Here is a 115,343-nt window from a genome sequence, read left to right on the forward strand (position 1 = left end):
TATTGAATTGAATGTGATTCAGAATTAGGAGTGCTTAATACTAATCCTACATAATCTGCCGATTCTAATGCCCCATAATTACTTGGTACTACCTCATATCCTTGAGATTTTATAAATGAAATAATACTTGAGATCTTTTCACTATCAATGGTAATATGCTCAATTGGAGTCTTTAATTTATTAAATTCACTGATTGAAATAATAATGTCTTCATCTTCATTATTTATAAAAGGTAAAATAATTGATTCCCAAACATCAACTAATTGAAATTTTTTATTACTTGAAGAGTCTTTTTTATTTAGGATAATTTCATTATTTTTTTCTAAAGAATTATTTAATTCATCAATTGATTTCAAATTTATACTTTGTATCCATAATTCTCGTAAAGGATTGAATTGAGACTTTTTACCGATTGGGTTTTGAAGAATAATCTCATCAATAGAGCCATTATGTTGAAATTGATCTCGAATTGTTGGATTTGCAGCGTAATATTTAAACCTATAAGGAAATCGGGATACTTGAAGAGTAAATCCTGAAGGATAATAATGTTTGAATAATTTTAAGAATAAATCCCTTTTTTCACGTATTGTCTTTTTATCAAAATTTTTTGGGACATTTAAAAAGTAATATAGTATTAAATACGACAATAACCCAGAAATTGGTTTCTGATGTTGAATGTACCAAGAAAGAATTACTTTAAGTTCATCGGGACCTATCTCATCATTTGGTGGATAAAAATTAGATAACTCTTTATTTGATAGATTAAGAATACGTTTACCTAAAAGATATGCAATAAAACTTGAAATAAAAGAAAAATTAGAGCTAGGAGAAGAGACAATTTTCTTTAAATTATAACACTCATTTAAAATAGGCCCATAATCTTCATTGTCTAAAAATATACGCCGCTCTAAACCAAAAAAGTACAAAAAGAGGTACCCATCATCTTCCAATTTTTTCTTTCTACCCTCATGTAACCAAGATAGGTAGAGATATCTTTGATCTGGATCTAGATTTGAGTAATTCGGGAATGATGGTAGTCTTTTTATTGTATTACTATATGATCCAATTGGAAGAGTGACATCAATACACGATGGTTCGATAGAATCAGATTTGCCTTGTGACCAATATACTAAAGGATTCGAAAACGAAAATTTCTGAATGTATACGCCGTTTTTTCTTCTTCCTCCCCAATTGATTGGTACACTGATAAATTTTGGTTTTTCTCTATTAGTTTTTTCTTGAATAGTTCGGAAAATATTTTGAGTAATTTCATTATTAGGGTCAAGATCAAGACCCTTTTTTATATTAATTAAGGCTTCAGAATTTTTGTTAGCTTTCAACAAAAATAGGGACCTAAAAACATATAATGTTGACAAGTTAGGATTAATTTCAATTGCTTTTGAAATGCTCAAAATTGCATCGTCGATATTTCCTTGCTTTTCAAGACTTATGCTAAGCCCTTGATATGCTAAATAATCCTTAGAATTATTATAAATGAGGTGATTGAAATGTTCAATTGCTTTTTGAAAATTGCTTGAATGAATAAGTGCATATCCATGACTGTGTGAATCTGATATTGATGAAGACGATAATTCAGAGTTCATATAATCTTTCGATCCTTTCTAACTGAACACGATAAATTTATCCTTAAAGTAAATAAACAAAATCCATACTAAATATCGACTAAACTTCTTAAAATGTAATTTTAATAATCTTTCAGGAGAATAATAGTAATAAAGATTTTAGAGGTTACAAATAAAGTATCTTACCCATAGAAATCTATATATACAAGATTTTTAACTTTATATTCATTATAAAAAAGGCTTATGGCATCTCTTTTTGTTTTTGAAGATACGAGCGTGAAAAAAACTACAACCCCCCCCCAGAATGGGAACCCCTGCTCGCTTTTCCCGGACGTATCTTCCTCCAAACGTAGATCTAACTAAGAATACTAATAATTATAATAATAATGCAGGATAATAGAATCATAAAGTAAACACCTGCCCCCATGATTACACATCTCTGCATATCTGGATCTCCCACTCACAACCTTGATCCAACCAGACCTGATCGCCCCATGTGGCATAAACTCTTCATTTGGCCTGGCCTATCAACGCCCTAATAATAAATATGTGTGATACAGAGACGAAACACGGATAAAAACAAAAACCCGGCAATCATGCATCATCAAAAACTGTGAGACCATCAAGAATAGCCACAAAAATGATTCATACCTGCCCCATTTTGATAAATTGCGACTTCATACAATTCTCCTTATTTCCAATCTTTTTAGATCATCGATTCAAACCTGATTATCTAATGGAAGAGTAAAAAAATAAAGAATTATTACCTATTTTAGAGGTTCTTGAATCAAACATGCCAATATTGGTCATAGTGACGTGCAAAAAATCTTTTGAGTTCAACAATCCATCATTATATAAATCTCGTGTAATTTGTTCGTATAATTCTCTTTTATATATTAAATCAGGAAAAGTATATTCCAACACAACTGCAGGTCCACCCATCGTCCATGAAGGATAATTTATATTTCTTTTTTCGCTATATTTCGAGGATTTTAAAAAAAAGTTGAGCAATTTTAAATGTTATGAAGTATATCTACCGACAAGATTCAGGAAACTTGTTGGATATTATCCTCGAATGAAACATTAATAGTAGAATTAATAACTACATTTCATAATGCTTCGAGTTTTTCCTATTGGTGTGTTCTCATCGTAATATTTGTACCAAACAACAAGACACTGATGAATTGTTCATTATCCTTCAGATTATCAATTTAAAATTCATCAATTACTGTTTGTAATCTCAATAACTATTAATATATTGTTGTCATCCATTCATCCCTTCTTTTTTCTAATGGAGGAGCAATAACCATAGAAAAAAATTCTGAAATCGGACCTCCTATTACTGGAACGAATGATAAACCCGCTTTCACACCTGCATGAGCATAATCTCCGTAACTAGGCGCTAAATCTTCACGGATATCTTTCTTTTCACTCATCCCGGATAACCCCTTCAACAAATTCCCGGATCTCCTCTGTCCCCGGAAGTCTCACCTGGTACTTGGAAACAAACACCTGATTATCCATACCGGCACAGGCATATTGAACGAGGGCATGATTCTTTTCTGTACACAGAAGTAATCCGACCGGAGGATTATCCCCTTCAGTCATCACATGTGCCTTATACCAATTCAGATACGTATTCAGTTGCCCAAGTGCTTCATGAGAAAACCCACCCACTTTCAGCTCAATCAGGACATGGCATTTCAAAACCCGATGATAAAAAACAAGGTCTACAAAGAAGTACTCCTCTCCAATCAGAATCCGTTTCTGCCGTGCCTCAAAACAGAAACCATATCCAAGTTCTAGGAGAAACGACTCGATCTTAAAAAGTAACGCATGTTCAAGATCCGACTCATACAGCACTTCCTGACTCTTGATCCCTAAAAACTCAAACACATATGGATCCCGGATCATCAGTTGAGGAGAATCCACCTGTGCTAGAGATCGAACATGATCAGATAGTGCCTTTTTATCCCGAGATAATGCTGAACGTTCAAAAAGAAGGCTCTCGATCTGACGTTTCAATTCTCTGACTGACCAGTTCCCCCTGACACATTCTACCTCATAGAACATTCTCTTCAGAGGATCTTCAAGAGTGATAAGCAGGGAAAAATGACTAAATGAAACAGATCTGATAAAAGTTTCATAAAATGAGTGGAATTGATCCAGGTCCTCATCTATGAGATCTCCATGATGGGCATAACTGTCATACAATTGGGCAGACGGTGTCTGCCTAATTACATTGCTGGGACATTGGGCAAACATTGTCTGCCCAAACTGAGGGTAAATTGTATAAGACTGGCGGTATAGTTTGAGTGATCGATAAGAAAATCCATCATTATGAGGAAGATGATGAGAAAGATCCTGGAGAATATGATCTCCATATGATGCTCGATCTGATCCTTTCTGCTCAAACTCCTTAATGTAATATCCAATGAGCCAGTTTCTAACTGTGAGGGAGAAGTTCACCGCCTTGGTAGCCTGGCCGGTGAGCTCCTCATGAATTGCAGATATGGCCTGGATCAGGTCGTTAAAATTCATACCTTATATCCTAAACTAACACAGTTTTTTCTGATATCTGTATCCAATTGTCTCCCTTCTTTGATTCGGTCATGTACCTGTTTGGTGAAACGGGCTATCTTATCAAAGAACAACTCACCACCACCCCCACCCTCTTCAGTTCCAAAATATCGGCCAGGAATCAGCACATGCCCATGTTTTGTGATTTCATCAAGGGTTACAGAAGCATAGAAAAATGTCAGATATGTAAACTGATGTGATTTTTCTGGATTATGGTCAAGTTTAGTACTCATCACTTCATGAAGAACTCCAAAGGCGTCAGACAGATACTTAGGAAAAATGAACCCCGGAATAACATGCATATATTTAGCTGTTTTCCAAAGTATCGCTTTAATTCCCAGGTTGGTATTGGTTAATGGGCAAGTTTTTTTCTGACAGGCCATATTGGTGGAATAGAGGATTTCTTTTAAAGTTCGATATATGTTTTCAAATAGTGATGTGTTCAGTTATTCAAATCGTTTGCAATATTTTTTGATAAGAATTGATAACGCCAGTTGAAAATCATTACAGTTCGTAATATTTCGAAGAAACCCGATAAATAAAAATTAAATTCCATCTTTTATCTCCGTAAGCGGGACAAATCATTCAATCCTTCCCCGGAGCGGGAGGCCCCGCTCTCTTTTCCCGGCCATATAACCGATAATACTAAGATCTAATAAATTATTTTTATTATTACTAAGAGAGAGCGGGAAGATCAGAGTATAAAGCACGTATCCACCCACATGATCTCATATCTCTGTATACCCGGATCTCCCGCTCTCCCGCCCGGAGATCAAACAACTCACATTTCAGGAAAAGATCTCTGAACGAACTAATAATAAAAAGCGGATTCTTCCCGCTCAAACCATTCTTCTCCCGCTCTCAACGAGCTGAAAGATTCACTAACCAGAGATCCCATACAATTACCATAACCAACCATGATCCAGCCTGACCTGATCGCTCCATGTGGCATGAACTGTGCATTATGCCTGGCCTATCAACGACCTAAAAACAAGTGTAAAGGATGCAGGGATGAAACCCCGAAGAGTGCGAAGTCCTGCGAACAATGTATCATCAAAAACTGTGAAACCATCCAGAATAGCCCATCTCATTTCTGCTATGACTGCCCGGATATGCCATGCAAGCGACTCAAACAACTGGACACCCGGTACCGGACAAAATACGCAATGTCCATGATAGACAACCTGAATGAGATCAAAGAAAAGGGCATCAACTCATTTGTGGCAAGTCAGACAGCGAAGTACACCTGCCCGACATGTGGCGGCCTTATCTGTGTACACCGTGGGCATTGCCTGACCTGTAAAAAGGAATAAGATCGAATCCCGCTACTGCCTCTCATCACGTAATTTCCGATTTCATTCTCTACGAATGTTATCCACGATGTAATTAGCGAGAGACAGGAGAGGTTTTAGATCGGGCTTCATTATTCTACCCGGCTATTCGATCATCTGACTGGTGAATGATCTGTCCGTCAGGCTGGACAGATAAAAGAGACGAACTAGTGATTCCTGGATCTCTGACTTATTCCTCGTCCAAAGCAGTACCAAAATCATGAATCGTACGTTTTAAGAATTTCCTCACCTTTTCAGATTCGGTGAATCCCTGGTCCAGGCGGTCTACCAGAGAATTAATCATGTGTACTCCTTCAAGAATTTTAGTCTGTTCAGGTCCTGGATTCACTCCGGCACTCATGGCGATTAATGTCAGGGGATTTCTTATCTCGTCATTTAATGCTGCAAGTTGAGCCATGTTTTTGTCTATCTGCCGAAGTGAGATCTCCTGTTCTTCAATAAGTTCGGTTTCACGGGTAATATCACGGCCAATGCAGAACCTGAATGTATTGCCTTCGATGGTCACGAATACTATCTGCATATCAAGAACAATTTTCTTATTGTGTGTGCTCGTAAATGACCATGAAAACCGTTTTCCTGAATACGTAGAATCTTTCCAGTATGTTATGAATAGGCTACAATCTTCCGGATGAGAATGGCACATAGGAAGATGAGATATCTGGTATCCAAGGATCTGCTCAGACGTGAGCCCGGTCAATTTTTCAAAACAGGGATTACATACCAGGATTCCTTCTTCATCTCCAATTATGATGGGGTCTGCTACTTCACGAAACAGAGTCCCCCAGCGAATATCAGATGCCAGTGTCTGTTTCTTTACCCGGTCAAGTAAATGGCATCTGTCCGGGTTCGTTTTATTGATTGAACCGTTATTTTCAGGATTAGGTAATGTCATTTTTTATTTAGGACATTTTGATATTGTTATCTGATACTATTTGTCACTGATGAATAATAATTGAATTTATTGTGCACACATTCGGTTCTTCAGGTGGTTAAAAATAGGGTATATGTTGTTCTTCTTTTAATTTCAACATCATTTCACGGAAAAATCGTTCAGAAATTCAACTGGCATTGACCACCCTGCTCACCGGACCCTTGCGATTCTTTCCTTCCATCACCGCCCTGACCCGTGACACTGGACCTACATAACTACCCGTCCCGATATCCAGATAGAGCCCCCGACCACTCTCTGAAAGCCTCACCTTTCCCCAGGACAACTCCTCGTCTCCAAGCCCGGCAAGAACTCCCATCAGAACCCGTCCCGGAATCTCAAACTTCCCGACATCGTCGATAAACACAACCAGGGAATCATTTTCCCTGATCATCCTTCCACAGAGTTCAAACCCTGAACTCTTCTTCCGACTCTCAACAAATTGACTCATACAACTCATCACACGACATATTTGTTCAAAATATTACATTGACACTGTTCAGTACAACTTCCCCACACTCGCCCCTAATATTAAATTTACCTTAACTATGGAGGACCTGGACTGGAAACATTAGGGTCATCCTCACCTGAATCAAGCCTCTCATAGCACTGATCACACAGATGCACCTGCGAAACCGGATCAGACCAGACAGCAGCCTTGAGATCACAGACCTGGCAGCGACCACTCGGAAAAGACCGCCGCACTAGAGCCTTCTTGTCAATCACACCCGGAAGAGGAATGATAGATGCAACCTCACGCGACACTGCCCGGCGATAACACGAAGAGCAGAGCATCCGCTGAATATTCTGTGAACAATGAGAAACCCGCTCCTGGTACTGAGTCGGCCGCTTGCCACACACACTGCACCGGTGATGATCAGGAAGACCAGGAACCTGGACAAAACTTCGTGAATTCACATCAGAGAGTGACATCTCATAAGGCAAGGTAGCCTCTTCAGGCTCAGGAGAAGACCCGGGATTAGAATCATCATGATCATCTGGATCATGATCCTCATCATCACAGAGCCAGACACTCCCCCCCTTCTCCCAGGCATCATACAGCAGAGCATCCCAGAGATACACCCGGGTTCGTCGCATCGTCGAGCAGCCTTCATCACCTCTCGTCACCGTCCGGTCAAGGTACGACACAGCCGGACACTTATCGAGAAGACCGGAATACGTCTTGCCGTACGAATGATACCCGTGAAGCAGTTTACCAACCGTGGAGTTCGAAAGCCCGGTCAGCTGCTGCAGCTCAGCAATCGATACCTCTGACTGATTCAGTGAAGTAAAGGCAGCAATCAGATCACTCTCACGCTTGGTCAGTTTGTTCGCCTGTGCACCAGACTCCCCGTTCAGCGTCTCATAAAGCCGTGCAGCCTCGTCAAAATCAGCCCGGCTCGCAATCACACACCTGACATTCCCAATCTCTTTGGACTCACGCTGACGCTGATTGAGTGCTGCATTGGTCCTGATCAGATCAAGCAGCATATCTGGATTTCTCCGATTCTCTGCAGACTGGAACCTGATCCTGGTCGCAAACGGAATCACAACCCAGACCTCTGAGAGTGAATCCCAGATCTGCCTGCACACCCGGACCTCCTCTGATTCAGGACCGCTGGTAACAGGAAGACTCTCTGCTCCTGACAGGGTCCGCTCAAGCACCCGTTTATCCTGAACCTCGCTGTCATCGATCCAGCAGGTCAGCATCCGGTTAAAGACCTGATCATCACCCGGACCCTCAACCTTGGCAATCCACCAGACACACCGCTGTGGAATCGTGCAGACCTGGACCTTTCTCTCCTTGTTCACGGTCCGGTACAGGAAAGGCTTTTGAAACGACGAGGTAACGCCCTTTAAGACCTCCTGCATCTGGTCAGAAAGACTCACATCATCAAGTGAGATCACACTGCCTGCACAGAGATCCTCCATGTAAAAGAGTGCCTTGTCACTCATCCGGCCTTCAAGCCTGAACTTCTTTGGAACAAGACTCTTCATCGTCTCAATGGCATGGGACTTCCCTTTCCCAGACTCACCGGTGATAGAGACATGCAGCCCTTTACTGTTGATCACACACCGGGACGCAAGTGAGTGAACAAGACACTCGGCAACCGTCTGATCACCTTCGTGAACAGATGCAAACGTCTCAAGCATAAACGAGAGCGGATCAGCAGACTCAAGGATCTCTGTACACCGGGAACTGATCTTCTCATCTATCTCCCCCATCTCTGACTCAATTGCACCGGCCAGTTGAACCTCCGGGTCTGCTGCCTCATACAATGCCCGTGCCTGTGCAATCTCGTACTCAGTCGGACGACACCGGCCTTCAGCCTCGTTCTTTGCCCTGATTCGCTCTGACCGGAGCCGGGCCAGCCGAGTCTCAATATCAGGTTTCACAGGTTCAAACAGGGCCCGAAGTTCAGACCATCGCTGTCTTCCGCCACCACACGAGTCATGGTGACACCCTGCAAAGATCGCACCGTTTGCAAACTGAATCGCATATGCCCCGTCTGAATGGGCTGATGAGAACGGGCAGTCAGCAAGCACAAAGAGACGGCCACCATTGTATGGTTTCTCTGTATACGAGAGGTTATGAGTAGAGAGCCAGGATGCTAGATCGATCCCGGTCTCCTGGCTGCGGCTCGTGGATCTCTCCACAGATGTGCGAGTCGAATCAGGCTGCCAGGATGCAAGCAGCCTTTGAATCTGCTCTGCACTCACTACCGAGGATGAATCTTGCAGACCAGAAGGAATCTTCAGAAGCTTTGATCTCCTATGTGGCCGGTCAGGAAGATTGTCTCCTTTGCGTGAGATCGTCCCGTATATCTTCCAGATACGTGCAGCGTTGAAGTTCGCTGTATCAACCTTACACTGTGCATCAGAAAACCGCCAGTCCAGCAGTTCGAGCACTGATTTCACACACTTCCGGCTCTCTTCATCATTTGAGAGATCAATCCGGTAGAGGAGATGAGCACCATTACCCGAGTCTCCAACCAGAGGATCAGGCCAGCCCTGCTCAGAAAGAAAGGCTGCTACTGATGAAGCAAGAGAAAGTGCCCGGGCATGTTCTTCATCAGATGACGACACTCCCGAGGGCCTGACCGGATCGATATCAATCGGCAGCCAACGCCTCCTGATAATATCAACATCAGATGTCGTGGTATCCTTCCGCTCCAGTCTGTGCTTGATCCGGTTGGCCCGCCTTGCAAGAAGTGCAGGATTGACTTCGTTGAGTGTGACATAGATCCCGGTTACATGGGCATCCTTCTCACGGTCACAAATATCTTTGGCAGCAGCGTTCAGGTCGTTATAGTATCCTGAAGATATTCCTTCTCCTGTGATTGCCCTGACTTCGATGACCTGGCCTTGACGGAAAAGAAGTGAAAGAGTCCTGAAGACCTCGTCCTTTTGGTTGTAGCCGGTCATTGCTCATTCACACCCCCAGGATGGGATATGATCAGAATACCTGCACAGGATCATTCAGACTCTTCCTCCAGAATTGGAATCGCTCCGCCAGGGAGGATCTGGTACTTGTCCCATTCTCCTCCTTTTGCTATCCAGAACTGCACATCTCCGGGAAACCAGCTGGTTCTGACATAGAGTGAGAGCCGTTCAACCTGTTTGTTAAACGAATGAGCACTCATCCGTGATGATCCGGTTCTGACAAAAAGAATCCCCGAGTCTTCTCTCCATGCAATCAGGTGAAAGAGATTAGGAATACCCCCCTGACGTTCTGTGACCCTGAACACAGAATACCCTTCACTCAACAGAGTGCCTCGTGCATTATACTCAGCTGTCCGGCGTGTCTGACATTTATGATACTGGCACATCATCTCTCCCGGGCCTGTGTAACCAATTGTCAAAGTCAATGAAAATCATGGAACATACAACGGCCAAGTTGGATATACTTAAGAATCTGCCCGTCAAACAATGATTAATCCCCGATTTAACCAGCCGGCAAGCATGAGTTAGAGCCGGGGATTGTGGTTTTTTGTTCATCGTTTTTATTATTATAAGACCCCCTGTCTATTCTTGAAATCAGGTCTGATTCAATCAGGACAGTGAAACTCCGTTTTTCAGTGATCCATCTAAATCTTTTGAATTGATTTCATCTTTTTTGGAAAATTATATGTACTTTCGAGCTTGCGACAGGTGAATTTACCAGGTATTAACATAATAGCGCAAACTTGCAAATTTTATCAATTAAAATTAATAAATATCAATTGCAGCAGTAGTGCTCTTATCAGGGCTTGGATCTGCTAAATGACAACGAAATAAGGGCTATTTCGACCCCACCTGAAAAAATTCATATATATACGACATACCACATAGTGTCGCTTGTCAGGCGACATGGGGGAAAACAATGGGGGATTTCACACAGAAAAGCGTTGTAAAATCAGCTGCTCGAAAACTTGCGTCACCAATCGCCGATTATGCTACGTTCAGTGCACTGATCCAGGATATTATTGAAAACAATCCCTGGGGATGCACGGCATACGAATCTGCAGGGGCTGCAAAACCGGCAGTTGAGAAGACCAAGGAAGCATATTCTGCAACCATCGTGTACGAGAATGCAGAAGCAAAGACAGTTGGATCCATTCCGGTACGGGGACCGTCTATGGCAGCTGTCAATACTGCAGTGACTCAGATCACCGGGAATGCTTCGATCACCACTGGGATGGGCACCGGTGTGTCAGCATCCCGTGATTCATCAGAAGACTCCTTCAGTTGCACAATCAAGGCACATCACAGCAACGGGGAACTCTACTCTGTGACATTCAAGAGGGACAGTGTCACCATCTCAAGTTACGAGAATGATGCTATCAGGACCGGTCTTGAGACCTGGGCTGATACGGTTGCCATCCTGGCATGATCTCTTCTTTTTTCATATCCGGGGGGAATATGAAAGGAGAATATTGTGCTTTAGCTCTGATCTGCCTTGTCATTTCAGGACTTGCAGGTGCTGATTATCTTGCAACGACTATCAGCACTGACGGATCTGTTATGCTTGCATCTGCTGGATCAGATGCGAATGGATCGTTTGCATCCAGGGTGATGGCATCAGACAGGGCAGAGGTTTACCGGTCAGTTTCTGAAAGTGATGAGACTGAGTCAGATCTCACCGTGATATCATCCGGTCCAATGCTGTTCAGTGATTTTGCTTCTGCGATCTGGAAGGGATCTAATCTGAACAAGGTCTGTACTCTGCTTACAGGTCAGGATGATCAGGATGAGGGAGAGGTTTCTGTTTATTCATCCGGCATCATCAGGAGAGGTGAGGTTGACACTGTTCGGCAGGTTGGTAGCGGGCTTTCCGGGCAGACATCAGTGAACGGGACCGGACTCATGGTTCTGGGATCGCAGAGTGAGAGTAATCGTTCTCTTGAGAACCGGGGGTTTGTCTCAGGGAATATGTCAGTTCAGGATCTTTTCAGGTACGGGGGGAGACTGTGATTGCTGAACTGGTGGCTGGTATCGGATCTGGTTTTGCTGTCCTGAACGGGGTAGCTGCATATCTTGTATACCGGCAGTATGTTTCACTTGCAGAGGTTTCACTTGAGTTTGCCGGGATCGTTGCAGAGTCTATTATTGAAGAGGATGGGGAGATCCGGGTTGATCCAATGGTCCTTGCCGGGGTTTCCATGGATCATCTGAGTCATGTGTCCGGGCTTGTGAAATGGATCCGGTGGTGATGGTGGGATAAAATTCCCATCGTTTTTTCGTAAATTCCGGGTGTTCTTTTCCAGAGATTGGATTGGGTGTGGGTGGGAAAGGGGTGGAGTAATTTGGTTTTTATAAATTCCTAAGTACCAGGGGGTCAAAGATGGTAAATCAGAGTGAAAAAACAAATATCTCCATCAGAAGGTATCACCCAGAGAATTCGGAAATCACCTGTATTACATGAAACCAGAGACGGGGGAATGGACCTGCTTAAGTCTTCATCCTGGCGAATAGCATCACAGGAACGTGAGGTTGTTTTTCCTTGATATAATTGATTTCATCGAGAATATGATAGAGAAATGGAAGATCATCTTTCATATCCAGATAACCTCACGGGAAATTGCAGGGAGAATATAAGATGAGACTCCATCGGTGGTAACTATCTCCACCGGACGAGTAAACAATGACTGAAGAAACTTTTCAAGATCGAGATATTTTTGGTATGAAACCGTAGCAGGGTCAAATTCAATAAGAATATCCAGGTCGCTGGTATGGTTGGCTTCATTTCGTACCACTGAGCCAAAGAGGCCAATTCTCTTGACACCGAACCGGTCTTTCACTCCGATGACCTCACGTTTGAGAACCAATAAGACCTCATCCCGTTCTGTCATACATACCTTGTTGTATATTTGAGATACCGTGCAATAATTGTTCTCCCGGTTTTTCGGAGAAATTGACCGGGAACCAACGGCAGGAATCTGATATGTAATAGATGGTAACTTCCGGATTTGAATACCTTCACTTGTTCCAATGGGATGGATACATCCCAGAAACTAATAATCCATCAGAACAATGGAGATGTTACACACCGAATTCTCCTGGATGGGTATATCCTATGATGAGATGATTATCCTGGTCTTCTCCATTACCGTAATTCCCTGACTGTTACACCCGAGTAAAAAGTTTGAGTCATAAGAAAAATGAACCTACGAAAAAACCAGGCTCTGAATAAGGGAACCCCCATCAATCATTGCCATCACCGGGGTTGAGTAAGAGGCAAGATAACTGGGCTAAATAATTACATTATTGACCCAAAAAACGTGAACCTTTAAGAAATTAAACCATGAATTCGAATTTATATCCGGCCTACTGAGAATAATTGAAGAGATATACCCGGGAGCAGTAAGATAAAAAGCAATATGAAAAAGATCCTTTGCAATAATCATAACCCATATTGAATAGTATCCAGCATTTTACCCACTGAAACTGACGAAGAACGTATTTTCACTATTTACATGAACACGATTCTCAGTTCCCTGGAATAAAAACAAAGGCCAAGTTAAATGTTTTTAACTTGTTTTTCCTGTGCCTGTAACACCTGATTTAAAAGAGCCAGAATAGCAGGCATAATTACAACTGCTCCAATAAGGGAGAATAACACTGCAATAATGGTTGTCAGTCCAAAGTTACTGATCAGTACAAACGATGAGAGCAATAATGCTGAGAACCCAAAGAAGGTAGCAAGTCCTGAAACAAGTATTGAAGATCCTATCTTTCTGACACTTTCAGTAATAGCATAAATAGCATCACCGGTCTTTTCTCTTTCTTCTAAAAATCGCTCCATTACCAGTATAGTGTACTCAGCACCAACCCCAATAGTCATCGATCCAAGGCAGGCTGTCATTGGCGTATATGATATTCCAAGAATATCCAGTGCAACAGCATTCCATCCAACAATACACACGATCGGAACGATAGGTGTAATTGCGTTGACATTTCGATACACTAATATCAGGAACACAAGCACCAGAAGGAATCCCCAGAGGGTCATCTTGTCCTTGCTTTCAGTAAGATCCTGAATGAGACTGGTATACATATCATAATTACCAGTAATTGTTGCAGTTATTCCCGGGGGAGGATAATTCAATGCAATATCCCGGGAGATCTGCTCTTTAAGGACCCCTTTCTGACTAGTTTCAAGTTTTTTAGGATATAACTGGATTTGAGCCTCCTGATTTCCACAAACCAGTTCATCCTTGATGTCATCTGGAATTTTCTCCATGATGGCTGATATCTCCTCTTCAGAATCAGGAAGTACACCATTATTATATTCTGCCAGATAATCTGCAATACTGACTCCTGATGTGATCCAGGGTCGTTTTTTCAATTGATTATCAGTAAACTCCTTCATCCATCTGATGGTATCAGGGGAGGTGACTTGAGATCCTCGTACAAGGATCGGTATCGGTTCGGTTGATCCCACATTTCTCGTAACCTTATCGAGCATGAGTTTGGCAGGCATATCAGGAGGAACAAATGCTTTTTCATCGGTATCAACCGGAAGGGTCTTGTCAATCTGAATACCTGCAACAGCAAGAAAAGCCGCAATGAGCAATACCGGTACCGGGTTTCTTGCGATTTTTCCAGCTACTGAAGACAGAATCAGATCAGTTCTCCTTGGTTTAGTTGATACAGATTCTTTGGGTGAATACTGGAGGTAAAGGGCGAGCAGTGGTATTCCGATTAATGATGTGAGATAACACGTCGCAACTCCAATAATACTAACCAGTCCAAAGGATCGGATCATCGGGACCGGGGAGATAAACATAGCCACAAATCCCATCGATGTAGCAAGCATTGCATACATGACAGCTGGCCCGGATCTGACGATGGTGGTTCTGATAGCGCTTGAAAGAGAAGATAATCTGGATTCTTCATCCAGCCGTGCCTGGAATTGAATTGCATAATCAATACCTAGACCAATCAGAACAGGGAATGCAGCGATAACTGCCATGTTTATCTTGATATGCAATAATCCCATTATTCCGAAGGTTATCAATAATCCGATTGCAACCATGATAACCGGGAGAAACCGGTACCGCACGTAGGAAAATAATCCGGCCATGAGCAATACCATCAGGATAAGGGCTGCAAGAATGAGTGTTGTCATGGACTGGCTCAGTTCATTCTCCATCTCCTCATCAAATACTGATTCTCCGGTTAATGTTACGGTAATCCCCGGGGGTATAGCGGTATGTTGTAAGAATGAACGGATATCTGCTGCAGTCTCCTTTCCTTTACTCACAGATATACCATTATCCAGTTTGATCATCACCATGGTGATCAAATTTGAAGGAGTATACATAGTGTAGACATTACCCGGAATACCTGCTTTCACCTCCTGTAATTCACCCTCGCTTTGAGGAATCACCCCACCATTGCGTTCCTTAATGAGATCAGTAATCGCTGACACACTCGAAACGTGATGCAGGTTTATAATTGACTCTTTTAGGGAATCGATATAATTCAGGGTCTCTACACCAGAGGAATCCCCTGATTCTATCAAAAGGACCAGAGTACGTTTATCAAACTGTTCAGTATAATGATCATAAATGATTCCTTTCGGTGTACTTTTATCAAGATACGTGTTAGAACCGGTCTCCATGGTAAGGAGAGTCATTCCCACTAAAGAGAGAAGAATAACAGAAAGAAAGAATGCAGATACCACACGCTGATGATTCAGAATGCAGTTCGCTAGTCTGTAAAAAAGAAAACTCATAGAAATCCCCTACAATCAGGAACGATTTCCCAGAACTTTCCTAAAAAACAGGAAATATCCACAGCCAAGAATACCTACGACTATCAGTGAGAGAATATATGCATTTGAAGCAAGAACTGCAAAGATATCAGTTTGAGCAACAGTAATCGGCACTTTTATAGTATCAGAGATGTGGGTTTTATTCAGAGCATCCCGATACCGGATTTCAGAATCAAGAGCATATTTCTTCTCTACAGCATTATCAGAGGAGGTTATCTCAAACCTGGCATGGCCTACATCACCGGGATGTAGATCTCCAAGGTACGCACGGTCATCATTACTGGTAAAAGGATCGACAGCACTTAACCGTACCTCGGCACTATACAATGATGTAGCACCAGTATTGCGGTAATGTATGTCAATTGTTTTTGTACTCCCGGGACCAATCACAGGTACCGGACTTGTTATTGAGAAGCCTGTTTTTTCTCCGATGGGAACACCAATCCGTTTACCTTCTGTTTCAAGATTATCCCCATCGCTATTCTTGTAATTTACACGAATTTCGAGTGGATACTCCTGGACCCCGGCATCCCGTGAAACTGAAATTTTGAATTTGACATCAGCAACTGACCCAGGTGAAAATGTCCCAATATAGACGGTACTGTCAATAGGTATTATTGGGGAATCCCCACTTCGATTAATCAGGGCAATAGCTTCCTGCCCAGTATCACGTCCGGTATTCTTAAGACTCACATTAATATACCCAGATCCGCCTGCACTGATCGTATCTGGTGTCACCTTAATTACAGCAAGATTAATTGCTGATTTTACCTCGAATGGTATGTTTACCGTGAGATCCTTCTTGTTATACCGATAACTGATGCTGTCAGTTCCTTGTTGTTCTGCTTCTGCGAGATAGGTATACGACAGATGTAAGGGCAGCATGTATTTTCCGGCTGGAGCGTCATCCTTCACCCTGATCTGGAACACTACCTTTTTGGATTCAGAGCCGGTGATATCTCCAATCATCTGCTCATCAGATTTAATGAGAACCGGAGCATTTCCCTCCTGAAGCGAAGCAGATATCATTTTTGCAGTACTTGGTTGATCTTCCCTGTCCACGATATCAGACTGAACAATTTTTAGGGTGTTTAATCCGCTGTTCTGAATGGACAATTCTAATGGAACAGATGTACCTGGAGTAAATTCATTACTCCCGGTGATACTGACAGAAATATTTGGAGCTCCTGAGAGGAACTTGGTACCTGCACTAACCGGCAGTATTACAGTTCCAAGAATTAGTAATAATACCAGGATTATGCTAATTCTTTTTTTTGAGGGCCTTTTTGTATGCATCATTATTCATGATCCTCTGTGTAATCAATAGTTACCATAACTAATATAAAAAGTATCTGAGTATTTGTACAAATACGTGTAGAAATAACTGAAACATTATATGAACATTTGTTTGCAAATATCAAGCAAATTTATTTCAGTTGGGTAAACCATCCTTTATCTATGCAAAAGATAGCCGGGAATCTCACTCTAATAAAAGATATCCTCCGCCAAAACCCCAAAGGGATGAGTATCACGGATATTGCAGAAAAAGTCGGGATGAACAAGCATAAAGTAGGACGTTACCTGGATATACTCCACGCATCCGGACATATTGATCTTCGGACCTTTGGTATGGCAAAAGTATATACCCCATCATCCCGGATTCCTCTCTCTGCCTTACTCAGTTACACAACCGATCTGGTGATGGTTGTAAATGAAGAATTTCAGATACTTCAGGCAAATGATCCGATGATACAACTCATCAATCTTGACCGGGACCAGATTATTCATCACGATTTACGCTATATTGCTCTACCTGATCCATCTGTCCTTGCATTCCTCAATGAACTTGCCAATCAGATCCATACTCCTGATAAAATAAACGAAATTCGTCTCTTTTCAAATCCACAACGAATTTTCCATATCAGAATTGTCCCAACTACTTTTGAAGATGGTTCGGGTGGGAATACTGTAATCCTTGAGGATATTACTACCGAACGGGAAGCAATTGAAGAAATTCATAGAAGCAGGGAATTTTTTAGGGAGATGATCTCAAATTTGTCTGACGGTCTCATGGTAGCCAGTGAGACAGAAATTTTTTACGTCAATAACCGTCTCGTTGAGATTCTGGGATATAGTAAAGAGGAGATTGCAACACTTGAACCTGAAGATATTGCCCATCCTGATGAGAAAAAGAAGGTAAGAGAGATGGTGGAGAGGATGTTAAGAACGCCATCATCACTCCATGAGATACAATATTGGGCATATAAAAAAAATGGAGATCCGGTCTTTCTTAATGCACGGATGTCTGCAGTTCCCTATGGTGATTCACTCAGGTTTTATGTGCTCGTTTCTGACATGTCCGAACGTCGTAAAAAGGAGGAGCAGGAATATCTTCAGACTGAAATCATAAAACGTGCAGTAGAGCAGATGCCGCGTCCCATCTATTGTTATCGTATGGATGGGGAAATTTTTCTTATTAATCAGGCGTTTTGCCAGTTATTCGGCATACTGGATGAGCAGGCTGCGATCGGTAAGAACATACATGAGGTCATTGCTCCTCATAACCTTTCATCATTTACGAATAGAGATAAGGATCTGATATCACAGGAGCGGTACATCACCAATATACTTGAAATTGAACAGCCGGATGGGACTCTCATCAGATATTCGGTAGAAAAGTCTCCTATCACCATAAAAAATGCAAAATGCACCTATATATTTGGTGTTATTATGACTGATTCCCCAATTACTGATAATCCTCAAACATGAGAGTAATCCATTCCATATCAATTCCCGATTCCTACGGTGCATCGCGTTGTTAACAATTTGAACTAGTATATGCAATCAAGAGTTTAAACCGGATTAAACCATATCTGTAAAAGTTTCTTCAATTTCCCCTCAGATAACGTAAAGAAATGATCTGGTAATGACTCTTCAGATCCAGTTGTTCCAGGACCAATATCTTCGCCCCTCCAGGTAAGATAATCATACCCTTTTCCTACGAAAAAGCAAATGTATCGTTCGTTTCATAGATCCTGATATTTGTAAAGATTAAACCAGGACATAGTGGAATCTCTACTGAATTTATCAGAGAAGAGAACTGGGTTATCCGGGGGGACCAGGTGGTATATACGAAATATCAGCAGAGACCCTAACCCCAAATACCAATACATTTCCAAAAAGGCACAACTTCCATTGAACCGTATCGATTAAGAACAACCCTGGAAAAAAACAAAATCTGTGATCTGCTCTTCAAATAACTGACCACTAATGAATATGGATTAATTGCCTTATAGTTAGACATCTAACTATTTATTTTCCAACTTCCCACTTTCATATGGAGAACAACACCTTGCCAACCAAAGATCACTCGATAACCATAGAACCAGTTTCGATAAAAAATTTTAACAATTCTATCCCGGCCCTTGTATTACAGCCAGAACACCCTCGTGGAGTTGCTGCAGTTTTTCATTCGTACGGAGGAAGCAAAGAAGAAATGCTCGGGTTAGGATACAGAGTTGCAGAAAATAATCTGATTGCCTGTATTGTTGATTTCCGGGGCCATGGACAAAACAAAACCCCGTTAAACACCGGCATTTCTGAAGATGTTGATAGCGTAATATCATATTGCCGGGGTTTTGGAAAGGTAACTACGATAGGACATTCACTTGGAGGCAGACTGGCTCTTTTGAGTGATGCAGATTACAAAATCGGAATTTCACCTTCACTTGATAAAAAATACAGTGAGAACACCCGGAATCTACTCAATGCCATGAGGAGCTATAGGGTTTGCCCCCGGGATATTGATATCTTATTCGAAATTCAGGATACACTTCCGACATGGAATCCAGAATCTAATTCCAAGGATTCGCTCCTCATCTATGGAGAACGTGATGTGGAAGAGATCATAAAAGGATGCTTTACATTGCAGGAACAAGGAGTCAAAACATTCAAAATCCCTTCAGCATTGCATCCAGATATTTTCCTCCTGGAAGAGACATTCTCGATCATCAGTCGTCAGATCAACGAATGGTATAACGATAATGAATAAAAATATGCACGAAAGTGGATATTAACCATTCTTTAACTCACATTGTAGTTGCTTACGGCTCCAAGATGGTCTGCTCTTTTTTTACAGGCATTGGAGTTGACACTACCGCAAGAGAAGCATTTCAACACGGATATCACCAGATCTTTGTGGAAGATGCGATGACAGCCGTAACTGAAGCAGAACACCAGTATGTATGCACGTCCATATTTCCTAAAATCGGACAGATTCGAACAACAGAAGAAGTTATGAAACAACTGACTCAACCTTAAACGGTACATCTCTTTTTTTTAAGATACTCAGGAAAGATCCAATGAACCGGAGACGGGTAGTGCATATTGAAAGATGATCTTCTCTTTGCATGAATATGAAAAAAAGGGATTCTTCGGATTACCGGTAATATAGAGGGGAATTCTGGTCATAGGTATTGTAACCTCCATATTGCATCAGGGTTATGCCATTCTGGTTGGTATTGAAGTTGTTATGATATCCCGGACCGTAATAGTTGTTATATCCATCTGAGTAATGTCCGTTATTATAATTCCGATTGTCGAAATTATTGAAGATAATACCCTGACGGACAAATCCCGGATTAACATGCCTCATGGCATAATTATAGTCATCATATCGCCCCTGATACTGATACACATAGGCCAGATTTGACCATCCCTCATCATAGCCACTATTAATGGAGATTGCACGTCGAAATGCGTCCTGCGCTTGAGAATACTGATTATTAGCCTGATACGCAATACCCAGATTGTTCCATGCTATAACCAGACTTGGATCGATAGCAACCGCATTCAAAAATGCGTTAATCGCAGCTGTGTAATCACCCTGATTATAATATGTTGTTCCCAGGTTATTCCAATTATATGCAGACATATCTGCATTACAAGGCCCAATGAAGAGGCACAGCATCAAAATTAAAACAGTTCCGGATAAAAGTCCAATATGAAAATTTTTACCACATAAGAAAAGATTCCCCGATCTCATATGTTTCATATTTCCTGTAAGAAGAAATACATTTTGATCTTCTTTTGATCATGAGGGCAAGGATAATTTCAGCTGAGCATCCTTGATTCTGGGGATATTACAATAAATGGATACTTTGCCGGCGATTACCTGTCAAAAGATAACTAGCTGGATACAATCCCTGCACTATTTGGAAAAAATGAAATTAATGAGATATTAATTTGGCCATAATACCACTTTGGGAACGTAACTGAATACTCCCTGACGTACCTGAACATATCCGGTCCAGTCATGGTATCCGTCTTTAGTAACATGAACCTGCCTTATCCCTGCCGGTACCCCAACGGATTGAAGAGGGGTTACTCCCAGGTATGCTCCATCAACATACACCAGTGCATCTGATGGAGTAGAGGATATCCAGATCATACCATTCGGTCCTGAAACTCTTCCTCCATTTGTTACAATGAAACCAGGTTTTCGAATGATGTCTGATCTTCCAGTTGAATCAGTTACCTCTAATGTCACGGTATATCTGCCAATCCCGCTGTATGTATGAACCGGATTTTGCTCGTGAGAGACTGACCCGTCACCAAAATTCCAGTTCCAATGGGTTGGTTGTCCAGAACTGGTATCAGTGAATAAAACAGAGAGCGGAGGAACTCCCTGGGTGACATTTCCATCAAAACCGGCGGTTAGTGGATGACTCCACACTGCCAGCGGGAGATAATCGGTCTGGCCGGGAGCAAGAGTGAATGAACCAGTACAAATACCATCTCCCCGATCTGCATGTGTCTGGGAGAAACCGGTGCTATTCGGAGTTGCCCAGAAGTTTCCACCAAGGTTGGGTCCCCCTACAATGTTGGTTCCTGATGTGAGCGAGATGTTCCAGATGTTATTCTGGCTATACTGATCAATGAGAACGTTGGCCGAGTTATTGAAAATATTATTATACAGTATTGTATTTGTGATTGTATTTGCAATCAAACCAGACTGCTGGTTTTCTGAAATCGTATTCCCCGAAATGTTACCTATCGTTACATTCCGCAAAAAGAGACCATCGTAATTATGGGTGATTCTTGAATTTTTAACTGAAAAATCGAACGTATTCTGGATAGCAATTCCTGCTTTATCAAAATAACTCCATTCTGATGAAAGCAGTCCGTTTTTGGTTACCAAAACGTCATCAAGGATAACATGGGAAGAGTTGCTAATTCCAATCCCAAAATCACTCGTATTTGAGACAGAACTCTTTTTTATATCAACCTTATCACAACCCGATGCCATAATCCCGGGAATCGGATATGGATAGAGATCTGATCGTGCATCTTTTACCGATGAACCGGTAATTGTGATTGGAGTTGAGTTATAGATCCATAACCCACTGAGTGTTGGGTTTTTTATTGAAATATTGGAGAAAGAAAGGTTCACTCCATCCTGAATATCTGTCCCATCCCAATTTCCTATAAATGATGAGTTTGAAAAAGACCCATTCTGAACAGAGAGAGCAACCATACCATACATGGAACGTGCATCTGAAATGTTCTCTATATGAATCTGATTATCCCAAACAAACTGGTATCCGATATAGGAATTGTTTACGCTGATATTCTGTACTGTAACATTTCTGCAATTTGCGATGATGATCATCGCTGGTTCTGTATCGGTCTGGACAGTAAAATCAGACTGGTTTGAATAGTATACGATTGGCTTACCATCTACCAGGTTTGATCTGTCAATATGATGGAGGAAGTGTGGCAATGTATATCCCTGGATATCAAAGCAGATCGTGGTATTATACACCTGATTATTCTGAACAGTGTAATTCGTCCCTAAAATTTTAATACCACTTCTCTGATTCTGAACGACATTTCCAATGATCTGGTTATTATCACCTGATGCCTGAATTCCAACCCTGCCACCGGTATGAGTGGTATTATAGATTGCTCCTGAGAGTGCCGCGTAAACAATTCCTCTCCAGCTCTGGTTTGTTCTGAAATTTTGTATTACAACCCCCTGGTATGTAGAATTACTATCGGATTGAACAACAACTCCTTTTGTTTCTGAAAGATCATTTCCAAAAAAAGTATGCCCGTTTCCATCAAGGATGACATTTGAAGAGACAATTGTAACTCCCGTTTCAGAAGTATTCAAAGCAGTGTAATCATTTGAGATGCGATAATATCCAGGACAGGTAATTGTCGCAGGCATACTGATATCCATCCATGATCCTGGTGAGGATGAACAGACATCCGGGACATTTTCCATACTTGAAAGAGCAGACGGATTTGTTTCAACATCAGGTTCAGAAGAACCCTGATTCACGTACTTGTTATTATTGGCTAAAACCTTGGTATACAGATCGTGTCCAGAGGTACTATCCATTCGGTCAGCAGATACAGCTAACCCCCCACATCCGAAAAGGATGAAAATCAGGAGTATTATCCAGATATTCCTTTGCATATGAACCCCACCACTGAGCAAAGTATTGCACAGGTATTGCCCAATATATATCAGATAGAATATAAATCTACGTGAATGTAAACAACCAGGGTGAACATCCGGGGTTCAATCATATAGGCTGAACAGTGAAAAAATTCCTCACTACAAAAAAAAGAAGATATTTTCCGATCTTTGGGTGATTACACCATCATTGGTTCGTCCGCGGGAATGGAGGAAATATCATGAGTCTAAGAACCGATGATATCCTTGAGATATACCGAATGCCAATAATTAGTGTGATAAGTATGGAATTATAGTTAAAACAGAAAATTTATCGAGCACACATACTTATTACCAGTATATATAAGTTTGAACGTGTATCCATTGAGCACCGTTGGTTTTCCTACCGGCCCTATTATTCACACATTTTCAAAATTCACTTAAACAAGGATATAAATGATCCTTTGTTTATTAGAGTTCTCTTATTGATCTTTTTTGAATGGTATGTTTCAATCTACTCTCAATGAACGGAACTATATGGTACTGAGTCAACCGAGTCTATTATTTAAATAAGAAGGTTTCAAAAATATCACAGAGATACAAGAATAACTATTTCCAAGGATATATTATTCACCGAAATGAATTAACAAATAATTAAAAATTATATAGTATACTGATAAACGTATTAAATGGAATTAAGAAATTATTTCCACTAGGATGTATATGAAGGCGCTTATATGGATTTAAGTAGAACTGAAAATGGCAAACGTATTTTGACATCAATCTTAACAATTTGTATTCTTTCTGTCTTTTGTGTGTGTTCTTACGCATCTCCAACAGAAAATACAAACCAGAGTGGCGGATTTTCAATAACAGATCTCTCAAATCGGGAAATATCTCTTCCGGGTCCTGTATCCCGCATTACATCACTAAACCCGACTCCCACATACATGGCATGGCGATTGGCTCCAGATAAGATGACGAGCATTGATATGGTCTCAAAAGCCCTGACATACATGTTGTCTCCTGAAGACCAGAAGAAAGTCTTAGCATTGCCAGTCACCGGGGTGTATTTCAAGGGTCTTAATAATGAGCAGATAATCTCTCTCAAACCAGATGTTGTTGTTACATTGACAAAGGACCCAAATATCGATAAGGAACAGGACACTTTCAACATTCCGGTTGCAGCAGTTGATAAAGATACACTGGATTCATTTGCTGACTCATACAGGTTTATGGGGAAACTGTTAGGAAATGAAAAGGAAGGAGATGAGTTAGGAGATTACTGGGATGATCTCATAAAAAAAGTCACCAGCCAGGTTTCTACAATTCCTGAAAGTAAAAAACTCAAAGTCTACTATGCCGGAGGTTCACCAGATAGTACTACCGGATCAAAAACTATCATATCCTCTGTAATCAGGGATGCTGGTGGAATAGTATACCCGGATGCTGTCACATTAACTGCAGATCCATCAGATGAGACAATAAAAGTCCCTGTTGAAGATGTGCTAAAGTGGAATCCAGATGTCATTATAACCCACAGTTCAAATCTCAGTTCACAAATAAAAACTGATTCAGCATGGAAAGACACCTCTGCAGTTAAGAATAACCGGGTTTATTCAATACCAAAGTACGCCATTCCAGATGGAATTACTGCTGCAATAGGGCTGGTCTGGGCTGCTGATACACTCTATCCTGAACAGACCCAGTTGGATTACAAGAAGGAAATTCGTGACTTCTATCAAAACTTCTTACAGGTATCAGACTTAACAGACGAACAGATATCACAGGAAAATTAGAACGTTCTATCAGAAATATGGGAGTTTTACTTCCCATTTTTCGTTTTTATTGTAGACAAATTAAGACCCTGTGCCTGGTTTTCTTCCCCATATGGTGAATACCATATCGCTGACATACATGGAATTATTCCGGTTGCGTTCTTCTATTAACCGTTGTTCAAGTGTCTCAATGTCAATCTCCTCTTCGGTAGCGACACCGTTTTGAATAATCCGGGGAAGCATGGCACGTATAATAGTTGCTGTGGGATATGAAGTTTGAGGAGTCTGGATGATGGCTTCAGCCCGTATATGTTCAACTATAAGTCCTGCCTGCTTTATTATTTTATCCAGGTTAAATCCGATGTGCAAATCAGCACCCTCACGCTTTATGGTCTCCGAAATCCACCTGTTCACTTCTTCCTGAAGTGGTAGTGGAGTAATCCTGCCCGGAACCATTGTTGCATCATGTTCAAGAAGAGCGACAATACCTCCTGGACGAAGCATGCCTGATATCTTTTTGATAGCCTCAACAGGATCCTGGAGATACATGATAACCCGTCTGGAGACAGCAGCATCAAAGAGATCCTGCATCGGAGTAAGCGACATGATATCACACACTGAAAATGAGATGTTTGAGATGCTGAGTTCGTTCACCCGATTTTGAGCAAATTCAATAGAAGGTGCATCATGGTCAATGCCGAGAACCATACCCGTTTCTCCAGTTAGTTTAGAAACCAACAGTGATACATCGCCCCTGCCACAACCGACATCAAGGACCTTCATTCCCGGACCTATACCGGCATCGACAAACATCCGGTTCAACATATCTTCAACAGAATCTGTCAGAGACGTAATCTGATTTGGTTTTGACATCATCTTCTGTATGATTTTGCCGGATTTATAGGTGATATAATCCGAGTAGTTTTTCAAAGGACCTTTGAGAAAAAAGATGTAATCATCAGAATAGGAGGATCATACCCTGATACACTCATAGAAATTTTTCAATACATTCCAGATTCTCTCCCGTAACCTGATTGCCCGCTGTTCTATAGTTTCTAATCCCGGAGTTGCTGTATCTGGTTCATATAGCGTCCGGTTGATCTCGATCTGAATCCAGGGAATGCTCTTCCGCCAGAAATGGGCATTTGAAATGAACCCACCTGAAAATGGTTTATTTAATGATACAGCGTTTTCAGAGGGGAATTCTTTTCTAAAACATTCGGCCAGCATGCGGATCCATTCTTGACTACATGTCACAAGTGTTCCTTCTCTCTCACGCCCATGACTGTCACCGTTATTTCCAAGACAGATCAGAGGACGACATTTCCCAGCATCTTTCTGGTTTTCAGATCCTACCGGGACCATTGAATGACAGTCAAATGCTATCTTGACAGGGAGCTCATCAAGGTATTCGTCAATTTTCTGATGATAGGGAAAATAATGGGAGAGGACCATGGTATGGATGAGATGCATGTCCGGTACTTCTCCGGATTTATAGATATCTCGGTTATCAAATGTTTTTGTCTTTATTACTCCATCAGGATCATGAAGAGGAACCGGAAGAGGAGGACGATTCAGATCCACGATCATCCGAGAGACTGGGGTGTCGATATATGCTGCAACACGGTTTTGAAACCCAAAAATAGTCCTGGTTAAGGGATCTGAATAAAATGCAAGGTCATCTTCAGTGAGGAGTAATCGTGACCTGACAGACTCAACAATTTCAGTACCACCATGGGGAACAGAGATCAGAAGCGGAAGATTGGTACTCATAGATATCTATAGATGAATATTGACGGGATCAGGGTTATATTGCATCGTGCAACTCTTATGAATGAATATATACGGAGGTTGTTGTCTGGTTGTAGAGACAGTGGATTTCAAAGAATACGACTACTATACAGCATTAAATGGACACAAACGTTCAGGTTTCCATCCAGCACTATCCATTAATGGTATAAGACTCTAAACATGATTCATTGTACCAAATAGAGTTAGATTACAACAATTAAAATAATAAGGACTATTCCAAACATTTCATTTATAGAATTTACTATTATTGCCAGTCAAATTACTAAAACCGGCATTATTGCTCATTGATCACAATGCAGGAACTCATGACTTGTACTGTAATACTAAAGACTCATCTTCCTTATTAGAATTATACACGTTGTTTGCATGTTTAGTCAGGAAGATTCTGACCTTTTCAGAATATAGGTATCCTTTATCCAATTGATCAATGAGTTTATCGATGTGAATTATCTGGTCCTGAAGGATCTTCCCATTCTTATCTCCAACCTCTTCAGCGATAAATTGCATGACAGTGAGGGGATTTCTGATCTGGTCATTTAAGGCTGCTAGTGTCTCAAGATTCTTATCAATCTGATTGAGTGCACTATTTAATTTCGCCTCTGCCTCTTTTCGTTCGGTAATATCACGACTCACTCCTATGATTTCAACAGCATTTCCATAGTCATCAGCAACAAGGGTCGTAACAGCTTCAGTAGGAACCGTTGATCCATCTTTACATCTCTGAAAAATCTCAGTAACCCAAACCCGGGCTGATTCGTCACCAGATTTAAATTGTGATAATCGAAGTGGTAATGTTGTATTTACAAAATCATATGATTCCTCAGTCAGCATTTCTTCAAAAGATTGATTTATAACCTCCTTATCAGTAAATCCTCTCATTTTAAAGACTGAAGGGCTCACGAACCTGAGTCTCTGCTCTGCGAGGCTATAGATCCAGATAACATCTGCAGAATTTTCAGATATCAACTTATACTGTGCATCTCTTTCATTGAGTGCAATCTCTGCTATTTTTTCATGGGTAACATCACGGTTGCTCGACCGCCATCCTAAATTCTCACCAGTGGAGAGAATTATTGGTTGACAGATATGGTGTATCCATTTCGTTGAACCGTTTCGATGAATAATCCGGACATATATCGAAAGCCGGGATGAGGATTTATACTTATTATCCAAATGCTCTTTCCACAGTTCCCGATCTTCAGGATGAACTATTTCTGAAAAAAAATCTTTTTTCTGATAAAACTCTTCAGCAGAATAACCGGTAAGCCAGATACTTGAAGGCCCGATATAGACATAGTTCCCTTGAGGATCCTCCCATATCTCCAAATCATATGTATAATCGGCAAGAATTCGAAGCTTTTCTTCGTTTTTCTTTAGATCAGAATAAGCCTTTGTTAGTTCACAATTGACATTTGAAAGATCTAGTACAGACTTATCACGCTCCTTTTCAGCGTGCTCTATGATTCGTCCAATCTGTCGCGAGAGCAGGGTAATAATTACTGTAACTACTCCGGTAGAACCAAGTGCGACAATTCCTGACAAAAAAACCGGATTGATTGAGGAGTGGGTGAGAAGAATTGAAAACACCAATCCTTCAATTAATACAAAGAGGAGTATTACTGGAAGAAACGTTCGTAAAAGAAGTGACTGAATTGAAGCTCCAAAAAATATCTCTGCAAAGATAGTATCTTCCTTTCTTGAGTAAAAAAGAGCAAACCCTCCAAAAAGAAAAGCAAGGCCGGTTGCAAAGGCTACCGGAACTTCTGTACCTCCATAGAAAAAGGGAGTATTATACAAGTAGCCGAAAGAAATAATCAGGCCTGTTATTGCAATAGGGATTGCCAACACTGCAGATATATCAAGAATGAATCTATGGCTGGATAAGCCAGTCAATAGTGAGATTGAGGTGAGAATAAAAATTATGGCAGTTACAGGAGAAGTCTTTGCCACAGGAAACCCTGCAACCATATCAGTATTATGAAAAAGTATTTCATTGATATCAGGAATAAAAAAGAATACTCCATGCGATAAACTGATGACACTCACTCCGAAAATAATAGACAAACCAGTGATGGATGCCCAGAATTTTGTTTGCTTAGATAAGGATGAAAATTGGAGAATGAGCACTATCGAAAATAGAAAAAAGAGTAGAGCAGTAAGAGGTGCCATCGGAACATAATCCGGACCAAAACTGATCACCTTCCATCGTCCGAAGATGTATGCAATAAGAGTAACAACTGAAATTATTATGATGACTATTGAAGAAAGGATGACCGGATTCAGGAGCGAAGTCCTCATATCAGATAAATTTATTTCACTCACTACATTATCTGACATAGAGACTAGTGCGACGTTGTAGGTATAAATACCTGATTAAGGTTCTTTTCTCAATAAATTCGCTACATTCACCTACACACCAACAAAGAAACCAGATTGGCCACCACTTTCATATTGAAATATTGATGTCCATCGGCACACGGGAGCATTTAAAAGTTAGTATAAGAACATATGTAAAGAACGAGTAAAGTTACAGAGATCTCTTTTTCCGGTCAATATGGTCCATTATGCTATGATAAGGGATATAAAATGATGCATCTGAAACATAAAAATAAAGATTACCGGCATAATGTCGGAATCTGTCTCTTCAACCAGAAGGGATTGGTGCTTGTCGCAGAGCGGCGGGACTTTAGAGGTTCATGGCAGATGCCCCAGGGGGGAGTTAAAGCCGGAGAAGAACCTGAAGATGCGGTTTTCAGGGAGATGAAAGAAGAGATCGGAACTGATAATGGTCGTATAATCTCAAAAATCCCGGGATATTTATGTTATGATTTCCTTGAACCCACACAATATAAGGGTCAGCAACAGGAGTGGTTTGCCCTGCTCTTTCTGGGGAAGGATGCAGAGATTAATGTTCTGAAAGAGCATAAAGGGAAAGAATCTGAATTTGTGAATTGGAGATGGGTACCACTGCAGGAAACTGTGGATTTGATAATTCCATTTAAAAAAGATGTGTATATGGTAGTCAGGGATGCATTTACTCCCATCAGCGAGGCATTATCACGTGGAGAGGATGTGCATGGAGTTACTCTAATATTATGAATACATCTATCCAATATCCTCGATATCATCAATAAGTTCTGATATCTCATCTTCGACTCCATATCCACAATTCTTGACATCAACCTGAGCCGTTATAAGCCGATCTTCGATCTCCAGTACATCAATTATTGCAGGGCATGACTTCAGAATAGTAAGCAAATCACTCATTGCAACACTGATTGATGAATATTTCGATTCTTCCATCCCTCCATATGTGCTGCAATATTTTACTATCTGCTCAATAAATACAAGTGTCAGATCAGCAGTGCCAATAGGATCCCCGGTCGCTTTTTTATAACCTGAAATGATCTTTTTAACCGGTGCAATCCTGGCTTTTCCAAAGCCTCGTTCAGGAAAGAACTCCTGCTTAATCTTCTTTACCCCATCCTCCAGAAGACCGGCATATGCTTCTTTACCGCCAACTTTTCCCTGCAGGAATACCTTGTTCTCCTTATTCAGAGCATACAGATCATGAATGAGAGAGATGAGAGCATCTGCATCAAATCCGGTTAATTGAGTTTTTATGTCTCGCCAGGATACTGTCATGGACCTACATATACAGTATGATCTCTCAAAGATTCAGGATATTGGATGTATAAATAAGGGAGAATGACACTGTAAAACGTTACCGATTCCCATTCAATAAATACTGATTAAAGGCCCTTGTGATAAAATATTTACCTCACTCCCGGGGATGTATAGTATGAACCACCTTTTCTTGTTCTGCTGTGTTGTGGTATTAGGTTTTGTTGCCAGCGGGTGTGCCCTGGCTGATAATGAGACTCCTCTGGTTGCTGGAAAGACTCTTGCTACCTTGTCAAATGACCAGCCAGAAATCAGTTTGCCATTGGACTCTGGAATCTTCATTGTGTCATTTCAGGCCCTTGAACCACAGACCATGAAGTTCAACCAGAATACGAAAGACAGTTGGTCAGAATCCACTGAGCTCAAGATCGTGAGTCCTTATAACGGTAGTATCGCTTTTGCGATCCCAAAACCAGGAGACTGTACAATTAACATCTCAAGTACAGGTTCTTGGACAGCTCAGGTAAACGAATATGACCTGGCAAGTCCGGTAAAGGCACCTGTGAACCTGTCTGGATCAGGCACTACAGTTACACAACCAATTACTTTGGAAAAAGGTGAATACTTCTTCCAGAGAGGAGAAACCGGAGAATCATCACCGTCATATTACCTCACCTCCTCAAACGGAAGTTATGTCATGGATGAGACCAACTCATATGTCTTACCAGGATTCAGCAGAATCTCTACCGAACCATTCAAGATCGTTACCATCACTGAATCTGGAACATATTTCTTAAGTGTCATGGATCTGGAAGAGAATCCCAAGGCATGGAATATGTCCATCTCTTCAGTACCACCAGCCCCGGTTATGGGACCCGGCCCGGTAATTCGCGAAACAGTATAAATCCGGAACCAGTTCTCCGGATCCTTTTTTATTCACATCGATAATAGGAGTGTCTGTAATTTTATATCGAATCTGACCAATTCATGATATTATTATCCCTAAAGAAGACATATCAGAGGCCTGTGTCGAGTATTCTTCTATTCTAATAACCGGGGTACATTTTGGGAGACAAATCTACCATACAACAATATGATCGATTCTCACGAATAACAGATAGTATACTTCTGATAAGCGTTCGTGCTTTACCGGTGAAAAATCATAATTTTTTCTAAAAAGGGTTTATGGGTGATGAGGGTTATGTATCACCTCATCTTCCAGATGCCTGACATCCCGAACAATCTCATCAATCAGGGCTAATATTGCAGGCATCACTGCAATAGCTCCAATCAATGAGAAGAACACCGCGATAATGGTAGTCAGACCAAAGTTACTGATGATAGGGAACGAAGAAAGAATCAGAGCTGAAAATCCAAAGAATGTTGCAAATCCTGAAACCAGGATAGCAGATCCGATTTTACGAACACTGTTCTTAATCGCTTCTATCACATTATCCGTTTTTTCACGCTCTTCCAGGTATCGTTCCATCACCAGGATAGTGTATTCAGCAGCCACTCCAATGGTCATCGAACCAAGACAAGCTGTCATTGGGTTGTAATCAAGACCAAGCAGATACATAGCTACTGCATTCCAGCCAACAATTGCAATAATCGGCACAATCGGGCTCAATGCATTAACGTTCCGGTATACAAGACCCAGGAATATTGCGACCAGAATAAATCCCAAATAGGTCATTGCTTCTTTACTGTCTACCAGATCATGAATGAGTGATGTAAATACATCAAAACTACCGGTAATTTCGCCTTCAATTCCCGGAGGTGGCGGGTACATAGCAAGGTCCCCGTACATCTGATCCTTTAAATCACTCTTCGTTGGAGTCTCCATCTTGTTTATGTAGAATTGGAGCACTGCTTCATTTCTTCCGTTCAGGTACTGTTTCTTAACCTCTTTTGGAATAGTATCCAGAACTGTATTCAACTCATTTTGCGTTTGTGGCATCGTACCGTTGTGATATGTAATTACATAATCAGCGATACTTACCGCATTATTCAGACGAGTAGAATGCAGCGTTAATTCTAGGTCTGTGAACTCCTTCATCCATTTAACGCTCTCAAGAGAGAGAACATCATCTCCAGAAATGACTAAGGGTGCTGGATCGGTGGATCCAACAGTTCTGGTAACTTTGTCAAGTGTAATCTTAGCTCCCATATCAGGAGGAACAAATGCATTCTGGTTTGTGTCAACTGGAATTTGTGAGTCCAGTTGAATACCGATAAAGGCTATGAGAAAGACCAGAAGCAATACCGGAACAGGATTTTTTGCTATTGCAACCGCAATTTTAGAGAGAGCATGATCGATACCATCAGTAAGTTTTGATTTTCCCGCCCCTTTTGCTTCGTATTGTATCAATAATGCTACCAGTGGAATTACAATGAGTGACGTGAGATAGCACACCATCACACCGATGATACTTACCAGACCAAACCCCTGGATCATTGGAACCGGAGAGATGAACATTGCAAGAAAACCCATGCATGTCGCCAACATGGCATACATGACTGCGGGTCCTGTCCTGGTAATTGTATTCTTGATAGCCGTGGGAAGTGGGTTTGTTCGTGCCTCTTCTTCAAGCCGCGAATGAAACTGGATAGCATAATCAATTCCAAGCCCTATCATCACTGGAAAAGCAGAGATGACAGCCATACTCAAATTTATACCAGTTAGGCCCACAACTCCGAAGGTAAGAATTAGGCCAATCGCGACGATGAGAACCGGAAGAAACCGGTGACTGACATAGGAAAAGAGTAATCCCATCACGATAACCATCAGAACAAGAGCGGCCAGGATTAGTGTGATCATGGATTTTCCCATCTCACTCTTCATCTGCATACTAAATGCCGCATCTCCGGTAAGCTTAATAGAAAGACCCGGAGGAATATTCGTGCTGTCGATAAAGGAAAGGATATTGTTCATCGCAGATTCTTTCTTTTTATCGGTAAGTCCGGGCTCAAGAGTCACCATCGCCAGACTGAGAAGATTTGAGGGCACATACCGCTTTAGAATCGATGGAGAGATCTTTGTTTTTACTTCTGCCACCTCTGCAGAAGACTGGGGAATTGTCCCATTGTTTACCTGTTTGATAACATCAGTAATACTGGCAGTTCCTGAAACATGCTGTAGTTTCTGAATTGGCCCCATTACTGAATCGATATACGTTAATACCTCTGGACTTGTAGGATCATTACATTCGAAGAGAAGAACCAGTGTATTTTGTTGAAAAATATCGGTATAATGACCTAAAATTATCCCTCTATCTGATTTTTTATCCAGATATGTATCATTTCCCGTCTCCATGGTAATCATGGTCATGCCTACGAGCGAGATAAGCATAAGAACCACAATAATTCTGGAAAGTAATTTTGGCCGTTTAATGATAAGATCAGCTAAACGGGAAAAAAGTGAGACCATATGGAACACATCCGACTAAGAATCTGAAGATTGGGTTCTCTTCCGCTGGCTATAGAGATAGTATCCGGCTCCGATGATAATCACAAGAAGAACGGCAACAATTATCGGATTTGAAACAAGTGCTGCAACTCCTCCAGATGGTACAACAGCTACCGGTACCTTCACGGTATCTGAGATCTGACTATTATCAAGGGCATCCCGGTATCTAACTTCAGAATCAAGCCCATAGGTCTTTTTAGTTGCATCAGCAGCAGTACTGATGACAAATTTAACGGTTCCTGTTTCCCCAGGTTTCAGATCACCAAGATAGGCCAGATCATCGTTACTGGTAAATGGATCAACAGCACTGATTCGTGCCTCGGCACTATATGCGGTTGCTTCCCCATCGTTACGATAGGTTACTTCAATAGTTCCTTTCTTTCCGGGTGTTGTTTCTCCCGGAGGACTGGTTATAGTAAACGTAATCTTTGCCCCTACAGGAATCCCGAAGTCTTCTACCGGAGTCTCAAGTGTTTCACCGTCTGCGTTCTCATATGAGACAAGAACCGAGAGCGGATAATCCTGTGGTTCTCCATCTCTGGATACCGAGACTTTGAACTTGGTATCAACCACCTGACCAGGATTGAAGTCACCAATGTACACTGTGCTGTCTACGGGGACTACCGGAGAGTTCCCATTACGGATCAGTTTGGCAATTGCTTTCTTTCCTGTATCAACACCACTGTTTTTGAGTTTCAGCGTGACATACCCTGAACTTCCAGCATTGATGTCATCCGGAGTAACTGAGAGTACATCCAGATTAATGGCTGATTTCACCACGAATGGCAGTTCAATCTGAAGATCTTTCTTCACGTACCGGTACACAAGATTATCTGTACCATCCTGATCTGCATCTGCCAGGTATGTGTAATCAATTATGAGCGGAAGTTGGTACGTTCCGGCTTTTGCATCGTCCTTTACCCGAATATCAAAGGTTACCAGACTGTTGTTGGATGCTTTTACATCACCAATCATTTGAGGATCAGACTTGATGAGCACCGGAGCGTCATCTTCACCAAGAGTAACTTTAACCATTTTGGCAGTACTCGGTACATCATCCCGATCTATAATTCCTGATTGAACCATTTTAATCGTGTTGAGCCCGGTATTTTGAATAATAACCTTCATCTGCACGGTGGTTCCGGGTGTAAACTCATTGCTTCCGGATATACTTGCAGTCAGATTCGGCGATCCTGACATATACTTAGTTCCTGCAAGAGCCGGAGTAGTAATACAGGTTGTTAAAACCAGTACGGCCATTCCTAACAGCCACATATACTCAGATATAGGGAGATGTTTTCTGACACTTTCGCCCATTTTAGGTTTTAATTGCATGGGCTTCGCTAAACATACTGTGAAATTTTCCTTCATAATATCTCTCGATTAAAAATCTGGAAAAATAATACATATCTAGGGCAGGTATTATCTCCTGATTCTCTCTCCCGGTCATGATCTGTTGGATGATGAGAGGGTGTCAGACCGGGGAAGAGAGCGTAGACGATTATGAGAAGATTTTCGAGACGGTATTGTTATTCCATCAGAGTTCGTGAGGTGCATTGAATGACTGCGTGGAGTTTTGGATACACGATTTATTCATTCAAAGAGACAGAAATCTATCTAACAAGATAAATCTGTTTCAGTATCGGTTTTTCTGGTGCTCTATATCCTCGCGAACATTCCTTTTCTACAATCTTTCCCTGTTTGTAAATGCCACTTTCAGAGAAGACTTGAGAGGTTGAGATGGAAAGGAGAATAACCAGGAGAATTCATGAGTGAATCAAAGTAAGGTATTTAATGAAGGTTCACTAGTTTGATTTGGATATCAGGTTTAAATCCCACTTTGATCTCGTAAGAGAGGTATAAAACCATTCTCTTGTCTACATGATATTCCAGATAACCTGGTTTTTCATCGTCTCGTTCATCATTTCGTACTACAATGAATTGTTTGTTCTCATACCAAATAATCATATCTATGTTACTATCATAAAAATTGCACATTTTTTATAGAGATCAAATTTTATAATCGATATTGACAGGAAATCTGATTTAAGCAAAATAGAAATTTAGTACTTTTTGCTGAAATCTTTAATAGTCTGTAGAGAAGATGCAAGGAGTTTAAGATCTTCAGGTTCGTATTTTTCTATATATTTTGCTAATTGTCCATGTATTTGAACCCTGAATTCACGCAATTTTGTTCGTCCTGTTTCTGTAATTTTTATATATATCACCCTGCGATCTGCAGGATCAAAATGGCGCTCAACATATCCTTCCGTGATCAAGGAATCAACGAGTGTAGTCATATGTTGTTTAGGTATGTACATTGCCTTTCCGAGGTTTGTCATACTCTCCATTGGTACCCGGGTAAGATAATGAAGCAAACGATACTGTGCACCTTGCTTCCCGGTTACATATGGGTAAATTATGTGACGTAATCGTTCAATTCCAATCTCAAATATATCTGTTAAAATTATAGAAACTTCATCTGCGAGTACATCAGCCATCTGATCTATTGTATAAATAAGTCAGGAAGATTGATAATCTATAGAGGTAGTTATACCATTTTTAGTTAGTAAGTGAATGTAAGTAACTTTGAGTTATAAAAAAAAAGAACCCCAATTATTGATTTTACTCGTGAATCACTTTCAAGGATAAATACCAATTCATCATCCAGATATCCTGGATTGATACTCTTGGCCTGATAACCACGCTCAAATTTTTAATGTTCCCATGGATAGCAGAGATTAGAATCTTGCAGATCTGCAATACCAGGCAGAATTCCACCTAAAAAAGTTATATCACTAAAGCCCAGTTCAGATCCTTATACAGGCATCAAATGCCCGGATTAGCAAAGTATCTTTCTCCACATCACCAAATGCCAAGAGATCGATAACAGTATCACCAAACATATACCCCACTCACCCTAACAGAAACCGGATCAAACGGAAATCAAGGTCTCTTCAGAATTCAGGGGTGTTATTTTTACCGATGTAAATGTTACCGAATAAACGTTCATGCGTTTCACGTTGAGGGATCAAATCTCGAGATCATGGGACTAATAACCCGGATCCATATTTAATTGCCTATTCAGGAAACGATATCAATGACTACAGGTGAACGACGTTGACTAAGAAATTAAATTTTGGATTTGTCCTCGGTCTTCCACATCAGATTTTACACCAAGCCATTAGTCATGATCATGGAAGATGGCGAATTAAGGTAAATATTACCAGACCTTTCAGATGGGTTGGATAGAATGGAAAAACTGACCGTCCCCCCATAAGTGGAAACACTATTCACATTAATGGGACCGGATTTGATCATAGGAGCGGAATCAGTGCATGGAATGGAAACCAGGTAAACATACAAGCCACTGATTCGTTGATCATCGGACAGGAATATGGAATAGAATGATCAGAAATTTGTCTCGATTTTTTTATTCGAAACACTCTAGAGGTACGGTTCTGACACTGACTAATGAACGTTATATGATTCATTCATGGTTAATTCAGGTTGATAAATCCTGATAACAGGATGTGCCAATATTACCAGGCAGGTGGATAATATCAACATATTTAAAAATACAAACGATAATCTATCGATATAAGTGAGTGAGAGATCATGAATTATGGAACATTGTTGAGTTTTCTGGTAATTTGTAGTTTATGCGTTGTATCACTGGCGATTGCCGAGAATAATACAGGAGGAGATAAGAATTCTACCTCCATATGGAATGGAACATGGTCCAACCCGGATTATTTGATGTATATCACACAAAACCAGTCAGGGATTGCTGGAGAATATGTGCCAACCGATTTAAATGAATTAGATCCGGGACGACTTGAGGGAAATGTTTCTGATGATGGGAAAACATTTTCAGGCATATGGATTGAAACAGGGTCAAATACCTACACTCTGTCAGATGATAAGTTGTCATTTACCATTTCAGGATTTGCTGACCCATATGGGTCCATGAGTAAACCTGCAGGGTATTCATACAATGCGACGAGAATCGGGGAAATAATCGATCCCAAGAATCCCTGGACTGGTAACTGGGTAACTGAGAAAAAATCCTATCATCTCACACAAAATGGAACTCAGTTATCTGGTGTGAATGAGCCTCTTACAAATGTAAATGATGAAGTCGGAAACCTGTCCGGAACTATTTCTGAAAATGGTACCGTATACACCGGGAACTGGACAGAGAAAGGGAGGTTTACTTTTGTCCTGGCAGATGACGGTTTATCGTATAATGCAACCATTACAAAGAACCTTGATCCAAATGCATTTGTTGAGCATATGGTATTTTCAAAGTAACCTTTTTTTGAGGAAAATGCTCCGCATTTTCATAAGATGGACCTGATGAGAAACATCATGTCATTTTGATAATATGTTATAACATATGATGAAATCAATGAATACAAGATTCTTTTTACTACTATTTTGTTTCCTCATTTCTATTCCATTGTGTATTGCTTCAGGATCTCAAATTGTTGGATCTGAACCGAAGGATAAATTGTCATGGTTTGCCAATGTTTCAGATCTGATTGTATATGGAAAAACATCAGACAATGAGATGAAATGGAGTGATATTGGGATAATAACTGTGAACTATTTATTTGTTCAAAAAATAATTACGCAGAATAATAGTTCAAACATCACCGAAGGTTCATCTATTCCTATATACATTGAAGGGGGCAAAGTTGACGATCCCGTTCAAGCTGCTGCACATTTTGGTATTTATGGACAAACGGCAGATTGGGAATGGGGTATTAATCCAAATACTACTCTCGTCTATTTCCTAAAGAAAAGCAATAATGGCATGTATCATCTATATTATTCTGAAACTGTAGATCCTGATTCCGAATATTTCAGAAGCAACCTGACTGAATTGAAAGTTCTCATCGGTGAGATCATACAGGGTCATCCGGTTCCTGAAAGAACATATAAACATGAATAATATTCAATCCCGGTGAAAAAATATTTCAAATCGCTCCATTATTCCTATGATTCTGGGGTTTATTATCATAGGGGGTGCGGTTCATCCGGTTGCCGCATACAACACAGATGTTTATCAGGATGGAGGTATTTTAACCGGAGAACCGGTTAAAACTCATCCAGGTTACAACCCTGAAACTCTTAAGCAAATGAACGAAACCAGGGATTTTTTTCTTGCGATAAGACAAAACAGGTCGAATCTCACCCATGAAGAACAAAAATATCTCCCAATATTCTTTATTTGACGTTGCTTCAAAAAACCTCTGAAAATTTGTCTGATTAATTTTTTGTTCAATTTCAGAGGTCTGATTATTTTAAACCTGCTACTTATCAGGAAGGGACGACAATAAAAAAAACTCCAGATATAGTTCTTTTAGAAATAATGGTGTATTCTGGGAATTCCACCCATATCCTCGATCCCTATATATATTAGGAATTTAGTAGGGATGAAGAGGAGAGGGGATTGGATGCCTGGGTGGAAGTTTCAAAGATTAAAGAAATCGCAAATCTATCTGAAGTGGCGATAATTCGCAGAGTAAGTCTTGGTTTATTTAATATAGATACAGTAGAAATCCAGAGGAATGCTACTCTCCACTTAAAAATAGTGTCCGACGTTAGTGTGATAAGGGCACAACAACGGCATAGAAAATTGCATATTTATCAGATGTAATTTCAATTTATCCCACTTCAGGCCCTCTCACGAATTCGGATCTAATAAATACTGAAGGAAACATTTTACTTCATTCCTAGGATGTGAGAGTCAAATAAGTTTTAATTGTAGCCTGATGAGATGTCAAAAAAAGCAATAGTTGTACAATATACCCTTGCAATCTGAATCAAATTCGAAAGATTAGTTTACCTTACCGACAATATCCAATTACATAAATTAAATTTAGAGTTAACCGTGAAAGATTACTGTTTGGTGATAGGAGAGAGGGCACCATAAATAAGAAAGCGTTCATGTGTTTTAATAGGGATTTTACTTCTTGTATTGAAACATCAACGAATTAATTCTTAATGGAACATATGAACCACATTCATGAGACCTATTGATTGTCGATTTGTTAGTAGTGGTACTATTTCGGATATTATGATCGGTTGACAGAAGGGAGGATGGAGATGAATTCAAAGATTATATGGGTAGTTTTTGGTGTTCTCATTAGTATGGCATGTTGTATTGTTATGGGTACTCAAACATTCGGGCCTGAACCACAAGATAATCTACCACGGATAGTTAATTATTCAGATTTAATTGTATATGGAACAACATCAGCAAATGAAGCAAAATGGAGTGATATAGGGATAATAACAACCAATTCGATATATGTTCAGGATATAATAAAGCAAAATTCCTCTTCAAACTTCACTGTGGGATCAGATATTCCAATTTATATCATCGGAGGTACGATTCATGATCCGGTCCAGGCAGCCGCACATGGAGGAGTAGGAAGAGTAAGAACAGATTGGGAGTGGGGGATCGATCAAAATAGTACTCTTGTATACTTTATTCAAATAGATGAGAAAGGGAAATATCACCTGATTTATTCTGAAAGTGTAGATCCTAATTCCGAATATTCTCGAAGCAATCTCACCGAATTGAAATCCCAAATCTCTGAAATACTACATGGTATTCCTGTTCCTGAGAGAACTCCAAACCCAACTCAAAAAATACCTAACAATAACTCCCTCTAATTCTCTTATCACCGATATTATGATCGATTGACAGTAGGTAGGATTGAGATGAATTCAAAGATTATATGGGAAGTTTTTGGTGTTCTCATTAGTATAGCATGTTGTATTGTTACGGGTACTCAAACATTCGGGCCTGAACCCATTGATAAATTACCATTGTATACAAACATTTCCGATCTAATAGTATATGGAAAAACATTTGAAACTGATACGAAATGGGTTGATGATAATATTCTTACCTTAAATGAAGTCAAGATCTATGATATCCTAAAACTAAATAGTACTTTAAACTTTACAATTGGTTCATCGGTTCCAATTTATGTTGAGCGCGGAAGAGTTAATGATCCCATTCAGGCAGCTGCACATAACGGCGTATATAGATCAGAAGCTGATTGGGAATTAGGTATCAAATCGAATACTACTCTCGTCTATTTTCTAATGAAAAATAATAATGGCATGTATCATCTTGTATATGTTGAAACTGTAGACCCTAATTCCGAATATTCCCGAAGCAACCTGACTGAATTAAAAACTCTCATCGGTGAGATCATGAAGGGTCTTCCCGTTCCTGAAAGAACATATAAACATGAATAATAGTCAAACCCGGTTGAAAATATTTTTAATCGCTCCATTATAGTTTTAATTTTGGTGTTTATTACAATATGAATAAAGATTTATCCAGTTGTCACATAGGATCCAGACATGGATCATGATGAAGTCTCTATTGCAGATATGTTATCTTTGTTATGGATACAATCAGAGAGAAACTAATTATGACTACTATTATTAGTGCAATTCTGGAAAAATTTGCTAATTTCATGAATTGTATCTATAATAAAATAATGTTTTATTCTGATGTATTAGTAATTTTGATTATAATTTTTGGAACGATTTCTATACCCGTCGCAGGAAACGAGAATCCATATAGTCTATGGATTTTTAAAGATGACGGAATAACATCTAATGCCACCATAACATCAGATTATTCATATCTTGGGTTTAATAAATCAATTTACAGTCCTTCAGAGATGAAATTTTCAACAGATTTGTTATACCTTCTTTCTCTAGGAAAAGATCCAAGGATAAATTCTGAAATGATCAATTCCACAATTCAAATATTAAGGAATGCTAGCGTATACAAATTGGCGGGTGAGACATTTGTCGAATCTGAAAAACTTGGAAATGGAACCACTGCGAAAACAGATATGGTTTATGTTACTATAGGAGTTGTTCCAGGAACATCTACTCATATTCTTGACCCTTATCTTTATCCTCCAATAAGAAGAGAGGAGGACTATATTGGTTTATTTAATAAATGGAATGGAAATGGCGTAGATGCCTGGGTTGAATTTTCAAAAATGAAAGAGATCGCCAATATTTCTGAAGTTATAGATATTCAGACTTTAACTACTGGATCTCCATAAAGAGGCCCATAAAAGTTGAAAAGTGATCTACTTCAACATATCTGATAATTAGAACTTTTTTATGTTTGTCACGACTGGGTGTGAAAGAATTAAAGACCGTTCAGCGGAATCGAACTCAATGGAAAGATAGCAACCCTTGCCATCAGTGGAAACACCATTCATATCAACGGGACCGGGACCGATTCAGGAATAGGATCTGACCGAAACAACGGAATCAGTGCATGGGGTGGAAGCCGGGTAAATGTTACTGCCACTTATTTACCGATCACCGGCCAGGGAGGAGCAATCATTATAGTATGTTGCAAAAAGAATTAGAATAATGGTTCTGAAAAAATCTTGGTTTGAGGGCACATTCACCTATAATCGGTAATGCACGATTATTGAAAAATGATTATTATAAAAGCAAATGCTGCATACTATAATGTATCCTGTCCCGGATGTACTCTCGGTCAAATAGTCAGCAACACTGCAGGTAAATCCGGTATCGTTGGTGGAGTAAACGGAATATTCCTGACCGGATAATTTATCCAGGGTTTGAGAGTAAATTCAAAGAAGAGTGATGATTAATAGGTTACTCATCCCGGAAAGACCTTGTCGAATAAAATAGCATCTAATGATACAGCTCATCAATTTACACAATAACCGAAGAAGATAGTGGATAGTTCAATTTAAGGGCTAATAAAAACCGGGTAATGAATCATAATATCCCAAATATGAGACTCAACATGTTCAATCAAATGAGTGATGGATTTAACCTGAACGCAATACCAAAAATAACTATACTTGTACAATATACTAGACAATCTGAATCAAATTCGAAAGATTAATTTACTGTACAGACAATAGCCAATTACTTAAATTGAAATTTTAAGTAAACTGGGAATGATTGTCACTTGATGATGGGAGAAGGGGTATTATGAAAAAAACGATTATGTGTTTTAATAAAGAGTTACCATTAAGGTTTAGATTTAAGAGGAATTTATGTCTTGAATTTTTTTTTATCTTAATTTTTATTTTATTTTGGATTTCATCAGTTTCAGCTATCCCTCTTGAAGAAAGAAATGGAAACGATTCAATTACGAATCGTGGAGAGCAAGTCTTAATGCCTATTTCACTAGATCCTGCTTTTGTTAAGGCTCTTACAGACCATAAAGGAACCATACCAGATCCTCAAGTATATGGACCATACAATCGATCTACTTTAAATATTTATTCAAATCCTCCATTAAGTTCTGTTGTACTAGATCCTGCTTTTATTAAAGCTCTTACAGATCATAAAGGCACTCTCCCCGATTCTCAAGTAAATCCGATTCATGATGTATCTGTATATGGATCAAATATACAATCATATGAATCCCAGTATGATTTACGGGATCAATTAAAAGTTTCACCAGTAAAAAACCAAAGTTATTGGCCAACATGTTGGGCCCATGCTGCATTAGCATCTCTTGAATCAACTTCTCTTCCATCAGAAGATTTTGACTTTTCTGAAAAGAATTTAGTAAATTGCGCTAATTTTAGTTTACCTGTTCCAGGAGGGGGTGGAAATGATAAAATGGCAGCAGCTTACCTGACGAGATGGGGTGGTCCAATAGATGAACAAACTGATCCATATCCCACTGGAAGTACTTGGGACAGAAATTCAATATCGAGTAACCCTGTTAAACATGTACAAGATGTTATTTATTTTCCTGGACGCACAAACGGGGAAAATTTTGATATAATAAAAGATGTTCTAAAAAATTTTGGGGCTGTTAGTTCCTCAATCTTTTGGGATGATAGTAATTATAATAGTTCATCATTTTCTTATTATCAACCATTAAATCAAAATGAAACTGTATTAACTGATGGATACCGTCATAGCATGACAATTATTGGGTGGGATGATAATTATCCTGCACAGAATTTTACGATTATACCCCCTGGTAATGGTGCCTGGATTGTAAAAAATTCTGAAGGAATATCATGGGGGGATCAGGGTTATTTAAGAGTTTCATATTATGACAAACACTTTGGATCATCAATCCCATTAGATGATAGTGGGAATTTAACCTCTGCCACTTATCTCGGCGAGAGTCCCTCAAATTACCAGAATATTTATCAATATGATCCACTTGGATTTACTGTGGCCAATTCAATTAGTGATGAAAATAATTCATCATATTATGCAAATATATTCACTGCATCATCTAATTGCGTAATAACAGGCGTAGGTTTCTATTCTGTAGACGTAAATATCCCCTATGAGATAAATATCTATAAAAATCCATTAAATAGTCCAATAAATGGAACTCTTGCTAGTACCTATAATGGCACAGAAAAATACATGGGTTATCATACAGTTCCAATAACACCAAATTCAAATAATACATTTAGATCAGGAGAGCTTTTTTCAGTTGTAATAAAAGTTTATCATAGATCAAATAACGCTGATATTCCCATTGAATGGCCTATTCCTAATTATAGCGAGAGGGCTACAGGAGGAGTCGGTCAGAGTTATTTTAGTAATGACGGAATAAATTGGGCAGATTTAAACCAACCAATTATTACTAATAGTAATGTATGTTTGAAAGCGTATACCTCTACACCCCTCACAATCACCAGCATTATCCCCAATACCGGAGAAAATACCGGTCCTGTTACCATTACCAACCTTTCAGGAACCAACTTTGTATCTAATACTAATGTTTTCCTCTCAAGAAATAGCCTGCCAATTATTAATGCAACAAATATATCAGTTCTATCTTCCACTACAATTACCTGCACCCTAAATATTACCGATGCCGAACCCGGAGCATGGAACGCCACTGTTCAAAATCCAGACGGCCAGAGCGACACACTTGAAAATGTGTTTGCTATCTCGCCATACAGTTGTCGGATCTCGCCCCACAGTACTTATTACAAAAACGGGATCCTCTATACCTATCCCGATTGTCCACCCATCATTTCATCTGTCTCCCCTACCACCGGCGTGAACACCGGATCAGTATCTATAACCAATCTTTCCGGAGAAAACTTCAACACCAGTGCAACCGTCAACCTGACCCGGACCGGACAACCAAACATAACCGCAACAAACGTGCAGGTTGTCTCTTCATCCCAGATCACCTGCACTCTTCCTCTCACCGGAAAAGCTGCCGGACAATGGAATATCATAGTTACAAATCCTGACGGTCAGTCAGGAATCCTTGCAAACGGATTCACCGTCACTGCTGCAAACCCCGGGAACACACCCTTTGTCATCGATCCTTCAGCGATGAACACCTTTGATGGCCAGTATCTCAAATCGCGGGGATACGGATGGTGTGACTTTGGAGGAGTCAATAACTCGTATTATAAGATCACCCTCGCCGGGACCACGCAATACCCGACAGAATTCCACCTCAAAAAGAGTTTCACCACCAAAGCCCAGTTCGGGATCTTAGTGCAGGCATCAAATGTCAGGATCAGTGGAGTGGATCTCTCCACAGCACCCAACGCTGACCAGAGACCGGTAAACAGCATCACCAATACATATGCCCCACTCACCCTGGCAGAAACCGGAGCAGCCGGGATCAAGGTCACTTCAGGATTCACCGGGGTCAAACTGGTCGATGTAAACGTAGTAGGGCAGAATGTTCCTGCAGTTCATGTCGATGGATCAAATCTCGATATCATCGGAACCAATAACCCGGATCCGTACCTGACAACGTATTCAGGAAGCGGCATAAATGACAACTGGGGAACGACCCTGACCGGAAAATTAAACTCAGGATACGGTCTTGGTCTCCTCCAACAGACAACATCACGAAGTTCGGCAGTTACGATTACCGGAGATGGCGGAGCAGGAGTGAATATATCCGGACCGTTCAGCGGAATCGAACTCAATGGAAAGACAGCAACCCTTGCCATCAGTGGAAACACCATTCGTATCAACGGAACTGGTACTGATTCAGGAACCGGTTCTGACCGGAACAGCGGAATCAGTGCATGGGGTGGAAGCCGGGTAAATGTAACTGCCACTGATTCATCGATCACCGGCCAGGAGTATGGAATATATGGTCAGGGAGGAGCAATCATCAATGTATCCTGTCCCGGATGCACGCTTGGTCCAATCGTCAGCAGCACTGCCGGAAGACCATACAGGGAACAAGTCCGCAGTGCAGGTAAATCCGGTATCGTTGGTGGAGTAAACGGAATATTCCTGACCGGAACAAGTAGTGCAGGATATGGAACAGTCAGCATCGCAAATACCACTGTGCAGGGAAATACCGGGTATGGAATAAACCTCAGCCAGGCTTCAGGATATAGCATAACTGTTACAAATCCGGCATCAGTCATCGGAGCTCTTGGCAAATTCGGAACCACGGATAGTTCGTCAAACCAGATCACCTCAGGAAATTCCGTAATTACAGCGACAGGCACAGGACCGTATCCGGTACATATCTCGCTTGATAGTATCCAGGGTCCGGATCCATTCAACCTGAAGATATTCAATGAATCTGGATCAGTTGTATATGACATCACCAACTGGAACCTGCTCCCGACAGGAGTGACATTCAATTCAACAGACCGTAACGTATGGTTCAACTCCTCAACCCTGGAGATCTACTCGGCAGAAAAATACGCCCATGCAGAATCAACACTTACCGTTACCGGGATAGAACCATCTGCAGGGTATTGTGGAAAGACCACCCGGATTGAAAACCTTTCAGGGACCTTCAATCTTCAGGCAACCAATACGAGCGTGATAATTACCCGTTCAGGGGTTACCATTCCGGTAACCGGTGTTTCTATTGAGACTGCTGGAAAGATCACTGGAAATCTTTCAGTACCGTCAGATGCACAGACTGGCCCCTGGCAGGTTGCAGTTTTCCAGGATGGGAAAGTTAGTGAGGGGAACGTCACCTTTACTCTATCCCGCGAGGTTTCCGCTCCGACAGTCACAACACTACAGGCAGAAAATGTATCCACCCGGTCTGCCCTTCTCGCAGGTAACCTGACCGGTACAGGCGGGGAAAACTGTTTGGTATTCTTCAGGTATGGAAAAACCCAGGAGAACCTTTCTGCATACACATCACCGGTTACACTCAATGAAACCGGAAACTTCAGTACTCTGGTCACCGGTCTTGATCCGGGAACAACCTGGTATTATCAAGCCTCGGCAAACAACTCAGCAGGAGCCGGACAGGGTGGAATTGTAACCTTCAGGACAGACTCTGTCTTCACTAATCCGGTGGTATACACAATACAGCCATCATCAGGAACCCAGGGAGAAGATATTGCAATTACAAACCTTTCAGGAATCTTCAACACCTCTGCACAAACTACCGGAATATATCTCTCACGGTCGGGCACCAATATCAGTGCATCCGATGTTACCATCAGATCCGCAGACAGTATCACCGGTAATTTCTCACTTCCGCCCCTGGTACAGACCGGCTCCTGGCAGATTATTGTTCAGCAGGATGGATGGCTAAGCAGCGAAAATGTAACATTTACCATAAATCCTGCGACGTATACTATCAACGCCTCCGCTTCTGCAGGAGGGACAATCAGCCCAGCAGGCGTAATCCAGGTATTGGCAGGATCGAACCAGACCTGTTCCATAAACCCGGGCCAGGGATATCATACATCCGGGGTTTTCATTGATAACACCAGTGCAGGAGTGCTCAACACATACACGTTCGCTAATGTGACATCTAATCATACCATTCATGCAGAATTTGCTGTAAATGGTGCAGTCAACTACACCATCAATGCCACTTCTTCATCTGGTGGAACTATCAGTCCATCCGGTTTGATCCCGGTACTTGCAGGATCCAATCTGACATGTACTATGAACCCTGATCAGGGATACCGGATATCAGACGTCTTTGTTGATAATGCAAGCATGGGACAGATCGCAACATACACATTCACAAACATATCCTCACAACATCAGATCCGGGCAGAATACACACAAACCCTTTCAAGTCCCGTAGTTTTGGGAGTTACACCATCATCTGCTCCCAGAAATAGTGTGGCTACACTCATCATTACCGGTGAGAATTTCTATGGAAATGAGCAGGTTGATCTTGTACGGAATGGAACCGGTAACCTTACCAGGATTGCAACACGTTCAGGGAACAACCTCCAGGTTACAGGGCTCGACCTGACAAATGCCCAGGTTGGATCATACGATATCTGGGTGACCAACCTCACAACCAGGATGTCCGGATGGAAAAAAGATGCTTTCTCTGTCACAACCAATGATCAGAGATTTTACACCATCACAACCCGGTCTGATCAATACGGATTTATCACCCCTCCCGGACCTTTCAGGGTCAGACCGGGATCTCAGGCAACCTTTGCCATGCATACTATCATGGGTGCTGATATTGAGAATGTTACTGTTGATGGAGTTCCGGTAGTTCTTGGAGCTCATAATGACTATACATTCAAAACCATATCTGCTGATCACACTCTCTATCTCCACACGAAATTTTCAGAAAAAAAAGTCCATGCTGACTTCACTGTAAACCAGACAACCGGTAAGACGCCAATGACTGCTCAATTTACTGATACATCGACCGGATCACCTTCACAATGGGTATGGCTCTTTGGTGATGCGAAAACATCAACACTTCAGAATCCTGCTCACACTTATAATTTGCCGGGGAAATATTCAGTACGGCTTACAGTAAGAAACTCAAGAAGCATTGATACCATTGAGAAAAACAGGATTATATCGGTGACCCGGGGAAGATATACAGGTTTTGAAACTGATAACAACGAAACTATTGAATAATTTTAATGAATTATTAAAAAAAATGATTATAATACATATTTTTTATCACCTCTCTTCCACAGGGTTTATCAAATTACTTAATACCTTGAGTTTATCACACTCATTTGATTTAATAAACAATTCAAATATACTCGGTAAATAACAGATTATCTTGTTGAAACAATTGAGAAAGAGCCCTGCAAATAGTCGGTAATATCTTGAAAAAATCAAGATATTGTTATTTTCCCATCGATATCTTTGGAAAAATGACATTGGGTATGAATATCTCTCATATTTCCATCCTTTCGAATAATTTTAAACTTTAATTCTGAAATTTTTCCTGGACAAAAAATATCCACGATCTCATTGATATATTGATTAACACTTCTCAAATCATCAGGGTGAACGAATTCTTTGAAATATTTCCATATAGCATATGATATCCCCCCTCCAATTCTGCCGTAGTTCCTAATAATGAATAGAAACGATCATTAAATAGAAAAGTGTGTTTCTGGGGATCTCCTTCCCAATAAGCCATTCTCCCTTGAATTAATATAACTTCGTAATGGATTCGATATTTTTTAAAGGACTTTCTCTCCGTGTTTACGTTCGATCTCTGCTGCTGCCTTTTCAGCAATAATCGTAAAAATTCTTTCATATAACGGAGATACAGATATTTTATGGCGAAATAATGCACACAAAATTCCAATAACCTCACCTTTGGAATTTTTCAAAGGAGTCCCCAGATAGCCCCTGATATTAAATAAATGCAATGTTCTGTCTTCTGGAAATAAATCTGCAACATTATCTGGATATATACAAAAACCTTTTGCAGTTACAATCTCACAGGGAGAACCTTTAAGAGTATACATATAATGCTCAACCATCTTTCCATCCAGAATCATTGACAATGCCTTGATATTTTTGTGGTTTTGTTGAATCTCTCCAATAATAATGCAGTCAGCCTTAAGGCATAATGAAATTGTTTCAGTGATCACATGAAGTACATTATCCTCCACTGTCCCAACCATACTTCGTATGAGAGTCTGGAGAATATTCTCAATCTCCTTCCGTTCAGTAATATCCAGAAATGCTCCTACTATCCCAGCAACTTCTCCATTCTCATCATGAAATACATCTTTATAATAAATAACAGGGTGGTCAATCTGTAATAAATCAGTAATCCGGGATTCATAGATCTGTTTTTCCCCTGTTCGAAGCAATTCCATATCTTTTTCTCTGTACAGACCTGCATATTCTTCAGACCAGATCTCTGATGATGATTTTCCAATATAGAAATCAGGAGTATGTCCTAGTAAATCTGCAAATGCATCATTGACCTTAAGATATCGTCCCTCTAGATCCTTGTAATAAAAGGGGATTGGTATTGCAGATATGATTGTCTGGAGAAACATCAGGGTATGATCAAGAGAGTGACGAGCATCTTCAGTCTCAAATAATGCCCTCTTTAATGAACTTATATCAGTAACGATACAATTATATCCGGAAATAATATGTTCCTGGTGAATAGCACGTATAGATATTCTCACATAAGCAACCCTGTCTTTACACATTAATCGAAATTCATGAGAACGACTTTCCATTTGAAGATTATTACAAAATAAATCCTTATAACGGTTATAATCGTCTGGATGAAGCAATTCATGAAATTTTTGCCCTCGTAACATATCAGGAGTATACCCATATAATCGGGTAACAGCAGGGCTAATATACGTAATATTTCCCTTCAGATCAAGAGACAGAATTAACTCATCAATATTTTCGACAAGATCCTTAAACATCTTACGACTATCACAGAGTTCTTCAGTTCGTTCTTTAACTTTTTGTTCTAATTCCTCATTAAACATCTTTAAAAGGTTTTCATTCTTTTTTCGTTCTGTAATTTGTCGTGAGGTAACAACAATACCGTCGACACCAGGAACTCCAATAAGGTTGACTCCTATCGTTTCCATATCGATAAAAGAACCATCTTTATGTTTAAACCTGAATTCTATTGGAGATACGAGTTTGAGTTTTTCAATCACTCTTTTAAAAATCTCTCGTACCCTTTTCCGATCATCCGGATGGACATATTCAAAAGAAGAATGACCACAAATCTCTTCAGGTAAATAACCTAGAATTAAATACGTAGATGGACTTGTATATACAATTTCTCCCTTATCATCAAGAATTCCAATAATATCAAAAGAATTCTGAATAATTGCCTTAAAACGTTCTTCACTTTCCTGAAGAGCTATTTCAGCCATTTTTCTTTTATTAATATTTCTGATAAAAAAACCGCAACAACCTATACCATTATTGAAAAGATAATTCGCCAGCACTTCTGCCGAAAAAAAGTTATTATTTTTATCCAATATGAGACATTCAAACAGATAACATCCATACAATTTCACCTCCTTCCAAATGCTATCCCATGATAATACCTCACACTTCTCCAGATTTTCTGAAAAGAAAATATTTAGAGAATTTCCTGGAATTATCCCCAAAGAATCCAGGGCTCCTTTATTTGATGAGATAATAATACCTTTTTCATCAGTCCAAATAATCAATTCACTTGAATAGTTTAATGAAATCTGTAATTTTTGAAGATCCTCTTCAACATGTTTTCGTCTTTCTATCTCTTCAAGGAGATCCTGGTTGATTTTCTGGTATTCATCTGTTGTTTTCTGAATAGTATTCCTGTAATGATCACACTTAATTTGAAGACGTTCCTCTAAATTTTTTAGTTCTGTAATATCTATACCATATGAATGAAGCTCATAAAGAACCCCATCTCTAAAAATACCTTGATTAACCCAACGAACTACTCTTATGTCACCGGAAAAAGTTAAAATTCGGTTTTCGATTTTTTTAATAGGATTTTCAGAAGTAATAGACAAAAAATGTTCTCTCACCAATGGAATGTCATCATCAAGTATTTTCAAATGATACCGTTTTCCGATATACATTTTTTGAGATAATCCAATCAGTGAAGCAAATGCAGGGTTTACATAGGTTATTGTCCCATCAGGTAAGGAATGAACAATAAATTCGGTCTGTGTTTCTGTAACTGCCTTGTATAATTCCTTAAGATGAGCAATCTCATCCTGGGCCGAGGTAATTGAAGTAATTTCTTTGATTATTATTGCACTGCCAGTAACACAGTTGTTAAAAACAACAGGTATGCCACGAATTTCAAATATTTGCAGATTTTCTTTTATTTTACATGAAATCCTGACGGGTTGACCTATTGAAGAAAAACCATTATTGACAATATCGACAATTGAAGGATGCTGAAAAAGAGGGAACATTATTCCATTGATCGGTTTATTGATTATTTCTTCAAGAGAACAATCAATCATTTTCAAACATGCAGTATTTGCATGAATACAGTGTAAATTCTTATCAAAACCAATTACACTATCTAAATTTATTTCAGACAATACTGAGAATGGAAACCGTCTGGATACAGTAAATATTTTTGCTTTTCCAATTTGACGAAGATCTACCTGACCTTTTTGGTGAAGTATACCCAGATATTTTGCGATTGCATTTCTGTTCAAGTGAACAGCTTCAGCAAGGTCCTTCATTTGCATCCCTTCTTGATGTTGAGATAGAATTTCTATGATAGAAGAAAGGATGTCGGTAGAACTGGTCATGCGTATATGATCACATGGGAGTATACCTATAAAAAAGATTGATTTGATTCCTAATGCAAGGCATTATTGCATTGCTCATAGATCTCGGGTGTTAGTGTGATCAGAAACACAACCAAAATTAAACTTTTATTATAGAGGATAATAAATAACCACCTTTCGTGAGATTTTAGCATAAATACTCAGCATAAACTCGGCGATTAAAATAGGGGATTGTTAGTTATTCACATCAATACCTTTTCCAATATTATTTACTTACGCAATCCGCTATCATTACCTAATGCAGTCATGATGATTCGAATAATACTGGCGACTTGAGTTTGAGTATCTGTTTTTTTTTCAAGAAAATATATTGAAGGATAATTTAGCCCTTCAATTTTATTTTTCACATGATGATGTAATGTAAACAGTATTACAGGAATGGTCTCATTCTTCTCACGAATGAACTGTAATAACTGGACTCCATCCATTTTTGGCATTTGATAATCAGAGATAATGCAATCATATCTATCTTCATCCATCTTTCGTAGTCCCTCATCAGCAGATAATGCGACATCAACCCAAAAATAATTGGTTTTTTCAAGAATTTTTTTCCAGATTATTAATAAATCAGGGTCATCATCGATATATAGAATATAAATTCTTCGGGTCGTGTCAAACGAATCACAAATATCAGCCATAAGAAAAATCCGAGTTTATGTTGGTAACATTTTCTGAAAATTCAATAGATTACATTATTTTTACAGATGCGCATCTGTATAATAATTGTATAAAGATCAATTGATAAAAATAACTATGAGCAATTCACTAATGCATTGCATTGACATAGAGTATTTGTCTTATTAAATTTGAAAAAAACTCAAAATCATCTTTTAAATGATTAAAATATATTCACATCAATAAGCAATAAAATTATCCAAAATTACCAGGTAAATTGGAGTAATGAGACCTTATAACCTTTCGATTCTTGAGCGACATATAATGATGAAAATATTTCTTCCCCTTTTCAATAATTGTTCCAAAAGCAGCAAAAGTTCATTTGATAATAGAAGTTTGGTAATATTTTACCAATCTATCCATAAAAGTTCTTTAAGAACAGTTAAATGGCTCCTTGAATTGTAATTCATCCTATTTTTCACTTAAAGAGATCATTGCTTTTAATTTTTTATGCCTAATTAAAATCCTGATCACTTTCGCCCTGTTTACCTAACGTTTAGATATCAGTCACAACGACTAACATGCACTATGACCTCCCTGATTAATCCGGGTATCACCTTTTACAGGAGAATGTTCTCACTTCTCATTGCTCCTTCAAGCCTTTTAGCAGAGGCCCTGAATAAATACCTTAAAAGAGAGGTCAAAGATGTACTCATCATATCAGGAGAGGTCCCACTCATCAGGTATCAAATACAACCTGGAAAATTCAGGTTAAAGACAGAAAAGGTTTCATCAGGTCAGGAAGTATACGAGGTACTACAAAAAGCAAAAGAGTCACTCATCTTAATCGAACATGACCCTACATTCTATGATTATAATGCTGATGTGATCAGAACAATCGGTTTACTCTCCAGAAAAATGACCGCAGGGAATCAGACTATACTTCTCCTTGGAACACGACCTGATACCTGGCTGAATAAGTTTGAGTCATATGTACACAAAATTGAAAATATTGAATGGACTATCCAGGACAAACAAAAAAGTTCTCTCCGCTCTGCCATGAGATGTAACCAGATCAGTTTACATGAATTTATAAAAACAGGATCAGTTTTATCATAATGAGGGCAGAATGAACCCTTTCAATCCTTGTATCCGGAAAAAATTCTTCAAAAAAGAATTGTATAAGATCAAACATCCGAATCATCAGATCCAAATTTATTCACTCTGTCTGCCAGACCATTTTTTGATGATCTCTTTTGGGAAGTATTTCGTGCATGAAATATCCCGGGAAGCATCGTTCCATTTCATGAGAGCCACCCCGTTATTGTCGATGTAAGCAAAACTATCATCAATTCCATTCTCATTTCTCACCCAGGCACCGGTGTTAATAAGAAGGGTTGGTTTCCCATCAGCGGATCTCCCTTGAATCCTGATGTCATCGTAGGTATTTGGATATGTTCCGGGAATGTGAGTATGACCAAAAATTAAAACTTCTGCATTGTACGTATATTTCTCACTCTTCAATGCATCTTCGTACACACTTTTCACATCGTAATTTTTTGCACTGAAAAAATAACTGTACATCCAGTTGCTGATGAACCCATACACAATCGGGATGATAAATATAAAGAACAGCCAGAGAAACACGACCATCCCAATGGTATATAGTGGATCAAGAACGCTTAACGCAAGGAAATACGCCCCAATTCCGATGAGGACGATTTCACCGATACAGATACCAAGACATGCCTTGAAGAGAAGAGGAGAAGATGGAAGTGTTTTCTGAACAAATCCAAATGTCTGAACTCCTTTAGCAGAAATGCCAAACAATGAGATGGCAAATACCACCCCAACAAGCCAGCGTATCCAGGTTGATACACTATCACCGGAAAAGATGGGAATAATAATTGCAAGAAGGTTAATAATTGCATAAAACCCGATAAATGACATTATCGGGATAGATTTTCGAACCTCTTGGACAATTGAACAATTGAGGATCTCCTGGATCGAATCGATCACATCAAATCTGAACCCGATCGCCTGACTGATGGAATACGTGATCTGCTGCTTGTCAAACTGCTGACCATGAACAAAGACATAATGAATTCCACCGGCATTGAGGCCATGAACATGACCATGTGTAGAAGTAGCCGGGTAATGCCTGGGACTCAATTCAAGGATATGATCTGGATTCCAGGCAATTTTCAGACTTTCTATCTTCCCATGCAAACCCTTGAAAAGAGTGTAAATACTATAGGCAGGGTCTGATTTGGCAGGAGTATCCACTCCATAGGAGTACACCGGTTCACCTGAATCCTCATCATGGTTGCCGGTTACATAGATGATATCACTCTCAATATTCTGGAGTTTCAGAAAAAAGATAAGACCATCAAGAAAGGCATAATTTCGATCCTGGTGGCGTGGATTCCATAAATCCAGAATATCTCCGAGTAATATTATTTTTGTTGGAGGAAGGAGGTGTTTCGTTACGGGTGCTGCGCTACTATCCTGCTGCTCAGGATGGCAGACAACCTCTGCATTTCCAGATTGGATTTTTTCCAGAAAGTGCAACATCCGGTTGATCGTTTCAGGTCCTTCAACGCCACCGAGATGGACATCAGATACGACCAGTATACTTTTGTCATCCGGGATCTTTTCAGTATAATCTCTCTCAGCCATACCCTCACAAGGTGATAGTAGTTATTTCTCATACTTTGATGTATCGGTCAATATCAGACACTCCCATTCGTGACCTGGATCCAATATATGGATTTAAACCGTGAGATAGAGGTCATTTTATGCATTTATCTGAATTGTACCTCATAAACAAAACCTGCCTTAAAAAAAGGAGGGACATTTCTGAATTTTAAACAATCCAGATGTTTCCGTGTTACGAAAAAACAGGATTTTTAATTTCAGGTTATCACTGACTTGTTTATCTTTCTGACAGTAATCCAAAAGAAAATGACAGCCAGAACTGTAAGATACACAAAAGACAGGGCAATCTGAACAGGATTGTAGGAAAAGACAAGTCCAAGAGACGAAAATTGATCACCGATAATAAAATACCGCAGACCATCAGTCAGATGCGAGATCGGATTCAGGTACGAAAACTCCTGGATCACCGGGGGGAGTCCGTTTATCGGATACAGGGCATTTGATGCAAAGAAAAACGGCATCGAAAGGAGTGTAGTAATTCCCTGGTATCCTTCCGGAGAAGTGGTGGTAAATGCCACGTACAGCGAGACACATATGATGGCAGTAGAAAATATCCCGATAAAAAGAACTATGCCAATAATGGATACAAGAATCTGAACAGGACTCTGACCTGAAAATGCAGTGACACCAAGCACCAATCCAAGTATAACGATGATCGTGGTTTGTATCAGTGATTTCACAATGACAGAAAGGGAAATTCCGATGACAAGGTTCCTTCTGGGCATCGGACTTGCAAGAATTTCTCTCAGTATTCCCCAGTCTTTGTCAAAGAAGACGGAAAATCCTCCATACAGGTTTGAAAACATGATCGTTACAGCGATCATACCCGGGGTCATATAGGTCAGGTAATTGACAACCATTACACCTGCCGGAGGAATCGCAGACTGGAGAATTCTCTCAAACGTTCCGGCCATTGCAAATCCGAATAAAGCGAGCCAGAGAACCGGATGAAGCATCGAGGTGAACAACTGGTCCTTGAACCTGAAATACCGGTTCATATCCCGCATAAATATTGGGAAAAACCCGGGAGTCTCCATTAGTCCCTCATCTCCGTGCCGGTGTAGTGCAAAAATACATCATCCATACTTGGTTTCTTGAGATTTACTGCACACACATCAATCTGTCCTTCGTTCACTTCCCTTATGATCTCAGGGAGCAGACGTGTCCCGTCATACTCTGATGTGATAAGCAGTTTTCCTTCATAGCAGGAGATATTCCGAACTCCGGCAATATTTTTTAGAATATCTGTTGCACGGGTATTGTCTGACGTTTCAAGATACACAATATCGTTTCCAAGACTCTGTTTAAGTTCTGCCGGAGTTCCCTGAATGACAATTTTCCCATGATCGATGAGAGCAATCTGATCAGATAGAAGATCAGCCTCATCCATATAATGGGTTGTCAGAAAGACCGTCGTTCCTTCCTCATTTACTGATCTCAGATACTCCCAGGTCTTTCTTCTGGTCTGGGGATCAAGCCCGATTGTCGGCTCATCAAGAAAGAGAACTTTCGGCCTGGTCATAAGACCTCGTGCTATCTCAAGACGCCGTTTCATACCCCCCGAAAGAGTACTGACGAGAACATCGGCCTTTTCAGTGAGTTCTACAAGTTTGAGCAATTCAATTATCCGATTTTTCTTTTCTGCACCTCCCATCAGGTAAATACTTCCATGAAACTCCAACGTTTCCCTGACAGTCATATCCTTGTCAAGAGTGATCTTCTGAAATACAATCCCGATAGACTGCCTGACATTCTCCTGTTCAGTCCTGAGATCATATCCTGCTATCTGTACCGTTCCCTTCTGAAGCGGAAGCAGGGTAATCAGCGAATTTATCACCGTGCTTTTTCCTGCTCCGTTTGGACCAAGAAATGAAAAGACCTCTCCCTTCTTCACCTGAAAGGAGATATCCTTAACAGCTTCCAGTTCACCGTATGAGTACGAAAAATTCGAAACTTCAACAATATTCTCATTCATGAACTAATTCCTCTTCAGCACCAAGAATCAGACTATTGTTTCTGACAGATGCCATTTTCAAATATACACCGGTGACTGAACCGGGATTTTCCATCAGGGTTTCCGGATTTCCGGTTGCAATAATCTCTCCCCCCTTATTGCCACCCTGTGGACCCATGTCAATGATCCAGTCAGCCTGCCTGATCACATCACTATTGTGTTCGATAACAATAACCGAATTTCCCTGATCAACAAGATGATGAATAATTTTCAGCAACCGGCTCGTGTCCGCCATGTGCAGTCCGGTTGTTGGTTCATCCATCACGTAGATATTCCCTTTTTTATGAAGTTCTGTTGCCAGTTTCAGCCGCTGGGCTTCTCCTCCAGATAATGTACTCAGTGACTGTCCAACCTGCAGGTAATCAAGTCCAACATCGGCAAGAACACGAAGTTTTCGCTTAACATCCCGTGTTTCGAAGAAATCAACAGCATCAGCTACGGTAAGTTTCAGGATCTCTGATATTGTTTTTCCTTTATATGAGAGAGAAAGAACCTCAGGGTTATACCGTTCCCCGTTGCACGCATCGCATACCGTTGTGACATCATCAAGGAAGTGCATCTCCATCTTGAGAACTCCTGTCCCTTTGCATTTTGGGCAGGCACCTTTTGAATTAAAACTGAAACAGGAGGGATCAATATCGGTTGCCTGTCCGAGTTCTTTTCTGACAGCATCAAAGATTCCAAGATATGTTAGGGGATTTGACCGCGATGATCTGCCTATCGATGTCTGATCGATAACAACCGCATCAGGGTATTGTTCGCAAAAGACTCCATGAATAAGTGAACTTTTACCTGAGCCTGCAACTCCTGTGATACATACCAGGACTCCTTTCGGGATATCAACTGAAATATTCTTCAGGTTATGAAGCGATGCATTTTCGACTCTGAAATACCCCTTTGGTTCTCGTCGGTTCCGGGTTTCTTCCCCCACCCGGTTCAGATATCGTGATGTGAGTGTATCTGACGTAAAGAGTCCGCTTACTGATCCGGCATACTGAACCTCTCCACCATGGGATCCGGCACCAGGCCCAATATCTATGACATAATCACTTGCCTGGATGATCTCGGGATCGTGCTCTACAACAAGAACCGTATTCTCCTTATCCCGGAGATCTTTCATGATTTGAATAAGATTTCCAATATCCCTGGGATGCAGGCCGATACTTGGTTCATCAAGAACATACACAAGGTTGGTTAGAGTACAATCCAGTTGCTTTGCGATCTTTACTCTCTGGGATTCACCACCAGAAAGGGTTGCCACCGGTCGGTGAAGAGAGAGATATCCTACCCCGATATCAATGAGATACTGGATAATAACTCTCATCCTGGCAATAATTGGTTGTGCATACGAGTGATCGACCTGATCAAGGAAGGCCAGGAGATCAGGAAGTTCGAGAAATACAAGATCAGGTATCGTTCTTCCCTGAACAATAACAGTACGTGCACGTTCATTCAGTCGTGAACCATTGCAGTGAGGACAGGTCTCATACCTGAAAAACCGGGTGTATGCATCAGAATTTTCCTCTTTGTTCAGATAACTCTTCTTGAGTCGTGATATGACTCCTTCATGTCGGGAGGTGTACTCTTCGCCAAAGCGTTCGGCTTTTACTGCGGTCTGTGGTTTATACAGGAGGTTATACCGCTCTTCTTCGCTCAGTTCGCATACCGGTTTGCATGGATCAAATAACCGGGAATTCATCAATGAATTCCAGTAATATCCACCTTTTTTGTATTGAGAGTGCAGAATGGCACCATCTGCAACTGATTTTGTCTCATCTATGAGTTTCTTCTCATCAACAACCATCAGTTGCCCAAGACCAGAACATTCAGGACACATCCCGTCTGCATTATTGAATGAGAAGAGATTTGACCCGCCAATAAACGGAGCACCACACCGGGAGAAGAGAAGTCGAAGGTATGTATAGACCTCGGTCATGGTTCCAACCGTAGATCTGAGAGTCTGTCCCGGTCGTTTCTGGTCGATGACAATGACAGGAGAGAGATTTGAGATCTCATCCACATCCGGTCTTGATATCTTTGGAAGACGGGATCGTTCAAATGTCCCGAATGTCTCGATCAGTTGCCTTCTCGCTTCTGCACTGATTGTATCAAAGACCAGAGAACTCTTCCCGCTTCCAGAGACCCCGGTTACTACAACGATCTTATTTTTTGGAACCGAGACTGAGATATTTTTTAGATTGTGTTCCCTTGCTCCCACAATCCTGACAGGCTCGCTCATTTCCTCTGACCTGAACCCTGCCCGGTCTCATTTTCAGGAATATAATCGTGTGCAGCATTATACTCATCAATAAACCGGAGAGCCCATTCCCGCTCAGCCTTGATGAGATGTTGTCTTCTGCGGGCAAGGTGAATATTACCGATTTTACATCCGTGATCGAGGAGATAGGTTTCAAGTTCACCATAACAGGCCAGTCTGGTGTCAATAGAGGCGAGATACGCGTTCAATGCTGAATTTACTTCAGCCGGAGTAAGGATGTGAAGATTTGCCAGAGCAAGATCAATCTGGTATATCGAGATCTCCAGTTCAGACATAATCCCGGTGATATGATTTTTGAGTTCTTGTGCACCTTTTTCTGTCAGAGTATAGGTTTTCTTTACTTTGTTTGACTCGGTAACCGAGAGATTGACATCGACAAGAAATTTTTTTTCCAGTTTTTCAAGGACCTTGTAAATAGAGGAGATGGATATCTCAGTCCAGTATCGCATATCCTGTTCCACAACGCATTTCTCAATCTCGTATGGATACATTGGTTTTATGGAAAGTAACCCCAATAGGGCAGCTTCCATGTTTGAGATTCCACTCATAGAATATTGTACAAGTACAATACTATATTAATACTATACTTTGCCAGTATGGTATCTCATACAATCAATATTACCTCCTGTAATCAAATTCATACTTCTTATAAATGGGAGCATATCTAAAATGTACTGAAGATCCCCTCACTATGATCATCTCCATCTTTCATATCAATATTATATACAAAACATGACACCAATTATCAAAACATTCAACCTAACAAAAATATTTGGATCTAATACGGCTGTCAATTCCATATCGCTTGAGGTTCACAAAGGCGAGGTCTTCGGTCTCCTTGGCCCGAATGGAGCAGGAAAAACGACCTTCCTTTCCATGCTCTGTACGATTCTCAAGCCAACATCGGGCACGGCTGTCATTAACGGGTATGATATCGTCCAGGACAGTGCCATGGTCAGACGATCGATTGGAATTGTCTTCCAGGATCCCAGTGTTGATACAGACATGACATCACGGGAAAACCTGCAGATGCATGCCGATCTCTACGATGTCCCGGTATCAGAGCAGGCTTCAAGGATACAGGAGGTACTGACACTTGTCCAGCTCGAAGACCGGGCCGATGACTTTCTCAATACATATTCCGGAGGAATGAGACGCCGTCTTGAGATTGCCAGGGGATTATTACATTATCCACGGGTCCTTTTCCTTGACGAACCAACCATCGGGCTTGATCCCCAGAGCAGGGAACACATCTGGTCATACATCAGACAACTTCGGGAACGTGAGGATATGACCCTTATTCTCACAACCCATTACATGGAAGAGGCAGACGAACTCTGTGACCGGATAGCCATTATCGATCATGGATCCATTGTAGCCCTGGATACGCCATCTGCCCTGAAACAGACTGTTGGATGTGAGATGATTCTTCTCAAAACAGAAGAACCTGAAAAGCTTCAGAGTCTCCTTGCGTACATCCCGGAGATCGATACAATCAGGGTAATTGATGATGAAGTGAGGATATCAATTCCCAATGCTGATGATGAACTTCCCAGGATCATGGAGATTGCCTTCAGGGAAGGAGTTCACATGAGTTCTGTCCATCTTTCACGTCCTGACATGAACGACGTTTTCATGCATTACACAGGAAGGGAGATCAGGGAGGAAGGTCCTGAATCAGTCAGCAGAATGAGAATGATGAGACGGAGGAGCAGACGATGAGCGAATTTCGTGGAATCTACACCCTCTGGCTTCGTGAGGTCAAGAAATTTGTCAGGGAAAAATCACGCCTCGTGAATGCATTTGTCCAGCCACTGCTCTGGCTCTTCATCTTCGGGACTGGGATGAGGTTTTCGGCAACTGTGCCCGGAGTGAACTACCAGGAGTTTATTTTTCCCGGCCTTGTCTGTCAGGCAATGCTGTTCACTGCAATGTTTCTTGGAATCCACATAATCTGGGACCGGGAATTCGGGTTTTTAAAAGAGATCCTGGTCTCCCCGTTATCACGTCCATCAATATTTCTTGGAAAGATGCTTGGTGTCAGCACCGATGTTATGATACAAGGAATTATAATCTTTCCATTTGCTTTTCTCATCGGGGCACATATTAGTATTGTAGTTTTTTTCCTGACCCTTCCGGTGATGCTCCTTATCACCTTCGGACTGGTCTGTATCGGCCTTACATTTGCAAGCCTGATGAAAAGTTTCGAAGGATTCGGTCTTGTACAGACGTTTATCAACATGCCGATGTTTTTTTTGAGTGGTGCATTATTTCCACTTAACAATGTTCCACAATGGCTTCAGGTCGTGAGTCTGGTAAACCCGCTTACTTATGGTGTTGATGCCCTGAGAACAGTTATGATCGGCCCTTCATGGGTCGGGATAGCCCCAATATCTGTTGATCTTGCAGTCCTGTTCGTCTTTGACGCAATCATGTTTACATGCGGGACCTGGGCATTTAGCAGGACTGATTAACGATTGATTTGTGATAAAAATGACAGATATTGTATATAATGAGGAAAAAAAGGATCTTCCAATAGATCAACTGCATTCACTATTCATGTCAGCAGGCTGGATCAGGGAACCTGAAACAGAGGAGATGATATCCCATTTTAATCTGCCATTTATCAATTCAACACTCGTCATATCAGCATGGCATGAGGATAAACTCGTCGGAGTAGTGAGGGTTCTCTCTGATAAAATTATCAGATCAGCAATTCATGACCTGGTCGTTGATCCAGAATTCCAATGCAGAGGAATTGCAAAAGAACTGCTTACCCGATGTGTTCAAACATATCCAAAATCAGAGTGGATAGTTCAAACTAATGCTGAAAATGTTGAGTATTTTCTGAAAAATGGTTTTATCCGGTATCCAAGAAATGTGCTTTTCAGACCTTCAGCATGGGATCAGGAATATGAGATGAGTATGTAAAATTTTGAATAACTCAAATATATTCATTATCCTTTTCCAGGTCTGATTATACCGATACACCGGGATTGGGATTATTCCTGATTTTTGCACGAACATCTGGATTATCCAACTTGATCCCCGGATTGTACGCAAGCCGTGTCGAGTTCAGTAAAACCACGATGGTTGCAACCTGATGACCAATGGCACCGACAGCCGGAGATATCAGACCATACCCTGCTGCGATAATCAGCAGAAGATTCAGACCAAGTGCAATACAAATGTTCATTATAATTATTGAACTCGTCCGCCTTCCAAGTTGAATAAATTCTGGCAATGCAGAAAGTCCCCGCTGCATCAGAATGACACTGGATGTCTCAAGAGCGATGGTATCTTCCCGGGATCCGATACTTATCCCGAGATCAGAGCGTGCAAGTGCAGGCCCGTCATTTGTTCCGTCACCAACAAAACAGACAACTTCCCCTCTCTTCTGTAGTTTTGAGACATAGGCTTCTTTATCTCCGGGATACATGCCTGAATGAACTGATCCCGGTTCGATTCCACACTGCTGTCCGATCTGTTCAGCAACAACCTGATTATCACCGGTGAGCATCTCGATTTTGTTGATTCCAAGCTGCCTGATTTTTGCAAATACTGCAGAAGACTCGGGGCGTATGGTATCTGAAACATACAGAATTCCAATCAGGAACGTGTCACATACAACAAGGATCTCACTGGTTCCACTCATATCATCCCGGGCTTTTGACAGGATGAGAGATGTATCAATCCCTTTGCTCTCCATGAATCTGCGATTTCCAACAAGAATTTTATGATCCTGCTGGATGTCCTCAATCCCGAGACCCGCAACCTGCTGGGCATAACCGGTGCAGGCAATGGATAGCCCGTTATCTATCGCTGTAGAAACGACTGCCTTTGCAATCGGATGTGATGAAGAACATTCTGCAGTTGCAGCAAACAACAGGACATCATCACGGGAGTACGAACCACATGCAATAACCTCTGATACAGCCATGTTTCCGCTTGTAATCGTCCCGGTTTTATCAAGAACCAGGACTGTTACATTCCTGCAGACTTCCAGGAATTCACCACCCTTGATAAGAATTCCTGATTTCGCAGCAGAACCGAGAGTTGCCAGAACTGCAGACGGTGTCGCAAGCAACAGGGCACACGGGCATGCAACGATGAGCACAGTGATTGCCCTGATGATACTCCCGGTCAGGACAAAGACAATTATTGCCAGAATAATCATGAGAGGTGAATATACCCGTGCAAACCGATCGATAAACGGATGAGACGGCGGTCTCCTCTGACCTGCCTGCCGTATGAGTTCTGCAATCCGGGAGTAGGTTGAATCACCGGCAACCTTTGTAGTTTTGATAATCAACGTTCCATCAAGGTTAGTACTTCCTGAATATACGAGACTCTCCTTTTCCTTTGCAACCGGAAGACTCTCACCGGTAAGGCAGGACTCATCAAGAAACGAGGTTCCTTCGGTCACAACACCATCAACAGGAACAATATCACCGGATCTGACCATCACCACATCACCGATGGCGATCTCATGAACCGGAACTTCAACTACTTCGCCACTTTTAATAATGTGGCCAAACCTGGGGTTCCGGGTTACGATTCCCTCAATATCACGTTTTGACCGGGAGTATGCATAATCTTCAGCCAGTTCACCAATTGTCAGGATAATCGCAACCTCTGCTGCAGCAGTAAATTCTCCTATTGCAACAGCAGCAACTATGGCAATACTCGCGAGTTCGCAGACATTCCGCTCACCACCAAGGAGTCCGGTCACTGCCTCCTTAAGGATTGGATAGGCTGTCAGGAGGAGAGCGATGATCGCAGCGGCAGTTCCAATTTCCCAAATTGCAATGAACCCAACCTCTGAAAGGATTGCAAAACAGACACAGATTCCGGCGATGAATGTACGGATGAGTAATGGGCGGATTGTCTGTGAATCAAACTCATGAGTACATCCACATGCTGAATCGCAGGTATTGTGATTGGATGGTTCACTTTCATGATGATTGCAGCAGCTTCCTGATAAACAGTCATCAGAACTGCACCCAGGCCGTCCCAGGATTTTTTCAAATATTTTCATTTATTTTTTGAAGAATCGAAGTAAACGAGATAGTCTCTTCTTTTCCAAGTATTGACGCGATCTCTGTAGCCAAGTTCAGATGATGCCGGTGATGTTCCTGGAATGTATCTTCACCTTTCTCAGTCAGTTCAATGATATACGACCGACGATCATTCTCTGCCCTGACCCTCCTGGCAAACCCGCCACGCTCAAGTTTGTCAACAGTAACCGTCGTTGTTCCGGTCGTGATCCCGAGTTTTCCGGCAAGATCTTTCATATTCATCCTGCCATGATGTCCCAGAACCTCTATTGCATGAGCCTCAGAGATCTTCAGATGCCCGGCTTCAATCACTGACGATTCCCAGGAAGAAAACCGATCAAAAAACTCCATAAGGCCTTCATTCAGAAGTTCGATCTCTTCACCATGATCATCGATATCTTGTTTTTTTGACATCTTTATGATCAATTTATTTGATTCTCAAACTATTTGAAGACAGAGGAATTGTATGCAAAAAATAATAATTGTTATAATTCGTTGTAATCATCACCGATATCGTAGAACAACAATCCCGGGAAAAAAGATAAAAGCCCTGTAAAAACTGGTTACTATTTCATGCATTATTGGCTCACTTCTTAACCAGAAACTCCTTGTGTAAGACCGGGCATACACCAATCTCATGAGACTCCTGAACAGTCTGCTTTGCTCTCTTCTTCTGATACTGATTTGTATGGCAGTCACCGGTGAAAACACATTACCGGACAATATAAGCCATCAAACCGACTTTTCACTGGAGCAATACAATGATCTCAATACTGAACCGGCTCAAATCGTTGCTGACCTAAACAACAGGTTTGCATCAGATCTCTATCTGAATCTGTCTCATAGCCCGGATTATACCGGGAAAAATATCTTCTTCTCGCCACTCAGCATCTCATCTGCCGGAGCTTTGACATACGAAGGTGCCAGGGGAAAGACAGCAGATGAGATTCGTGCTGTCTTTCATTTCCCGGAAAATTCGTCAATCCTCCGGAAGGGATATGCAGGAGTAAATCCTGGAAGTCCTGGGCCCACAGTCTATTCTGCAAATGCTCTCTGGGCAGAAAAGACACACCAGTTTCTTCCTGAATATATCGCTCTATCCAGGGACTATTACAGTGCAAATGTTACAAACCTTGATTTTGTGAATAAATCAGGAGAATCACGGGATGTTATCAATGGTTGGGTGGCTGAAAAGACAAACAACAAGATCCGGGACCTTGTATCACCGGCATCGGTGAATTCTGCGACAGATTTGGTCATTACAAACGCCATGTACTTCAATGATTCGTGGCTTTCAGGGTTTGACAAGGGCCAGGAGCAGGAGTTCAGAGTTGAACCGGGAAAAACGGTTCCGATTCAGATGATGGAAAAGACCGGATCTGATCAGAAGTTCATGTACACAGATACCGGAGAACTCCAGGCTCTTGACATTCCATACCAGTCAGGAAACGGTACCCGGTTGTCAATGCTCGTTCTTCTGCCAAAAGAAGATAATATTACACCAGCTGAAAAAGTCCTGAGAACAGGAAACCTCTCTTCAGTGACCGGGGCATTACGCCCGACTGATGTTATCATATACTTCCCAAAATTCAGGCTTGAGACAGAATACCAACTCCCGGATCTTCTGAAAAAAATGGGGATGAATACAGCATTTACACCGGATGCAGACTTTTCCGGGATGGATGGAGCACAGGATCTGTTTATCAACGATTTTATTCACAAGGCCTTTGTAGATGTGAACGAACAGGGAACTGAAGCATCAGCAGCAACGGTTGTCTCCATGAATGAGATGGCAATCCCTGATAGAAATAAAGAGAGTCCGGTAGTGTTTAAGGCAGACCATCCGTTTATCTTCATGATCAGAGATGACAAATCCGGGGCCATTCTCTTTATGGGAAGGGTAATGAACCCTGCCGGAGCACCTTTGGAGAATCTGACATCAGATGCGTAAACATCAAAAACTGCTTATATCGCAGTCTATACACAATGAGAGAGAGGACACCGAATATATTTTCTTCATTAGGGAAGATCATCAGCAGAATCACTCCCATCGTATAGATCGGGCTGGTTCCGATGTCTCCAAACACGAGGCCCAAGGATTTCAATACACGAGATGAATCCAGGATATAGGCCATAATAATCGTTTTTTAACAACAGTTAAATTACTTCTGGTTTAATGGTTATTTATGATGAGTAAAAGAGTGTCTCAACCTTCATTTCATATTGTTATTCAGATGCACCTCTACAAAACATGAGTTAATACCGGAGTGAAAATGTTCTCAATCCCATCATTTGTCGCACCAACTAAACGGATTTTGATCATCGCTATCGTTGTGGGAATAATTGCAGGAATTGGCTCACTCCTCTTTTTTGAAGGCTTAAAATGGGGCACTGCATTTTTCATGGGATATCTGCTGCAGTACACATACCCACAGGAAGGCCAGACGGTAACGGAGATCAGCCAGTGGTCAGGACCTCATTCCCTCACACTTTTAATCCCAATCCTCTGCTTTGGAAGTTTACTCACAGGAATCCTGGTTACTAGGTTCGCACCCGAGGCTGAAGGCCACGGAACCGATGCTGCTATCAAAGCATTTCATGGTGAGGGAAAAATCCGCAGACGTATTCCCCTGCTAAAAGCACTGACAGCAATTCTTACAATTTCTACCGGAGGAAGTGCAGGAAGAGAAGGACCATCTGCTCAGATATCAGCAGGATTTGGATCACTCGTGGCAGAACTCCTGCACCTTACTCCGGCAGAACGACGAATAGCACTCACTACCGGAATAGGAGCGGGTATCGGAACAATATTCAAGGCCCCTCTCGGAGGAGCCATCCTCGCTGCAGAGGTTTTGTATACCCGGGATTTTGAGTCTGAAGCCATTGTTCCCGCATTTCTCGCTTCCATTATCGGTTATTCAATATTCGGGCTTTTTGAAGGATACTCACCAATATTCATTCTTACATCGCAATGGTGGACAATCTCACAAATACCCATGTTCATCCTGCTAGGCATCCTGTGTGCAGGATTCGGACATCTGTATATCTTCACATTTTATGGAACTCGTGACATATTTTCAAAATATTTTAAACAAAACAACCTTCCGGCCTTTTTAAAACCGGTATCTGGTGCTATCCTACTTGGAATAATTGTAATAGTTCTTGCAAGACTTTTCCCTGATGGAGAAATGCTCGGCCTTGCAAGTATGGGATCAAGTTACGGATACACCCAGCTCATGTTCTACTCCATGGTTCCTTTGAGTGTCCTGATTCTGCTCCCTTTTATGAAGATCATCGCAACATCATTAACACTAGGATCAGGGGGAAGTGGCGGAGTTTTTGCACCCGGGCTGACCATCGGGGCCGCTATTGGTGGAGCACTTGGAACAATCCTGCACATTTTTTACCCGACATATGTCCCGATAGAATCAGTTCCGGTGTTTGTAGTGGTTGGAATGATTTCGCTTTTCGGGGCTGTGGCAAACGCACCTATTGCTGTACTGATGATGGTTGTTGAGATGGTTGGAAGTGTTACAATATTGGTACCGGCCATGGCTGCAGTCGCAGTCTCAAATCTTCTAACCGGAGAAAATACCATATTCAGACAACAGGTTCAGACAAAGGCACAATCAGGGGCTCACCGGGGAGAATATGATCGCGAGACCCTGGAAGGAATTCACGTAAAAGATGCCATGTCATTGGCAGATAACGTGATAACGCTATCCCCAGGAGATCAGGCATGTCTGGCGAAAAAATTCATGGCAGAGACTGAGCACACCGGATATCCGGTTCTTGACCAGAAACGGCTTGTTGGAATAGTCACAAACCACGATATGAGAAAATCCCTGATACATGAAGAGTTATCACAAACGATCAGGGATATTATGACCACTCATTTGCATGTTGTCACCCCCGAAAGTACACTGGAGGATGCTCTGGTGTTAATGGTTACTCATTCAATCAACCATCTCCCGGTAGTAGACAGAGAGTCATCAGACCATCTTGTAGGTTTTCTTACCCGGACCGATATCCTCAAAGCATATTCACGAAACAGTCACGGATGCAGGCATATTTTTTAACTAAATCTCATCATCATCTTTTTTCATAGTATACAAAAAGAAGCCCAAGAATAAATTTCTAGGATCCGATTACTCATTACTAATTATCAAAGAGCAAAATATATTTATATGAATGAAGTAAAATCCTTGTTGTCACATTGAGACGTGTGACACATCCAATATTGTTTCATCAGTTATAACCAGACTGAAATTGAACATGTTGATACTCTGATTAACCCCCCAAGACCATTTTTTTCATACATGAAGAGAACCCATATCCATCAGAGATGGAAGACAGAAGAATGATAAACGATATTCTTCTTGACATAATCCTTCTTTGGACTATCCTCGCAGGAGGGTTAATTGTGTACGTTCTTATCAGAACTTTTCAAATTCCACGTGAATTTCTGACATTATTCAATGAATTAGAAGAACTATATAATCCAAAGCAAAATACCCATTCCCAGATTCTTCTTCCTTTATCTGTTCATCATTATTTTAAAGAAGCACACATCAGTCAGGGAAAAAGACCTGCCTACGTTCAAGTCAGATATACCGGGTTTCACCGTCTCTCCCCACATTCTGATCTACTCCCCATCCATGGAAATATCTACTACTGCCTCTCCATGCCCGGCTTTTTTTCGAAATCAAGAACCAAAATGCACCGGTTTATATGGACTGATATCATCCACAGATATTCAGTCAATGATGGTTATCTACTAGGAAAACTATTCTCCATTTTACCTTTTTTATCAGCACGGGGAATTAGGCTCAGCAAATCATGTTTAATTACTTATTTCAGCGAGGCTGTCTGGTTTCCCTGGGTTTTTAGTTCTTTCAAAAATATTTCATGGGAACCGATTGATGATAAAACAGCCAGACTTCGTGTATCATATCATCCATTAATTATCACACTCGATGTCCGGTTCAATTCAAAAGGACTGATTCAATCTATTTTATATCCAAGTCAGCCACAAAATAACGGACATAGTACTAACACCTGTACAAAAGTTGTTTCATACGAGGAATATAAGATGATTGGTGGGTTTTTTATTCCGCAGAAGATCACAGTGAAACAAAAAAGTGCCCAACAAGAACAGGTTGAAAAAATTTTGAAGATAGATACGATCATATATCACCCGTACCCTCCATCCTCTTTATTTTAGCCAATACCATCCAGCGACATGTATAAAAAAGGGGGAGCCTTTCAGTATTTCTGTTACAGTATGTTGCCATATATGGCTATCAGTAAAATCATGATAAATGGTATTTGCAAAATACAATTATTCGTTATTTGAGGGATAATCCGTGAAACCTGCCTTCCAATTTCCTGAAGTGTTATCTCATCATCCCAAAGAGTTGTCTCTTTCCCTTTCAGCCTGGTAATATCCCTGAAGTCAAGAAGAATCTGCATCTCACCTGATACCTCCCTGAAAATTGGAATAAGATAACAATCAAGCCAGATTTCCCGGGAGTCATACGAGAAAAAGATCTCTACGCGATTGCCTAGACGTGTTTTATTGACCGAATCCAAGGTCACTAACCAGAAGTCCTTATCCCCTGGAAGAGGATTGTCATCGATATGAGTTCCTTTAAGATCTTTCCCATCGCAACTGAAAAAGTTCTCATAGGCTTTATTGACAAAAACATACTGTCTTTCAGCATTGAGAACCACAATCAGGTCTTTAGAAGCGTTTAGGATATTTCTGACAAACTCTTCACTTTTTATTAATGAATTTTCAAGATTACGAATGGTAGTGATGTCACGCATCGACTGAATAGCCCCGATCCTGGTCCCTTTGACATCCATTAAGGGCGATGCCTTTACCCAGAAAATGACCTCTTTCCCATCTTTTCCAATCCCTTTTGTCTCTGCGGTCAGAACGCCATCTTCCTGAGTCATATTCTGGAAAAAACTTTTTATCTCCACATTATCAGGATCAAAAACAAAATCGGCAAGAATTGGACGGCTATATCCGAATATTGAAGGTGTAAAGATGGTCCTCTCTTTTCCAATCACATGTTCTGACCTGACTCCGGTCATCTCTTCCATCGCCTTATTCCACAGGATGACCCGACGATCTACATCAATAACAAAGGTGGGATCAGGCAGATGATTGATAATTTCTGACAGATTGTGTTCTGATTCCTTTATTTTTCCCTCTGACAGGACCCGTTCGGTAATATCAGTGCCAATGCAAAGAATTTCTGGGGATGATCTCTCATGGAGCAGAATTTTTTTGAACGTCCATGATATCCAGATGGTCTTGTTTTGAGTTACATACTCAATATCTTTCTTCAGGATCAAATCTGGAGTTTTCAGGAGTTCATTAATCAGGGAATCAGCAAACTCCTTCATATCAGGAGTATCAGGTATGCATACGCCTTTCAGGAAGTATTTCTCATGTAAAGAGGAAATTTCCAGGATTTCAGCAGCAAGTGTATTATAAAAGATTAATTCGCCTTTAGATGAGAATTTGAGGATAAGATCGGTGGAATGCTCCACCAGCTGCTCGTACTGATGCCTGCTGAATTCAAGTTCTTCCCTGACTTTTTTATACCTGGCATTCTCTTCTCCAAGTTTTTTATTGGTATTTTCCATTTCAACAGTCCGATCCCTGACAAGATCCTCCATATGTGCCAGGGTATTTTTGAGCTGAGTGATATCCTCAAGAATGATAATAATTCCTTTTGTACCTTGTTCAAAAAGAGTGGGCATGAGCCGGATATAAAATTGAGTGGTGATACCTTCACGGGTTACATCCTCTTCGACAAACATGGGACCTCCCCCCATTACCTGATTAAGGATCTCTAATCTTTCCTCACTTACGTACATTCCTAGAGGACTGTATCGAATATCCTTTCCAATAAGATCATCTTCTGATAACTGGAAGAATTCAAGAAATGATTCATTGACCTGCTTGATAACAAATGTATCATCAAGCATCAGGATAGGATGAGGGAGCAGAGAGAGAATATTATTGATAGGAATACGTTCAGCCAGAGTGTATACTTTTGCCGGCCCATAGGGTCGGGATTCAATCTGGCCGGTCTGCTCCATTGCATTCAGGTATTTTGCAGTAGTTGTTCTGCTAATGGAGAGATGGGTAGAGATCTCTTCAATACTTAATCCTTTGGAGTTTCTTCGAAGCAGATCCCGAATATCGTTCTGAAGTCCCTCTACAGAGGTCCGTGCCATTCTACTCACTGATTCAGCGTATTATGAGATAAACCATCTGAAGATCAGAGGGTCAATTAATAATTATTAATGACCACCATACTTAAGAAACTTATTATATTATTGCTCCCAATTATCTGTTTGTCTCATTATCACCAGAATAATGTGACACAAAGCTGCAATACGAGGACCTCGCCATTCTCCAAACCCATGAGGTCTATCCTCCTTATATTTTTTGGAGTTACCTATGTCAACCAAATACTATAATTCAGTCCATGAGACATCGTTGAGCGATGTTCTTGATCCCGATCAGGTATTAAAAATGGAAGATGTTGAACGGGTGTATCCCTTCAGATCAAACGAGTATTATCTGTCCTTGATCAATCATAATAATCCTAATGATCCAATCAAAAGGATAATCCTCCCTGATCCATGTGAACTTGCTAATCCGGGATCACTTGATCCATCAGGTGAGGAAGAATATTCCCCTCTTCCCGGAGTTCAACATAAATATCCCCAGACAGCTATGCTACTCGTAAGCAATACATGTGGAGGGATATGCAGATTCTGTTTCAGGAAGCGTCTATTTACCGGTGAAAATCCTCCTCCCATCTGTGACACAAAAAAGGCTGTTGATTATCTGCAGACACAAAAGGATCTGACTGATGTCCTTCTTTCAGGAGGAGATCCCCTGATGCTTGGTGCATCTAAACTTGACCAGATACTCAGTATGATACGGGAACTACCCACTAAACCGATCATCAGGATCGGCACCAAAATTCCTGCATATGATCCCCACCGGTTAACTGATGACTCTGATCTCCGTGATGTTCTTGCCAAACATACAAGTCCGGAAGAAAAGATATATCTCATCAGTCATTTTAATCACCCACAGGAGATTACGAGCAGTTCTAAAGCCGCCATCTCTGCCCTGAAAAATACTGGTGCAGAACTCACCAACCAGACACCAATTCTTCAGGGAATTAATAACGAACCGGATATTATGGCTTCACTTTTTAATATTCTATCAAAATTGGGTGTACCGCCATACTATGTCTTTCAATGCAGGCCAACATCAGGAAACCGGCATCTTACAGTTCCAATTGAGCAGGCGATGCATGTCATTCATGAAGCACAATCTTGTTGTTCAGGTCTTACGAAGCGGGCACGATATATTATGTCTCATAAATCCGGAAAGATTGAGATCGTGGGTAAAACAAGCAAGCACATTTTCATGAAATATCATCAGGCTGCATCTCTTTCAGACCTAAACAGCATGCTTGTTTTCAAGCCAAATTCACGAGCACGATGGCTTGAAGATTATCAACACCGGCTGACTGATATGGTTCCAAAGATGACATGGTTGTTCTGAATCAGTGCATTTCAAAAATTTCAGATTTCATCCTTTTTTAGAACACATATACAAAAGCATATACAAGTGATGAGGAATCTTGCAGATTTCCCCTAAGGCATACTACCTTTTTTGGTCATATCAAATGTTCTATATCTCCATTAGTAACATTATTATATAGAATCCAGGAAGAGTAATTCCGCTTACCCAAAAAATTCGGAGAAATATATGCAAAACACATTTAATCCTTCCACAAATTTACATATCCCGGTCACAAGCCAGGGATCCTCAAAAGAAACCGATGAAAACAAAGCAAGTGAAATCCTTCCCTGGAAAATGCTAGACTTAACCCCTGTGGCTATCCAGGTTCTCAATGCTGAAGGAAAATATCTCTATTGCAATAAGCGAACATTAGAACTCTTTGGCGCAGATTCGAACCAGGAAATTCAAGGTAGAACCCCATCACATTTTTCTCCTCTTATTCAGAAAACAGGTGAGAATTCCAAGGATACATTAGACAATATACTTCGCCAGGCATTCTCACATTCATCAGTTACTTCATTATGGGACTATAAACGAACAAACGGGGAAATTTTTCCCACCGAGATGACGTTGCATCATCTTAATTACAACGGAGAAGATTGTCTGATGGTAAGCATCATTGATATTTCAGATGCGACAAGCAAGATAAATGCAATGTCCACGTTAATTCGTGATTCACCCTTCTCCATCCTGACAGTCTCAAAGGATATTGAGATTACACATTTCAATGAGGCTTATTTAAAAGTAACACATTACTCCCCAGAGGAAGCGAACGCTCTCGGATTTAAAGGCCAAACAGTGTTAAGTCGGGAAGGCGGAACTATCAAAGATGCAATTGCACATAAACAACCGGTCAGAGGTAAATTTGTATGCAATTTTGGTTCAGGTATCAGGCATCTTGAGTACTCATACATTCCGGTATTAAATTACCAGGGTGAAGTTAGTCATTTGTATCATGTCATGGTAGACATGACTGACCTCGTTAATAAACTAAATGAATTTGAATCCTTAATTACCGGAAGTCCGGCAGGGATTATCACCATGGATCCGGATACCAGGATTCTCTCAGCCAATAAAGCTTTTTCAGATATTTCAGCACTACCTGAATCGCAATTAACAACAATGCATGCGAAGGATTTCAAGATCCTTGTAAGAGAGGGTGCATCGGTATCTGATGTAGTTCGTGATAAAAAAACCGGAGGTGGGACATTAACCTGCAATTTTGGTCCTGTTACGCGGGACCTTCAATACAGTTATATTCCAATTACTGATACAAACGGCAACGTGGTGAAGATTTACACATTGTACGTCGATCTAACACCGGTAACTCACATGATCGAGTACCTCCGGAAATCAGTGAATGTCATGACCGATTATGTTCACTCTCTGTCAGAAGGTAATACTGACTTCTCTCCTAGACCTTTACCATCAGATGAATACACGGCATCTGCATATGACAGTTTTGTGGAGATTACCACAGCGATAGATCAGGCACGCCATGCCATCGAAAAGATGGTAACAGATTCTGAAAAACTTACTGATGCTGCAATCAAGGGAAATCTCACATTCAGGGTCGATTCATCAACTCATGTTGGTAAATTCAAAGAGATCGTAGAAGGTATGAACAATACTCTTGATACAACACTCATACCTGTCCATGAGGCAATGAGAGTTTCAAAGGAATATTCAAGATATCAGTTTAAAACGAGATTTAATTCAGATATCAAGGTTCAGGGTGACTGGGTTGCATTCCGTGATGCACTTGATGAAATAGGAAGAGAGATTTCACGGGTTATATCAGTATTATCCGAAAAGATACAGGATCTATCCAAAACCATTGAGGAGGCCAATGCCAGTATAGAAGAGATTGCATCAGGTACATCAGAAATTTCATCCACTATGGGGTCAATCAGCAAGAATAGCGAAAATGGTGATCAGTCCATTGAGCAGATAATCCGGGCGATGAACGATTTAAGCAATACTGTTGGCTCTGTTGCACATAAAGCGGATTCTGTTGCATCATTAGCCCAGGAAGCAAATAATTTTGCAACCAGTGGTGTTAATTTTGCACAAAAATCCAGCAGTTCCATGAATGAAATAATAAAGTCAAGTGGTCATGTTGATCTCATTATAAAGGATATTAATGTTCAGATGGGAGAGATCGGCAAGATTGTAAGCCTGATTTCAGATATTGCCAGCCAGACAAATCTCTTATCACTCAATGCTGCTATTGAAGCTGCAAGGGCAGGGGATGCCGGGAGAGGATTTGCCGTTGTAGCTGCTGAAGTAAAATCATTATCTCATGATTCAAGGAAATCTGCAAATGATATTTCAGAGATGATTCACAAACTTCAGACACAAGCAAAATCTGCTGGTGATGCTATGGAGTCTTCTCTCCATGTAGTCCATGAAGGGAATGAATCATTATCTGAAATGGTTGTCTCCTTCAATCAGATAGCAGAAAAAATTGGAGAGATTAATCGTTATACAATGGATGTAGCAGCAGCTTCAGAAGAGCAGGCGGCATCAGTTGAGGAGATAACCGCATCAATGCAGGATATTTCATCGTTTACTCATAAGACATCTGAAGAAGTAACGATGACATCTGCTGCAATAACGCAGACATCTGCGTCACTAGATCAGATTACTCAGGTTGTTTCAGAGATTGTAGAAATTGAAGACCAGGTCGCACAGGAAATATCCAGATTTTCAGTTTAGAGGGTTTCATCCTCTTTTCACAGTAAAAAACCTCCATCATTTCAAGACTATCATGCCAAAGATGTATTATATTTAATACTCATCATGAATTGTATTAAAAAAAGAATTTGGAAATAAGAATTAATATTTCTTTGATATATCTCCCGTTTTCTGAGTTGTTTTGATGTACATGAGTTCATTGCCAGGGGTTGCATTTACGGTCTTATTGACATAGACAAGCCCCTGTGTCTTTTCCAGACCCTGGTAATCGTAAATTCTCGGACCATACTGGTATCCGGTCTTTTCAAGCCACCAGTCCGGATATCCGACATTTGTGCTGGATCCAGTCGAGAGGTTAGTGACCATCAGGTTACTGTATTTAGCAACAAGGGAATCAGAGAGATTCCACCAGTCTGATTGAACCTTCTGGCTGTTAGTCAGACTGTAATTCGTCAAGTACTCGCTACAGGCGGCGGTTCCATTAGTCTGGAGAATGGTTACTGCTTTTTTCTCGATTTCTGACTGTTTCTCCTGTTCGCTCTTCTCTATCTTCTGCTGAGCCTCTTTTATGTCAGCACTTATGAGACGGTAGTTTATTGTTGCCCAGTTAGCAACAAAGTTAAAGGTCCAGTATGCTGAACTCCGGTTGAACTCTGTCCGGTTGGTTCCAACAAACGACGGAGGGACTGCAGTTCCTCCGGCATAAAACGGCATATATACTGTTTCTGATTGTGGACCAAAACCGAACCATACAACACAGCCAACAGGATCAGAAAGCCAGCTCCGTCCCTGGATTACATAGCTGTACCCGGTGAACGTCTCAGAGATTGGTCGTGGCCAGGATCCGGGCTTGATCTCTCCGGGGTAGAGGAGATCATGAGCGTCAAACGTTCCTCTCCACCGGTACGGATTGCCGAAGGGACCGGCTGCCTCTCCTTTTGTGAGATCGAAGACTGTTCCTTCATAATGATCACGGTAGAGTGAAAAAGCATCAGAGAGATTGAGTGGTTTGTCAGGTTTTACTGAGAACGGATAATCCCGTGTGTACGTATCTGATACAAAGGGGCTGAGATTTAGTGATGGTGCAACCCGGTTGTAGATGCTCCAAATCCGGGAAAGCGAGTAGTAGGGATGGGAATATTCACCACCACTGACAACCTTGAGCCAGTCGAGTTTTCCTTGAGACGGACTATACCATCCATTTGCAATGGCAGACGGGAAGAGGTTCTTTGAATAAAGTATATCCGGATTGTTTGGATCTACATCCCTGATCCTGAAAGTGTTCGCAGCCACAAAGACTGTGCCATCGGGTATTTTTTGTGCAACCCAGAGACCCCCCTTTCCATCAGGAGTTCCTCCCGATATCTCGATCACCCATGCTTCATTGGGATCTGCAATGGGCAGGGTTTCTCCAGTTCCATAAAATCCGTATGTGTCGATCAGACTACCGATGAGTTTTACAGCATCTCTGGCAGTGGTTGTCCTCTCAGCTGCAATGTTGGATAGTTCAGAACTGTAAAATATACTTTTGTTTTTATCGAACGATGGTTGAACTTTGGTATAATCAGTGCATTCGGCAAGCATGAGTTGGTGTTCATTCACGATCCCATAAGACCCGGTATAATATCCATACGTATGGCTTACTTCAGGTATGTAAGCAACAAGATCAGTCTCAAGAGTTTTTTCGCCACTTGGCTCATCTGATCCTGAATTCGGGTCATACCTAACTGCCCTCATAGATCCCGGGGGATGATCTGCAGGTGGGACATATATCATCTCTGTCATCTCGTTTTCAACCGCAGGTCCGACAACTCCCGCTCCAAACCCGTCATTTGAATGAGCAACAAAGACAGAACCATCTACCGATGCTCCTTTTGTAACAATAAAATTAGTACAAGCTAGCGACGGGTAGCAGATAAACATCAGAATCAGAAAAAAACTAATAAGCCGGGTTTTATGGTGAATTATTACTCCTCCGATAATCGTGGATATGGTTTGGGATATCATAAATGCTCCCCCAGGAATCGGAATGTGATATCGTAATATACATTATGGCTATCAGACACAACCCGGTATGAGAGAAATTTTGATATCAATATCCGGTTTGTACATTCATCTTACAGAGGATATCCATAGATTTGTAAAAAGGGAGTTACCCATCAGCCACTCGTGCTAAAAAAATAGAGAGACAGAGAGAAAGAAATGGATATGAAACGTTACTTTTCACCAGGCGGGTTTTCGCATCCCATTCCATCCGTCTCCTACCCATTCGTCCATGAGTTCTACCCAGTCTTCGCCCACCTGTCCATCAAATATCGTACCGGTATATTCCTCGTTCCATTCCCTTTTAACTCTCCTCAGTTCTGTGCGGATAAGATATGCCCTGCTTTTCGGGACATCGCCCTTGACTTTAAAAGCATCACCTATATCGTGTGATTTGAGACCTTTTTCTTTCCCCCTGGTAAAGAGACCTTTCATCTGCCCTATTGCATAAATAAACCCTGATGCCATTGAAGCTTCAGTTCCCCTTTCTAACAACTTCATGGTATCCGGAATACGGGCAACCAGGGACAGGAGATCTAATACAGGTTTTTCCAGATCCAGTTCAGGATGGTGGTTACAGAAATCGACGCAGAGAATATGGATTTGAGAATATCGTGTGATAATACTATCAGGGATTGTTTTCGGGAACGGATCTGGATTGTTCTTCAAATTTTTCACAGGCTTAGAGATTTCATCATCTGTGATAACTTTCATTTTCAGGAGTAGATCTACTAACGGATCTCTTCTTACTGAATAGAGGTCTTCGCGTTTAAACCTCCGGACAGATGTTTTCTGTTTGTTTGAGTGAAGATTTTTTCTTTCTGTACTATCGGGATACCAAGGAACTCCATCCTCATCCCCTTTAGTACAGCCACATACACCGGCTCTGGGAGAATTAGTCAGGTATGAACAGTACTCATCATCAATGTCGTTCCTTTCAAGACAGGAAGAACAGAAGTACTGTGTTTTTGCAGCCCTGTCCTTTTTGTATGCATAATCTGCTTCTCCTTTACAATCCATGCAGACATGATGTGCTCTGCTGTTCTGTCCAAGAAGAACAATATGGCGATCAGGAGGAATAACAGGAACAATTCTCAGAACAGTTACACGCAATATTGTCGTTGATCCGAAATCATACCGATAGAGACATTCATCTCCCGGCTGTAGGACATCTTTAATATACACATGCATATCCTCATCATTCCCATCACCTGAGAAAAACACCCTGCCGATTTCAAAATCAGAAAGGTGGCCACAGCATTCTACCCATACATCCCTGATAAAAGAATCCAAATCTTTGAGTGTTGCTGTGGGTGAAGTCAGGACCGTGAGCCAGAACTTTTTATTGTACTTACATACGATCTGAATCAGAAATGATGGTTCATCTCCTTTTAGCCAGTGCAATAATGGGAGACAGGATAACAGGTGTTCCTCAATAGTATCTCCTGATACTTTTTTTTTACAGATAAAACACGAGCCCGGAGAAGTGGGAGGTTGAATTATACTTTGAGCGTGTGGATACTTGGTCATTCGTATATTCACTACATTGGAAGCATATCCTAATAATTGATTATATTTGCGACTGTTTGGATCTTGCAATAACTCAATGGTTCTATATCGTTTCCAATCTCAAAGGGAGTTGTAGTACCCTGATTCGTGGAGATTCAGGTATCATTTTCGATATTATACACACGTTAATCCGGATATCACGAGAAAACATCAATTCAATCATCCTTTTTCAGTATCAGTCCTTCTTCCTCCAGCCATTCCAGAGCACGAAGACTGGCACGCTCGTCTTTCCAGGTGAACCACCTTTTCTCTAATTCAGGATAAAACCTGATAAAATCTTTGAATCTTCTAAATGCCCCAGACCCTGTGATAGTTTGAACAGCCTCATTTCTAATGAGTTGATCTTCAATAGTTTCAATGAAGAGTTGCATATCTGCATACCCATCTCTTGAATCAGTCCGGATGGGAAATGGAATATATCTACCGGTTTCATCTTCATCTATCTCTTCAAAAACATCCTGAATTTCGTCATCGGAGATCATATTTTCGGATAATTCAATGATCTCCTGCTTTTCCAGGTCAAGGATGTACCGGGTATCATAGGTACAATTATCCAGCGCTTCTGCTACATCATCTATCGAAAGATGAACAGGTATACCGTTTCTTTTTTTCTCATCTATCATCATATTAACCACGTTTAAACCAGACTGAATGTGTAGGATTGAAAAATATAGTATATACTATCTCAATAGGACTCTTTAGATGATCCATCTGTTGATATTCCACTGAATATATCCATAAGGTTAGTTAATATACCCCCCCTTTGAGAAAAAGAGTATAAATACTCATTATGCGTAAGGTTGTGAAAATAAGGGATTTTTAGTTATCCTCTAGAATATTCATTTCAGTGGATTAAGTGGGTGGCATCTTTAATACTTGGAAAAGTCTCTGAAAGAACCATGGTACAAATAAGTTATCTATGGTTTTTAGTATGAGAATTCCATAATTTCCTATGAAGAACTAAAACAATTCATTAAAGAAATTGAGAAAGAAATAAATATTAAATCATTGATAATTCAAAAAAATAGAACCAGATTAAAAACTTCGATATGATGAATTTTATTTATTGATAAATGAAGAAGAATAAATATGAAACTACGTCATCTTCACATTCAAAATTTTCGCGGGATTAATAACCTTGAACTTGAACTTTCAAATACTAATGTTCTGGTAGGTGAGAATAATTCTGGAAAAACAGCCGTACTTGATGCTTTAAGGTTATCATTAAGAGGAGTTCGGTCTCGACGTGGATGCATATTCACTGCTTATGATTTTCATCTTTCTGATTCTTCTTCTGATCCCACCACAGCCCCACCAATAGTTATAAAACTTCTTTTCCGAGAGGATGAGGCAGGAGAATGGGATGATGAATTGGTGGCTCGTTTAAATCGCATTAAAATTGCCCAAATTGATAAAAATGGTCTCACATCTGTGATATTTAAAGTAGATGCGAGATTTGATCCGGTCCAACAGGATTTTGTTCAAAATTGGGAATTTCTAAATTTAGATGGTGCAGTACTTACAAATATCAATGATTCAGCAATATCTATCCTTCAAAATGAAGTATCATATTATTATTTAGCTGCTCTTCGAGACGCGACTAAACATTTTGATCCAAAAGGTACTTATTGGCGGCCTTTTTTAAAAGAATCAGAGTTAACTGAAGAAAACAAAAATGAGATAGAAAAAAAACTTGCGGAAATAAATGAATTAATTATTTCATCACATGGAAGTTTCGATAAGGTCATAGAAAAGCTAAAAGAGGTGCAACAAGTGGTACCAATGAAAGGAGGAGACAATTTAGTATCAGTTGATGCAATTCCGAGTCGCCTCTTTGATATGCTTGAAAGAGCACAAGTAAATATAAATACAGGAACTGGAGCAAAGATACCAGTTGCTCGTCACGGAGAAGGAACTCAAAGTCTTGCAGTACTGACATTATTTAATGCATTTTTACAATCTTGGAATAACGGAGAACCATTTGTTGCATTAGAAGAACCAGAGAGTCATTTACATCCTTGTGCGATTCGTGCCCTTTGGAGACTAATTGAACGAATACCAGGTCAAAAGATCATTTCTACGCATAGTGGGGATTTACTATCAGAAGTGCCACCTGAAAGTATCATCCGTTTATACCGTAAATCAAATTGTGTAACATCGGGAAGAATAAAAGATGCAAAATTAGATCAAAAAAAATTGAGACAATTCAATTACCACATTCGCACTACAAGAGGGGAACTCCTTTTCTCCAGATGCTGGATTTTGGGAGAGGGTGAAAGTGAGGTGACATTATTTCCAGAGTTGGCTCGTACCGCAGGAAATTGTATAGAAAAATATGGAATCAGGTGCATTGGGTATAGACAATCGGATATTAGTCTATTTATTCAGGTGGCTGATGCTATGGGTATTCACTGGATTGCCTTAACAGATAACGACGGACAGGGAAAATCAGATCAGGAAAAAATTCGCAAAGCACTTGAATCAAGAAATGGAGATGTTGTTCATTTTTCTATGCCTGAAGATGATATTGAGCAACACCTATGTGTTTCTGGGTTTTCCCATGTATATGAAAGTTTTCTAACTAAAGAATCACTTGCAAATATATCTGCAAATCCTACTGATCCCGAATACTATTCACAACTAACCAAAGCGGTATCAAAACACAAAATTTCAGCAATCCACAAAGTAATTGAGGAAATTCAGGGAGGAGCAATTGCCCCAGAATTACTGATGAATACACTTAAAGCAGCAATAAGATGTGCGGAAATTCCATGAATTTCAATAATTACTCCCTTAATGAGAATCAACAACGAGCAGTTGACTGGAATGAGGGGCCCTTGTTAGTACTCGCAGGGCCAGGATCTGGGAAGACTCTTGTCCTCACGTTAAGGGCAACTCGTCTTCTCCAAGACAATTTTCAAGCCAGTGTTTTGGCTCTTACCTTCACAAATAAAGCAGCAGATGAGATGCGACGTCGCATAGATGAGATTATGGGAGAAAGAGCGGATAGGATCCATCTTTGTACTTTCCATTCCTTTGCAGGAGATATTCTTCGTCAACATGGTAGCCATGTGGGCATTCAACCCGATTTTTCACTCTTAACCCTTGAAGAGGATCGTATTGCATTGTTAGATTTTTTACTTTCTGAGAAGCCTTCACATTATTATGAGTACCGTGAATACAGCGAAAAATTCCAATTATTGAAGGAAAAATTAAAAAACTATACCGCTTCTATTCCAGCAGATCATCATAATCTTCTCGTCTTATTAGACCGGTTATTTGCTGACTCGTATAATTGTGAGTTTAAGACATCTATAACAGTAAAAACCCCATCATGGATACCAATTTTTTTTGAAGCATACTGTCAGTTGCTTATAGAGCATAATAGACTTGATTATGGCGGACTTCTGTATTTTGCAAAAAAATTATTATCAGAAAATAAAGGTGTACTCCGAATAACACGTTTGGCATGGAAATATATTTGTGTAGACGAATTCCAAGACACAAATCGTGCCCAATACGATCTTCTTCATCTTCTTGTCGACAGCGATAATCCAAATCTCTTTGTTGTTGCCGATGATGATCAAATCATATATCAATGGAATGGGGCAAGTCCAGAAAGATTGCAAGTATTATTGGAAGATTATGAGATGGGAATTGTTCAATTACCTGAAAACTATCGTTGCCCTTCAATTATTATCAAATATGCAAATCATTTAATTAGACACAACCACATAAGAAACAAATACAAAAAACCATTAATTTCACTTAAATCTAATGACAAATCTGACTTTGTAACAATACAGGAATACTCAGACGAATATGAGGAATATTCTGCAATATCTAAAATAATTATAAAAAATGATTGGAATGTGGATGAATGTGTTGTTTTAGCACGTTCTGGAAAAATATTAGAAAAAACGGCTCAATCATTAGTTCTCAATGGTTTTACTCCTTATTATCCTCGACGTAAGAATGAATTTGAATGTTCATCGATTAGATTAATATATGCTGCTTTACGTCTAGCAAATACACGACATGACAGAGAATATTTACGTAGATTATGTTTAGAGTGGAAAAATTTTACTGAAAGAATAATAGAAGTCGTAGATGTTGAAGCAGAGGCAGCTCTATGTGGAGGGGATTTTTTACGTGCATGGATTGATATAGCCCTGAATGAAGTAACATGCGACTCTCATAAGGTGTTATTACAAAAATTTCGTCAATATTTAGTTGATCGCTTACTTGTAATAGAATTTTTAGATTGGTTTTGGAGTATTAAATGGTCAGACGATCCCCTTGAAACAGAAGAGAAAGAAACATGGATTGATTTGCATAACGAGGTAATACGAGAGCATTCTTTAGAAAATATTACACTTCACTTATATCTTCAAGAATTAGATTTAAAATCTAAAATTTGCTTACAGACCCCTGGCTCACTCTCTTTGCTTACAGTTCATGCAGCAAAAGGACTTGAATATAAGCATGTCTTCTTGATTGGGATGGTAGAAGGAATATTCCCATCGTATCATGCGGTGAGGAAAGGACCTATTTGTCGTGAAATGGAAGAAGAGAGACGAAATTGTTTTGTTGCAATAACAAGAGTAAAAGAAACATTGTGTATTAGTTGGGCGAAGAATTATGATGGTTATAGTGGGAAAAACCCATCTCGATTCATTAAAGAAATGGATTTTCTAATAGAAAATGATTCCTAACTCCCTCCTCTCCCAAATCTCTCTCGGCGAAGACAGTCACCGCCAGTTCAAACAAAATATAACCAACACGGATTCCCTGGCAGCAGAGATGGCAGCTTTTGCAAATACAGATGGAGGAGTTATTTATATAGGAGTCGCTGATGATGGTTCAATCGCCGGCCTAACCACTTCAGATGTAACCAGGATCAACCAGCTCATAAGTAACACTGCTTCACAAAATATTAAAAGCCCGTTAACCGTCAAAACGGAGAACGTCTCAATTGGGAATGATCGGGTTGTCATCATTCTCTCAATACCCAAGGGACAGGATAAACCGTACTTTGACCGGAATGGTATCATCTGGCTTAAGACCGGGGCTGATAAACGAAAAATAAACTCCCGAGAAGAACTCTGTCGCCTCTTTCAGAGTGTAGACCGGTTCCATGCCGATGAATTGCCCACAAAAGCAGGTATCGATAAACTGGACAAACTCCGATTTCGAGAATTTCTTCAAAAAACCTACAAAATTCCCTTCCCTGATACCCAGGATGATCTTCGGACCCTGCTCCAGAATATGAATCTGGCAACCGAAGAAGGGATGCTCAACCTTGCCGGAGTTCTTCTCTTCACCGAACGCCCTGAATGGATAAAACCTCAGTTCATTATCAAAGCAGTGAGGTATCCGGGAAATGCTATTCACGTAAGCGAATACCTTGACACAGAAGACTTCACCGGACCACTCCCCCGGATATTTATCGATACCTTGGCATTTATCATGAGAAATCTTCACAAGGTACAGGCTGGAAGAGGAATCAACGCCCCTGGCCTGCCTGAAATACCAGAAGTTGTTTGTGAAGAACTCCTGGTTAATGCCCTCATGCACCGGGATTACCTGATTAATGCCCCAATACGGATATTCGTCTTCGACAACCGTATTGAGATCATCAGCCCGGGATCCCTGCCAAACAACCTGACCGTCGAGAAGATCCTGAAAGGGAACTCCAATATCAGAAACCCAATTCTTGTCTCGTTCATAGCAAAAGGACTACTTCCTTACCGGGGACTTGGCTCCGGCATCAAACGTGCTCTGGAAGACTGGCCTGATATCGACTTTACCGATGACCGGGATGGATGCCTCTTCACCGCTACTATTCACCGAAAAGAGTTGATTAGTTCGGAGGAATCACGCGAAGAGCAAGAAAGTTCGGAGAAAAGTTCGGAGAAAAGTTCGGAGAAAATTATTGCTCTCATGAGAGAAGAGCCTGGATTGTCAGCTAAGGAGATTGCAAACCGGCTTGAACTGACATCCCGGGCAATTGAAAAGCAGATTGCAACTCTGAAAAAGAGCGGAAAAATTCAAAGGATGGGTCCGGCCAAAGGAGGGCACTGGGAGGTAATTGATTGACATTCATTGAAGTTGATACAACTGAACAGAAGATCTTCGACTCCACTACGAATGAACGAGAACTCGATCAGGCATAGTGTGTGAATCCTCCTCTAACTGCAAGGATCAAGTAAAGAAAACAATATCCAGAATACTTTAATGGCAGAGTTATTGCTTCTTGAGTTCTTATCCATTTAAACCCCATATCTTTAATAACCCGGATCTGGCATATGATGTCATTAAAAAACCTGAAAAAAGAAGCCCAAATGTCGTTTTAATATCGACCCGTAAAGCCTGGATCTCTGCATCAGATACCATTTCTATAGGTGCGAATTATCGAGCTTAATATTACCCCCATATCAAAACGATTATATGAAAGGATTATGAATTTTAACCCCAATAATCAATTGAATTATTAATGCATGAATTAAAGAGAAAAATATACCAAATTAGGGTTTAAATGGGGATCTGACTTAAATTTAAGATATAGGTCTTCGTGACAATAGGACACGCCTCATAACAGTTACCGGGAGAATTACTAAGAGACATCAAGAGACAGTTCAATCATGATTGACAATACTACTTCTCATCCAGCAAGTCTTTATGACAAGAATATCACATCCACCATTCCATATTACCAGGAAATTCAGGAAGAAATTTTAGCATTTATTGAAAGTATCGACATAAAACCGGTATCATGGCTGGACACCGGTTGTGGTACAGGAACTCTTGTTTCCAGGGCCCTGTGTAGATTTCCAGATACTACGTTCACAATTGCAGATCCTTCAGCAGAGATGCTCAAACAAGCTGAAATAAAATTATCTCATGACCGGGTCAGAATTCTTGGACAGTGCAAAACAGAAGACCTTGATACCAGGACCAGGTTCGATATCATAACTGCCATTCAGTGCCATCATTACCTTGATACCGAAACCAGAAAACAGGCAGTTGAAAAGTGTTTTTCACTTCTAAAACAGGGTGGGCTGTATATCACCTCTGAGAACATCAGGCCCCTCTCCCAGGAGGGAGAACGTAACGGGCTTTTATACTGGGGAAAATTTCAGGAAAGGGCTGGAAAGAACTGCGAAGAAGTTAAGGCTCACCTGGCACGATTTGATAAAGAATATCACCCCATTACCATCCCTGAACATCTTGATCTTTACCGGGCAGCAGGGTTTGAAATCGTGGAAATTCTGTGGTACTCCTATATGCAATGCGCTTTTTATGCGATTAAACCTCGAATCAGGTGAAGAATTATAGACAATCAATATTTCGATACTACTACCCATGACAAAGTCAGAGACTTCATACCAGATCAATAAAATAAAATAAAAGTGTCTTGAGAAATTCACGAAACCAGCAATGAATTCAAACCTGACATCATTTTGTGGCCTGTGCTGTTCAGATTGCATACCTTCAGATTCAGAACTATTTTCCCTGATAGATTCACTGGATAAAAAATTGCAGGATATACAGTTTGAACAGTATGCAGAACTAAAATCAGAAACAAATGAACATTTTAATGACTATTCAACGTTTCTTGTCGTACTGGATCAGATCAGAAAACTCAAGTGTAACCGCCCGTGCCAACTTGAAGGGGGCAAACCCAACTGCACCATACGGGTTTGTGCAGGGGAAAAGGGTTTTTCCGGGTGCTGGGAATGTGAAAACCGCAAAGATTGTACACTTCTTGATCGTCTTCGAACGATTCATCCCCACATCGACGAACACCTCGACCTCATAAACCGGGTGGGTCCATCTGATTGGTTTGATATGAGAAAAGAGCATTACCGGTGGCAGGTGGTGGATCGAAGAGATAACCCATCTGATTAACTATGATTACCGGATACAAGGCATTCAAAACCAAATTATGATATCAGGAAAGGTGAACTGTAATCCATCTCCAGAATTATACGAACTTAATTTCGATTCAGGATAATATGATTCAATTTTTGTCAAAATGGATCGTAATTATTTTGTTGAAAAAATGATTAACTCCTGGAATCAGAATTATCCTGAAGGTGACATTCCGGTTACCGCCTCAATCGCTTCTACCAATCCTTCCCGGTCATCTGTGCCAATCCGAATCCGCCTTGTCCCGGGAAGAGTAATCTCAACCCCTTCATATCCGGAAATATTGTAAAGGGTTCCGTTTTTTATGTACCTGATTCCCCATCCATAATACCATGGAGTATCTACCCTGGAAAAATCCAGAATGTTCTCCAGTGGAATTTTTTTCCTGATCAGATGAACCGGACCAAACAGGATCCAGATTGCATCACTTCTGACTTCAACAGTAAGTGTTGAGAACAACAGAAGCGATAGACCAAGAAACAGTGTTACAATTAAAAATAATGCCAGAATCTCAGGAACAAAGAAACTTGTTGTCATAATAATGACAATTGCAGCGATACTTGCCCAGATCTGCACACCACCCACCTGGCAATGTGAGTAGAGAACAGAACCACCAGTTCCCTCATGTGGACCTGTTGCCTTAAGTTGTGTAATATAATCCATACATCCATTCCTCTCTTTCGGTTTCAGTGCAACTCCATTGTTTGGACACCATCCGGTTGTTACCGGGTCTGTTTTCATAGGCTTATCCTGGAAAATTTGCATAATTTCATGATATCTCCTTCACATTACCTGCAGGCGTGACAGTTTGTATGAATCAATAACAACCCATACAGACACACCGATTACAAGAATCAACATCAGAAGTATTGCCCATAACCCGGCAATCGGACTGAAAACAACCATAATAGCACCTGCAATTACAAACGCCGGTCCTCCCCGCTCATGTGATCTTCTCCAGACCTCATCATCAGAGAGTGTCCAGGGGAGGCGAATACCCATGACTGGGTTTCTTTTGATATACGGCATAAAACTGCCAAGAACAATAAAAAGCAGTCCAAATAGCATAGGCAGTACTACCTCAATTCGGATCCCGGTCCCAAGTGCTGTAAGCGTCGTGATCACTTCCATTGCAACGAGAAGCGCTACCACGGAAAAGATTACAATCTGGTAGATATCTTTTGATTTTTCAAGCCCTGATCTCAATTTTTCAATCCGGGGAAGAACAGAAAGGAAAAGGGTAGTAAGTGTCACCACCACCGGGTACCAGAAAACACCGGGGAATTTCCCTTCAAACCGATCTGCGACTCCAAACAGGTTCCAATGTACAGGTATCTGATCAGGAAGATACCTGAGTGCTATCAGAGGTACCAGATATGACAGCCACACCATGAACCATGTCAGGTATCGAAATAATGTCACTCTTTTTTGCATCGGACCATTTATCCCTGAAGATGGATTATCTTGTGTACTTGCAGAGCCTCCAGCACTGCCCGTCTGCGTGTCTTTGCGAGGACACCAGCCAGCCCAGGAATTGAGCATCTGAAAAATTCTGCTCATATCAGTTTTTTCACCTTTTCAAAGAGTTCATCTGCCATTAGTGTAGGATTATCTGTCGTTTCCATGGTAATTCCAAGTTCTTTTGAGTAATCCCAGATCAACTCGATACAGTCCTTGAAAAGTTGGCATGAATCACAGTCTCCTTCATGTTTGTACCAGACCTGGACACCGTGTTTTTCTGAAACAAAGATGATAGCTTCTGCATTGAAAGGGATTGATTTTCCAACAAGGATCCCATGTTCAAGGTTAATTTTCTCAACAACAATCTGATTTGCATCTGCCATCTCCTTAAGTGACAGGTCGATCTTCTTATCCATTGTCAAAAGACCACGGGATACCGCCTGCCGTGATATTCCAAGCAGATTGGCAATAGTAATGTTGGGAATACCCCTCCTTCTCATTGCCCAGAATCCGAACTGTTTGTCATCAGTTGGCAGATGCATACGTCAACATACGAATGTTGACTATAAAATAGTATCGTAAGGAGATCAACAGCTGATAAAACCACTTAGTGAAGTATTCTAATCTAAAAAAAGAGTGCGATTGTTTATAGGTCTGATATCAAATGTGAAATTATCACCTCATGAAATCTTTGATTTAATCAGTTTCATCATTACATTATCAACAGACACAAATCCTTCTTTCTCATATATGATTTTCCCTGTTTCACTGGCAAAAAGGTATAATCGAATGATATGGTTTTTTTGGCAATAATCTATCGCTTCCTTTGTTATTATTCTGGCATATCCCTTGCCCCTCTCTTCCGGTTCAGTATAGATACTATGGAGAAAAGCAATATTTGGTGAAGGATCATGAGGAACCGGGACATATGAACAAACACTCAGTGCCCCACTTGAGAGTACCTGTTCATTTCGGCAAATGATCCAGGCATGACAGGACCCGGACCGGAACTCATCTACCAGTTTTTTAATATAATTGGACTCCATTTTCTCCATCATCACCGGATTAAAGGGTATTTTCCTATTAATCCAAATTTCCTCAAACATTTTCCGATGATGCTTTGCGAGATCATCAACATCATCATGTGAAGCAGTCCTGAAAAGTACATCAGAGTTTTTATTCATACAAACCATTACCTGTCCATCAAAAAAAACTGTTCGGAGAAGGATAATTGATTGTAGACGATTCCTTACAGAGTAAAGGAATATATTACATTATTATTCAAATAATCTCATCCGGGATATCCTACCAGTTAATTCAAATGTTTCTCGAATAATGTGGATTTACCGAACTTCACTCACTCAAAAAAATACGTATGAAGCACGATTATCAAGGAACTGCCTAATATTCACACTATTTAGGAGGTGTGCAATCATATTACAAATTATTAATACGATCAATGAAGAATAAACCGATGCGATGAATATGTAACCTCTCACCGGTTACGGGTAGATATTGAATGAACAATCATGTCCGAATTCTCGTTGTTGAAGATGAATTTGTAACAGGTCTAGAAATCCGGGCACGTCTTGAAGATCTGAAGTACGAAGTATTAGAAGTTCTTGATACCGGCGAAGAAGCTATCCTTCAAGCAGAAAAACTCCTCCCAGATATCATGATCATGGATATCACATTACGAGGGAAAATTAACGGGATAGAAGCTGCAGAAATAATTCGAAAAAAACTTACCATCCCAATAATCTTTCTTACAGCCCATTCAGATGAAGGTACAATTCAGAAAGCCATTCAGTCAGAGCCCTTCGGTTACCTTATTAAACCTCTTGATGAGCGGGCACTAAACACGACTATCCAGATGGCTCTTTATAAGTACTCGATGGAAAAAGCACTAATAGAAAGTGAAAGGCGATACCGGACCATAGCAGAACTAACTGAAGATGCCATCCTTATACTAAACCGGGATAAATCCATAGCATTTCTCAATAACCAAGCAAAAAAGAAACTTCACTTATCTGATTATACTCCCGGAGTTGAGAATTTTGTCGAAATAGTGCCAGATGAACTCTATGAAATTTTAAAGGAGGATATAGAAGAGGTTTTTGAAAATAACCGATCAATAAATTCAACGTATCATTTTTTCCTCGACAATGAAGAGGCCTGGTTTGATTGTTCGATTATCCCGATTTCTACAGATATCGGTGTTTTCCAGGTCATTGTCCTGCTCCATGATGTAACCCAGATGATCAAGATCGAAAAAGAGATAGAAAAGAAGGGAATTGTTCAGATAGAACATAACATGGAACAATTCCAGATACTAAATGACCGGATAAGAAACCCACTTGCAATTATTATTGCGGCTGCTTCTCTCACTGAATCAAAACAGAATGATGAGATAATGAAGCAGGTTATGGTAATTGACAATCTGGTCAGCCAGCTTGACCGCGGATGGGCTCAGTCAGAAGTAGTCCGGAATTTTCTGCTCAAACACTATGGTCATGGGAAGAAAATCAACTGACCATATGTAATTATCAAATAAAATGGATCCCAGGTACCTAATCCCGGTTGTAATCATTCTTTTCACCGCCAGCGTCATCGGATACATTCAGTATCAGTCAGGAATTGATACCTCCCTGAGTGATCATCAACATAATTGTATCACCATCGGCTATGCTGTGGAACCACCATATGCCTATGTATCAGGTATCAATATTACCGGTGAATCACCGGAAGTTGCACAAAGAATTGTTGAAAAACTCGGTATACCCTGTGTTACCTGGAGACAGACAGAATTTGGCTCACTCATATCTGAACTGGAAGCAGGAAGGATTGATGTTATTGCCGCCGGGATGTTCATAACTGATGAAAGGTTGAAACGAATCTCATTTTCATCACCTTCGTTCAAGGTAAACCAGGGATTACTGGTCAAATCTGGAAATCCTTCAGATATTCATTCGTACAAAGAGGCAGTAGACAAAAAAGATGTTATTATTTCAGTTCTTGCCGGTTCAGTTGAACAAACCGCATTTCTAGAACTTGGTATGCCTGAAGAGAGGCTAATTATGGTTCCGGATACTCCTACAGGTCGTTCATCGGTAGAAACTGGGTATTCTACAGGGTTTGCCCTGTCAACCCCCTCCATTCGTTGGCTTGCGTCCCATTCACCCCCGGGAGTCGTAGAAGAAGCTCAGCCATTTGTTCAGAGTGATATACCAGGGCTCAAATCATACGGCTATGGAGCTTTTGGATTCAGAAAAGAAGATAAAACACTGCTTTCTGCCTGGAATAATGCAATGAAAGAGTATATTGGGAGTGATAATCATCTTGATCTCGTCAGGAGATTTGGTGTTTTAAGAGATGAAATGCCGGAAAAAGAATTCCTCCTGTATCTCTCGAGGTGAAAAATGACACAATTCCCTAATCTGATAAAAAGAGTGTCCCACTTCGTCACAAGTCCTCGGTTTTGGATATGGGCAGTGATCCTTTTTACCATTTTTGTCTGTTTTTCCATCACATGGCTTCATTATCATGAACAGGATGAAATTAAACATATAACCAATGATCTGGATCTTTTGGGAACAGCACGTATCGACCTGATCAAAGGGTTTTTACATACTACCCAGGGAGAAGAGACTTCTTCTCCATACGATAAATCACAAGGATATGCCCTCCTTGATCAGTCTATTGACTCATTTGAAGAGACAATCAACGAAATAGAAAAAAACCACCCGCAATATAAGAATGATGAACTTACACACACAGCCCTATTTCGTGACCAGGTAGAGAATTTTAAAAATATACTCAATTTAATGGTGCGTTCTTCTGTTCATGACGATAACCTCCAGATAAAACTTCGCGTTACTCTGTATAATCTTGAACAGCAGGCAAATCTTCTTGATCTGGCATTAAGAGAGTCACTTCAGGAACGCACTAACACCTGGAACGGCATTTTTATCCTTATGTTGGGGTTTATTCTGTTTCTATTATCAGGACTCTGTTTTGCAGTACTCTATTCCATGAACCTTACAGAAACTGCATTTTCACAATTGAAAGATACTGAACAAAAATATCGGTTACTAGCTGAAAATGCGGGAGATGTCATATGGACGATGGATCTATTCACAAAAAGAATGAACTATGTCAGTCCTTCGGTTTTTTCTCTTCTCGGATACACACCAAAAGAGACTCTTGTACTGGCCCCCGAAGATCTTATGACTCTGGATTCTTTTCATTCCATTGATACTCATTTATCAGATCGGATTAAGGCCATGGAGTCTGGAGACCCCTCATCACGGGTTGAGATCTTTACTGTTGACCTCAAACGAAAAGACCGTACAATCGTTCCGGTTGAAGTTGTAACAACACTCATACAAAATGAAGATGGAGCAGTTTCTGGCATGGTTGGAGTCGTTCGTGACATCAGTGAGAGAAAAATAACTGAGTCTGCACTCCAGGAGAGCGAAGAGCGTCACCGCCGGGTTTTAGATACAATGCTAGAGGGGTTCCAGATATTAACTCCTGATTTTGGATATTTATACCTCAATGATGAAGCAGTAAAACAAAGTGGGTACTCAAGGGAAGAACTTATGAACAGTACCCTTTTAGAAAAGTTTCCGGGAATTGAAAATACACCACTCTTTGCAGCGTTAAAAAATTCATTAGAGAACAAAATTCCCCAGATAATAGAGAATGAATTTAAATATCCAACAGGTGCTTCTTCCTGGTTTACCCTTCGGATTCAACCAATAAAAGAAGGACTTGCAGTATTATCCGTAAACATTACCGATCAGAAGAAGTCTGAATTTGAGTTGATTAAAAAAAATACCGAACTTGAAGCGGCACTAGAAGAATTATGTGCATCAGAAGAAGAGATCAAACATAACTATGAGGAACTTTTGAAAAGTCAGGAAAAATTATTCAAAAGTGAAGAAAAGTTTAGAAATTTAGCTGATTACACGTACGACTGGGAATACCTGATCAATCCAGATCTTGAATTTGAGTATATTACTCCATCAGTTCATCGTATAAGTGGATATAATCCTGAAGATTTTTACCTAAAAAACATAACTCTTGAAGAAATTATCCACCCCGATGACAGAGATATGTATAACATCCACATTCAAAACTTTACTAATCCAGAAAAAGTTGAAATTTTTTTCCGTATAATCACAAAAGAAAATGAGGTAAAATGGATATCACATCATTGTTACCCTGTATATGACAAAGATGGAATCTTTCTTGGTCGGAGAGCAGTAAACCGGGATATAACCGATAAAAAATTGATTGAGGATGAACTTATTCATTCTTATGAAGAACTTGAAAATCGTGTCAGGGAACGAACCCACGAATTAACCAGGAAAAATGAGGAACTGGACAAAATAAAAACCATTCTTGAAGAAAACCAGGAACGACTTGATAGAGCACAGCATGTTGCTCACTATGGAAGCTGGGACATAATCCTGAATACTAATGAATTCCACTGTTCTCCAGAACTTCTCCGGATATTTGGATACGATCCAGATACGACAACCCCTGATTATGACAGAATCTTAACTAGGGTACATCCTGATGATCGTGAAAAAAGCCTGGACATGATAAGGAAAACCATTCATGATAAGTCATCGGGATCAGTAACACATCGAATAATTCTGCCAAATGGTGAAACAAGGACTATTTTCGCACAGATAGAATATTTCAGTGATATAGTAGGAGATTCAAGCAGAATTGTTGGATCTTCTCAGGATATAACTGATATTAACCAGGCAATGGAAGAGAGACAAAGAATTACCAGAGAAATTCATGATCTCTACAATAATGCCCCATGCGGATACCATTCACTCGATGGAACTGGATTGATTATCAGAATGAACGATACTGAACTCTCATGGCTGATGTATACCAGAGAGGAAATCATTAACAGGATGAATATCCAGCAGTTACTCACACCGGAAAGTTTCGAGAGGTTTAAAATATCGTTCCCGATTTTTATCAAGACTGGTAGTTTAGTAGATTTAGAATTGACATTTGTCAGAAAGGATGGGACCACTTTTCCTGTAAAGGTTAATGCATCTGCAATATACGACGAATCTGGGAATTATATTATGTCGCGGACAATCATTAGTGATATTACAGAACAAAAGAAATATGATGAAACAATTTTTAAATCTCTCCGAGAAAAAGAGATACTTCTAAAAGAGATACATCACCGTGTTAAAAATAATATGCAGGTGATCTCAAGTCTCCTTTTTATGCAGGCACGAAACCTAAAAGATCCTGCTGTCATTGAATTATTAAATGAGAGTCAGAACAGAATTCGTTCACTTGCCCTTATTCATGAAAAACTTTACCAGTCAGATAATCTTGATCACATAGATTATGGTTTGTACATCAAGAAAATTATCGATTATCTGTTCCAGTCCTATAATGTAACAAAAGATGATATAACTGTTAATCTCAATATTTCGTCAATTTATTTAGATATTGACAAGGCTGTACCCTGTAGCCTTATCATAAACGAGATGATATCTAATTCACTAAAACATGCCTTTCCCAAAGGAAAAAAGGGCATCATTACAATCGATATGTCAGCAGATGAAGACTCATTTCACCTGGAATATGTTGATAATGGAATAGGCCTTCCAGATGATCAAATCCTGGAAAAAAGTAGTTCACTCGGCTTACAACTCATCAAAGGGTTGAGTAAACAACTGGGAGGAGAACTGGATATTATCCGTGAAGTGGGAACATGTTTCATATTGGTTTTTCCAAAATAAACCTGATAAAAATTGGGAATACCAGATATCAAATAATCAGGCTTTTTCAGATCGCATCAATTCTTGTTATCCTCAAGGTACTTCAATGCATACATAAGTTGAACATCTTCTCCTGCCATGCCCCGGGTGATGGTATCTTCATTCATCGGAACCCTGACATGTGGAGCGATTCCCCCGATGCCTGTTGAATCACTATCTACCTGAATTTTTTTATTTTCATCAAGAGAAGCACCATCTGGGTATAATATCTCCAGATCTAAAGGAAGGATTGCAGCGGCGGTTACCATACCAAATGCACCATCTGTCCCATACCAGGAGATTATTTTTCCCCGGGCGGTCTTGTTCATGACCATGGGAACCCCTTCTCCTGAACTGATAGTGTCAGGGCTTACCATCACGACAACAGGTCCTTCATAGATTCTGGGTCTTGGTTTTGTACAGGCTGCAGAAATAATCGTATCATTATGAAGACCGGGATCGTAGGTTGTCGCAAACTCATAAAAGACAGGTTCCTTTGCGAACCACCCGGCAATACAGGAGGCGAGATTATCGTCTCCACCACCGTTAAACCTTAAATCAAGCACAATACCGGGAGTATTGTTGGACATAGCCGAAACCATGGCGGATTTAAACGGCTGATAGACATCATACGATTCTTCATATAACGCGATGTAAGTATATCCTCCCGGGAGGGTTCTAACGGTTACAGAATCATTGCTGATCTGCGGTTTAATATCAAACAAGGTATTTTCTATCCCGTAATCATTGATATTTTTTCCAAGGAAAAATGATGACCGGTTTACCGTGTCGTACCGATCATCATATCCAGTAAGATGAATAGTCTCTGACCCTTTTTCTGGTGATATAACCGAGATGGTTACTTGAGAGCCAACCGGACCCCGGGTAAGAAATCTCTGCTGGTGCAGGAAAATACCCTCTGATGTAGAAGGTTTTTTGGTAGCCCAGATGTACGGGGTCTCATTAATTGCATCGTGAATCTCTTTTCCATTCCATGCTGTAACAACATCACCGGGCTTGAGGCCCTTTTTTTCTGCCTCGCTGCCATGTGCCACATAACTTATAATGCATTTCCCGGAGTCCAGGAGATTTACTGTAATACCATATCCTCCACCAATATCAGTATATCGTGCCCCAAAGTCACCATTTTCAGAGAGAACATTTATATGGCCGTCAGGGATTGAGAAGAGATACTCCCGAATTGTCCGGTAATACGATGCACTGTCATTTCGTGCTTCAGCATCTACTATTTTAGGTGAATAGGTGTTATACAACCGGTCCCAGTCTACAGCCTTCCTTGAACTAAAGGCATACCTCTCTTTAAGCAGATTATGAACAGTGAGAAACGCATCAGTCCAGGATTGATTACTGAGATCAGGAACAGGGGTGACATTGGCAGAAACAGATGAAAATGCAGCTGTTAATTGTTCATTGTATGCTGTCTCATTATTGGTTTCAAATGGTTCGCATGTATCGCTCCATACCATCCCGCATTCAGGGCAATCAGGCATTGTGAAGGCAGAGACTGGAGCAGATATCAAAGAAAAAAAGAAAAAAAGGCATGAACAGAATATAACCGGGAATAAATAATATCCGGACTGGGTCATACGTGAACTCTTTTTTTCTCCACACTTAAACATTCTGAAACGTTTTGTGTAGCAGATACTCCTGGTGGTTTTTTTATTTTTTGTCCTAAAATGATAATTATTGAGTCATATCAGAGTTTCTTTGATCGATTGTATCAAACCCAGTATACGCTGAACTCATCATATGACCTTACGTATGTGGCATCATAAACCGGAAGATCTATATTCCTCAAAAAACTGTTTTGGATTCTGGAGCTCCACTCATACATCATCATGTCAATTCCACTGCCGCGATAGTAATTCAATCACCCACAAATCCTATGTAATAGAATTATAATAACTGAAGATCTGATCTGTTGCAACCGGTTGCAACAAACAGAACCAAAGATTTCAGGTGTATATCCACGAAGATCAAAGATCTCATTTCACCTCCAGCTATCTTATACAATCTGATGCAACACAATCAGGAGGAGTCAATTTAGAAGAATAGCCACCAGAAATGTTGCTCATCTCATAATAACACAATTATACCAACTAAATGGATTTCTAACTATTCTCCAGCAGTTTTAGCTAGCATGTTTATACCCTGTTTCATACAACGAGAGTATGTCACACAGCGACCTGATAAACGGGCACAAAAAACCAGGCCCTTACAGTCACTGTGAACTTAGATGAGTAGCGTTCACATGTCCTCCTACAACCGAAACTTCTCATCATCAAAATCCGGGTCCTCTCCCTTGAGGAGAACACCGGATGCGTTCAGTGCGATGCAACAGTCCGAATTTCAACCAGCCAAAATCAGGCTGGTTCTCCTCCTACATTACACAACAAATACTGAGGTATAATTTATGTTCACACCAGCAACCATCACCACAACCTATAATGACAGACAGATGACCCTGATACATTATCTTGAAAGCCGTTTAAAAGAGGGAAAAAACTTCTTCAAATCCAAGTACATCGCCAGGGACACCGGTCTTTCATCTAAAGAAGTGGGAACAAATATGGGCCTGCTCGCTGAAAACTGCCCAATGTTTTCAATCCAGAAGTACAGTTACTCAAACAGTACCACATGGCTGATTACACATCCCCAGGTATAACCACTTTTTTGCTCGTATCTTCACTGACCCAGAGACTCCATTAATTTGAAAAAAAACTCAGGTTTCTTAGTCAGATACAGTTGATACCAGGCCTCAAGTGTCTCTTCCCGCATGACTCCCAGCTTTTTCATCACCTCATATGCAAAATCAACAGATCCAACCCCACTTGCAGTGATGAGATTGCCATCAGAGACTGCAGGTTGTAATTGATAGTATTTTTCACCAGAATACCCGGGGCAGAATTGCTTCAGGACTTCGAGATCATTGCTCGTATGGGGCCGGTTATTGAGCAATCCAGCATTTGCAATGGCCATGGTCGCTCCACAGATAGCACCGACAACCATGCCAGTTTCAAGAATATCCCTGACTTTTCCAAGCACAGGCTCCTGGATCGGCTCAAGCCAGGTCATAGCCCCGGGAAGGATGAGAAGTCTGTCGGGAGCAGCCTCTATCTCATCTATCGTCATATCAGGCACAAGCCGAAGGCCACCCATGGTCGTGATTGGATCACGTGTCCGGCCGCATAAACGAAGATGATATTTTTTATCAGGAGACTGTAAAAATCTGCCAGATACAAGTTCAGGAAGAAGGAAGGCAGGTTCCCAGTCTGCCATAGTATCCTGAATATAGAGATAGAGAAGGTTCGTCATTTTTACTTATTAGGCATAATCTGATGAAATAATTATCCCAGTATATGAAAGTCACACAGGGAATATCTAATTCGTTGAGAATACCTCATTTCTTGAATAGAATTTAATGTATGGAGACTCTTCATAATCTCCAGTCAGGAACCAAATCCCTTAATTTATATCGGGCCCGTGATCTTTTCATCATAGAGTATTAACTTAAGTAAAACGATAGAACCTATCAATTAATACACTCTCCATCTCTATCCTGTTTGTGACAGTTCAGAAAATATCTACCATCATCCAATATGTGCCGGTTCAGGTGTCTGATCTGGAGCGGATCAATGAGTTATCCAACATGCCAGAATTAGCCGGCCATTTTGAGACCATTCCACCGGTATCGATGGAGACAACAAAGAATCTCTACAGGCAGATCGTAAGTGGTATCGTTTCTCTGTGGGGTATTCACGAGGAAGAACAAATAATTGGTGGAGCAGGATTCTTCGTTTATCCCCCGGGCACCAGGCTTTCACACACGGCAACTTTTTTCCTTTTTCTTGAACCTGATTCCTGGGGAAAGGGCATCGGTACGAGGACCATTCAGTTTCTTGAGGATGTTATTAGGAGTCGTGGATATATCAGGATGGATTGCATGGTGGTAATCCATAATAACAGAGCAATACGGCTCTATGAACATATGGGATTTAAACGGGAAGGAATAAAACAGAAAGCATACCTCTTTGACGGGGAATTTACAGATCTCCTGCTCATGGCAAAAGTCTTTCCATAACCATTGAATAGAACCGGTTTTAGGATACAGGCTAGTTCAGTTATCCTAACAAGACCTCCCCATCAAAGAGAATTTTTTGTATCGCAAAATAATGGGACAGGTTCCCTGATTTCCTTGAAAAAGAAGGTATTGTTCATAATCGGTTACCTTATCTCAATCCCAAAGATTTGTAGTAAAGAACATGGCGACAGAACTATTTCATTTGAAACGGCACCTTATCATATGACTGAACGTCCTCTCCTGATATTGCTCGTACTAATACCAATACTCCTTGTGTCCAGCACCCTGGTATGTGCAGAAACACCAACTGATCTCTATAAGCAAGGGCTTGCTTATTCAAATCAGGGCAACTATGAAGAGGCACTCAAAGTGTTCAACCAGGCGATACAGATAAATTCAAACTCAACGTTGTTGTGGCTGAATAAAGGCAATACGCTATCTTCTCTCGGGAGGTATCAGGAAGCACTCGATGCTTTTGATAATGTGACACGGATTGATTTCTCAAACAAGGATGTATGGTACCCCAGGGGAGTCGCATATTCTGGCCTTGATAATTATGATATGGCTCTTCATGCGTTCAGCAAGGCAATCCAATATTATCCCAATAATGCACAGGCCTACAAGAAGAAAGGGGATTTATTCATGGCTCTTGGAAGATATGATGAGGCGATCCTGGCATACGACGAGGTGAGAAGGATTACTTGATACTCTCTTCATGCTCATTTTCTCGTCTTCCGACAAGAGAGAGTCATGCCTAAAAATAGATATCACCCGATATTTTCTTATGGTCATAATTTGAATTAGGATACAGGGCTCATAGATCCAGATAATGCATATCAGCTTGAACAAATCGTAATGCTCTATCAGGAAAATGACAAAAATTCATTCAATTTTATTTATATCCTCTGATGAATATTCTTACAAGACAGCCAGGGATGTGTTATCAGAAGATGGATACGAGATACTCTCGTCAGATAATACAGAAGTACTAATGAGACCATCAGGACTGTCTCCATTTTCCCTGATAATTATCGATATCTCTACGGCTGTAGGTACAATAACTCTATTAAGTCAAGAGATTGTTGACCAGTTGCCATTCTCCATCCCACTTCTTTTCATCCTTCCAGATACTGACACCTTTGTCCCAGACAAGTTTTCAGAATATTGTGTAGACTTTCTCAAAAAACCTTTTTCCAAAGATGAATTACTGTTAAGAGTCAGGAATAGTATTGCTCTTCACCATCTACAAACGCTCACCAAAAACCAGACCGGGATGATAAATCAGGAGTACAACGGTGATACTCCGGAATTACACCATACATTAAACCAGGAAATGGACTATTCTGACACCAGGGATTTTTATCTGAAGGTGTTGGATGATTTTCCAAATCCTGTCTGGCGCTCTAATATTTCAGGAAAATGTGACTTTTTTAACCGGAACTGGTTAGAGTTTACCGGGAGAGCAATGGAAGAGGAACTTGGTGATGGATGGGCAGAAGGTGTCCATCCGGATGACTTTGAAAGATGCCTTAAAATATATATTGATAATTTTGGTAAACAATTACCATTTGAGATGGAATATCGTCTCCGTTTTCATGATGGCACATACCGATGGATACTAGACTGTGGAAATCCGTTCTTTGAACCTGATGGAACTTTTAAAGGATATATTGGATCATGTTACGATATTCAGGACCGGAAAACTGCAGAAGAACTATTGAATAATGCAAATATTGAACTTGAAAAGAAGATATTAGAAATTAATACCAGCCGGTTTCAGCTGCAGGAGACTAAAGATTATCTAGAAAAATTGATAGCATCAGCAAACGCTCCTATCATTGTTTGGAACCCATTCTGCATAATAACCAAGGCTAACGAAGCATTGGGAGATCTAATTGGTTTATCACCAGCTGAAATTATCGGCAATAACCTTTCCTCAGTTTTTCCCCAGGAATTCCTGGAAAAAATCAAGATCGAAGAGCCAAACCTACATAATCGTGGTCTCAAAGAGGTTGTTGAGATACCCATAACTCACCAGTCGGGTGAGATGAGGATTGTTCTCTGGAATTTTGCCCCAGTTTTTAGTCATCCAGATGAATGTGTGGCGGTTATCGCTCAGGGGCAGGATATTACAGACCATATCCAGACAGAAAAGGCATTAAAACAGTTGAATCGGCAACTCAATCTTATGAGTAGTATTACCAGGCATGACATCCTCAATCAGGTAAATGTAATAAAATTAGTCCTTGAACTCCTCAAACCTTCTGTTCCACAACAACCATATAAAAAATATCTTGATGCAGTTGAAACAGCAACCGGAAATATCCACACACAGATAGAATTCACAAAAATATACCAGGAACTTGGATCTCATGATCCACAATGGGAGAACCTCTATATCCTGATTTGTTCCCTGCAAGTACCGGAAAAAATTTCTTTTTCATGTTCTATTAAAAAGATCGAGGTGCATGCCGACCATCTCCTCAGGCGTGTCTTTGATAATTTACTTGATAACTCGATAAGACATGGAGAAAAAGTAACAGAGATACATGTATCCTGCTCAAGAAATCCATCAGGAATCACTATAATTTGGGAAGATAATGGGATCGGGATTAAACAAGAAGAGAAGATCAAAATATTTGATCTCGGCTATGGCAAGAATACCGGTCTTGGACTCTATCTTATTCGGGAAGTTCTTCAGATAACAGGAATTACCATTGCAGAAACCGGAGAGGAGGGAAAGGGAGCAAGATTTGAGATCAATGTTCCAAACCAGGGATGGCGGATGTCAAAATAACCACGCCAGACGTGTTATTCAACTGGATATGTACATTTGTCTGTAACCACCCGGCCAATCAATTAGTAAAACTCTCAACTCTTTATGCCGCGATGATGACATCAACCACTATTCAAAATTACTAACCCAGATAATAAATATCATAATTCATGGCTGTTGCAACCGGTTGCAACTGTGTAAACTCATGAAATCCAGGATTTATTATCGCGAGACATCACAAACTTCAGTACTGAATCCTTTGATTGAAACCAGATGTAACACAAAATAATGAAGTCTGTTCTCGTAGCATACAGATCCAGATGACAATAACGGGAGAAATCATCTGCTTTAGAGAGAAAAATTATTTCTAACTATTTTCCATTAGTTTTTGCTATCTGGTTTATACCCTGTTTCACACAACGATAGTATGTCACACCAAGACCTGCACAAACCTGCCGGAAACCAACCCGGTAGGGAAAAGCAGGAATGTGCACAATAGATGAGCTGCGTTCAACATGTCCTCCTACAATCGATGCTTCTCATCATCACCTGGAACGAAAGCTCAATTTCGTTCCCTTCTCTCTTTCTGCTTTCTGCAATGATCCGAACGAATTCAACCAGCCATAATACGGCTGGTCTTCCTCCTACATACGAATTCTCTATTGAGACACACGGATCAAAAACCCTTTTAAGGACCACTACCTGGAATAATAGATTTACATGTTCGACTATTATCATAACAGAATAATGAGGGTTTTTCGAAGTACATCGAAAGGACGTTGATATCTCCTGAAAAGAGAAGAAATCGATGAAAAAACTGAGAAGGAAAGAAGATTAATGCTTACTTTAACCTGATCATTATACCAAACACAGGCACCGGTATCAAACCCGAAATAATAGATAAAATCGGGGATGCTCCTTTTTATGGGAGATTCTTCACTTCATGATCCGCTCTCCAAAGGTTTTGGTCAGGCAATTGTATAAAAGAGCGTTAAATTTCATGATGGAACTATTGAAGTATTAAGTGAGGGAGAAAAAAGGATCAACATATATCGTCACTCTTCCCCTGGAAAAACACAATGTGTACTAAATTATCAGACACATAATCAGACAGGTCAGGAGATAACCAGATGTTCATGTGTATGAGAGAAAAATCCCCCTCTCTGACCAAAACCTGCAATATCAGTTGGGATACCTGTTTCTGCAAAGAAATCACGAATCTGTATTAGTTCCAATCTCTGAACCGGACATACCCATGGCTCTGTTCCTGGCCGATCCAGTGAGTTCAGTTGTATCAGGTCAGGTCGGATGGATATAATTGTCTCTCTGCTATGGATCAATTCATCCTTTCCGGTGTTTATCCCGGGAACCAAAAATACTTCAGCCCATAACTGACCTGAAAACTCTTTACGAAGGGCGACTAGTCCACTTTTTATGGATGAGACTGAAATGTTGTGATATGGCCGGAAGATCCGATCCTGCATCGCCTGATCTGATGCAGGAATTGTTGGGATGATGAGATCAGCCGGAAGGAGATCACTTCTGACTTCAGGAAGCATACAGAGAGTCCCGTTTGTCAGAACTGCAACATGATACCAGGGATAGTGCTCTTTTAGATGTCTTATTACCGGACCAAGTAACCGGGAGAGCGTAGGTTCACCTGAACCTGCAAACGTGATATAGTCCAGATTAGGTTTCTTTACAAGAACACGATCTAGTTCAGCTAGAATATCTTTAAGAGGAAAAAAATCTTGCCTGGTAATGGTAAGATCAGTAGTCGCTCCACATTCACAGTATACGCAATTATAAGAACAGGTCTTGTAGGGAAGGAGATCAATGCCAAGTGATTTTCCAAGTCTTCTTGATGAAACTGGTCCGAATACGTATCTGTTCATTATGGAATCATCTTTTATAACTGAGTTATCCTGAGTTTGTTTTTAAGATATGAGAGAATGACGGTACAGGCAATGTCATCGCGTGGACACTGAATGATCCCCCGTCCTAACATATATATCCAGTCTCTTCACTTGTTGTCTTCTATGTTCAGGAAAATAAAAAAACCGGTATCTTTATGAAAGTAAAAATCAATTCGCTAATATTATGCCCGGATATCACATTGCCGGTGCTCCTCCCATCATAATAAAGACGCGGATTGAGAAGGTGTTCTTATTCCTAATATAAGTTCGGCTTATATTAGGGCAGATTCTGATGACAAGAAGTTGATATCAGTCCTTTATGTGGATGATGAAGAGGAACTTCTAAATCTGGGAAAAATTTTTTTAGAACAAACCGGGGTGTTCAGAGTAGATGTTCTCACATCGGCATCAGATGCGTTGAAATTTCCGTCACTTTCAGATTATGACGCGATAATATCAGATTACCAGATGCCTGAAATAGATGGGATCTCTTTCCTGCAACAGGTCAGGAAAATTCATGGAGACATTCCGTTCATACTCTTTACTGGAAGAGGTCGTGAAGAGATTGTAATTGAAGCAATCAATAACGGGGCCGATTATTACATCCAGAAAGGCGGAGATGCCACTTCACAGTTTGCAGAACTTGGATATAAAATTAAAACCGCAGTTGGAAGAAGGCAAACTGAACTTAAACTCAGGGAATCAGAGAAAAAGTTCTCTGACATCATTGAATTCCTTCCAGATGCTACGTTCGCAATCGACCAGTCCGGTTTAGTGATAGCCTGGAACAAAGCCATTGAAGAACTCACCGGGGTATCTTCTGAAATAGTAATGGGAAAAGGAAAAGAGACTTACCGTGCCGTTTTTTATTCTACTGATCGTCCGATTCTCATCGATCTGATTGATGAGCCTGAAGAACATATCAGGAAGTATTATTCCATAATTCACCGGGAAGAGGGTTCAATAACCGCTGAAGCTGATACGACTCAGCTGAACGGAAAAGGTATTTCTATTCTAACAAAGGTCAGCAGGTTATACGATCAGTCAGGAAGGGTTTCAGGTGCCATCGAAACTATCAGGGATATCACACTTGTTAAACAGTCAGATCATGAACTGAAGAGAAGTGAGGCGAGATACCACTCTATCGTAGATGATCAGATTGAGATGATCTTCAGGGTTGTACCTGATGGAACGATCACATTCATGAACGAAGCGTTCCGCCAGTTTACATCTAATCTATCAGGGTTTGCTCCAACAGAAGGAGATAATATTAGGGATTTTCTGCGGGATACCTACGCTTTGTTTGAGAAATCTCTCTTTCCACTCAACGAAAAAAAACCGGTGCGTGAGATAGATCAGGAGATAATCCATAACGATGGGAGGAAATCCTGGAAGTTGTGGTCTGTAAAAGCACTCTTTGACCGTAATAACGGACTTTATGAATACCAGGTGGTTGGAAGAGATATCACTGACACAAAAAAAGCTGAAGAGGCCCACAGAGAGAGTGAAGAAAAATTTCACAGATTTGCAGACAATGCCAGGGATATTCTTTACAGGATGACACTTCCAGACAGAAGATTTGATTTTATAAGTAGGGCAGCAACTACACTTACCGGATATACCCCTGAAGATTTTTATGCCGATCCAAACCTCCTAAAAACTCTCATTCACCCGGATTCTGTAGATGCATTCAACAAGCGATGGGTTGAAATTCTTGAAAACCGTAGTCCTTTGAATTTTGATTTCAAGATAATTAACAGGTATGGCAGACACCGCTGGTTTAACCTGAGAAATTCCATAATCACAGGCAAGAACGGAGAACTGGTTGCACTGGAAGGGATTGTAACAGATGTATCAGAGCAGAAAGAGATCGAAAATAGACTGAGAAGAAGCGAAGAACGGTTCATTGCAGTAACACAGAATGCAGGATCATGGGTCTGGGAATTAGACCAGGATGGTGTTTACACCTATGCAAGCCCTGCAGTTTACTCAATACTCGGGTACTGGCCTGATGAACTGATTGGTAAAAAACACTTTTATGATCTCTTTGATCCAACAGTCAGAGATGAATTAAAAAATATTACAATGAGTGCCATCTCTACCTTTCAGGTTTTCAACGATCTGGTAAACTGTAACCGTCACAAGGATGGGAGACAGATTTTTCTCAAAACTAATGGCATGCCAGTTTTTGATCAAAAAGGAGTTTTTACCGGATACTGCGGTGTAGACCTGGATATCACTACCGAGAGAGAAGTAGAACAGAGACTGGTTGAGAGTGAGGCTAAATTCCGGCTTCTTGCAGAAAATATCTCTGATGTTATCTGTGTTGTAGATTTTGACAGACGGTTTACATACATCTCTCCTTCTGTTCAGTTGCTGATGGAATTTACGCCAGATGAATTACTACATAAGAAAGTAGAGGAGGTTTTAGCTCAGGATACAATCAAAAAACTGGAACCGGTTCATAAAAAGTGGATAACTGCGATTTCAGTTGGAGAGGCGACACCCGATAATGATATCATTGAGATTGAGTTAAAACACAAAGATGGTTCAACAATCTGGGCTGATATGAAAATTACGACCATCAAGGATCAGAATAAAAAGGTCACCGGATTTCTCGCAGTAATAAGGGACAATACAGAACACAGACTGGCTGAAAAAGCCCTAATAGAGAGTGAAGAAAAATTTCGATCGCTTGTTGAGAATGCAAACGATGTGGTGTTCTCAATCACACCAGATGGTGTATTCACATACATTTCACCCAAATGGTCCGAACTTCTAGGATATGATGAGAGTGAAGGTATCGGAAAACGTATGTTTGCATTTATCCACCCTGATGATATATCGCACATGCAGGAATTTGTCTCAGAAGCCATCTCAAAAGGGAGACGGATGAGCGGGAATATCTACCGGATACGCCATAAAAATGGGACATGGCAGTGGCATTCTCAAAGTATATCTCCAGTATTTAACGATGAAGGCATAGTTCTTAGTCTCCAGGGAATATGCCATGATATTACCAGACTAAAACAGAATAAAGTTGTATTGGAAAGAGCAAACCGTCAACTAAGTCTGCTAACCGGAATCACAAGGCATGATATACTCAACAAGATCACGGTAATCCTTGGTTGCGTGAGCGTTGCCCAACTGGATTGCAAAAATGAAGAAATTAACTGGATTTTAAATAAGATACGATCTGCAACAAATGACATCAAAAATCAGATTGAATTCACCAGGATATATGAAGGTCTTGGGGCACAGGAGCCACAATGGGTGGAACTGGAAACAGTTATTCCAACTACGACTATTCCATGTGAAATAACCATGAATTCTGATCTAAAAAAGATATCCATCCTTGCAGACCAGATGGTAAAAAGAGTATTTTATAATCTTCTTGACAACTCAGTCAGGCATGGACTTAAAGTGAATACCATCACGGTATCAACAAATGAAGACAAAGGAGAACTATTTGTATTATGGGAAGACAACGGGATAGGTATCCCTTTCGAAGAGAAGGAGAAGATATTTGAGCGGGGATTTGGAAAGAACACAGGCCTAGGTATGTTTCTTGCAAGGGAGATCCTATCTCTTACCGGAATTTCAATTCAGGAGACAGGAGAGCCAGGAAAAGGGGCTAGGTTTGTGATCAGGGTTCCTGGAGGAGTCTTCAGGACAAGAACGTAATAGATACCATCGCTAAAAAAGTATAATTACTCTTTTGTACTCTTTTCAGGATCACAGGTCGCTGATCCGCCTCCATACTCCATTCGGAACATGAATCTCAAACCTTACACCACTGTCTGCTTTCCCGGTTTCAACAATTGATATGCCGGTGATCTGAAGGATCTCATGAACCAGGAACATCCCAAATCCGGTATTTTTACCGAATCCTCTCGTAAATATCAGCTCTTTTTCATCATCAGCAATACCGATTCCATTATCAGAATACACCAGCACAATTCCTTTCTCTGCAATCTCAATGTTGAACGATATCTGGGTTACTTTCATACCATGCCGGAGTGAGTTCTCAATAAGATTAAAGATCACTTTCTCTAACATATTGTCTGCATATATCTCGATATTGGAGACTTCATTGGAGAATTGTACTGTTCTCTCTCTGAACTGACTGGCTGAACGTCTGAAAAGAACACCAACATCATGCCAGCCAGGCTTTGTAACCCCGACATCCTGATAATCACGGGTGAACTCTATCTGAGTCCTCATTTTCTTAAGAACAGAACTCATCATATTCAGGTATAGGGAGTTTTCCTTGTCATCCGGGTTTTCATTGATGATATGTATATACATGATAATTGAGGTCATCAGATTGAGCAGATCATGTCTGGTAATGCTTGAAAGCAGGTTCAGTTTAATGTTAGCTTCCTGAATTGCTCCTTCAAGTTTCCTCCGCTCGGTGATATCAATTCCGACAGAAATGACAGATGTTACAGTCCCGGTATCATCCCTGATTGCACGGTTGGTCCAGAGGATCCAGACAATCTCCCCGTTCTTTTTTCGGTTTGCGTTCTCACCCTGCTTGGACTTCTCTGAACTTGACTCAAGTTCATGTATAAACTGATTCGTATCTTTGTCATTCCAGGTATCTTCTGGAATTATTGTCCCAATGAGGTTCAGTCCTACCAGTTCATCGGCAGTATATCCGAAGAACCGTTCAGCATAAGGGTTGATATACGTGATAACTCCATCAGGAGTAAAGGTCACCAGAATGTTATGGATATCCTGAACCAGGTTTCTGAACTTTTCCTCGCTTTTTTGAAGTTCCTTCTCCCTGGTAGTGAGAAATTGAATATATTCCAGTAATTTTTTCTGTGTTGTACTCAGTTCCTTACTCGCTTGTTCCAGTCCTTGTGTTTTTGCCTCAACAATCATTTCAAGTTTTACACGGGACTCTGACACTTTCTGCTCTGCCTTGTGTCTCTTCTTAATTAGTATTATATGAACAGCAATGACCAACACCAGGCACATGATGAGAAAAAGGGCTAAAATTATTGTCCCGGGTTCAACAATGATGGATGCCGGCTTATTGATAACTGTTGATCCAGGAGGGAGAACGGAAGGATTTAGTCCGTATTTAACCATCTCATGATAATCAAATACAACCGGATTCGAACTATCTTTTCGAACTGGTATTTCTGATGGTGGAGTTCCTTGCAGAATCAGGTCTGCCATCAGGGCTGCATTTCTACCCTGGTCATATTGGGAGATGAGTGCTCCTCCTACAATCCCATCACCCATTCCATAATACCAGAGATGGAAAAGGGGGACATGCAGGTTCTGCTTTATAAACAGAAGGCTCTTGTCAAAATCTGTAGTAACCTGGTTTTTATCCTTAAAAGCAGAGAGGAGAAGTACTGAAGAGGACTGATTTATTGCCTGCAGTTTCTGGGCATATTCATTCCAGGTCAGGTTAGCAAGTGAAAGAACCGTTAGATTGTATCCGGGGTAGGAGGAGCGATATCCAAGAAATTTTTCAACATCTGCTTTTCCACTGATGGTATCATCAGATAAGGCAATTATCGTTCTGGCATCAGGCTGCAATTGAATCATCAGATCAATGGTCTCCTTCACAGACACTTCTTCCATTACACCGGTGATGAATGGGTTTGTTTCTGGAAGACCTACTCTGCTCTGCTCATTGATTCCAAAGAAAACAATAGGTGTGTTGTTGAATAACTCATGTTGCTTTTCGAGAACAAGATTCAGGGCACTATCATCTGCAACAAGGATGAGATCATACGCTGGAAGACGTCTGATTTTTTTGGTTAAACGCTGTGAAAACTCATTGATATCTTCAAGAGATGGAAAACGTTTGGCATCCATGAATTCAATGTCAAGGTCCACTTTTTCAGGGGAGAGAACAGACTTGACACCATCTATCTGATGAAAGACCGTGGGAAAATCTGGACTATATGAACTAATAAGAAGAATATGAGGATTGGCATGGATCTGATCCGGACTCAGATCACACAAAGACACACTAATACAGCATAACAAAACGAACGTTAGTACAAGGAGGAACACTCTGCTTTGGTTCAAATCTCTCTCCTCCTATGACAGAGGTATTCACCATATTGAGGGATAAATCTCACTGATAGCAGAGGATAATGGATAGTGACAAAGGATATAACTGGAGATGAAAATCCCTCATATTGCTGTTCATTCAAAAAATTTTGATCATAATAATCCAAGCAAATCTTCTCATAGATGAACATACATCTTCAATTATCAAGCAGGTCATTACCTGGAATCCCGTCTTTTTTTTGGGGAAAATATATAGATCTATTGGATAATTACCCAGGATGTAATATATTTGTTAAAATCTGATAGAAACACAAATAAAATCAAGAAATATATAATTTATCGGAATCCAATACCCAATTTGATGATTTCTGCTTAACTGAATTCTTGAAAAGAAAAGAGGTTAAAGAATGTGTGATATTATCTATAAGTCTTCAAGAATTAGCATTAGAGAGCATACATCAACGGATCTTTATGATTTGCATCGATTAATCTCTAATAAAGAAATAATGAATTACATTCCAAAAATTTATTGTGAAACTATAGAAGAGACTAAAAAAAAATTGACAGATGCAATAATAGCACAAGGGATGGTAGATCGAATACAATACTATTATGCCATTGAATCAATTTTAAACGAATATATTGGTGAAATAGGGGTCACCATCATAAAAACATCGACAGAAGGAAAAATTGGAGATTTAGGGTATTTCCTATTGAAGGAATATCATGGTGTTGGTATCGCCACTGAAGCAGCACTTGCAATATTAAAGATCTTTTTCGAAGAAAAGAATTTCTACAAAATTGAAAGTGGATGTTTCATGGAAAACAGCGCTTCTGAAAAGGTTATGATAAAAATTGGAATGAAGAAAGAAAAATACCTGATAAAACAAAGTCTTCATAAAGGGATTCTGAAGGAACGAGTTGAATATGGTATATTGTGCGATAGGTGGAAAGATATAAAATCTTTTGCTAAGTGATTCTATTCGGGACTTGGTATGTAATCTCAACTGGTATATATTGTTCAAGATTTTTTGATGTCAACAATGGTGTAAAATCCCTAACATGGGCAAAATTTTTGGTAGTGGCCTAGGATACAACTGAAATAAAAATCGCTCATATTACTGTTCATTCAAACAATTTTGATCAAAATGATCCAAGCATATCTTCTCAAAGGATGAACATACATCTTCAGTTATCAAGCAGGTCATTACCAAAGAAACATGAAGTACAAGTCATAGAGAGTAAAACCCATGTTCCATTCCCCTAATGTGGCTTTGGATCATTATACGGTTTAGTGAGCGTGACTCTCTTACCTTAACCGATGATATATGAATACCTATATAATTCCTGAACGAAGAACAGAATAAGAGGATAAAAGAAGATGGCATCACCACTACTTGCAGCAATACTTTCGTTTTTCATACCAGGACTCGGTCAGTTCTATACCGGACAACTCATAAAAGCAATTGTGCTCTTTATTGCTGCGGTGATATTCGCATTGCTCTCAACAATTATCATAGGGATCCCGTTCTACATTATTGTCCTTGTCTACAGTATCGTTGATGCATACACCGCTGCAAACAAGAACTAACGAACAATAATGAAATGAATCCTCCCCTTCCCCATAATTTTTCCCGATCTCCTGTTGAGGAGGTCTGCTGTTCTCTTGAACTGATAACTCAACCAATTTTGATTACAGTTGCTCCCCCATATCCAGGATGGGGATCAATCAAAACCAGACTTACAGATGAGATTACAGGACTTAGAGATATCAATGAGGTTACAAGATGCAGCCTGCAGTACAGGGATAGATTTCTTCTAGATGAAGATGGATTTTCAAGAATTATCAACGAGATCAAATCAGATCTCTTTCACATAAACCAGATAACAGGTATAGAATTCATGATAATCCCCATTATCCAGAGGATGGAACATCAGATCAGTGTCAGGACAAGATATGAGGTGGGAGATCATCCGTCCTGGATTCTAATCTTCAATCTTCAGACCTATACAAGTTTTAAACCTGAAACCCCGGCTGATATTCTTTCATGGTTTGATAAAGCACATGCAATCATCCACACCCTCTTTGATCAGATTGTTCCAGAAGAGATCATTGAACTGATCAAATGAGAGAAGTCAGGAACATAATCTTGACAGGTCTGATGTTCCAAGATACTCTGTAATCAGTGAGGATAGGTTTACTGTTCCGGCAGTTTCAAACAGTTGTTTTCGTAAGGCAATACCGTTGCTCTGATTCAGTACACCTTCACCTTGAAACCTGGAGAATATGTTATTGGCACAGACCTCATCATACACGTAATGCCAGTATATTCCCGCATTATCTGATACAAAAAATGCCGGATTCAGGATCAACGACGAGGGGGCTGATGAAGCCTGATAGCCGGTCATGTTCTCGTACAAACTGTTATACAGGTTTATGAAATCAGGAGTTCCATTTTCAGAGTGGATTTCAATATCCAAAAGCGAGAGGAAGTACGGATACACACTGATGTATCCCGGACCCCAACCTGCATCTTCTCCATGACAGGCGAGAATCTGGTTATGTATAGATGAAGACTGACCTTTCGGAGTGTTTATAGTTGCAAATATGCGATCCAGAACTTCAGGAGTCCATAATAACTTCTCAAAAAATAGCGAGAAAATTTCACTGAATCCTCCAGAATCTCGTGCACCACTGGAAAGAGCCGCATACCTGCCAGTGGCAAGACTGTGTCTTAAAAGATGTCCATACTCATGAAATAGCACCTGGATATCAACTGGAGAGAGAGAGATCTGATCAATGTTCTGAGGTCCCGGAACAGAAATTACCAGAGCTGAAACAGGAGGGACCCATGCACCATTTGATTCATGACCGGCACGAAGGTAGTATGTCTTTCCGGTTGTACTTCCTGCACCAGGATCAGATTTTATCCAGAGGTAAAACCAGGCCTGTGTATTTGAAGAACCGGGATCTGTGATCTTATACAGGTGTATATCAGAAGGAGCTGACGACGAAACAGATGTTATCGAAATCCCAAATAAATCTGCCACGAGACCATTGAGTCGTTCAACCACGATATCTGCATGAACTGCAGTTGAACAAAATGCTGCAGACCTATTTATCTGGTGCGTTGACCGGAGAAGTTGAATTTCATAATCATAAACAACCGTCGCTCCGGGATCATTTTTCTTCTTTTCATTGAGGAGTTCTGCAGCTTCGATATGCGATGCCTGGTTGAAAGGACCTGATTTATTGGTAAGAAATAAGAGGAGTTTTGTTCGATCAATTGGGATACCAGACTGTGCAATCTGATAATCCGTAAACGAAGGATACCCGATAAGGGCTGTGATTTGATTCCTCAGTCTAACAATATCAGGAATCAGCTGAAGGTTTAGTGTTACATTTCCATCCTGCTGATTTGCATAGTAGACCGAACAACGTTCAGAGAGGTTTTTGCCAAGAATGTTCATCTCACTCTTAACCTCAATAGGTAGGAAAGCCAGCCTGAAATCATCAGTGAGCCTTTTGTGAAGCTCTTGATCGTGCTTCTGATCAGGAGTTACCATAGAGAGGGCATGTGCAATATCCTCACGCAGGTATACTGAATTCAGAAATTCATCTCGTTTGAAGGAGGCCGATTCAGCGTCCTCCTTTACAGCCGAATTGCTGGTAATATCAGCAACCAGTGAATATTTGAGAGTCTTTTCATCAAAATCGGCAAGGATTGTATCCAGTCTGATATCAGTGTTCGTGACGGTACGGGAAGAATCAGGTATTGCAGTGAGATCATCAAGGTTCCGGGTGGTTTCAGTGATGGTCTGGTTGATCTCAAGGGGAATTTCTCCGGGAAGATAGTTTAACCGAACAGGATCTCCGGTATTAGGAGATATATGCCCGGTGTGAATGGGATTCTGATTTCCAGAGATCCAAAGTACCGGAATCGATATGAGTACCAGAAAAAGGATCACTACTCCTGTCAGGATGATCTTCCGGCCCATACTCTTGTATTAGCGTCAGAGAGATATGAAGTTCAAGTCAAAAATGTAATTTAAACTAGATAAAAAAAAGGATATGTAGTTAGAAAAACAATTCTATTATTTTGTTTTCTATAATCTAATATTTCCATCTATGCCAATCGGTAAAGGCGAATACCTGCGAACCCTCACCGCTGCAACGGTGCATATGAAGTCTGTACCGGTAGGTACTGACCTTGCAGGAAGTTCTCCCCCATCAGTATTTATTGGCTCCTCAAACTATCCAAACCTCTATGCAGGCCCGATGAT

Annotated in this window: 89 protein-coding genes (2 of these 89 cut by a window edge); 45 read left to right on the plus strand and 44 right to left on the minus strand. The window is 40.6% G+C overall.

Features of this window, described 5'->3' with window-relative positions:
* From DK846_RS06220 to DK846_RS06235, 4 genes are all read right to left on the minus strand, one after another.
* A protein-coding gene (locus DK846_RS06220; protein ID WP_109968071.1) for a TerB N-terminal domain-containing protein crosses the window boundary here: on the minus strand, window positions 1-1,604 show its 5' portion. 895 nt of this gene lie to the left of the window's left edge; 1,604 of the gene's 2,499 nt are visible here — the first part of the coding sequence; its start codon is at window positions 1,602-1,604; its stop codon lies off the left edge, out of view.
* Window positions 1,605-2,833: 1,229 nt separating this feature from the next.
* Window positions 2,834-3,019 (minus strand): hypothetical protein, encoded by a 186-nt coding sequence (locus tag DK846_RS06225; RefSeq protein ID WP_109968072.1) that lies wholly within the window; start codon window positions 3,017-3,019, stop codon window positions 2,834-2,836.
* Window positions 3,012-4,124 carry a PDDEXK nuclease domain-containing protein gene (locus DK846_RS06230; RefSeq protein WP_109968073.1) on the minus strand — a complete coding sequence of 371 codons (1,113 nt, stop codon included), beginning with the start codon at window positions 4,122-4,124 and terminating at the stop codon, window positions 3,012-3,014. The genes DK846_RS06225 and DK846_RS06230 overlap by 8 nt, the downstream gene beginning before the upstream one ends.
* A complete protein-coding gene (locus DK846_RS06235; protein WP_109968074.1) occupies window positions 4,121-4,465 on the minus strand; it encodes a hypothetical protein in 345 nt (114 codons plus the stop codon). Before DK846_RS06235 ends, DK846_RS06230 begins: the two co-directional genes overlap by 4 nt.
* Before the next feature lie 615 nt (window positions 4,466-5,080).
* Between DK846_RS06235 and DK846_RS06240 the strand changes: the two genes are divergently transcribed.
* Window positions 5,081-5,476 (plus strand): DUF3795 domain-containing protein, encoded by a 396-nt coding sequence (locus DK846_RS06240; RefSeq protein ID WP_109968075.1) that lies wholly within the window; start codon window positions 5,081-5,083, stop codon window positions 5,474-5,476.
* A gap of 208 nt (window positions 5,477-5,684) precedes the next feature.
* On the opposite strand, the gene DK846_RS06245 is transcribed toward DK846_RS06240, so the two are convergent.
* The 4 genes from DK846_RS06245 to DK846_RS06260 all read right to left on the minus strand — a co-directional run bounded on the left by DK846_RS06245 (window position 5,685) and on the right by DK846_RS06260 (window position 10,276).
* Window positions 5,685-6,407, minus strand: coding sequence for a PAS domain-containing protein (locus tag DK846_RS06245; RefSeq protein WP_109968076.1), 723 nt, complete (start codon window positions 6,405-6,407; stop codon window positions 5,685-5,687).
* Between the two features lie 166 nt (window positions 6,408-6,573).
* Window positions 6,574-6,894: a hypothetical protein gene (locus DK846_RS06250; RefSeq protein WP_109968077.1), complete on the minus strand. Its 321-nt coding sequence runs from the start codon at window positions 6,892-6,894 to the stop codon at window positions 6,574-6,576.
* Between the two features lie 95 nt (window positions 6,895-6,989).
* Window positions 6,990-9,869 carry a hypothetical protein gene (locus tag DK846_RS06255; RefSeq protein WP_109968078.1) on the minus strand — a complete coding sequence of 960 codons (2,880 nt, stop codon included), beginning with the start codon at window positions 9,867-9,869 and terminating at the stop codon, window positions 6,990-6,992.
* A gap of 50 nt (window positions 9,870-9,919) precedes the next feature.
* The gene (locus tag DK846_RS06260) at window positions 9,920-10,276 is read right to left on the minus strand and encodes a hypothetical protein (RefSeq protein ID WP_146201156.1); all 357 of its coding nucleotides are present in this window, start codon (window positions 10,274-10,276) and stop codon (window positions 9,920-9,922) included.
* Between the two features lie 530 nt (window positions 10,277-10,806).
* Between DK846_RS06260 and DK846_RS06265 the strand changes: the two genes are divergently transcribed.
* From DK846_RS06265 to DK846_RS06275, 3 genes are read left to right on the plus strand one after another with little or no spacing between them, the layout of a single operon-like run.
* On the plus strand, window positions 10,807-11,316 hold the full coding sequence (locus DK846_RS06265; RefSeq protein ID WP_109968080.1) for a hypothetical protein: 510 nt from the start codon (window positions 10,807-10,809) through the stop codon (window positions 11,314-11,316).
* Window positions 11,317-11,345: 29 nt separating this feature from the next.
* A complete protein-coding gene (locus tag DK846_RS06270) occupies window positions 11,346-11,897 on the plus strand; it encodes a hypothetical protein (RefSeq protein WP_146201157.1) in 552 nt (183 codons plus the stop codon).
* Complete coding sequence (locus tag DK846_RS06275; protein ID WP_109968082.1) at window positions 11,894-12,136, plus strand: hypothetical protein; 243 nt, start codon at window positions 11,894-11,896, stop codon at window positions 12,134-12,136. The genes DK846_RS06270 and DK846_RS06275 overlap by 4 nt, the downstream gene beginning before the upstream one ends.
* A gap of 342 nt (window positions 12,137-12,478) precedes the next feature.
* Here DK846_RS06275 and DK846_RS06280 read toward each other — a convergent pair whose 3' ends face one another.
* From DK846_RS06280 to DK846_RS06290, 3 genes are all read right to left on the minus strand, one after another.
* On the minus strand, window positions 12,479-12,775 hold the full coding sequence (locus DK846_RS06280) for a nucleotidyltransferase family protein (protein ID WP_109968083.1): 297 nt from the start codon (window positions 12,773-12,775) through the stop codon (window positions 12,479-12,481).
* Between the two features lie 668 nt (window positions 12,776-13,443).
* On the minus strand, window positions 13,444-15,663 hold the full coding sequence (locus DK846_RS06285; protein WP_109968084.1) for an efflux RND transporter permease subunit: 2,220 nt from the start codon (window positions 15,661-15,663) through the stop codon (window positions 13,444-13,446).
* A gap of 15 nt (window positions 15,664-15,678) precedes the next feature.
* A complete protein-coding gene (locus DK846_RS06290) occupies window positions 15,679-17,001 on the minus strand; it encodes a COG1361 S-layer family protein (protein WP_109968085.1) in 1,323 nt (440 codons plus the stop codon).
* 159 nt (window positions 17,002-17,160) lie between these two features.
* Between DK846_RS06290 and DK846_RS06295 the strand changes: the two genes are divergently transcribed.
* The 3 genes from DK846_RS06295 (at window position 17,161) to DK846_RS06305 (ending at window position 20,022) form a co-directional block, all read left to right on the plus strand.
* Window positions 17,161-18,471 (plus strand): PAS domain S-box protein, encoded by a 1,311-nt coding sequence (locus DK846_RS06295; protein WP_109968086.1) that lies wholly within the window; start codon window positions 17,161-17,163, stop codon window positions 18,469-18,471.
* A 583-nt stretch (window positions 18,472-19,054) separates the two neighbouring features.
* Entirely contained in the window at window positions 19,055-19,753 is a 699-nt protein-coding gene (locus DK846_RS06300) for an alpha/beta fold hydrolase (protein WP_109968087.1), read from the plus strand.
* 65 nt (window positions 19,754-19,818) lie between these two features.
* On the plus strand, window positions 19,819-20,022 hold the full coding sequence (locus DK846_RS06305; RefSeq protein WP_219970659.1) for an isochorismatase family protein: 204 nt from the start codon (window positions 19,819-19,821) through the stop codon (window positions 20,020-20,022).
* A gap of 118 nt (window positions 20,023-20,140) precedes the next feature.
* Here the strand turns inward: DK846_RS06305 and DK846_RS06310 are convergent, their stop codons facing one another.
* Window positions 20,141-20,635 (minus strand): tetratricopeptide repeat protein, encoded by a 495-nt coding sequence (locus DK846_RS06310; RefSeq protein WP_181391653.1) that lies wholly within the window; start codon window positions 20,633-20,635, stop codon window positions 20,141-20,143.
* Window positions 20,636-20,941: 306 nt separating this feature from the next.
* Entirely contained in the window at window positions 20,942-23,185 is a 2,244-nt protein-coding gene (locus DK846_RS06315) for a NosD domain-containing protein (RefSeq protein ID WP_146201158.1), read from the minus strand.
* A 794-nt stretch (window positions 23,186-23,979) separates the two neighbouring features.
* Here DK846_RS06315 and DK846_RS06320 point away from each other — a divergent pair.
* Window positions 23,980-24,963 (plus strand): ABC transporter substrate-binding protein, encoded by a 984-nt coding sequence (locus tag DK846_RS06320; protein WP_181391654.1) that lies wholly within the window; start codon window positions 23,980-23,982, stop codon window positions 24,961-24,963.
* Window positions 24,964-25,023: 60 nt separating this feature from the next.
* Here DK846_RS06320 and DK846_RS06325 read toward each other — a convergent pair whose 3' ends face one another.
* From DK846_RS06325 to DK846_RS06335, 3 genes are all read right to left on the minus strand, one after another.
* Window positions 25,024-25,818 (minus strand): methyltransferase domain-containing protein, encoded by a 795-nt coding sequence (locus tag DK846_RS06325; RefSeq protein ID WP_219970661.1) that lies wholly within the window; start codon window positions 25,816-25,818, stop codon window positions 25,024-25,026.
* Window positions 25,819-25,914: 96 nt separating this feature from the next.
* Window positions 25,915-26,715: an N-formylglutamate amidohydrolase gene (locus DK846_RS06330; protein WP_109968091.1), complete on the minus strand. Its 801-nt coding sequence runs from the start codon at window positions 26,713-26,715 to the stop codon at window positions 25,915-25,917.
* Window positions 26,716-27,057: 342 nt separating this feature from the next.
* Complete coding sequence (locus tag DK846_RS06335) at window positions 27,058-29,076, minus strand: PAS domain S-box protein (RefSeq protein ID WP_181391655.1); 2,019 nt, start codon at window positions 29,074-29,076, stop codon at window positions 27,058-27,060.
* A gap of 264 nt (window positions 29,077-29,340) precedes the next feature.
* Here DK846_RS06335 and DK846_RS06340 point away from each other — a divergent pair, with 264 nt between their 5' ends.
* The gene (locus DK846_RS06340; protein WP_109968093.1) at window positions 29,341-29,853 is read left to right on the plus strand and encodes an RNA pyrophosphohydrolase; all 513 of its coding nucleotides are present in this window, start codon (window positions 29,341-29,343) and stop codon (window positions 29,851-29,853) included.
* A 6-nt stretch (window positions 29,854-29,859) separates the two neighbouring features.
* Here DK846_RS06340 and DK846_RS06345 read toward each other — a convergent pair whose 3' ends face one another.
* Window positions 29,860-30,399: a hypothetical protein gene (locus DK846_RS06345; RefSeq protein ID WP_109968094.1), complete on the minus strand. Its 540-nt coding sequence runs from the start codon at window positions 30,397-30,399 to the stop codon at window positions 29,860-29,862.
* A gap of 157 nt (window positions 30,400-30,556) precedes the next feature.
* Between DK846_RS06345 and DK846_RS06350 the strand changes: the two genes are divergently transcribed.
* On the plus strand, window positions 30,557-31,282 hold the full coding sequence (locus DK846_RS06350; RefSeq protein ID WP_109968095.1) for a hypothetical protein: 726 nt from the start codon (window positions 30,557-30,559) through the stop codon (window positions 31,280-31,282).
* A gap of 279 nt (window positions 31,283-31,561) precedes the next feature.
* Here DK846_RS06350 and DK846_RS06355 read toward each other — a convergent pair whose 3' ends face one another.
* The 3 genes from DK846_RS06355 to DK846_RS06365 form a co-directional block, all read right to left on the minus strand.
* Window positions 31,562-33,808 carry an efflux RND transporter permease subunit gene (locus tag DK846_RS06355; RefSeq protein WP_109968096.1) on the minus strand — a complete coding sequence of 749 codons (2,247 nt, stop codon included), beginning with the start codon at window positions 33,806-33,808 and terminating at the stop codon, window positions 31,562-31,564.
* 15 nt (window positions 33,809-33,823) lie between these two features.
* Entirely contained in the window at window positions 33,824-35,218 is a 1,395-nt protein-coding gene (locus DK846_RS06360) for a COG1361 S-layer family protein (RefSeq protein WP_245926485.1), read from the minus strand.
* Between the two features lie 692 nt (window positions 35,219-35,910).
* Window positions 35,911-36,348: a MarR family winged helix-turn-helix transcriptional regulator gene (locus DK846_RS06365; RefSeq protein ID WP_109968098.1), complete on the minus strand. Its 438-nt coding sequence runs from the start codon at window positions 36,346-36,348 to the stop codon at window positions 35,911-35,913.
* Window positions 36,349-37,465: 1,117 nt separating this feature from the next.
* Here DK846_RS06365 and DK846_RS06370 point away from each other — a divergent pair.
* From DK846_RS06370 to DK846_RS06400, 8 genes are all read left to right on the plus strand, one after another.
* The gene (locus DK846_RS06370) at window positions 37,466-38,161 is read left to right on the plus strand and encodes a hypothetical protein (protein ID WP_146201159.1); all 696 of its coding nucleotides are present in this window, start codon (window positions 37,466-37,468) and stop codon (window positions 38,159-38,161) included.
* Window positions 38,162-38,420: 259 nt separating this feature from the next.
* The gene (locus DK846_RS06375) at window positions 38,421-38,804 is read left to right on the plus strand and encodes a hypothetical protein (protein WP_146201160.1); all 384 of its coding nucleotides are present in this window, start codon (window positions 38,421-38,423) and stop codon (window positions 38,802-38,804) included.
* Window positions 38,805-38,850: 46 nt separating this feature from the next.
* On the plus strand, window positions 38,851-39,087 hold the full coding sequence (locus DK846_RS06380; RefSeq protein WP_109968101.1) for a hypothetical protein: 237 nt from the start codon (window positions 38,851-38,853) through the stop codon (window positions 39,085-39,087).
* Window positions 39,088-39,961: 874 nt separating this feature from the next.
* Window positions 39,962-40,534 carry a hypothetical protein gene (locus tag DK846_RS06385; RefSeq protein ID WP_146201161.1) on the plus strand — a complete coding sequence of 191 codons (573 nt, stop codon included), beginning with the start codon at window positions 39,962-39,964 and terminating at the stop codon, window positions 40,532-40,534.
* Between the two features lie 48 nt (window positions 40,535-40,582).
* Window positions 40,583-41,128, plus strand: coding sequence for a hypothetical protein (locus DK846_RS06390; protein WP_109968103.1), 546 nt, complete (start codon window positions 40,583-40,585; stop codon window positions 41,126-41,128).
* A gap of 152 nt (window positions 41,129-41,280) precedes the next feature.
* Window positions 41,281-41,958, plus strand: a complete 678-nt coding sequence (locus DK846_RS06395; protein ID WP_109968104.1) for a hypothetical protein — start codon at window positions 41,281-41,283, stop codon at window positions 41,956-41,958.
* Between the two features lie 387 nt (window positions 41,959-42,345).
* Entirely contained in the window at window positions 42,346-42,480 is a 135-nt protein-coding gene (locus tag DK846_RS18145; protein ID WP_281269820.1) for a hypothetical protein, read from the plus strand.
* Window positions 42,481-43,060: 580 nt separating this feature from the next.
* Entirely contained in the window at window positions 43,061-48,727 is a 5,667-nt protein-coding gene (locus DK846_RS06400; RefSeq protein WP_181391656.1) for a lectin like domain-containing protein, read from the plus strand.
* 206 nt (window positions 48,728-48,933) lie between these two features.
* Here DK846_RS06400 and DK846_RS18320 read toward each other — a convergent pair whose 3' ends face one another.
* The 3 genes from DK846_RS18320 to DK846_RS06415 all read right to left on the minus strand — a co-directional run bounded on the left by DK846_RS18320 (window position 48,934) and on the right by DK846_RS06415 (window position 53,042).
* Window positions 48,934-49,182 carry a PAS domain-containing protein gene (locus DK846_RS18320; RefSeq protein ID WP_109968106.1) on the minus strand — a complete coding sequence of 83 codons (249 nt, stop codon included), beginning with the start codon at window positions 49,180-49,182 and terminating at the stop codon, window positions 48,934-48,936.
* Between the two features lie 105 nt (window positions 49,183-49,287).
* On the minus strand, window positions 49,288-52,365 hold the full coding sequence (locus DK846_RS06410) for a PAS domain S-box protein (RefSeq protein WP_109968107.1): 3,078 nt from the start codon (window positions 52,363-52,365) through the stop codon (window positions 49,288-49,290).
* 248 nt (window positions 52,366-52,613) lie between these two features.
* Window positions 52,614-53,042 carry a response regulator gene (locus DK846_RS06415; RefSeq protein ID WP_109968108.1) on the minus strand — a complete coding sequence of 143 codons (429 nt, stop codon included), beginning with the start codon at window positions 53,040-53,042 and terminating at the stop codon, window positions 52,614-52,616.
* Window positions 53,043-53,607: 565 nt separating this feature from the next.
* Between DK846_RS06415 and DK846_RS06420 the strand changes: the two genes are divergently transcribed.
* Window positions 53,608-54,138 carry a hypothetical protein gene (locus DK846_RS06420; RefSeq protein WP_146201163.1) on the plus strand — a complete coding sequence of 177 codons (531 nt, stop codon included), beginning with the start codon at window positions 53,608-53,610 and terminating at the stop codon, window positions 54,136-54,138.
* Between the two features lie 96 nt (window positions 54,139-54,234).
* Here DK846_RS06420 and DK846_RS06425 read toward each other — a convergent pair whose 3' ends face one another.
* The 5 genes from DK846_RS06425 to DK846_RS06445 form a co-directional block, all read right to left on the minus strand.
* Window positions 54,235-55,698, minus strand: coding sequence for a metallophosphoesterase (locus DK846_RS06425; RefSeq protein WP_109968110.1), 1,464 nt, complete (start codon window positions 55,696-55,698; stop codon window positions 54,235-54,237).
* 236 nt (window positions 55,699-55,934) lie between these two features.
* A complete protein-coding gene (locus DK846_RS06430; protein ID WP_109968111.1) occupies window positions 55,935-56,774 on the minus strand; it encodes an ABC transporter permease in 840 nt (279 codons plus the stop codon).
* Window positions 56,774-57,712 (minus strand): ATP-binding cassette domain-containing protein, encoded by a 939-nt coding sequence (locus tag DK846_RS06435; protein WP_109968112.1) that lies wholly within the window; start codon window positions 57,710-57,712, stop codon window positions 56,774-56,776. The genes DK846_RS06430 and DK846_RS06435 overlap by 1 nt, the downstream gene beginning before the upstream one ends.
* Entirely contained in the window at window positions 57,705-59,990 is a 2,286-nt protein-coding gene (locus DK846_RS06440; protein ID WP_109968113.1) for an ATP-binding cassette domain-containing protein, read from the minus strand. Before DK846_RS06440 ends, DK846_RS06435 begins: the two co-directional genes overlap by 8 nt.
* Window positions 59,987-60,577 (minus strand): PadR family transcriptional regulator, encoded by a 591-nt coding sequence (locus tag DK846_RS06445; RefSeq protein WP_109968114.1) that lies wholly within the window; start codon window positions 60,575-60,577, stop codon window positions 59,987-59,989. The genes DK846_RS06440 and DK846_RS06445 overlap by 4 nt, the downstream gene beginning before the upstream one ends.
* Window positions 60,578-60,761: 184 nt before the next feature.
* Here DK846_RS06445 and DK846_RS06450 point away from each other — a divergent pair, with 184 nt between their 5' ends.
* From DK846_RS06450 to DK846_RS06460, 3 genes are read left to right on the plus strand one after another with little or no spacing between them, the layout of a single operon-like run.
* Window positions 60,762-61,751: an ATP-binding cassette domain-containing protein gene (locus DK846_RS06450; protein ID WP_109968115.1), complete on the plus strand. Its 990-nt coding sequence runs from the start codon at window positions 60,762-60,764 to the stop codon at window positions 61,749-61,751.
* Window positions 61,748-62,503 carry an ABC transporter permease gene (locus DK846_RS06455; RefSeq protein WP_109968116.1) on the plus strand — a complete coding sequence of 252 codons (756 nt, stop codon included), beginning with the start codon at window positions 61,748-61,750 and terminating at the stop codon, window positions 62,501-62,503. The genes DK846_RS06450 and DK846_RS06455 overlap by 4 nt, the downstream gene beginning before the upstream one ends.
* 19 nt (window positions 62,504-62,522) lie before the next feature.
* On the plus strand, window positions 62,523-62,960 hold the full coding sequence (locus DK846_RS06460; protein WP_109968117.1) for a GNAT family N-acetyltransferase: 438 nt from the start codon (window positions 62,523-62,525) through the stop codon (window positions 62,958-62,960).
* A gap of 46 nt (window positions 62,961-63,006) precedes the next feature.
* Here DK846_RS06460 and DK846_RS06465 read toward each other — a convergent pair whose 3' ends face one another.
* Complete coding sequence (locus tag DK846_RS06465; protein ID WP_109968118.1) at window positions 63,007-65,067, minus strand: heavy metal translocating P-type ATPase; 2,061 nt, start codon at window positions 65,065-65,067, stop codon at window positions 63,007-63,009.
* Window positions 65,054-65,500 (minus strand): MarR family winged helix-turn-helix transcriptional regulator, encoded by a 447-nt coding sequence (locus DK846_RS06470; protein WP_181391658.1) that lies wholly within the window; start codon window positions 65,498-65,500, stop codon window positions 65,054-65,056. The genes DK846_RS06465 and DK846_RS06470 overlap by 14 nt, the downstream gene beginning before the upstream one ends.
* A 274-nt stretch (window positions 65,501-65,774) precedes the next feature.
* Here DK846_RS06470 and DK846_RS06475 point away from each other — a divergent pair, with 274 nt between their 5' ends.
* A complete protein-coding gene (locus DK846_RS06475) occupies window positions 65,775-67,037 on the plus strand; it encodes a serpin family protein (RefSeq protein WP_245926486.1) in 1,263 nt (420 codons plus the stop codon).
* Here DK846_RS06475 and DK846_RS06480 read toward each other — a convergent pair.
* Entirely contained in the window at window positions 66,976-67,221 is a 246-nt protein-coding gene (locus DK846_RS06480; RefSeq protein WP_109968120.1) for a KUP/HAK/KT family potassium transporter, read from the minus strand. The genes DK846_RS06475 and DK846_RS06480 overlap by 62 nt on opposite strands.
* Window positions 67,222-67,359: 138 nt before the next feature.
* Between DK846_RS06480 and DK846_RS06485 the strand changes: the two genes are divergently transcribed.
* Together DK846_RS06485 and DK846_RS06490 are read left to right on the plus strand one after the other, a co-directional pair.
* Window positions 67,360-69,165 (plus strand): chloride channel protein, encoded by a 1,806-nt coding sequence (locus DK846_RS06485; protein WP_109968121.1) that lies wholly within the window; start codon window positions 67,360-67,362, stop codon window positions 69,163-69,165.
* 266 nt (window positions 69,166-69,431) lie between these two features.
* Complete coding sequence (locus tag DK846_RS06490; RefSeq protein WP_109968122.1) at window positions 69,432-70,310, plus strand: DUF6544 family protein; 879 nt, start codon at window positions 69,432-69,434, stop codon at window positions 70,308-70,310.
* Between the two features lie 53 nt (window positions 70,311-70,363).
* On the opposite strand, the gene DK846_RS06495 is transcribed toward DK846_RS06490, so the two are convergent.
* Window positions 70,364-72,343, minus strand: coding sequence for a PAS domain S-box protein (locus DK846_RS06495; RefSeq protein WP_109968123.1), 1,980 nt, complete (start codon window positions 72,341-72,343; stop codon window positions 70,364-70,366).
* A 226-nt stretch (window positions 72,344-72,569) separates the two neighbouring features.
* On the opposite strand from DK846_RS06495, the gene DK846_RS06500 reads away from it, so the two are divergent.
* Window positions 72,570-73,694, plus strand: coding sequence for a KamA family radical SAM protein (locus DK846_RS06500; protein WP_109968124.1), 1,125 nt, complete (start codon window positions 72,570-72,572; stop codon window positions 73,692-73,694).
* A 207-nt stretch (window positions 73,695-73,901) separates the two neighbouring features.
* Complete coding sequence (locus DK846_RS06505) at window positions 73,902-76,433, plus strand: methyl-accepting chemotaxis protein (RefSeq protein WP_109968125.1); 2,532 nt, start codon at window positions 73,902-73,904, stop codon at window positions 76,431-76,433.
* A 120-nt stretch (window positions 76,434-76,553) separates the two neighbouring features.
* Here DK846_RS06505 and DK846_RS06510 read toward each other — a convergent pair whose 3' ends face one another.
* The 3 genes from DK846_RS06510 to DK846_RS06520 all read right to left on the minus strand — a co-directional run bounded on the left by DK846_RS06510 (window position 76,554) and on the right by DK846_RS06520 (window position 80,650).
* On the minus strand, window positions 76,554-78,419 hold the full coding sequence (locus tag DK846_RS06510; protein ID WP_181391659.1) for a dipeptidase: 1,866 nt from the start codon (window positions 78,417-78,419) through the stop codon (window positions 76,554-76,556).
* A 216-nt stretch (window positions 78,420-78,635) separates the two neighbouring features.
* Window positions 78,636-79,985 carry a DUF6398 domain-containing protein gene (locus DK846_RS06515; protein WP_109968126.1) on the minus strand — a complete coding sequence of 450 codons (1,350 nt, stop codon included), beginning with the start codon at window positions 79,983-79,985 and terminating at the stop codon, window positions 78,636-78,638.
* A 194-nt stretch (window positions 79,986-80,179) separates the two neighbouring features.
* On the minus strand, window positions 80,180-80,650 hold the full coding sequence (locus DK846_RS06520; protein ID WP_109968127.1) for a UPF0158 family protein: 471 nt from the start codon (window positions 80,648-80,650) through the stop codon (window positions 80,180-80,182).
* Between the two features lie 463 nt (window positions 80,651-81,113).
* Here DK846_RS06520 and DK846_RS06525 point away from each other — a divergent pair, with 463 nt between their 5' ends.
* The 5 genes from DK846_RS06525 to DK846_RS06545 all read left to right on the plus strand — a co-directional run bounded on the left by DK846_RS06525 (window position 81,114) and on the right by DK846_RS06545 (window position 87,935).
* Window positions 81,114-82,799 carry an ATP-dependent nuclease gene (locus DK846_RS06525; protein WP_109968128.1) on the plus strand — a complete coding sequence of 562 codons (1,686 nt, stop codon included), beginning with the start codon at window positions 81,114-81,116 and terminating at the stop codon, window positions 82,797-82,799.
* Complete coding sequence (locus DK846_RS06530; protein WP_181391660.1) at window positions 82,796-84,739, plus strand: ATP-dependent helicase; 1,944 nt, start codon at window positions 82,796-82,798, stop codon at window positions 84,737-84,739. Before DK846_RS06525 ends, DK846_RS06530 begins: the two co-directional genes overlap by 4 nt.
* A complete protein-coding gene (locus tag DK846_RS06535; protein ID WP_109968130.1) occupies window positions 84,729-86,123 on the plus strand; it encodes an RNA-binding domain-containing protein in 1,395 nt (464 codons plus the stop codon). The genes DK846_RS06530 and DK846_RS06535 overlap by 11 nt, the downstream gene beginning before the upstream one ends.
* Window positions 86,124-86,668: 545 nt before the next feature.
* The gene (locus DK846_RS06540; protein ID WP_109968131.1) at window positions 86,669-87,352 is read left to right on the plus strand and encodes a class I SAM-dependent methyltransferase; all 684 of its coding nucleotides are present in this window, start codon (window positions 86,669-86,671) and stop codon (window positions 87,350-87,352) included.
* A 112-nt stretch (window positions 87,353-87,464) separates the two neighbouring features.
* Complete coding sequence (locus DK846_RS06545; RefSeq protein ID WP_109968132.1) at window positions 87,465-87,935, plus strand: DUF3795 domain-containing protein; 471 nt, start codon at window positions 87,465-87,467, stop codon at window positions 87,933-87,935.
* Window positions 87,936-88,112: 177 nt separating this feature from the next.
* Here DK846_RS06545 and DK846_RS06550 read toward each other — a convergent pair whose 3' ends face one another.
* The 4 genes from DK846_RS06550 to DK846_RS06565 all read right to left on the minus strand — a co-directional run bounded on the left by DK846_RS06550 (window position 88,113) and on the right by DK846_RS06565 (window position 90,601).
* Window positions 88,113-88,697, minus strand: coding sequence for a hypothetical protein (locus DK846_RS06550; RefSeq protein WP_109968133.1), 585 nt, complete (start codon window positions 88,695-88,697; stop codon window positions 88,113-88,115).
* Window positions 88,698-88,739: 42 nt separating this feature from the next.
* Complete coding sequence (locus DK846_RS06555; protein WP_109968134.1) at window positions 88,740-89,516, minus strand: SdpI family protein; 777 nt, start codon at window positions 89,514-89,516, stop codon at window positions 88,740-88,742.
* A complete protein-coding gene (locus DK846_RS06560) occupies window positions 89,513-89,959 on the minus strand; it encodes a hypothetical protein (RefSeq protein ID WP_109968135.1) in 447 nt (148 codons plus the stop codon). The genes DK846_RS06555 and DK846_RS06560 overlap by 4 nt, the downstream gene beginning before the upstream one ends.
* A gap of 138 nt (window positions 89,960-90,097) precedes the next feature.
* Window positions 90,098-90,601 (minus strand): GNAT family N-acetyltransferase, encoded by a 504-nt coding sequence (locus tag DK846_RS06565; protein ID WP_181391661.1) that lies wholly within the window; start codon window positions 90,599-90,601, stop codon window positions 90,098-90,100.
* A gap of 335 nt (window positions 90,602-90,936) precedes the next feature.
* Here DK846_RS06565 and DK846_RS06570 point away from each other — a divergent pair, with 335 nt between their 5' ends.
* Genes DK846_RS06570 through DK846_RS06580 form a run of 3 tightly spaced genes read left to right on the plus strand, consistent with a single transcriptional unit; the run spans window position 90,937 to window position 96,205 of the window.
* Window positions 90,937-91,950 carry an ATP-binding response regulator gene (locus DK846_RS06570; protein ID WP_109968137.1) on the plus strand — a complete coding sequence of 338 codons (1,014 nt, stop codon included), beginning with the start codon at window positions 90,937-90,939 and terminating at the stop codon, window positions 91,948-91,950.
* Window positions 91,951-91,972: 22 nt separating this feature from the next.
* Complete coding sequence (locus DK846_RS06575) at window positions 91,973-92,833, plus strand: transporter substrate-binding domain-containing protein (RefSeq protein ID WP_109968138.1); 861 nt, start codon at window positions 91,973-91,975, stop codon at window positions 92,831-92,833.
* 3 nt (window positions 92,834-92,836) lie between these two features.
* Entirely contained in the window at window positions 92,837-96,205 is a 3,369-nt protein-coding gene (locus tag DK846_RS06580; protein WP_109968139.1) for a PAS domain-containing sensor histidine kinase, read from the plus strand.
* Between the two features lie 56 nt (window positions 96,206-96,261).
* On the opposite strand, the gene DK846_RS06585 is transcribed toward DK846_RS06580, so the two are convergent.
* Window positions 96,262-97,830 (minus strand): S41 family peptidase, encoded by a 1,569-nt coding sequence (locus tag DK846_RS06585; RefSeq protein WP_245926487.1) that lies wholly within the window; start codon window positions 97,828-97,830, stop codon window positions 96,262-96,264.
* Window positions 97,831-98,657: 827 nt separating this feature from the next.
* On the opposite strand from DK846_RS06585, the gene DK846_RS06590 reads away from it, so the two are divergent.
* Window positions 98,658-98,909 carry a DUF7123 family protein gene (locus DK846_RS06590; protein WP_109968140.1) on the plus strand — a complete coding sequence of 84 codons (252 nt, stop codon included), beginning with the start codon at window positions 98,658-98,660 and terminating at the stop codon, window positions 98,907-98,909.
* Window positions 98,910-98,929: 20 nt separating this feature from the next.
* On the opposite strand, the gene DK846_RS06595 is transcribed toward DK846_RS06590, so the two are convergent.
* Entirely contained in the window at window positions 98,930-99,559 is a 630-nt protein-coding gene (locus DK846_RS06595; RefSeq protein ID WP_109968141.1) for a type 1 glutamine amidotransferase family protein, read from the minus strand.
* Window positions 99,560-99,809: 250 nt separating this feature from the next.
* Here DK846_RS06595 and DK846_RS06600 point away from each other — a divergent pair, with 250 nt between their 5' ends.
* From DK846_RS06600 to DK846_RS06615, 4 genes are all read left to right on the plus strand, one after another.
* A complete protein-coding gene (locus DK846_RS06600; RefSeq protein WP_181391662.1) occupies window positions 99,810-100,325 on the plus strand; it encodes a GNAT family N-acetyltransferase in 516 nt (171 codons plus the stop codon).
* 222 nt (window positions 100,326-100,547) lie between these two features.
* A complete protein-coding gene (locus DK846_RS06605) occupies window positions 100,548-101,030 on the plus strand; it encodes a tetratricopeptide repeat protein (protein ID WP_146201164.1) in 483 nt (160 codons plus the stop codon).
* Between the two features lie 166 nt (window positions 101,031-101,196).
* On the plus strand, window positions 101,197-103,122 hold the full coding sequence (locus DK846_RS06610; protein WP_109968144.1) for a PAS domain S-box protein: 1,926 nt from the start codon (window positions 101,197-101,199) through the stop codon (window positions 103,120-103,122).
* 478 nt (window positions 103,123-103,600) lie between these two features.
* The gene (locus tag DK846_RS06615; RefSeq protein WP_146201165.1) at window positions 103,601-103,849 is read left to right on the plus strand and encodes a hypothetical protein; all 249 of its coding nucleotides are present in this window, start codon (window positions 103,601-103,603) and stop codon (window positions 103,847-103,849) included.
* Window positions 103,850-104,216: 367 nt separating this feature from the next.
* Here DK846_RS06615 and DK846_RS06620 read toward each other — a convergent pair whose 3' ends face one another.
* On the minus strand, window positions 104,217-104,996 hold the full coding sequence (locus DK846_RS06620; RefSeq protein WP_109968146.1) for a radical SAM protein: 780 nt from the start codon (window positions 104,994-104,996) through the stop codon (window positions 104,217-104,219).
* Between the two features lie 324 nt (window positions 104,997-105,320).
* Between DK846_RS06620 and DK846_RS06625 the strand changes: the two genes are divergently transcribed.
* Window positions 105,321-108,701: a response regulator gene (locus DK846_RS06625; RefSeq protein ID WP_109968147.1), complete on the plus strand. Its 3,381-nt coding sequence runs from the start codon at window positions 105,321-105,323 to the stop codon at window positions 108,699-108,701.
* A gap of 51 nt (window positions 108,702-108,752) precedes the next feature.
* On the opposite strand, the gene DK846_RS06630 is transcribed toward DK846_RS06625, so the two are convergent.
* Entirely contained in the window at window positions 108,753-111,014 is a 2,262-nt protein-coding gene (locus DK846_RS06630) for an ABC transporter substrate binding protein (protein WP_146201166.1), read from the minus strand.
* Window positions 111,015-111,466: 452 nt separating this feature from the next.
* On the opposite strand from DK846_RS06630, the gene DK846_RS06635 reads away from it, so the two are divergent.
* From DK846_RS06635 to DK846_RS06645, 3 genes are all read left to right on the plus strand, one after another.
* Window positions 111,467-112,036: a GNAT family N-acetyltransferase gene (locus DK846_RS06635; protein ID WP_109968149.1), complete on the plus strand. Its 570-nt coding sequence runs from the start codon at window positions 111,467-111,469 to the stop codon at window positions 112,034-112,036.
* Between the two features lie 404 nt (window positions 112,037-112,440).
* Window positions 112,441-112,650, plus strand: coding sequence for a DUF5683 domain-containing protein (locus tag DK846_RS06640; RefSeq protein ID WP_109968150.1), 210 nt, complete (start codon window positions 112,441-112,443; stop codon window positions 112,648-112,650).
* 14 nt (window positions 112,651-112,664) lie between these two features.
* Window positions 112,665-113,189, plus strand: a complete 525-nt coding sequence (locus DK846_RS06645; RefSeq protein WP_109968151.1) for a TIGR04255 family protein — start codon at window positions 112,665-112,667, stop codon at window positions 113,187-113,189.
* A gap of 6 nt (window positions 113,190-113,195) precedes the next feature.
* Here the strand turns inward: DK846_RS06645 and DK846_RS06650 are convergent, their stop codons facing one another.
* Window positions 113,196-115,058: a M3 family metallopeptidase gene (locus DK846_RS06650; protein ID WP_109968152.1), complete on the minus strand. Its 1,863-nt coding sequence runs from the start codon at window positions 115,056-115,058 to the stop codon at window positions 113,196-113,198.
* A 130-nt stretch (window positions 115,059-115,188) separates the two neighbouring features.
* Here DK846_RS06650 and DK846_RS06655 point away from each other — a divergent pair, with 130 nt between their 5' ends.
* On the plus strand, window positions 115,189-115,343 hold the beginning of the coding sequence (locus tag DK846_RS06655; RefSeq protein WP_109968153.1) for an Nre family DNA repair protein. The gene runs 1,009 nt beyond the window's last position; the window shows 155 of its 1,164 coding nt (coding positions 1-155); its start codon is at window positions 115,189-115,191; its stop codon lies beyond the right edge, outside the window.

Origin of the sequence: Methanospirillum lacunae, from assembly GCF_003173355.1 — an archaeon.
GTDB lineage: Archaea > Halobacteriota > Methanomicrobia > Methanomicrobiales > Methanospirillaceae > Methanospirillum > Methanospirillum lacunae.

Coding starts and splice junctions, on each gene's coding strand:
- DK846_RS06560 (WP_109968135.1), bottom strand. CDS start 89,959: ATGCATCTGCCAACTGATGACAAACAGTTCGGATTCTGGGCAATGAGA.
- DK846_RS06295 (WP_109968086.1), top strand. CDS start 17,161: ATGCAAAAGATAGCCGGGAATCTCACTCTAATAAAAGATATCCTCCGC.
- DK846_RS06475 (WP_245926486.1), top strand. CDS start 65,775: ATGGCAGTCACCGGTGAAAACACATTACCGGACAATATAAGCCATCAA.
- DK846_RS06635 (WP_109968149.1), top strand. CDS start 111,467: ATGTGTGATATTATCTATAAGTCTTCAAGAATTAGCATTAGAGAGCAT.
- DK846_RS06515 (WP_109968126.1), bottom strand. CDS start 79,985: ATGACCAAGTATCCACACGCTCAAAGTATAATTCAACCTCCCACTTCT.
- DK846_RS06580 (WP_109968139.1), top strand. CDS start 92,837: ATGACACAATTCCCTAATCTGATAAAAAGAGTGTCCCACTTCGTCACA.
- DK846_RS06360 (WP_245926485.1), bottom strand. CDS start 35,218: ATGAAGGAAAATTTCACAGTATGTTTAGCGAAGCCCATGCAATTAAAA.
- DK846_RS06455 (WP_109968116.1), top strand. CDS start 61,748: ATGAGCGAATTTCGTGGAATCTACACCCTCTGGCTTCGTGAGGTCAAG.
- DK846_RS06225 (WP_109968072.1), bottom strand. CDS start 3,019: ATGAGTGAAAAGAAAGATATCCGTGAAGATTTAGCGCCTAGTTACGGA.
- DK846_RS06490 (WP_109968122.1), top strand. CDS start 69,432: ATGGAAGACAGAAGAATGATAAACGATATTCTTCTTGACATAATCCTT.
- DK846_RS06400 (WP_181391656.1), top strand. CDS start 43,061: ATGCCTATTTCACTAGATCCTGCTTTTGTTAAGGCTCTTACAGACCAT.
- DK846_RS06590 (WP_109968140.1), top strand. CDS start 98,658: ATGTTCACACCAGCAACCATCACCACAACCTATAATGACAGACAGATG.
- DK846_RS06390 (WP_109968103.1), top strand. CDS start 40,583: ATGAATTCAAAGATTATATGGGAAGTTTTTGGTGTTCTCATTAGTATA.
- DK846_RS06415 (WP_109968108.1), bottom strand. CDS start 53,042: ATGGCTGATATTTGTGATTCGTTTGACACGACCCGAAGAATTTATATT.
- DK846_RS06545 (WP_109968132.1), top strand. CDS start 87,465: ATGAATTCAAACCTGACATCATTTTGTGGCCTGTGCTGTTCAGATTGC.
- DK846_RS06340 (WP_109968093.1), top strand. CDS start 29,341: ATGATGCATCTGAAACATAAAAATAAAGATTACCGGCATAATGTCGGA.
- DK846_RS06435 (WP_109968112.1), bottom strand. CDS start 57,712: ATGAATGAGAATATTGTTGAAGTTTCGAATTTTTCGTACTCATACGGT.
- DK846_RS06410 (WP_109968107.1), bottom strand. CDS start 52,365: ATGACCAGTTCTACCGACATCCTTTCTTCTATCATAGAAATTCTATCT.
- DK846_RS06375 (WP_146201160.1), top strand. CDS start 38,421: ATGAAATGGAGTGATATTGGGATAATAACTGTGAACTATTTATTTGTT.
- DK846_RS06440 (WP_109968113.1), bottom strand. CDS start 59,990: ATGAGCGAGCCTGTCAGGATTGTGGGAGCAAGGGAACACAATCTAAAA.
- DK846_RS06445 (WP_109968114.1), bottom strand. CDS start 60,577: ATGAGTGGAATCTCAAACATGGAAGCTGCCCTATTGGGGTTACTTTCC.
- DK846_RS06540 (WP_109968131.1), top strand. CDS start 86,669: ATGATTGACAATACTACTTCTCATCCAGCAAGTCTTTATGACAAGAAT.
- DK846_RS06465 (WP_109968118.1), bottom strand. CDS start 65,067: ATGAAAATATTTGAAAAAATCCTGGGACGGCCTGGGTGCAGTTCTGAT.
- DK846_RS06270 (WP_146201157.1), top strand. CDS start 11,346: ATGAAAGGAGAATATTGTGCTTTAGCTCTGATCTGCCTTGTCATTTCA.
- DK846_RS06325 (WP_219970661.1), bottom strand. CDS start 25,818: ATGATGTCAAAACCAAATCAGATTACGTCTCTGACAGATTCTGTTGAA.
- DK846_RS06505 (WP_109968125.1), top strand. CDS start 73,902: ATGCAAAACACATTTAATCCTTCCACAAATTTACATATCCCGGTCACA.
- DK846_RS06565 (WP_181391661.1), bottom strand. CDS start 90,601: ATGAATAAAAACTCTGATGTACTTTTCAGGACTGCTTCACATGATGAT.
- DK846_RS06250 (WP_109968077.1), bottom strand. CDS start 6,894: ATGAGTCAATTTGTTGAGAGTCGGAAGAAGAGTTCAGGGTTTGAACTC.
- DK846_RS06535 (WP_109968130.1), top strand. CDS start 84,729: ATGATTCCTAACTCCCTCCTCTCCCAAATCTCTCTCGGCGAAGACAGT.
- DK846_RS06460 (WP_109968117.1), top strand. CDS start 62,523: ATGACAGATATTGTATATAATGAGGAAAAAAAGGATCTTCCAATAGAT.
- DK846_RS06555 (WP_109968134.1), bottom strand. CDS start 89,516: ATGAGCAGAATTTTTCAGATGCTCAATTCCTGGGCTGGCTGGTGTCCT.
- DK846_RS06350 (WP_109968095.1), top strand. CDS start 30,557: ATGAACCACCTTTTCTTGTTCTGCTGTGTTGTGGTATTAGGTTTTGTT.
- DK846_RS06255 (WP_109968078.1), bottom strand. CDS start 9,869: ATGACCGGCTACAACCAAAAGGACGAGGTCTTCAGGACTCTTTCACTT.
- DK846_RS06345 (WP_109968094.1), bottom strand. CDS start 30,399: ATGACAGTATCCTGGCGAGACATAAAAACTCAATTAACCGGATTTGAT.
- DK846_RS06550 (WP_109968133.1), bottom strand. CDS start 88,697: ATGAAAACAGACCCGGTAACAACCGGATGGTGTCCAAACAATGGAGTT.
- DK846_RS06285 (WP_109968084.1), bottom strand. CDS start 15,663: ATGAGTTTTCTTTTTTACAGACTAGCGAACTGCATTCTGAATCATCAG.
- DK846_RS06650 (WP_109968152.1), bottom strand. CDS start 115,058: ATGGGCCGGAAGATCATCCTGACAGGAGTAGTGATCCTTTTTCTGGTA.
- DK846_RS06330 (WP_109968091.1), bottom strand. CDS start 26,715: ATGAGTACCAATCTTCCGCTTCTGATCTCTGTTCCCCATGGTGGTACT.
- DK846_RS06610 (WP_109968144.1), top strand. CDS start 101,197: ATGACAAAAATTCATTCAATTTTATTTATATCCTCTGATGAATATTCT.
- DK846_RS06420 (WP_146201163.1), top strand. CDS start 53,608: ATGACCTCCCTGATTAATCCGGGTATCACCTTTTACAGGAGAATGTTC.
- DK846_RS06525 (WP_109968128.1), top strand. CDS start 81,114: ATGAAACTACGTCATCTTCACATTCAAAATTTTCGCGGGATTAATAAC.
- DK846_RS06235 (WP_109968074.1), bottom strand. CDS start 4,465: ATGCATGTTATTCCGGGGTTCATTTTTCCTAAGTATCTGTCTGACGCC.
- DK846_RS06370 (WP_146201159.1), top strand. CDS start 37,466: ATGAATTATGGAACATTGTTGAGTTTTCTGGTAATTTGTAGTTTATGC.
- DK846_RS06280 (WP_109968083.1), bottom strand. CDS start 12,775: ATGACAGAACGGGATGAGGTCTTATTGGTTCTCAAACGTGAGGTCATC.
- DK846_RS06450 (WP_109968115.1), top strand. CDS start 60,762: ATGACACCAATTATCAAAACATTCAACCTAACAAAAATATTTGGATCT.
- DK846_RS06500 (WP_109968124.1), top strand. CDS start 72,570: ATGTCAACCAAATACTATAATTCAGTCCATGAGACATCGTTGAGCGAT.
- DK846_RS06605 (WP_146201164.1), top strand. CDS start 100,548: ATGACTGAACGTCCTCTCCTGATATTGCTCGTACTAATACCAATACTC.
- DK846_RS06575 (WP_109968138.1), top strand. CDS start 91,973: ATGGATCCCAGGTACCTAATCCCGGTTGTAATCATTCTTTTCACCGCC.
- DK846_RS06260 (WP_146201156.1), bottom strand. CDS start 10,276: ATGATGTGCCAGTATCATAAATGTCAGACACGCCGGACAGCTGAGTAT.
- DK846_RS06615 (WP_146201165.1), top strand. CDS start 103,601: ATGAGCTGCGTTCAACATGTCCTCCTACAATCGATGCTTCTCATCATC.
- DK846_RS06355 (WP_109968096.1), bottom strand. CDS start 33,808: ATGGTCTCACTTTTTTCCCGTTTAGCTGATCTTATCATTAAACGGCCA.
- DK846_RS06480 (WP_109968120.1), bottom strand. CDS start 67,221: ATGGCCTATATCCTGGATTCATCTCGTGTATTGAAATCCTTGGGCCTC.
- DK846_RS18145 (WP_281269820.1), top strand. CDS start 42,346: ATGATTATTATAAAAGCAAATGCTGCATACTATAATGTATCCTGTCCC.
- DK846_RS06430 (WP_109968111.1), bottom strand. CDS start 56,774: ATGGAGACTCCCGGGTTTTTCCCAATATTTATGCGGGATATGAACCGG.
- DK846_RS06595 (WP_109968141.1), bottom strand. CDS start 99,559: ATGACGAACCTTCTCTATCTCTATATTCAGGATACTATGGCAGACTGG.
- DK846_RS06620 (WP_109968146.1), bottom strand. CDS start 104,996: ATGAACAGATACGTATTCGGACCAGTTTCATCAAGAAGACTTGGAAAA.
- DK846_RS06395 (WP_109968104.1), top strand. CDS start 41,281: ATGGATACAATCAGAGAGAAACTAATTATGACTACTATTATTAGTGCA.
- DK846_RS06380 (WP_109968101.1), top strand. CDS start 38,851: ATGATTCTGGGGTTTATTATCATAGGGGGTGCGGTTCATCCGGTTGCC.
- DK846_RS06510 (WP_181391659.1), bottom strand. CDS start 78,419: ATGATATCCCAAACCATATCCACGATTATCGGAGGAGTAATAATTCAC.
- DK846_RS06305 (WP_219970659.1), top strand. CDS start 19,819: ATGGTCTGCTCTTTTTTTACAGGCATTGGAGTTGACACTACCGCAAGA.
- DK846_RS06240 (WP_109968075.1), top strand. CDS start 5,081: ATGATCCAGCCTGACCTGATCGCTCCATGTGGCATGAACTGTGCATTA.
- DK846_RS06230 (WP_109968073.1), bottom strand. CDS start 4,124: ATGAATTTTAACGACCTGATCCAGGCCATATCTGCAATTCATGAGGAG.
- DK846_RS06425 (WP_109968110.1), bottom strand. CDS start 55,698: ATGGCTGAGAGAGATTATACTGAAAAGATCCCGGATGACAAAAGTATA.
- DK846_RS06530 (WP_181391660.1), top strand. CDS start 82,796: ATGAATTTCAATAATTACTCCCTTAATGAGAATCAACAACGAGCAGTT.
- DK846_RS06315 (WP_146201158.1), bottom strand. CDS start 23,185: ATGCAAAGGAATATCTGGATAATACTCCTGATTTTCATCCTTTTCGGA.
- DK846_RS06290 (WP_109968085.1), bottom strand. CDS start 17,001: ATGATGCATACAAAAAGGCCCTCAAAAAAAAGAATTAGCATAATCCTG.
- DK846_RS06495 (WP_109968123.1), bottom strand. CDS start 72,343: ATGGCACGGACCTCTGTAGAGGGACTTCAGAACGATATTCGGGATCTG.
- DK846_RS06245 (WP_109968076.1), bottom strand. CDS start 6,407: ATGACATTACCTAATCCTGAAAATAACGGTTCAATCAATAAAACGAAC.
- DK846_RS06585 (WP_245926487.1), bottom strand. CDS start 97,830: ATGACCCAGTCCGGATATTATTTATTCCCGGTTATATTCTGTTCATGC.
- DK846_RS06520 (WP_109968127.1), bottom strand. CDS start 80,650: ATGATGATAGATGAGAAAAAAAGAAACGGTATACCTGTTCATCTTTCG.
- DK846_RS06645 (WP_109968151.1), top strand. CDS start 112,665: ATGAATCCTCCCCTTCCCCATAATTTTTCCCGATCTCCTGTTGAGGAG.
- DK846_RS06570 (WP_109968137.1), top strand. CDS start 90,937: ATGAACAATCATGTCCGAATTCTCGTTGTTGAAGATGAATTTGTAACA.
- DK846_RS06265 (WP_109968080.1), top strand. CDS start 10,807: ATGGGGGATTTCACACAGAAAAGCGTTGTAAAATCAGCTGCTCGAAAA.
- DK846_RS06470 (WP_181391658.1), bottom strand. CDS start 65,500: ATGTCAAAAAAACAAGATATCGATGATCATGGTGAAGAGATCGAACTT.
- DK846_RS06365 (WP_109968098.1), bottom strand. CDS start 36,348: ATGGCTGATGTACTCGCAGATGAAGTTTCTATAATTTTAACAGATATA.
- DK846_RS06310 (WP_181391653.1), bottom strand. CDS start 20,635: ATGTCTGCATATAATTGGAATAACCTGGGAACAACATATTATAATCAG.
- DK846_RS06385 (WP_146201161.1), top strand. CDS start 39,962: ATGAATTCAAAGATTATATGGGTAGTTTTTGGTGTTCTCATTAGTATG.
- DK846_RS06485 (WP_109968121.1), top strand. CDS start 67,360: ATGTTCTCAATCCCATCATTTGTCGCACCAACTAAACGGATTTTGATC.
- DK846_RS06640 (WP_109968150.1), top strand. CDS start 112,441: ATGGCATCACCACTACTTGCAGCAATACTTTCGTTTTTCATACCAGGA.